The 100,062-nt window shown below is 35.0% G+C and carries 87 protein-coding genes, 4 tRNA genes and 1 riboswitch (1 of these 92 cut by a window edge); of the genes, 30 read left to right on the top strand and 61 right to left on the bottom strand.

Annotation, left to right across the window (positions count from 1 at the left end):
* Position 1: 1 nt before the first annotated feature.
* From ACSV4D_RS02190 to ACSV4D_RS02165, 6 genes are all read right to left on the bottom strand, one after another.
* Positions 2 to 75: transfer RNA gene (locus ACSV4D_RS02190), tRNA-Thr, on the bottom strand.
* Between the two features lie 91 nt (positions 76 to 166).
* Positions 167 to 469, bottom strand: coding sequence for a ribosome hibernation-promoting factor, HPF/YfiA family (gene hpf / locus ACSV4D_RS02185; RefSeq protein ID WP_408081187.1), 303 nt, complete (start codon positions 467 to 469; stop codon positions 167 to 169).
* An 18-nt stretch (positions 470 to 487) separates the two neighbouring features.
* Entirely contained in the window at positions 488 to 1,396 is a 909-nt protein-coding gene (locus tag ACSV4D_RS02180; protein WP_439226957.1) for a tyrosine-type recombinase/integrase, read from the bottom strand.
* Between the two features lie 72 nt (positions 1,397 to 1,468).
* Positions 1,469 to 1,663: a 30S ribosomal protein S21 gene (gene rpsU / locus ACSV4D_RS02175; RefSeq protein ID WP_035659878.1), complete on the bottom strand. Its 195-nt coding sequence runs from the start codon at positions 1,661 to 1,663 to the stop codon at positions 1,469 to 1,471.
* 229 nt (positions 1,664 to 1,892) lie between these two features.
* Positions 1,893 to 3,035: an acyl-CoA dehydrogenase family protein gene (locus tag ACSV4D_RS02170; RefSeq protein WP_408081197.1), complete on the bottom strand. Its 1,143-nt coding sequence runs from the start codon at positions 3,033 to 3,035 to the stop codon at positions 1,893 to 1,895.
* A gap of 15 nt (positions 3,036 to 3,050) precedes the next feature.
* Positions 3,051 to 3,941 carry a ComEA family DNA-binding protein gene (locus ACSV4D_RS02165; RefSeq protein WP_439226956.1) on the bottom strand — a complete coding sequence of 297 codons (891 nt, stop codon included), beginning with the start codon at positions 3,939 to 3,941 and terminating at the stop codon, positions 3,051 to 3,053.
* Positions 3,942 to 4,078: 137 nt separating this feature from the next.
* Here ACSV4D_RS02165 and ACSV4D_RS02160 point away from each other — a divergent pair, with 137 nt between their 5' ends.
* On the top strand, positions 4,079 to 5,725 hold the full coding sequence (locus ACSV4D_RS02160) for an amino acid permease (protein WP_439226955.1): 1,647 nt from the start codon (positions 4,079 to 4,081) through the stop codon (positions 5,723 to 5,725).
* Positions 5,726 to 5,774: 49 nt separating this feature from the next.
* Here the strand turns inward: ACSV4D_RS02160 and ACSV4D_RS02155 are convergent, their stop codons facing one another.
* The 4 genes from ACSV4D_RS02155 to ACSV4D_RS02140 form a co-directional block, all read right to left on the bottom strand.
* Positions 5,775 to 6,002 carry a PspC domain-containing protein gene (locus tag ACSV4D_RS02155; RefSeq protein ID WP_408081182.1) on the bottom strand — a complete coding sequence of 76 codons (228 nt, stop codon included), beginning with the start codon at positions 6,000 to 6,002 and terminating at the stop codon, positions 5,775 to 5,777.
* A gap of 58 nt (positions 6,003 to 6,060) precedes the next feature.
* A complete protein-coding gene (locus tag ACSV4D_RS02150; RefSeq protein WP_439226954.1) occupies positions 6,061 to 7,332 on the bottom strand; it encodes a DUF2851 family protein in 1,272 nt (423 codons plus the stop codon).
* 71 nt (positions 7,333 to 7,403) lie between these two features.
* Positions 7,404 to 7,886, bottom strand: a complete 483-nt coding sequence (locus ACSV4D_RS02145; RefSeq protein WP_408081180.1) for a 3'-5' exonuclease — start codon at positions 7,884 to 7,886, stop codon at positions 7,404 to 7,406.
* A gap of 10 nt (positions 7,887 to 7,896) precedes the next feature.
* Positions 7,897 to 9,843 (bottom strand): putative porin, encoded by a 1,947-nt coding sequence (locus ACSV4D_RS02140; protein ID WP_439226953.1) that lies wholly within the window; start codon positions 9,841 to 9,843, stop codon positions 7,897 to 7,899.
* Positions 9,844 to 10,015: 172 nt separating this feature from the next.
* Here ACSV4D_RS02140 and ACSV4D_RS02135 point away from each other — a divergent pair, with 172 nt between their 5' ends.
* The gene (locus ACSV4D_RS02135; protein WP_439226952.1) at positions 10,016 to 10,675 is read left to right on the top strand and encodes a ribonuclease HII; all 660 of its coding nucleotides are present in this window, start codon (positions 10,016 to 10,018) and stop codon (positions 10,673 to 10,675) included.
* 1 nt (position 10,676) lies between these two features.
* Here ACSV4D_RS02135 and ACSV4D_RS02130 read toward each other — a convergent pair whose 3' ends face one another.
* The 5 genes from ACSV4D_RS02130 to ACSV4D_RS02110 all read right to left on the bottom strand — a co-directional run bounded on the left by ACSV4D_RS02130 (position 10,677) and on the right by ACSV4D_RS02110 (position 14,697).
* Positions 10,677 to 11,417 (bottom strand): SDR family oxidoreductase, encoded by a 741-nt coding sequence (locus tag ACSV4D_RS02130; RefSeq protein ID WP_439226951.1) that lies wholly within the window; start codon positions 11,415 to 11,417, stop codon positions 10,677 to 10,679.
* A gap of 64 nt (positions 11,418 to 11,481) precedes the next feature.
* Positions 11,482 to 12,057 carry a Crp/Fnr family transcriptional regulator gene (locus ACSV4D_RS02125; protein ID WP_439226950.1) on the bottom strand — a complete coding sequence of 192 codons (576 nt, stop codon included), beginning with the start codon at positions 12,055 to 12,057 and terminating at the stop codon, positions 11,482 to 11,484.
* A gap of 17 nt (positions 12,058 to 12,074) precedes the next feature.
* On the bottom strand, positions 12,075 to 12,779 hold the full coding sequence (gene lipB / locus ACSV4D_RS02120; RefSeq protein WP_439226949.1) for a lipoyl(octanoyl) transferase LipB: 705 nt from the start codon (positions 12,777 to 12,779) through the stop codon (positions 12,075 to 12,077).
* A gap of 217 nt (positions 12,780 to 12,996) precedes the next feature.
* Positions 12,997 to 13,752 carry a hypothetical protein gene (locus ACSV4D_RS02115; protein ID WP_439226948.1) on the bottom strand — a complete coding sequence of 252 codons (756 nt, stop codon included), beginning with the start codon at positions 13,750 to 13,752 and terminating at the stop codon, positions 12,997 to 12,999.
* Between the two features lie 159 nt (positions 13,753 to 13,911).
* Entirely contained in the window at positions 13,912 to 14,697 is a 786-nt protein-coding gene (locus ACSV4D_RS02110; protein WP_439226947.1) for a DUF5677 domain-containing protein, read from the bottom strand.
* A 409-nt stretch (positions 14,698 to 15,106) separates the two neighbouring features.
* On the opposite strand from ACSV4D_RS02110, the gene lysS reads away from it, so the two are divergent.
* On the top strand, positions 15,107 to 16,807 hold the full coding sequence (gene lysS, locus ACSV4D_RS02105; protein WP_439226946.1) for a lysine--tRNA ligase: 1,701 nt from the start codon (positions 15,107 to 15,109) through the stop codon (positions 16,805 to 16,807).
* Between the two features lie 285 nt (positions 16,808 to 17,092).
* Here lysS and ACSV4D_RS02100 read toward each other — a convergent pair whose 3' ends face one another.
* From ACSV4D_RS02100 to ACSV4D_RS02090, 3 genes are all read right to left on the bottom strand, one after another.
* Positions 17,093 to 17,698 carry an RloB family protein gene (locus tag ACSV4D_RS02100; RefSeq protein ID WP_439226945.1) on the bottom strand — a complete coding sequence of 202 codons (606 nt, stop codon included), beginning with the start codon at positions 17,696 to 17,698 and terminating at the stop codon, positions 17,093 to 17,095.
* Positions 17,699 to 17,700: 2 nt separating this feature from the next.
* Positions 17,701 to 18,840, bottom strand: a complete 1,140-nt coding sequence (locus ACSV4D_RS02095; protein ID WP_439226944.1) for an AAA family ATPase — start codon at positions 18,838 to 18,840, stop codon at positions 17,701 to 17,703.
* Positions 18,841 to 19,030: 190 nt separating this feature from the next.
* Positions 19,031 to 20,056 carry a 2-hydroxyacid dehydrogenase gene (locus ACSV4D_RS02090; RefSeq protein ID WP_439226943.1) on the bottom strand — a complete coding sequence of 342 codons (1,026 nt, stop codon included), beginning with the start codon at positions 20,054 to 20,056 and terminating at the stop codon, positions 19,031 to 19,033.
* A gap of 201 nt (positions 20,057 to 20,257) precedes the next feature.
* On the opposite strand from ACSV4D_RS02090, the gene ACSV4D_RS02085 reads away from it, so the two are divergent.
* Positions 20,258 to 20,749, top strand: coding sequence for a hypothetical protein (locus tag ACSV4D_RS02085; protein ID WP_439226942.1), 492 nt, complete (start codon positions 20,258 to 20,260; stop codon positions 20,747 to 20,749).
* A gap of 82 nt (positions 20,750 to 20,831) precedes the next feature.
* On the opposite strand, the gene ACSV4D_RS02080 is transcribed toward ACSV4D_RS02085, so the two are convergent.
* The 6 genes from ACSV4D_RS02080 to ACSV4D_RS02055 form a co-directional block, all read right to left on the bottom strand.
* Positions 20,832 to 22,430: a hypothetical protein gene (locus ACSV4D_RS02080; protein WP_439226941.1), complete on the bottom strand. Its 1,599-nt coding sequence runs from the start codon at positions 22,428 to 22,430 to the stop codon at positions 20,832 to 20,834.
* Positions 22,431 to 22,545: 115 nt separating this feature from the next.
* The gene (locus ACSV4D_RS02075; protein ID WP_439226940.1) at positions 22,546 to 22,797 is read right to left on the bottom strand and encodes a DUF6755 family protein; all 252 of its coding nucleotides are present in this window, start codon (positions 22,795 to 22,797) and stop codon (positions 22,546 to 22,548) included.
* A gap of 9 nt (positions 22,798 to 22,806) precedes the next feature.
* The gene (locus ACSV4D_RS02070; protein ID WP_408081164.1) at positions 22,807 to 23,328 is read right to left on the bottom strand and encodes a Rieske (2Fe-2S) protein; all 522 of its coding nucleotides are present in this window, start codon (positions 23,326 to 23,328) and stop codon (positions 22,807 to 22,809) included.
* A 9-nt stretch (positions 23,329 to 23,337) separates the two neighbouring features.
* Positions 23,338 to 23,907, bottom strand: a complete 570-nt coding sequence (locus tag ACSV4D_RS02065) for a 4Fe-4S dicluster domain-containing protein (RefSeq protein WP_408081163.1) — start codon at positions 23,905 to 23,907, stop codon at positions 23,338 to 23,340.
* Between the two features lie 20 nt (positions 23,908 to 23,927).
* The gene (locus ACSV4D_RS02060) at positions 23,928 to 26,144 is read right to left on the bottom strand and encodes a molybdopterin oxidoreductase family protein (protein WP_439226939.1); all 2,217 of its coding nucleotides are present in this window, start codon (positions 26,142 to 26,144) and stop codon (positions 23,928 to 23,930) included.
* 27 nt (positions 26,145 to 26,171) lie between these two features.
* On the bottom strand, positions 26,172 to 27,221 hold the full coding sequence (locus ACSV4D_RS02055) for an MFS transporter (protein ID WP_439226938.1): 1,050 nt from the start codon (positions 27,219 to 27,221) through the stop codon (positions 26,172 to 26,174).
* A 364-nt stretch (positions 27,222 to 27,585) separates the two neighbouring features.
* On the opposite strand from ACSV4D_RS02055, the gene ACSV4D_RS02050 reads away from it, so the two are divergent.
* The gene (locus ACSV4D_RS02050) at positions 27,586 to 27,984 is read left to right on the top strand and encodes a hypothetical protein (protein WP_439226937.1); all 399 of its coding nucleotides are present in this window, start codon (positions 27,586 to 27,588) and stop codon (positions 27,982 to 27,984) included.
* A 47-nt stretch (positions 27,985 to 28,031) separates the two neighbouring features.
* Here ACSV4D_RS02050 and hemL read toward each other — a convergent pair whose 3' ends face one another.
* From hemL to ACSV4D_RS02030, 4 genes are all read right to left on the bottom strand, one after another.
* Positions 28,032 to 29,318: a glutamate-1-semialdehyde 2,1-aminomutase gene (gene hemL / locus ACSV4D_RS02045; protein WP_439226936.1), complete on the bottom strand. Its 1,287-nt coding sequence runs from the start codon at positions 29,316 to 29,318 to the stop codon at positions 28,032 to 28,034.
* An 88-nt stretch (positions 29,319 to 29,406) separates the two neighbouring features.
* Entirely contained in the window at positions 29,407 to 30,240 is an 834-nt protein-coding gene (locus ACSV4D_RS02040) for a glucosaminidase domain-containing protein (protein ID WP_439226935.1), read from the bottom strand.
* Positions 30,233 to 31,129, bottom strand: a complete 897-nt coding sequence (locus tag ACSV4D_RS02035) for a 1-aminocyclopropane-1-carboxylate deaminase/D-cysteine desulfhydrase (RefSeq protein ID WP_439226934.1) — start codon at positions 31,127 to 31,129, stop codon at positions 30,233 to 30,235. Before ACSV4D_RS02035 ends, ACSV4D_RS02040 begins: the two co-directional genes overlap by 8 nt.
* 67 nt (positions 31,130 to 31,196) lie before the next feature.
* Complete coding sequence (locus ACSV4D_RS02030) at positions 31,197 to 31,526, bottom strand: hypothetical protein (RefSeq protein ID WP_439226933.1); 330 nt, start codon at positions 31,524 to 31,526, stop codon at positions 31,197 to 31,199.
* A gap of 75 nt (positions 31,527 to 31,601) precedes the next feature.
* Between ACSV4D_RS02030 and ACSV4D_RS02025 the strand changes: the two genes are divergently transcribed.
* The 4 genes from ACSV4D_RS02025 to ACSV4D_RS02010 all read left to right on the top strand — a co-directional run bounded on the left by ACSV4D_RS02025 (position 31,602) and on the right by ACSV4D_RS02010 (position 34,296).
* Positions 31,602 to 31,778, top strand: coding sequence for a DUF5522 domain-containing protein (locus tag ACSV4D_RS02025; protein WP_439226932.1), 177 nt, complete (start codon positions 31,602 to 31,604; stop codon positions 31,776 to 31,778).
* A gap of 108 nt (positions 31,779 to 31,886) precedes the next feature.
* Positions 31,887 to 32,426, top strand: coding sequence for a DUF4136 domain-containing protein (locus ACSV4D_RS02020; protein WP_408081154.1), 540 nt, complete (start codon positions 31,887 to 31,889; stop codon positions 32,424 to 32,426).
* A 188-nt stretch (positions 32,427 to 32,614) separates the two neighbouring features.
* Positions 32,615 to 33,859 carry a threonine ammonia-lyase IlvA gene (gene ilvA, locus ACSV4D_RS02015; protein ID WP_439226931.1) on the top strand — a complete coding sequence of 415 codons (1,245 nt, stop codon included), beginning with the start codon at positions 32,615 to 32,617 and terminating at the stop codon, positions 33,857 to 33,859.
* A gap of 38 nt (positions 33,860 to 33,897) precedes the next feature.
* A complete protein-coding gene (locus ACSV4D_RS02010) occupies positions 33,898 to 34,296 on the top strand; it encodes a group III truncated hemoglobin (RefSeq protein WP_439226930.1) in 399 nt (132 codons plus the stop codon).
* A gap of 6 nt (positions 34,297 to 34,302) precedes the next feature.
* Here ACSV4D_RS02010 and ACSV4D_RS02005 read toward each other — a convergent pair whose 3' ends face one another.
* The 3 genes from ACSV4D_RS02005 to ACSV4D_RS01995 are packed head-to-tail and all read right to left on the bottom strand — an operon-like array spanning position 34,303 to position 36,680.
* Positions 34,303 to 34,923, bottom strand: coding sequence for a DUF4230 domain-containing protein (locus tag ACSV4D_RS02005; RefSeq protein ID WP_408081151.1), 621 nt, complete (start codon positions 34,921 to 34,923; stop codon positions 34,303 to 34,305).
* 2 nt (positions 34,924 to 34,925) lie between these two features.
* A complete protein-coding gene (locus ACSV4D_RS02000) occupies positions 34,926 to 35,876 on the bottom strand; it encodes a GSCFA domain-containing protein (RefSeq protein ID WP_439226929.1) in 951 nt (316 codons plus the stop codon).
* A gap of 33 nt (positions 35,877 to 35,909) precedes the next feature.
* Positions 35,910 to 36,680 carry a hypothetical protein gene (locus ACSV4D_RS01995; RefSeq protein WP_439226928.1) on the bottom strand — a complete coding sequence of 257 codons (771 nt, stop codon included), beginning with the start codon at positions 36,678 to 36,680 and terminating at the stop codon, positions 35,910 to 35,912.
* A gap of 390 nt (positions 36,681 to 37,070) precedes the next feature.
* On the opposite strand from ACSV4D_RS01995, the gene ACSV4D_RS01990 reads away from it, so the two are divergent.
* Entirely contained in the window at positions 37,071 to 37,460 is a 390-nt protein-coding gene (locus ACSV4D_RS01990; protein WP_408081148.1) for a hypothetical protein, read from the top strand.
* 88 nt (positions 37,461 to 37,548) lie between these two features.
* Here ACSV4D_RS01990 and alaS read toward each other — a convergent pair whose 3' ends face one another.
* On the bottom strand, positions 37,549 to 40,185 hold the full coding sequence (gene alaS / locus ACSV4D_RS01985) for an alanine--tRNA ligase (RefSeq protein ID WP_439226927.1): 2,637 nt from the start codon (positions 40,183 to 40,185) through the stop codon (positions 37,549 to 37,551).
* Between the two features lie 261 nt (positions 40,186 to 40,446).
* On the opposite strand from alaS, the gene ACSV4D_RS01980 reads away from it, so the two are divergent.
* From ACSV4D_RS01980 to ACSV4D_RS01945, 8 genes are all read left to right on the top strand, one after another.
* Positions 40,447 to 41,424 (top strand): M23 family metallopeptidase, encoded by a 978-nt coding sequence (locus tag ACSV4D_RS01980; protein WP_408081146.1) that lies wholly within the window; start codon positions 40,447 to 40,449, stop codon positions 41,422 to 41,424.
* A 57-nt stretch (positions 41,425 to 41,481) separates the two neighbouring features.
* Positions 41,482 to 41,814 (top strand): MerR family transcriptional regulator, encoded by a 333-nt coding sequence (locus ACSV4D_RS01975; RefSeq protein ID WP_408081145.1) that lies wholly within the window; start codon positions 41,482 to 41,484, stop codon positions 41,812 to 41,814.
* Positions 41,815 to 41,887: 73 nt separating this feature from the next.
* Positions 41,888 to 42,481 carry a LemA family protein gene (locus tag ACSV4D_RS01970; RefSeq protein ID WP_408081144.1) on the top strand — a complete coding sequence of 198 codons (594 nt, stop codon included), beginning with the start codon at positions 41,888 to 41,890 and terminating at the stop codon, positions 42,479 to 42,481.
* A gap of 55 nt (positions 42,482 to 42,536) precedes the next feature.
* A complete protein-coding gene (locus ACSV4D_RS01965) occupies positions 42,537 to 42,971 on the top strand; it encodes a TPM domain-containing protein (protein WP_439226926.1) in 435 nt (144 codons plus the stop codon).
* Positions 42,971 to 43,834, top strand: coding sequence for a TPM domain-containing protein (locus ACSV4D_RS01960; RefSeq protein ID WP_439226925.1), 864 nt, complete (start codon positions 42,971 to 42,973; stop codon positions 43,832 to 43,834). The genes ACSV4D_RS01965 and ACSV4D_RS01960 overlap by 1 nt, the downstream gene beginning before the upstream one ends.
* A gap of 141 nt (positions 43,835 to 43,975) precedes the next feature.
* The gene (locus tag ACSV4D_RS01955; protein WP_073241047.1) at positions 43,976 to 44,389 is read left to right on the top strand and encodes an RrF2 family transcriptional regulator; all 414 of its coding nucleotides are present in this window, start codon (positions 43,976 to 43,978) and stop codon (positions 44,387 to 44,389) included.
* A 237-nt stretch (positions 44,390 to 44,626) separates the two neighbouring features.
* Positions 44,627 to 47,170 (top strand): TonB-dependent receptor, encoded by a 2,544-nt coding sequence (locus ACSV4D_RS01950; RefSeq protein WP_439226924.1) that lies wholly within the window; start codon positions 44,627 to 44,629, stop codon positions 47,168 to 47,170.
* Between the two features lie 91 nt (positions 47,171 to 47,261).
* Positions 47,262 to 47,501, top strand: a complete 240-nt coding sequence (locus ACSV4D_RS01945) for a hypothetical protein (protein ID WP_439226923.1) — start codon at positions 47,262 to 47,264, stop codon at positions 47,499 to 47,501.
* A 260-nt stretch (positions 47,502 to 47,761) separates the two neighbouring features.
* On the opposite strand, the gene ACSV4D_RS01940 is transcribed toward ACSV4D_RS01945, so the two are convergent.
* The 6 genes from ACSV4D_RS01940 to ACSV4D_RS01915 all read right to left on the bottom strand — a co-directional run bounded on the left by ACSV4D_RS01940 (position 47,762) and on the right by ACSV4D_RS01915 (position 58,146).
* A complete protein-coding gene (locus tag ACSV4D_RS01940; RefSeq protein ID WP_439226963.1) occupies positions 47,762 to 49,750 on the bottom strand; it encodes a dipeptidyl-peptidase 3 family protein in 1,989 nt (662 codons plus the stop codon).
* A gap of 650 nt (positions 49,751 to 50,400) precedes the next feature.
* A complete protein-coding gene (locus ACSV4D_RS01935; RefSeq protein WP_439226922.1) occupies positions 50,401 to 50,955 on the bottom strand; it encodes an REP-associated tyrosine transposase in 555 nt (184 codons plus the stop codon).
* A gap of 168 nt (positions 50,956 to 51,123) precedes the next feature.
* Positions 51,124 to 54,888: a hypothetical protein gene (locus tag ACSV4D_RS01930; RefSeq protein WP_439226921.1), complete on the bottom strand. Its 3,765-nt coding sequence runs from the start codon at positions 54,886 to 54,888 to the stop codon at positions 51,124 to 51,126.
* 280 nt (positions 54,889 to 55,168) lie between these two features.
* A complete protein-coding gene (der, locus tag ACSV4D_RS01925) occupies positions 55,169 to 56,479 on the bottom strand; it encodes a ribosome biogenesis GTPase Der (RefSeq protein WP_408081135.1) in 1,311 nt (436 codons plus the stop codon).
* A gap of 365 nt (positions 56,480 to 56,844) precedes the next feature.
* Entirely contained in the window at positions 56,845 to 57,726 is an 882-nt protein-coding gene (era, locus tag ACSV4D_RS01920; RefSeq protein WP_439226920.1) for a GTPase Era, read from the bottom strand.
* 225 nt (positions 57,727 to 57,951) lie between these two features.
* Complete coding sequence (locus ACSV4D_RS01915; RefSeq protein WP_408081133.1) at positions 57,952 to 58,146, bottom strand: hypothetical protein; 195 nt, start codon at positions 58,144 to 58,146, stop codon at positions 57,952 to 57,954.
* 303 nt (positions 58,147 to 58,449) lie between these two features.
* Here ACSV4D_RS01915 and ACSV4D_RS01910 point away from each other — a divergent pair.
* The 3 genes from ACSV4D_RS01910 to ACSV4D_RS01900 all read left to right on the top strand — a co-directional run bounded on the left by ACSV4D_RS01910 (position 58,450) and on the right by ACSV4D_RS01900 (position 58,932).
* Positions 58,450 to 58,522: transfer RNA gene (locus ACSV4D_RS01910), tRNA-Met, on the top strand.
* Positions 58,523 to 58,557: 35 nt separating this feature from the next.
* Positions 58,558 to 58,630: transfer RNA gene (locus tag ACSV4D_RS01905), tRNA-Met, on the top strand.
* A gap of 47 nt (positions 58,631 to 58,677) precedes the next feature.
* A complete protein-coding gene (locus ACSV4D_RS01900; protein WP_439226919.1) occupies positions 58,678 to 58,932 on the top strand; it encodes a GIY-YIG nuclease family protein in 255 nt (84 codons plus the stop codon).
* Between the two features lie 324 nt (positions 58,933 to 59,256).
* Here the strand turns inward: ACSV4D_RS01900 and ACSV4D_RS01895 are convergent, their stop codons facing one another.
* Genes ACSV4D_RS01895 through ACSV4D_RS01875 form a run of 5 tightly spaced genes read right to left on the bottom strand, consistent with a single transcriptional unit; the run spans position 59,257 to position 65,077 of the window.
* Positions 59,257 to 60,816: a PepSY-associated TM helix domain-containing protein gene (locus ACSV4D_RS01895; RefSeq protein WP_439226918.1), complete on the bottom strand. Its 1,560-nt coding sequence runs from the start codon at positions 60,814 to 60,816 to the stop codon at positions 59,257 to 59,259.
* Positions 60,806 to 61,096 (bottom strand): hypothetical protein, encoded by a 291-nt coding sequence (locus tag ACSV4D_RS01890; protein ID WP_439226917.1) that lies wholly within the window; start codon positions 61,094 to 61,096, stop codon positions 60,806 to 60,808. The genes ACSV4D_RS01895 and ACSV4D_RS01890 overlap by 11 nt, the downstream gene beginning before the upstream one ends.
* 5 nt (positions 61,097 to 61,101) lie before the next feature.
* Entirely contained in the window at positions 61,102 to 61,437 is a 336-nt protein-coding gene (locus tag ACSV4D_RS01885; RefSeq protein ID WP_439226916.1) for a hypothetical protein, read from the bottom strand.
* 20 nt (positions 61,438 to 61,457) lie between these two features.
* Positions 61,458 to 62,669 carry a hypothetical protein gene (locus ACSV4D_RS01880; protein ID WP_408081127.1) on the bottom strand — a complete coding sequence of 404 codons (1,212 nt, stop codon included), beginning with the start codon at positions 62,667 to 62,669 and terminating at the stop codon, positions 61,458 to 61,460.
* A gap of 14 nt (positions 62,670 to 62,683) precedes the next feature.
* Positions 62,684 to 65,077, bottom strand: coding sequence for a TonB-dependent receptor (locus ACSV4D_RS01875; protein ID WP_439226915.1), 2,394 nt, complete (start codon positions 65,075 to 65,077; stop codon positions 62,684 to 62,686).
* A 161-nt stretch (positions 65,078 to 65,238) separates the two neighbouring features.
* On the opposite strand from ACSV4D_RS01875, the gene ACSV4D_RS01870 reads away from it, so the two are divergent.
* The gene (locus tag ACSV4D_RS01870) at positions 65,239 to 66,282 is read left to right on the top strand and encodes a sensor histidine kinase (RefSeq protein WP_439226914.1); all 1,044 of its coding nucleotides are present in this window, start codon (positions 65,239 to 65,241) and stop codon (positions 66,280 to 66,282) included.
* Positions 66,283 to 66,951, top strand: a complete 669-nt coding sequence (locus ACSV4D_RS01865; RefSeq protein ID WP_439226913.1) for a LytR/AlgR family response regulator transcription factor — start codon at positions 66,283 to 66,285, stop codon at positions 66,949 to 66,951.
* Between the two features lie 256 nt (positions 66,952 to 67,207).
* On the opposite strand, the gene ACSV4D_RS01860 is transcribed toward ACSV4D_RS01865, so the two are convergent.
* The gene (locus ACSV4D_RS01860) at positions 67,208 to 68,890 is read right to left on the bottom strand and encodes a GH39 family glycosyl hydrolase (protein WP_439226912.1); all 1,683 of its coding nucleotides are present in this window, start codon (positions 68,888 to 68,890) and stop codon (positions 67,208 to 67,210) included.
* 230 nt (positions 68,891 to 69,120) lie between these two features.
* On the opposite strand from ACSV4D_RS01860, the gene ACSV4D_RS01855 reads away from it, so the two are divergent.
* The 4 genes from ACSV4D_RS01855 to ACSV4D_RS01840 all read left to right on the top strand — a co-directional run bounded on the left by ACSV4D_RS01855 (position 69,121) and on the right by ACSV4D_RS01840 (position 74,432).
* The gene (locus ACSV4D_RS01855) at positions 69,121 to 69,693 is read left to right on the top strand and encodes a helix-turn-helix domain-containing protein (protein WP_439226911.1); all 573 of its coding nucleotides are present in this window, start codon (positions 69,121 to 69,123) and stop codon (positions 69,691 to 69,693) included.
* A gap of 57 nt (positions 69,694 to 69,750) precedes the next feature.
* A riboswitch (cobalamin riboswitch) is annotated at positions 69,751 to 69,986 on the top strand.
* Positions 69,987 to 70,081: 95 nt separating this feature from the next.
* Positions 70,082 to 72,121 (top strand): TonB-dependent receptor plug domain-containing protein, encoded by a 2,040-nt coding sequence (locus tag ACSV4D_RS01850; RefSeq protein WP_439226910.1) that lies wholly within the window; start codon positions 70,082 to 70,084, stop codon positions 72,119 to 72,121.
* A 17-nt stretch (positions 72,122 to 72,138) separates the two neighbouring features.
* Positions 72,139 to 73,293, top strand: coding sequence for a YncE family protein (locus tag ACSV4D_RS01845; RefSeq protein ID WP_439226909.1), 1,155 nt, complete (start codon positions 72,139 to 72,141; stop codon positions 73,291 to 73,293).
* Between the two features lie 17 nt (positions 73,294 to 73,310).
* Positions 73,311 to 74,432 carry a PKD-like domain-containing protein gene (locus ACSV4D_RS01840; RefSeq protein WP_439226908.1) on the top strand — a complete coding sequence of 374 codons (1,122 nt, stop codon included), beginning with the start codon at positions 73,311 to 73,313 and terminating at the stop codon, positions 74,430 to 74,432.
* 97 nt (positions 74,433 to 74,529) lie between these two features.
* Here the strand turns inward: ACSV4D_RS01840 and ACSV4D_RS01835 are convergent, their stop codons facing one another.
* From ACSV4D_RS01835 to ACSV4D_RS01795, 9 genes are all read right to left on the bottom strand, one after another.
* Positions 74,530 to 75,513 carry a pectinesterase family protein gene (locus ACSV4D_RS01835; protein ID WP_439226907.1) on the bottom strand — a complete coding sequence of 328 codons (984 nt, stop codon included), beginning with the start codon at positions 75,511 to 75,513 and terminating at the stop codon, positions 74,530 to 74,532.
* A gap of 24 nt (positions 75,514 to 75,537) precedes the next feature.
* On the bottom strand, positions 75,538 to 76,521 hold the full coding sequence (locus ACSV4D_RS01830; RefSeq protein ID WP_439226906.1) for a pectinesterase family protein: 984 nt from the start codon (positions 76,519 to 76,521) through the stop codon (positions 75,538 to 75,540).
* Positions 76,522 to 76,534: 13 nt separating this feature from the next.
* On the bottom strand, positions 76,535 to 77,356 hold the full coding sequence (locus ACSV4D_RS01825; RefSeq protein WP_439226905.1) for a rhamnogalacturonan acetylesterase: 822 nt from the start codon (positions 77,354 to 77,356) through the stop codon (positions 76,535 to 76,537).
* Between the two features lie 24 nt (positions 77,357 to 77,380).
* A complete protein-coding gene (locus ACSV4D_RS01820) occupies positions 77,381 to 78,625 on the bottom strand; it encodes a glycoside hydrolase family 88/105 protein (protein WP_439226904.1) in 1,245 nt (414 codons plus the stop codon).
* Between the two features lie 27 nt (positions 78,626 to 78,652).
* Positions 78,653 to 79,654 (bottom strand): alpha/beta hydrolase fold domain-containing protein, encoded by a 1,002-nt coding sequence (locus ACSV4D_RS01815; protein WP_439226903.1) that lies wholly within the window; start codon positions 79,652 to 79,654, stop codon positions 78,653 to 78,655.
* A gap of 315 nt (positions 79,655 to 79,969) precedes the next feature.
* Positions 79,970 to 81,577: a RagB/SusD family nutrient uptake outer membrane protein gene (locus ACSV4D_RS01810; RefSeq protein WP_439226902.1), complete on the bottom strand. Its 1,608-nt coding sequence runs from the start codon at positions 81,575 to 81,577 to the stop codon at positions 79,970 to 79,972.
* A 4-nt stretch (positions 81,578 to 81,581) separates the two neighbouring features.
* Positions 81,582 to 84,959 (bottom strand): SusC/RagA family TonB-linked outer membrane protein, encoded by a 3,378-nt coding sequence (locus tag ACSV4D_RS01805; protein WP_439226901.1) that lies wholly within the window; start codon positions 84,957 to 84,959, stop codon positions 81,582 to 81,584.
* A 99-nt stretch (positions 84,960 to 85,058) separates the two neighbouring features.
* A complete protein-coding gene (locus ACSV4D_RS01800) occupies positions 85,059 to 86,210 on the bottom strand; it encodes a FecR family protein (protein WP_439226900.1) in 1,152 nt (383 codons plus the stop codon).
* Positions 86,211 to 86,315: 105 nt separating this feature from the next.
* A complete protein-coding gene (locus ACSV4D_RS01795; protein ID WP_408081110.1) occupies positions 86,316 to 86,900 on the bottom strand; it encodes an RNA polymerase sigma factor in 585 nt (194 codons plus the stop codon).
* Positions 86,901 to 87,099: 199 nt separating this feature from the next.
* On the opposite strand from ACSV4D_RS01795, the gene mgrA reads away from it, so the two are divergent.
* Complete coding sequence (gene mgrA, locus ACSV4D_RS01790; RefSeq protein ID WP_439226899.1) at positions 87,100 to 88,089, top strand: L-glyceraldehyde 3-phosphate reductase; 990 nt, start codon at positions 87,100 to 87,102, stop codon at positions 88,087 to 88,089.
* 55 nt (positions 88,090 to 88,144) lie between these two features.
* On the opposite strand, the gene ACSV4D_RS01785 is transcribed toward mgrA, so the two are convergent.
* From ACSV4D_RS01785 to ACSV4D_RS01770, 4 genes are all read right to left on the bottom strand, one after another.
* Positions 88,145 to 88,390: a hypothetical protein gene (locus ACSV4D_RS01785; RefSeq protein ID WP_439226898.1), complete on the bottom strand. Its 246-nt coding sequence runs from the start codon at positions 88,388 to 88,390 to the stop codon at positions 88,145 to 88,147.
* Positions 88,391 to 88,557: 167 nt separating this feature from the next.
* Positions 88,558 to 89,691 (bottom strand): LLM class flavin-dependent oxidoreductase, encoded by a 1,134-nt coding sequence (locus ACSV4D_RS01780; RefSeq protein ID WP_439226897.1) that lies wholly within the window; start codon positions 89,689 to 89,691, stop codon positions 88,558 to 88,560.
* Positions 89,648 to 90,298: a nitroreductase gene (locus ACSV4D_RS01775; RefSeq protein WP_439226896.1), complete on the bottom strand. Its 651-nt coding sequence runs from the start codon at positions 90,296 to 90,298 to the stop codon at positions 89,648 to 89,650. The genes ACSV4D_RS01780 and ACSV4D_RS01775 overlap by 44 nt, the downstream gene beginning before the upstream one ends.
* Positions 90,299 to 90,451: 153 nt before the next feature.
* Positions 90,452 to 91,486: an LLM class flavin-dependent oxidoreductase gene (locus ACSV4D_RS01770; protein ID WP_439226895.1), complete on the bottom strand. Its 1,035-nt coding sequence runs from the start codon at positions 91,484 to 91,486 to the stop codon at positions 90,452 to 90,454.
* A 264-nt stretch (positions 91,487 to 91,750) separates the two neighbouring features.
* Here ACSV4D_RS01770 and ACSV4D_RS01765 point away from each other — a divergent pair, with 264 nt between their 5' ends.
* The gene (locus tag ACSV4D_RS01765; RefSeq protein WP_439226894.1) at positions 91,751 to 92,101 is read left to right on the top strand and encodes a winged helix-turn-helix transcriptional regulator; all 351 of its coding nucleotides are present in this window, start codon (positions 91,751 to 91,753) and stop codon (positions 92,099 to 92,101) included.
* A 306-nt stretch (positions 92,102 to 92,407) separates the two neighbouring features.
* Positions 92,408 to 92,478 (top strand) — tRNA-Trp (locus tag ACSV4D_RS01760).
* 64 nt (positions 92,479 to 92,542) lie between these two features.
* On the opposite strand, the gene ACSV4D_RS01755 is transcribed toward ACSV4D_RS01760, so the two are convergent.
* From ACSV4D_RS01755 to ACSV4D_RS01740, 4 genes are all read right to left on the bottom strand, one after another.
* Entirely contained in the window at positions 92,543 to 93,553 is a 1,011-nt protein-coding gene (locus ACSV4D_RS01755) for an alpha/beta hydrolase fold domain-containing protein (RefSeq protein ID WP_439226893.1), read from the bottom strand.
* Positions 93,554 to 93,663: 110 nt separating this feature from the next.
* Positions 93,664 to 96,132: a glycosyl hydrolase family 95 catalytic domain-containing protein gene (locus ACSV4D_RS01750; protein WP_439226892.1), complete on the bottom strand. Its 2,469-nt coding sequence runs from the start codon at positions 96,130 to 96,132 to the stop codon at positions 93,664 to 93,666.
* A gap of 132 nt (positions 96,133 to 96,264) precedes the next feature.
* A complete protein-coding gene (locus ACSV4D_RS01745; protein ID WP_439226891.1) occupies positions 96,265 to 96,957 on the bottom strand; it encodes a hypothetical protein in 693 nt (230 codons plus the stop codon).
* A 4-nt stretch (positions 96,958 to 96,961) separates the two neighbouring features.
* A protein-coding gene (locus ACSV4D_RS01740) for a pectinesterase family protein (RefSeq protein ID WP_439226890.1) crosses the window boundary here: on the bottom strand, positions 96,962 to 100,062 show its 3' portion. It continues 1,117 nt past the right edge of the window; the window shows 3,101 of its 4,218 coding nt (coding positions 1,118-4,218); its start codon lies beyond the right edge, outside the window — the gene reads right to left on this strand; it ends in the stop codon at positions 96,962 to 96,964.

The following is a 100,062-nucleotide window of genomic DNA, read 5'->3' as shown; positions in this document are numbered from 1 at the left end:
GAGCCGATAGAGGGACTCGAACCCACGACCTGCTGATTACAAATCAGCTGCTCTAGCCAGCTGAGCTACATCGGCATTTTCAATAAAAAAAGTCCGCTATTTCTAACGGACTGCAAATGTATAGATTTTATCTCTCAATCAAAACATTTTTTAAAAAAAATTTCAATTATATATGAGTTCTTATTTTTTCTTTTCTTTTTACCAGTAAGCGCTCTAATGATTCCGCCGACAACTCTACCGCTTCTTCAAAGGTTTTACACTGTTTTTTAACCAAAAAATCATCTCCCGGCACATTAATTTTTACCTCTACCATTTTATTTTCCTTTTCACTCGTCTTTTCGACTTTCAAATACACATCAGAAGAAACCACCCTATCGTAGTATTTTTCTAATTTATCCATTCTCCCTTGAACAAAATCAACCAGTTTTCCATCAACAGCAAAGTTAACAGCATGAACATTTACCTTCATAATCAAAAATTTTTATGGTTAAACTTTAGAATTATCACTCCCCCTAGGATGAGCCCCAACATACACTTTTTTTAACTCTGATAAACTATTATGAGTATAAACCTGCGTAGATGCTAAACTAGAATGTCCTAATAACTCCTTAACTGAATTTAAATCGGCTCCATGATTTAGTAAATGAGTCGCAAAAGTATGCCTCAACATATGAGGACTCTTTTTTACCTTTTTAGAGACTTTACTAAAGTATGAATTTATTAAGCGATACACAAAAGATTCACTCAATTTTAACCCCTTTTTTGTTAAAAAAAAATACTCACCATCTTTAACCTCCTCTAAACCTTCCCTTAACTCAAGGTAAAGGCGCATCTGAGTCAGCACAACAGGCAACACCGGAACAATTCTTTCCTTATTCCTTTTTCCCAAAACTTTAATAACAGTATTAGAAAAATCAACCGCAACCAACTTCAAATGAATCAATTCTGACCTCCTCACACCTGTAGAATACAATAATTCAATCAGCAACTTATCCCTGACACCTTCAAAATCTTTATCAAAAGTAAAATCATCCAAAACAAGTTTCACTTCTTTTTCAGAGAAAGGAATCTGATTTTTCCTGGACACTTTTAGAGCTCTGTGTTTCAATAAAGGATTTACTTCTATCTGTTTTATTTTTAAAAGGAATTTATAAAAAGCTTTTAACGAAGCCATTTTTCTGTTTACAGAAACAGCAGACAAACCATTCTCTACCAAAAACACAATCCAGGACCGAATTTGAACATATTCAACCGAAACAATATCCTGTTGATTAAAATTCACAGCATTGTATTCCTGAAAATCAGCAACATCCTTCACATAAGCACACAGCGTATGAAGAGAATATTTCTTCTCTTTCTGAAGATAATCTGCAAACGCTTCTAAATTTGTAGTCATAAAAAAACCGTTAGCATCAAATTTATAAAAAATCTGATTGCTAACGGTATATTTGTTTCAAAAAGAAAACTACTAACTCTCTAAGCTATCTTTCAAACCTTGGATGTAAGCCGCTTTTTGGAATTTCATTCTGTTTTTAACTGACGGCTTAATGAAAGCTGTACGCGCTCTTAATTGACGAACTGTTCCAGTTTTATCAAATTTTCTTTTATAGCGCTTTAGTGCTCTATCGATATTTTCTCCGTCTTTAATTGGTATAATTAACATAATTTTGACACCTCCTCTCGTTAAGGCTGCAAAAGTAAAAATTAATTATGAATTATAAGCCATGAATTCTAAATATTTTTTTTAGAAACCAGAACACCTTTTAAAAGAGAAAATAGAAAAAGATAATATAGCCTTTTAGCACAATTCTATATTCTATATTCTATATTCTATATTCTATATTCTATATTCTATATTCTATATTCTATATTCTATATTCTATATCAAAAACTTATCCTTTCAACAAATTCCTAGAAATAACCACCTTCTGAATTTCGGTAGTCCCTTCCCCTATAGTACATAGTTTCGAATCACGATAAAATTTCTCCACCGGATAATCCTTAGTATAACCGTAACCACCATGAATCTGTACAGCTTCATTTGCTACTTTTACACATACTTCCGAAGCATACATTTTAGCCATTGCACCGGCAGTTGTCACAGGTCGATGTTGCTCTTTCAGGAAAGCCGCTTTATGTAAAAGCAATTCTGAAGCTTCGATTTCAGTAGCCATATCAACTAATTTAAATGAAATCCCCTGAAATTCAGCAATAGCTTTTCCGAACTGATGTCTTTCTTTTGAATATTTTAAAGCTGCTTCATAAGCTCCTTTTGCAATTCCCAGAGACAACGCACCAATAGAAATCCGTCCACCATCCAGAATTTTCATTGCCTGAATAAAACCTTCGCCTACTTCGCCCAGTCTGTTAGCATCCGGAATTCGGCAATTATCAAAAATAAGTTCTGCAGTTTCACTGGCACGCATTCCTAATTTATTTTCTTTTTTCCCTGAAGAAAATCCAGCCATTCCTTTTTCAAATACAAAAGCAGTCATCCCCCTGGAATCTCCTTTTTCTCCGGTACGAACAATTACAACAGCAACATCTCCGGATATAGCATGAGTGATAAAATTTTTAGCTCCGTTGACAACCCAGTAATCACCATCTTTTTTTGCGGTAGTATTCATCCCGGCAGCATCTGAACCCGTATTATGCTCCGTAAGCCCCCAGGCGCCAATATGTTCTCCCGTAGCCAATTTAGGAAGCCATTTTTTCTTTTGTTCTTCATTACCAAAAGTTAAAATATGATTTGTACACAATGAATTATGTGCTGCAACAGACAAACCTACAGAAGGGTCTACTTTGGAAATTTCTTCTATGATAGTAATATACTCATGATAACCTAAACCGGAACCTCCCAGTGCTTCCGGAACTAAAACCCCCATGAAGCCCATCTCTCCTAATTTTTTAAACAAAGGAACCGGAAATACCTGATTCTCATCCCATTCCATTACAAAGGGTCTTATATTTTTTTCAGCAAAATCTTTTATAGATTGAGCAATCATACTTTGTGTTTCACTGTAATCAAAGTGCATCATTATGGCTATTTTTTAAAAGTCCAAATATAAGGCTATAATATTAGCATTTTCATTAGACATTCCTTTAATTTTTGTTAAATCACCCGCATTTTTTATATCGCCGTTCATGCTTCTGTAAATAACAATTTCCCTTGCCAAATTATATTTAAAATAAGGAAACTGCGCTAATTCCTTTATTGAAGCGTTATTAATATCTATTTTCTTCAAATCAGGAAGTACACTAACTTTAAAATTAGCTTTCAATTGCTCCACCACTTCCGGTGACAATCCCCACACATCCTTCATTTGTTCCATAGAAACAAAGCCTCCTAAACTTTCTTTAAATTTTAAAATTCGGAGCGAAATCGCCTCTCCAATTCCATAAATCCGGATTAAATCTTCCTGAGTAGCCTGATTAATATCCTTAACAACTATATTTGCTTTTTTCGGAAAACGTTCTGAAGCTGTATTCAAAAAAACCACAGGTTTCGACAGCTTTTTTTTATTTACCCAATCAGGAAATTTAAAATAAGGAGCCATAGTCAGCAATAAAGAATCTGAAACCCCTGTTACAGCCTGAAATTCTTCTGCAGAATTCACATATTTATTTTTTTTTCTGAAAGCAAACAACCGATCGATTTCTACTACAGACATCCCAAGTTTATACCCTTTATAATCAGTAATAAAATTAGGATTAAAAGGATAGACCTTAACCAGCTGTTTTTTTTGCTGAAATTTTAAGGAATCCATCTTAGAATTTAGTGAGAGCCATTTTTGTTGCTGCAAATCAATATCAGAAGTCCGATTAAAATCAGTAAAAAAAAGAACAAGCTGTAGTACAGCAATAATCAGGAAAAGACTAAAAATTCCTTTTTGTTGCTGTTTTGAAAACTGAAAATAAGTATTATTCGTTTTTAAAGCCATTCTTACATTCATACAATATGACAGAAGCTAAAAGTATAAATAATTTTAACCATTTGTATCTAATTTAAAAACATAATTATTGTTTTTTCATAAAAAACTATACTTTTGAAAATATTATAACCTAAAACAACAAAACCATGTCTATCTGGAAAAGAAAACCATTAAGCCAACTTTTAGCCGAAGCCGAAGATTCTGAAAAAGGACTAAAAAAGACATTAACCGCTTCAGGACTTGTTGCACTAGGCGTAGGTGCTATTATTGGTGCAGGATTATTTTCTATAACAGGTCTGGCAGCTTCTGTAAATGCCGGCCCAGCAATAAGTATTTCTTTCCTTATAGCCGCTTTTGGCTGTATTTTTGCCGGTCTTTGTTATGCTGAATTTTCCTCAATGATTCCTGTTGCCGGTAGCGCCTACACTTATTCATTTGCAACAATGGGAGAATTTATTGCATGGATAATTGGTTGGGATTTAGTATTAGAATATGCTGTAGGAGCGGCAACTGTATCCATAAGCTGGTCACGCTACTTAGGTAAATTTCTCGGGACATTTGGTATCCATATTGATGATAATCTGATGCTTTCTCCTTTCGAAGGGGGCATTATCAATCTTCCGGCGGTATTTATTGTGATGCTCATGTCATTAATTTTGATACGCGGAACGCGGGAATCGGCTTTTGTAAATAATATTATTGTTTTATTAAAAGTTTCTGTTGTACTGACTTTTATTGCTGTGGGATGGCAATACATCAAACCCGAAAATTACACTCCTTACATTCCTGAAAATACTGGAAAATTTGGTGAATTTGGTTTCTCAGGAATTATCAGGGCTGCCGCAATAGTATTCTTTGCTTATATAGGTTTTGATGCTGTTTCAACAGCTGCGCAAGAAGCCAAAAATCCAAAAAGAGATATGCCTATAGGTATTTTATTATCATTAGCTATCTGTACCATCCTTTACATATTATTTGCTCATGTTATGACCGGTGTAGTAAACTATCAGGCATTTGCTGGAAAAGACGGTATTGCACCCGTTGCAATTGCTGTAGAAGCAATGGGACCTGTTGGTGCAAATGGAATGATAACTCCTGCTTACCCTTGGCTGAACAATGCTATTTTATTAGCTATTTTAGCAGGTTATTCGTCAGTAATTCTTGTTCTTTTAATGGGACAAAGCCGTGTGTTTTTCTCTATGAGTAAAGATGGTCTGATTCCAAAAATATTTTCAGATGTTCATGATAAATTTAGAACTCCGGCTAAAAACAACTTATTATTTATGGTTATTGTAGGCATTTTTGCTGCTTTCATACCTGCAAGAGTTGTAGGCGAAATGACAAGTATTGGTACTTTATTTGCCTTTATACTGGTTTGCCTTGGCGTGTTGATTATGCGTAAGAAAATGCCTGAAGCTCCCCGAGCCTTCCGAACACCATTTGTTCCTTTCGTACCCATTGCCGGTGTGTTCGTTTGTTTGTTTATGATGGTATTTCTACCGTTGGATACCTGGATCAGGCTTATTGTCTGGATGATGATAGGTTTTGATTTGTACATTTTCTACGGAATGAAAAACAGTGCATTAAATAAAGGACAATTCAGTTTAAAAAATCAGAAGACGGTTGCCGGATCAGGACTAGGAATGGTAATCATACTCATTATTATTGCTTTTATACACCACAGTGATCCCACTTTAAATGATGTATATTTATTTTATTTCTCATTAGCATTTGCCATAATTCATGCTTTTGTGTATGGATACAGCTTTAAAAAAAGTAAAATAACACAATAGTTAAGATACATTAAAAAAGGCATTCTGAATATTCAGAATGCCTTTTTTATTATAAATCAAACACTGAGGTTCGTTTAGAACGGATTAAATCTTTCAGCCTTATCCAAAAAGCCAGCGTTAAATAAACACCAAATCCTAAACCCACCGTAACAAACGAAATATAAATAAAAAACAAGCGGACGTTAGTAACCCGCATTCCTAATTTATCAGCAAGACGTGAAGAAACCTGAAATCCGTATTTTTCGAAAAAAAACTTAAGTTTTACAATTGCTGACATTTTATTTATTTCTTTTATTATGGAGTAAATTTACTAATTATAATTTCAAATACCCAAACTAACTATCCTTCAACAATTCCGTACCTATTGCGCAATCCAGACATTTACCAAAAGTACAGTACTCATTCTTCAGCTGAAGCAAAGATTGTGTTTCAAAACAATTAGTTGCTTTTATGCCAAAAAAAGTAAACTTATCAATAACGGCATTCTTTTCCGGTGCGACCTTAGCTAACATCGCTATTAGGTCTTCGGTTACTTCTTTCCCCAAACTCTTAGCATAAGAAAACTGCAAAGGAATAATGGTATTAATCAGTAATAAATCAACAAATGATTTTGACATTTTTTTTATTTTAACCGGACTTACTTTGTCAAACTGATAATGATTTTCCCAATAACAGGAAGTTGATATACGGAATAGTTGATGTACTTCTTCTACAGCATATACGTTTATAATTTTTGAAAATAAATTATGCTGTTTATGGTATAAATGAGCCAATTGTGAAAGCCGGATAGTTGGAAAATTATCCGGACGATGTTTAAAAAACTGAACATTTCCTTCGTTACCGGAATCCAACTGATATTTATGCAACAAATAAAAATATCTGAATTTTAAATCCCTGAAATAAGCATCTTCTTTATCGGAGTCTAACAAACCGGCTTTTCCCATTAAAAGTGCTTCGAGATTTTCAACTTCAAAACTTTCTTTCCTGATGATCGAAAAAGGAATTGACCGGGCTATCTTCAGAAAAACTTCACCATTTGTATTAAGTCCGAAGTTTTTGGCCAGCATACAAAACAAAACAGCTTCCCAGTCGTTATTTGTTTCCAGTAACAAATCATAGATCGCTTTTGATTTTCGTTTCAATCTTTCAAAAAACAAACGTTCCTGCCAGTTTTTCAAAACAAAATTATCAAAATCTTTTAACTGCTTTTCGCAAAAAATCCATGTTTTGGGGGCAACCAGCTGTTGGTAATTATCTAAAATTTCTTTATCCACGTAGTTCCTGAGTTCTAAAACAGGAATTTCGGTATTATTTTTTCTGAAAACTTCAGTATCATGTTCCCAGACTACATGCAGAATAACGTTATCATAAGCGGCATCTTTTTCATGATGATGCACATACCAATCGGAAGATTTAAGATGAATTTCTACATTTCCGGCCCATTTTTGGTTTGCGACGGTTATTTGCGCATTAAAAAAATCAGGTCCTGCCTGCTCCAGATACTGACCAACATTTGTAATAACAATTGTATCACCACCGGTGGTTTTTAAATCAAAGCTATTCCATTTTTTATATTTCCATAAATAATGCAGAAATTCTTCTTTCATGGCAAAGATTTAAAATTAAAAATCTAATTTAATGAAAAAACTTACGCAAAAAACTTTTGAAATAAAATAATCTATCGCATTAAATACAGTTGGGCACAGGCTCTGGCATCGGACAAGGCTTCATGATGATTTAATGTAATATTCATTGCCCGGCAACAATCACTTAATTTAGTAGGCTTTAAACCTTTGGACTTGTATATCCTTACTGTGCATTCCCACCTTGGAGCAATATTCAATGTGGCATAATCTAAACCGTAATATGCCATAGATTTAGCCAAAACATTCCGGTCAAAACTTTCATTATGCGCTACTATGGTCCTGTTTTGAAGTCTTTTTTGAATTTCAGGAAACACTTCCAGAAAATTTTTAGCGCGGGCAGTATCGCTTGGATAAATACCATGCACCTGAATAGTGAATGCTGAATATAAATTATCAGGAGGCTGAATTAAAGTAACAAACTCATCAACCACAATACCATTTTCAACCGTAACGATTCCTACTGAACAGGGATGAAAGGCAGTTGCGGTTTCAAAATCGATAGCGGTAAAGGTCATGGAAAAGAAATTAATTAAAGAAATTCCAGATTAAACCAAAACGAATACTCATATCTCTATAAGGATTATTAGGTGTTGCATAATAATTATTACCGGTATATCCGGCATTAAAATGTTCTGCTTTTAAATAAATTCTGGTTCTTTGAATTTTTGCATTAATAAAAAAGTCAAGATTAGGGTAATTTCCAATTTTCTTGTCCTGCTGAACAAAAAATTCACCTATAACCGGATTGTATTCATTAGCGAAATAATTAGTGAAATAATTCAACGTGATTCCAGCCTGAAGAAACAAGGCTTTGTCAAAGAAATAATTTGTAAAATAAATAGTATTACGACTTACTACTTCAGGCACATTTAAAATAGCTTCCTGCTGATCTGTTTTTTGATACAATATCGTATTGTTCAAAGCAAATTTCCCAAAAGTAAGTTCCTTACTCAGTTTTAGAGAAAGGTATTTAATTGTCCCGCCAAACTGATTAGGGGTAACAATCTGTTGTGAAGGATCAGTAGCTGAATTTTCAAAATACAGATAATCCGTTAAAGCTGATATTTGCAGTGAAGCATCAAACCAAGGTGTAACAGCTTCTCCACTGATCACATTGATTTTCTCATTCTTAAAATTGTTTGACCAGTTATAATTCACATAATTACTTTGGAACAAATTATAATTATCATTAGGTAATTTATTTAAATTCTGGTATCCAAAAACAAACTGAAAATCATCATTTAAATTATAATTTAACTTAGCATCCAGATTAGACAAAGACTGATTTGTAATGGCTCTTGAAAGCAAAAATTTTCCGTGCCATTTGTTTTTCCAATATTCGTATTGCCCGCCTACACTATTTATCTGACGTGATAAAGTGGCAGGAATTACACCGTCATCCTGTATTAAAATACGTCCGTAATAAAAATTACTGCGAAAATCATCTATAAAAAACTGAAACTTCCCCAGTATGGAATTCTCATACACTACACCTGCTTTGTTATACATTTTATTATAATGAGTCTGATCTTTAAGATCAGACGTTACAATAGCATCACCAAATCTGATTACCGACTGTGTACCTACAGCTGAAAGTATGGTAGGCTGATAGTATTCAAAAAATTTATTTTCGTAATTGAACTGATGTGTCACATATAGATTATTATTTCCTTCTGTGGGATTGATTCTGAAAATATGATCAGCGAAAATACGTTTGGCTTTGAAAAAAGATTCTGCATCAGTTAAATACACCTGCAAACGCTGTCTGTTTTTAAAATCAGGATCTTCACTTTCAAAGTTCTCAATTGTTGTAATCCCTCCATTTTCTTCATGTAAAGCATCCTGCCCTGTAAAATGAGCATTCAGAAAATAACGTTTTCCGGTATCATTATAACTCGTTGTGAACCTGAAACTTCCGGTACTGACTAACTGATTTATATATTTTCCTTCAGAACGTAATCCTTTATAAGCTATAGAAAAATTAAGATTTGGAGAAACGTTTACTGCAAAAAACGAATCTACCGAATGTCCTTTTCCTAAAATTGATTTAAAATACAATTCGGTCACAGGAGTAGCAACTGAGCTATATCTAATTTGGTTTGCTTCCAGAAAATTAAATTGTTTAGCCTTAAAACCCATTTCAGGATAAGGAGATATTTCTGTTAAACTGTATTGAAGTTTATTATAAGCCTGCCCTTCATTTGGCAAAGCCAATAAACCAAAAAGATCTCTGCGAAGATAATTATGACTGTATTCCCGCTCAATAGTAAGCGAAGTGTCCAGATAAGTAGTATCCCTTTCTAAAGTAATAAAACGGTACATATCCATAGTGGCTACTTTGGTTGTATCCTTGTCATTAGCTCCTTTTAAGCGGTCCGAAAAAGATCTTTTAGGTTCTTCTCCTCTTGAATCATTTTGAGAGAACAACAGCGTAGGTACTATTAAAAAATATAAAAAAAAGAGAATTCTCATTCGGAACAAATATATAATTGGGCGTTTCTTTTCAAAATAATAACGGAGCAAAGGTAATCGATAAAAACGTATAAAAAAACATCATCCTCGCCACTTCTTTCTTTGTAAATGTTAGAATAACGAACAATTATATTAAAAATTTTATAATCTTTGCTGTTCAAAACAGTTCTGTATGCTTGCCCCTAATTTTTCTACACTGATTATTGAAGCAGGAACCGATGAAGCGGGTCGTGGTTGTCTGGCTGGTCCTGTAACTGCTGCTGCTATAATCCTGCCGCTGAATTTTGAAAACAGATTATTAAATGACAGTAAACAATTATCTGAAAAACAGAGAGAGAACTTACGTCCCGTAATCGAAGAACAGGCACTGAGCTTTGCTGTTACTCATTTATTTCCTGATGAAATTGACGAAATCAATATTCTGAATGCATCAATGAAAGGCATGCAGGAATCAATTTTAAAATTAAATCTGGTACCTCAATTCATTATTGTAGATGGAAACAGAAATTTAAATGCAAAACTTGGTCTTAAAAACACTACCGGAAAACAGTTTACAACAGCAGAAATCGATTTATTAAAATCAATTCCGAATCAAAGTATTATAAAAGGAGATGCTAAATATTTAAGTATTGCCGCTGCATCTGTTTTGGCAAAAACTTATCGGGATGAGTATATGAACCAAATTCACGAAGAATTTCCAATGTACAACTGGAAAAAAAACAAAGGTTACCCAACCAAAGAACACCGTGAAGCCATTAGAAAATACGGCACAACGAAATACCACAGAAGGAGTTTCAGGTTATTGCCTGAACAATTGAGCCTGGAATTTTAAATTAACTCATCGAATTGATTTTCTTAAACATAAAATCAGGAGCAATTCTATTTAAAAAATAAAGCAATTTGACTTTAGAGATTCTAATCTCAGCTTTATCATCCTTAATTCCTCTTAGCATTTCATCAACAGCATCCTCTGCTGAAATTGCACCCTTAGGTACTTTTCCATTATGCCAGGGCGTGTCTACTACAGGAAATAAAACTTCCGTAATTTTTACATTTTGTTGTTGTAACTGTAGCCTTAAAACCTGTGTAAAAGAATGCAAGGCTGATTTAGTAGCATTGTAAAAAGTATATTTCTTAGTGGGCACATACACCAAACCTGAAGTAATATTCACTATTAATGCCCGATTATTTTTAGCCATTAAAGGATAGAGTGATTTTATGAGATAAACAGGCGCTTTAAAATTTACTGCAATTTCTTTTTCCAGTTTTTCAATAATAGTCGCATCACTTATAAAATCACTTCTTGTAGCTGTAGCAGCATTATTGATTAATACATTTACTGACGGAAAATTTAATACAGTCCATTTTACTAATTTTTCGCATTCTGCAAATTGTGATAAATCACATTGATAGGTAATTAAACCCGGAAGTTGTTTTTTTGCTTCACCAAGTTTTTCAGCCGATCCGGAACAAGTAATCACAGTATTTCCTTTTTGCAAAAGCCGTTTACATATTTCAAAACCTATACCCGAACTTCCTCCTGTAATTATAACGGTACTATTAAAAATTTCCATATTATTCAAATTTAAATTATGGAATAAAAATAATATCGTTTTTTATTTTCTACATTGACCTATGTTAAGTCTTATGCTTTTTCAGAATCCGGCTGAGTGATTCGGGCTGAATTCCTAAATAAGAAGCTATGATATGTTGCGGAATTCTATGATTTAAATCTGGGAAATCATCTAAAAAATTCAGGTATCTGGTTTTTGCATCCAGCATTAACAGTTCCCTTTCTCTCTTCTCCTTAGCACAAAATGCTTTTTCCAGTATTTTAAATAAAAAAACATCCCAATAACTGTCGCCCAATCTCAATTGCATCCAATCGGTATAACTAAATTCTAAAATTTGCGAATCCTCCAATGCTTCAATATAAAAATAAGAATTCGTTTTTTGAATCATTGCAGAATAAGAACTTATAAACTGCTTTTCTGAAATGATGTTTTTAGTAAATTCATTTCCGTTTTCGTGGATGTAAACATACCGGAAAAGCCCTTTTAAAACGTATGCCAACTTATTAGGCACTTCTCCCTGCGAAATGAAATTAGTATTTTTAGAAATATTCTTTAATTGCCCTATTTTGCATAATTCAGCAAATCTTTCCTCAGAAAAATTATTTGGTAACAAGGAGTTTTTGATAACTGAATCATTCATAATAGCAGAAAATAATTTTATTTCTGAACAAATTGATTTTCAAATAAAACAGTAAAATGTTTCAGAATTTTGTCTTTAACTTCTTCCTCATCTACTTTTTCAACACCTAATTCTACATTAAGTGAGGTCACTGCTTTTCCACGAATTCCGCAAGGAATAATATTGTCAAAATATCCCAAATCGGCATTCACATTTAACGCAAATCCGTGCATGGTCACCCAACGGGAAGCACGAACACCCATGGCACAAATTTTTCTGGCAAATGGTGTTCCAACACCCAGCCAGACTCCTGTTTCGCCATCACTTCTCCCCGATTCCACTCCGTATTCAGCCAAAGTTAAAATTATAGCCTCCTCCAAAAAACGCAGGTATTTATGAATGTCAGTAAAGAAATTTTCCAGGTCCAAAATAGGATAACCTACAATCTGTCCCGGTCCGTGATAGGTAATATCACCGCCACGATTGATTTTGTAGAAAACAGCGCCTTTGGCTTCCAATTGTTTTTCGGACAACAGCAGATTTTCCAAATCTCCGCTTTTCCCTAAGGTATAAACATGTGGATGCTCCACAAAAAGAAAATAATTAGGCGTAGGCAGATTGGTTTCTTCCCTACGGTTTTGGATTTTTAAATCGACAATTCCTTTGAATAATTCTTCCTGGTATTCCCAGGTTGATTTATAATCACGGTTCCCTAAATCTTGAAGTTGGATTTTTTTGTTCATCTGTCATTGTGAGGAGAGAGATAATCTTTTCTCGTCCGTTCATTTGTGAAATGCAAAAATACGATTAATTATTCGGTTTTGCCACGAAGCCACAAAGCATCAAAATAAATACATGAGTAAAATTTACCGCAAATTCGCAAATTTTATTTTTTTAAATCTTTGAACTCAATATTATTTCAAATTAAAATTTGCGAATTTTCGGTGATTTTTTTTAAATCTATTCAAAAACCACATTCAAGTTCAGTTTCTCCGGGTTTTCAGAATAATCAGTAAAAGGATATTCTACCGTGATGGTTTTTCGATCAGCACTAAATAGCGCATCCGGATTAGAAACTGATTTTACTGCTTTTGGGAAATGGTATTTCAAAGTGTATTTGGAAGAAGCAAAAATCATTTTAGTCATTCCGGTTGAATCAGCTGCTATTTTATTGATGGCATTTTTATCAACGACAGCTTTACGGCTAAAATTTTTCCCGTCATAATTAAAAGACAATTGGGCATTATTCATACCGCTCATGATCGCAGCAGGATTACTATTCTTATCTGATTTCCCCTTTAAATCTTTCATAGCCGACATACTTTCCATCAAGCCACCTAATTCGTTGACACTTTTAAATGGCGTATTCATCGAGAACAATAATTGTTGGGCTTCAGGATTCATTTTGATATTCATCACAAAATTTTCCAACTTTTTCAGAGCCGCTTGTTGTTCGGCTGACAACTTAGCGATACTGTCTTTTTTCGCTTCAAAAATTTCTTTGAATGAAAAAGTGGAATCTATTGCTTTAGCATTATTTTTTGCTCCAAACTGTTCTCCTAGCTTATCTCCCGCCATCGCCATCAATCCGGCACCATCCATTTCTAAAGAAAATTTTCCGGAACCATCAGGTTGTACATCGATGTTTTCGGTGAAGTTGCAGCTTGTTAGCCCTACTAATAATAACGAAATGCTAAGTAATTGGTATAATTTCATGTGATTTGTTTTTTTGCCAAATATAGAAGTATGTTTTGAATTTTGGAATAACCATTGTTTCTACAAGCAAATAACTTATGCCGATTTATCGGCTTAAGTTATTGGCACGAGATAAGCTCGTATTAGTATTTTTTTACACAGTTCATTTTAGCTGAGAAACTATTCTAATATTTTCTTTTCTTTTAAATTTAGTTTAGTTTTAATATCAGGAAATAGTGCAATCATATCGTTTGAAGACTTTTTAATATAATATTCAGAAACTTCTAATGCTAGAGCACTATAATTAACTTCAACATCTGTAGCCACACCATTACCTCTTTCACCTTCTAGCATTCGATAAAATCCCATCGGAAAAGAGTGAGTGTTACTTGAAAATAATTTATATAATAATTTGAATTCATTTTTATCTTCTCCCATTTGTTCTTCAATATTTTCTCGACTGATAAAAAAGGCATTATCCCCTTTTAAAAAATACTTTTGTCGTTTTTCATCAAGCTTCTTAAAATATTCAGTGTTAGCTAATTCACTTTTTAGGTTTTGTTCTATTTCAATATTTTCAATTTTATCATCTGTGAATGAAAACATCTTTTTTCTTGAATAAAAATCATGTAAGTCAAAAAGTCTTTTTCTTGCATTTTTTTCATCCTCTGAAACTTCTTGGCTACATAAATAAAATAATGTTTGATAACATTCCATAATATTTCTAGTTAAAGTAAACATTGATGAATAATCCCATTCAATCAATAACTTTTTTGGATTATAAAATTTTGGAGCAATTTTCCTAAGACTTGAACCCATTACGCACAATCTTACATGTAAAACACATGTCCAAGTCATTTTATTTCCGTCAGATAACCTTGAAGAACCTAGTTGAGAAATCTTAATTGCTAAATTTAAATTTTTAACATATGAGGCAATATTTTTGTTATAATTAAGGTTTTCCATATGGTTCGAGGTAATGTCAGCTAGGTAACAAATAAATATACACAAGTTTACATAACTTTAAAGCTTTTACAAAACTATTACCACAGTTTTTTCTTTCTTTTATGTCCGTAAAATTAAAATCTGGCACGCAGATTTAGCAGATTTTAGCAGAAGATTATATTCTTCTGATTCCTTAAAAGTTTCAAAAACCTTGCAGAAAAAACGTTCTAAAAAAAAAGAAAAGAAATTATTTAGCCCCGATAGTAGTGGAAATCCTACTGTATCAGTGTTTGGTACAATAGATTGTAACGGATAGCGGGAGGAATCGTCATTGAAAAAGGAGATTTTCAGCTCCTAAAAATTCTAAAAATCTGCATTCTGAAATCTGCATTCTATTTGTTATCTTTGCGGTCTTAAAAATCAGACTATAATGGCATTATCAGAACAAGAAATCATCCGAAGAGAAAAACTTCAATCTTTACGCAATTTGGGAATCAATCCTTATCCTGCTAATCTTTTTCCTGTAAATCATACTTCTAAACAGATAAAGGAATCATTTAAAGAAGGTAAGAAAGTGATTGTTGCCGGGCGTTTGATGAGCGTGAGAGATCAGGGAAAAGCTTGTTTTGCCGAATTACAAGATAGTGAAGGACGTATTCAATTGTACGTGAACCGTGATATTTTGTGTGAAGGCGACGATAAAACCTTGTACAATCAGGTTTTCAAAAAACTGACCGATTTAGGTGATTTTATTGGAATTGAAGGCGAATTGTTTACGACACAGGTGGGTGCGAAATGTATTCGTGTGAGTGGATTTACTTTTTTGAGCAAAACCTTACGTCCTTTACCATTACCAAAAGTAGATGAAGACGGTAAAGTACACGATGCTTTTAATGATGCTGAATTGCGTTATAGAATGCGTTATGTAGATTTAACCGTAAATCAAAACGTAAAAGAAACGTTTATTAAAAGAACCAAATTGTTCAACGCAATGCGTGGTTTCTTTAATGATGCAGGTTACCTAGAAGTGGAAACTCCGGTTTTACAATCCATTCCCGGTGGAGCTGCGGCGCGTCCGTTTATTACACACCACAACTCATTGGATATTCCGTTGTACATGCGTATTGCGAATGAGTTGTATTTAAAAAGATTAATCGTTGGTGGATTTGACGGTGTTTATGAGTTTTCGAAAAACTTCCGTAATGAAGGAATGGACAGAACACACAACCCGGAATTTACTGCCATGGAAATATATGTAGCCTACAAAGACTACAACTGGATGATGGATTTCACGGAGCGTTTATTGGAGCATTGTGCGATTAGTGTAAATGGAACGAGCGATGTGACTTTTGGTGAAAACCAAATTAGTTTCAAAGCGCCTTTTGCCCGTGTGACGATGACGGATTCCATTAAACATTTTACCGGTTTTGACATTTCAGGAAAAAGCGAAGCCGAATTATACGAAGCCGCTAAAGGCATGGGAATTGAAGTGGATGAAACGATGGGTAAAGGAAAACTGATTGATGAAATTTTTGGAGCGAAATGCGAAGGAAATTATATCCAGCCAACATTCATTACCGATTATCCAAAAGAAATGTCTCCATTGTGTAAAGAGCACCGCGACAATCCGGAACTGACAGAACGTTTTGAATTAATGGTTTGTGGAAAAGAAGTTGCCAATGCTTATTCTGAATTAAATGACCCAATTGATCAAAGAGAGCGTTTTGAAGACCAAATGCGTCTGGCTGCAAAAGGTGATGACGAAGCTAACGGAATCATTGATGAAGATTTCTTAAGAGCTTTAGAATACGGAATGCCTCCAACATCTGGTTTAGGAATTGGAATGGATCGTTTGATGATGTTCCTGACTAATAATGCTTCTATTCAGGAAGTATTATTGTTCCCGCAAATGCGTCCTGAGAAAAAAATCACTGTAGAATTGACTGAAGAGGAAAAATTTATTTTAGATTTATTGAAAAAAAATGAAGATAAAATGGATTTAACTCAACTTAAAATTGCTGCTAATTTAAGCGGTAAAAAATGGGATGCGTCTATGAAAAACTTATCGAAACACGGTTTGACTAAAGTAGCTGTGGATGGAGAAAGTAAAATGGTGGAATTCGTAGGTTAATATATTAAAGATATTCATTTAATCTGTTGGATAATAACATTGATAACAGGTTATGACATTAGTTTGTACGTAAAATTGAGTTTATGCATTTTGTATGACTGTATAACATGTTACTTTAATAACTTAAAGCTTATGGAAAAAATAAAAAACGGCGTGTCTAAAACTTTGATCGCGTGAGCACAATTTTTATTACAAAATGTCGAATGAGTGACTCAAAGTTTAAGGGTTCGAATCCCTTCTCACGCGCGCAAAAAAAAGAGCTTCAAATTGAAGCTCTTTTTTTATTTATTGTTTTTGGCTTTCTAAATAGATAACCAATTCATCAACATTGGTAAAAGGATTTAAATTAAAAATTCCTATCTCTTCATTATTTTTAATAACAGCCAATCTGGTCTTTTCTGCATTTGATTTCGCAGTAGCCATTTTGTCTTTTAGAATTGAATAATGTTTAAAGTTATTTTTTTCATAACTTTCCATCCCTATACATTTCTTTAATTCCTTTTCTAATTCAGCTTCTGAAGCAAAAGCTTTGGTTGAATTTTTAAAATGAAATAAATACCAAATCTCAAAACAAATACTAGAAAAAATAACTTCTATATTTTTATTGGCTGCTAATTTAAACGCTTCATCTCTTTTTGCCTGATTGTCATGATCAAAAACAACATAAATCGTTTCAACACCTTCACGTTTCGCCTTTTTTATTGCTTCTTCTACAACACCTTTACAATCTACTTTATGACTTTGAAAAACATTTACGCTAATTGTTTTAGGCAAGCCTAAATCTTCTTTTAGTGCATTAAAATAATTCTTCTCAGTCAATCCTTCACAAAGAATCAAGACTTTCGATTTAAGTTCTCGTAACTTAAAATTATTCTTAGGTCTTTTAGCCATGATTATGAATTTATGTAGTCAATTAGTTCATGTCTAAAAGTTTCTCTGGCAATATTTGGTACAGCTCCTAATCTACCTTCTAAATACCATTTTTCATAATTTCCTTCTCTGATTCCCTTTATATCCGAAACTGCAAACATTTCTGTTTCACCTTTTTCATTTTTCTCAACCAAATTAATTTGGTCTCTTCTTAGTTTATTTTCAGGACTTAATAAAGTAGTATCGTGTGTAGCAAAAACAAACTGCGCCCCTTTTTTATTTACCTGAGGATCATTAAATAAACTCAAAATATACTGAGCTATTTCAGGATGTAAACTTCTTTCAAATTCATCGACTACAATAGTTCCCCCATGTTTTAAAACCATAAAAATTAGAGGAGAGAAAGAAATCGTTCTCTGTGTTCCTGAAGACTCATCAGAAAAATCGAATTCTACCCTTTCGTATTGATCATTTAAATGAATAGTTTTTATTACTCCATCTTTTTCTTCAAAATCAACAACATGTGTATCAAGTTTTTGTATTAAAGATTTTGATAAATTCAAAATCAAATTTCCTTCTTCAAAACCACTAAAAAGATGTTTATTGGCAGCTTGATTAAATCTTTCAGAATGAAAAAGATCAGTAGTGAATACTAGTATAATAGAAATCGCCTCATAAACATTTTTAGCAATTTCAACATTTTCTAAAGCTGCTTTACTCAAAAACAATTGATTTTCAGTTGTTCTTTGTTTTATTGTTTCAAAAATACCTTCATATCCATTACCTTTATTGAACTCTTGTTTATTTCTTTCAAAAACTTTAACTTTTAATCCTTTGGGGTAGAAAAAAAGGGATTCACTCATAACTTCTTTTTGAAAAACTTCAATAGAATAAGTATGTAGAACATTTTCAATCAAGATGTCAATTGAAAAAGAAGATGCTTTCAACATATTTTTTTCACACAACCTAAATGGATTGTATAATTTTATTGGGTCATTAGGTTTATTATCTGTGGAATTCCTTACATATTCTTGAAATCCATGAAAAGCCCTGATAATATTACTTTTCCCACTTGCATTAGCACCATAAATAGCCGCAGAAGTCAATCCGTAATAATCTTTATTTTTGGTAGCCTCTGGATTTGTCTTCTTAATTACGTTCAATGGATTTTTTAAATCGCTAGATATCATAGACAATTCAACCATTTCATTTATGGAACGAAAATTCGACACTCTAAAGTTCAACAACATAACTAATGGCTTTATTTGTAAATATTTTTCAAATATACACTTTAATTGAATCTAACATACATATTTCAATAAAAAAGGAACTCAATCGAGTTCTTTTTTTGTTTTACACCAATAAAGCCGCTTTATTATCAATATCATTTTGTGCAAGCAATGATTCAATGTTATTGAAAGTCACTAAAGCAATTTGCGTTAAGGCTTCATCAGTAAAAAAAGCCTGATGTGCCGTTACCAAAACATTTGGAAAACTCATTAACCGCTGAATGGCATCGTCCTGAATAATGTCTTCAGAATGATCTTTGAAAAATAACTTTTCTTCCTGTTCATAAACATCAATTCCTAAATAGCCTACTTTTCCTTGTTTCAATGCTTGAATTACATCTGAAGTCTGAATTAAAGCACCCCGACTGGTATTGATAATCATCACATTATTTTTCATCAATGAAAGTGACTTTTCATCAATAATATACTTTGTTTTTTCGTTCAAAGGACAATGCAACGAGATAATATCGGATTCTTTAAAAATGTTTTCTAATGAGACAAAAGTAACGCCGTCTTCTTCCATTTCTACATTAGTGACTATGTCAAAAGCCAGCACTTTGCAACCAAAACCTGTTACAATTTTTGCGAATGCCTTTCCTATATTTCCGGTTCCAATGATTCCAACGGTTTTTCCATGCAAATCAAAACCCAGTAATCCGTTTAAGGAAAAATTTTGTTCCCGAACCCGATTGTATGCCTTATGCGTTTTTCTGTTTAAAGTCAAAATCATTGCCATAGCATGTTCGGCTACCGCTTCGGGAGAATAGGCTGGAACGCGACACACTCGAATGCCTATTTTCTTTGCTGCTTCTAAATCAACATTATTAAAACCAGCACATCGCAAAGCGATTATTTTCACCTTTCTTTCTGCTAATTCTTTAATTACCGATGCATTAACAACATCGTTTACAAAAACGCAAACCACATCAGTATTACTAATTAATTTTACTGTTTGCTCGTTTAATTGTGTTTCGAAAAAATCAAATTCAAAACCAAAGTCGGTATTGTATTTTTCGAAAAATACTTTGTCGTAAGCTTGTGTGGAGAAAAAAGCAACTTTTGAATTTAACGATAAATTGGTATTTTTCATATGCTATTTTTAAAGAATTATTTTTTGTTTACAGTATTTTCTAATGTAAGAAATAAATATTAAAATTATAGAAAAGCAAAAAAACATTAACTAAAAAAGACTTTTAATCAATGGCTTTGATAAACAAAAATCACAATTTATTCTTAACAATTAAACTTTATTTTGATTCCTCTGTCTTATTTAAAACAAAAAAATAACACTATGAAAAAATTAGCCACTATTGCTTTAATTGCAATCATAAGCGTATCCACTTATGCACAGGAAAAAAAGGATAAATTAAAAAGACATGATGGAAAGCAGATGGAAAAATTCACAGCTGAACAACGCAATGAACTGATGCTGAAAAAAATGACTTTGGAACTGGATTTAAATGCTTCCCAACAAAAAGACATGGGTAAAATTATTGCAGAAGAAAGTGCAAAAAGAGAAGCTTTTATGAAAAACAGGAAAGAAAAAACAGAAAAACCTACTTCTGACCAAATCTTTGAAATGAAAAGCAAAATGCTGGACGAACAAATTGCTATGAAGTCAAAAATGAAAAAAGTTCTTTCTGCTGACCAATTTAAAAAATGGGAGGAAATGAAAAAACACCACCGTCAAGGCATGAGAAAACATAAAAGCATGAGAAATCATGGTGTTCATCGAATGAAAAAAGATATGAAACACAAAGACAGTAGTGCTGTAAAAAAATAAATCTATTCTTGATTATTAATTCATAAAAAAAATGCTGCTTCACATTTTGAAGCAGCATTTTTTTTATGAATTTTTATTTTACTTATTTCAATTTATTGAAAGTATCTTTATACGTTCCTGTAATAGTTACTCCGCTGTTTTTAATTACGCTACCATAAATTGTAATTTCAGAATCAGAACCCAGGAATTCTAATTTAGCACCACTATTCATAATAAGATTACCGTATATCACTACGCTACCTTCAATCTTCATTGTACCGTTTATATTAAGTGACAAATAAGGATTGTTATAATTACCCTGAGCCATCGAACCTTTCATTGTAAATACTCCGTTGCTATTAACATTGATTCCTTCTGACACTGCTAACGAACCACAAAAAGTAAGTCTGTCATTAACATTTACACCTTTTAAAGAAGCACTACCTTGGTATTTTAAATCTTGATTAGAATTAACATTTAACCATTCTCCACCATTATAAGTTGCAAAACTGCTGCAATCAATAGCAGAAACGGTAACTTTTTTGATAATTTTTAATCCGCCATTTCCACTAGCTACATATATATAATCTCCCACACTTTTTACATAATTGGAAGATCCTGAAAGATCAATTGTTCCCAACAAACTTAAATTACCATTTGTTGTTTTGTACACGGTAATTCCGGCCGCACCGTTTGCTACATACACATAATCACCATTTACAGAAACAGCATTAGTAACTACATCATTTTGATCAACATCACCAACAACTGCCGGAACAGCTAATGACTGTAGCAAAGTTCCAGTTAAATTATAAACTTCTAAACCTTTATAACCTTGAGATACTAAAACATTATTACCTTGAAAATCAATTGTTCTTTTTGCTTCTGCAACATCGGTAGAAGTGACAAATGAAGATTCTAAATTTAAGGTTCCTGCATTATAAACTTTTATACCATCAGTACCGCTTAATACTACTATTTTGTTGTCAATACGTCCTAAAGCTCTTAGATCATCCACAGCAATTGTAGTTTCTATAATATTAGTAGTTTTATCTAATTTAGCAAGAACACCATTATTTCCGGAAACAGCATAATATTTTGAATCTGCAACAGCAAGTCCTGTACCAACATAACCGGCTAAGGAATTCAGTACATAATCATTAGTCAGCAATCCTGATTGCAAAGGCATCTGAGCAACAAAAGCCGGACTAGGTACATTATTCAAATCTACATCAACAGCACCGGCGATATATAGTTTACCATTATCAAAAAGCACGGTACTAATATCTACATTTGGTAAAATAGCCTGAACTACTAATTTTGGATTATTAGGGCTACTGATATCAATAACATCAATTCCTCCTAAATACGTATCTCCCTGTGTATTATAAGATACATATACATAATTATCTTTCACATCAACATGTGTTGCCATTAAAGTTTTCCCTCCATAAACTGGGGGTGCAACTTCGGCTAATAATGACATTGGGAACGTACCAGCCTGACCTTCGGCAGTTTTACCTGTAGTATTTAAGGTCACTAAATCCAAAACTCCTGAACCGCTAAGATCGATTCTTTTGCTTAAACTTTCGGAACTGGTATTTAAAATAACTTTTTCATCTGATCCTGAGTTATCATCAGATTGACAAGACTGAATTAAGAACAGGCCACATAGTGACAAGGCAAGTACAATTTTTTTCATAATTAATTTTGATTTTGGGGTACGCAAAAGTACAATAATCTTTTTCAACTTTTCAAATATTGTCGCTGAGCTACTTAAAAAAACGATTACCAAATAATAAATTATGAATATTACCTTATATTCTTGAATTTGTATTGCCTGTTGGCATATAATAAATGCAGCAGATACCAACTAGAAATAACACCAATGAAGCTACAAATGCCGGAATCAGAATTTCTTTATTATTATCCAAAGCATTATTCAAAGCAGCATACAACAGCCATATCTGAATAGTCACATTCAGAATTAATATAAAAATCACAGTCGAAAGAATCGCATTTAACTTATTGGGATTAGATTGATTTTGTCCGCGTCTGAAATTACTCATATACTTTCTTTATATTATTTTACTTTTCTCTTCTTGCGCAGCTTTTACATAGACAGCATCATCTTTAAAAAAAACATCCAGCTTAGGCAAAGCTCTTGGAGGCGGACCTCCTAAAACATTTCCTGTTGCAGCATCAAATGATCCTTCATGACACGGACAATGAATAATTCCGGTTCCCGGCTTGTAAAAAACAGAACAGGAAAGGTGGGTACATTTCTGTTCATATGCTTTAAACTCACCGGTCTCCAGATGAATTAATATATAGGGAATTGTACTTCCTTCAATTACAAAAGCACGTGTTCCTCCTAGCGGTACTTCTTCTTTTTTACATACAAAATGCGCTCCTTCCAATGCTTCTTTTGGATACATATACGCCTTAGCAGCAACTAATCCGCTGCCAACCATCAGTCCTCCGGAAACCAAAGTCAGGAATTTAGCAAAATCACGGCGACTTACATTGGTTGCCTGTTGCTTTTCTATTGGAAAGTCTTTCTTCCAGTTTTTATTTAAGTTTTCTTCTTTTACAGACATGAATCTCAATTAATAAATTATTAATTCTGTACTTCCTTTAGGCATCATTATATTCACTTTGGTGTTCACAATTTCTTTTCCAAAAATAAAACTATTAACGGGTGAGCTATTCGGACGCATTTCCTGAATTTCATCTTTGGTGCCATAAAACAAAGCACCACTTGGACAAACTGTTGCACACATTGGTTTTTTTCCCACACTAGTACGGTCATAGCACATGGTACATTTCATCATCAAATCGTAATTTTCTTCTTTTTTAGGTACACCAAAAGGACAAGCCATTACACAATTGGAACACCCTATACATCTTTCGGTATTTGCCGTATGTACAATTCCGAATTCGTCTTTAGAAATAGCATCGGCAGGACATACATTGGCGCAAACCGGATCATCACAGTGCATACACACCTGAACCGTGGTTTGAACCGTTGCTGCACGATCCACATAATTTACATGAATCATAGATTCCTGACCGTTTGTTTCACATTCGGCGCAGGCCAATTCACAGGCTTTACAACCAATACAACGCTGCATATCTACAAAAAACTCTTCGTTTTTATTAAAACTGGTATAGTTCATTTACATTCTTTTTTTATAGATTAAACACTTGCATAAGCTGTTGATTCTTTGGAAGGCGGAGCAATTTCGCCTAGCGGTTCCAAATGACAGGCACACACTTTAAATTCCGGAATTTTAGAAATAGGATCCAAAGTACCCGGAGTTAACTGGTTTGCTGATTTTTTCCCTGACCAGTGATACGGAATAAAAACGGTGTCTTCCCGGATAGTCTCCACAATATTAGCAGGAAAAATTCCTTCACCTCTTCGAGTAGAAACCCTTACTAATTCCCTTTGCTTTATTCCTAATTGTTTGGCCAGATTAGGATGTATTTCTACTAAAGGTTCCGGATACTGATCTACTAACTTTCCTATTCTTCGGGTTTGTGTTCCACTCAAATACTGAGAAACTACGCGCCCTGTTGTTAAAATTACAGGATAATCAACGCAGGTTACTTCACCCGGAAGTTTGTATGGTGCAGGATTAAAATGGGCTCTGCCATCAGGAGTTTTAAACTTTCTGTCTTCCCATAAACGTGGCGTTCCTGGATGATCCTCAGTTGGACAAGGCCAGAAAACCCCCATATTATCTTCAATTTTTTTATAAGTAATACCATTATAATCAGCAGTTCCGCCTTTGGAAGCCACACGCAGTTCATTGAAAATTTCTTCACTGCTTTCGAAAGCAAATTTGGTTCTTACCCCCAAACGCTTTGCTAATTCCAAAATAATCGAAGTATCGGTACGGGCATCTCCCGGAGGTGTTACCGCTTGTCTTATTCGAATGACTCTTCCTTCTGCTGAAGTGGTTGTTCCTTCTTCTTCCTCTTGCAACGAGCCAGCCATAACTATATCAGCATGGCGGGCTGTTTCATTTAAGAAAAAGTCAATACACACATAATATTCTAACTTTTCTAATGCTTCCCGAACATAATTGCTGTTAGGCAAAGAAACTAACGGATTAAAACATATGGACAATAAACCTTTAATTTCACCCCTGTGAATCGCTTCAATTATTTCATAAGCCGACAACCCTTTACCCGGCAAATCTTTCTCATCAATTCCCCAAACATCCGAAATATACTTGCGATGTTCCGGATTTTCTATATCTCTGTTTCCCGGTAATTGATCGCATTTATGACCGTGCTCTCTGCCTCCCTGACCATTTCCCTGTCCGGTAATAGTTGCATAACCACAATATGGTTTACCAATTCTTCCTGTTGCCAAAACTAAATTGATACACCCCAAAACATTATCCACTCCTTTCGAATGATGTTCAACTCCGCGGGCATGAAGCAGAAAACTGGTACTGGCTCTTCCCCATAATTCAGCTGCCTGTTGGATTTTTTCTTTCTTAATTCCTGTAATTTCTTCAGCCCATTCCAGCGTGTTATCTTTTACAGCATCTAAGGTTTCCTGAAATCCTGAAGTATGATTATCAATGAAATCATGGTCTAACATATCATGATCTGCCAAATATTTCAGCATAGCACCGTATAAAGCCGAATCGGTTCCGGGACGCACATCTAAATGCAAATCAGCCGTTCTGGCAAGAGGAATTATTCGGGGATCAATAACAATCAGCTTAGCGCCTCTGTCTCTTGCTTTCCAAATCCAATGTGTCAAAGTAGGAAAGGTTTCACTAACATTGGCTCCAGCCACAATAATGACTTCGGCATATTCTAAATCAGAATAGTTATTTGAACCTCGGTCCAGACCGAATGCTTTTTTATTTCCCGCACCGGCACTCACCATGCACAAACGACCGTTATAATCTAAATTTTTAGTTTTTAAAGCTACACGGGCAAATTTACCTACGAGATAACTTTTCTCGTTAGTTAAAGAAACACCTGAAAGCATAGCAAATGCATCATTTCCGTATGTTTTTTGAATGCGTTGGATTTCTTTAACTGTTTTAGACATCGCATCATCCCAGGATGTAGGGACAAAGCCTTGTCCTTCTACTCTTTTTAATGGGCCTAAAAGGCGATCCGGATGATTGTTCTGTAAATAACGCTGTACTCCTTTAGGGCACAATCTTCCTTCATTGAAAGGAAATTCCATCCAGGGCTCAAAACCTACTACTTTATTTTCTTTAACTGACAACTGAATGCCACACTGCATGCCACAAAAACAACAATGTGTTTTTACTAACTGATCCGGTTCATCTCTTCCTTCATAACCTTCTTTAGGACTGTAATTTTTATGAGGACCAAACTGTGTAATAATATGCTCTTCTGAAACAGGTAATTTAGCCATGTTTAAATTCTTTTATCTTTCATTAAATTATCCAAATAATTCCCCACCATCCTGTCTTGCCTTTAGATGCGCCTGTGCTAAACGGGATCTTTTTCCTTCCGGGCTTAAATCCAGATGCGAACTGCCATCTTCTCTGTCAAAATCAAATCCTATTTTTTTGGTTAAGGTTTTAAGATCTTTAATATGCAGGTTAGTTGCAAATTCTTCTCCTGTATGCTCACAAACCGCCATTCCCTGCTGTTTTCCTACTCTATGATAAATATGTGCGGCAATTTGTGCCGGACGCTGAATAATATGAAAAAACTTTCCGAAAGGAATCCATATCAAAAATAAGATTACAGTTACCGCGTGCAAAACAGCCAGAAAATCAAAAGCCAAGCCTTTCATAAACTCATAAGAATAGGTCAAACCAAGTCCGGTAACCGAAATTGCTATCAATAGAATAAGTGGCAACAAATCGCCTTCAAATGTTTGGGTTGCAATTAACCCCGGATTAGTTAATCGTCTTCTTAAATAATATCCCGCACCAAAAATTACCATATAAGAAGACCAGTTTAAGGCGTGGAATGTCATGAATGCCATAACGGAATCCAGATTAAACTCCATTAGTTTAAACCCAAAAAAATGGGCTTCGTACACCGAAATAGAATTGGGAGCCATTGTAAAATGCACCCAGCCAAAAGTCAATGGAATAGTAATCAGAAAAGCTGATGTACAACCTACAGCAATCATAAAATGAGCGAGCCAACGGTATTTTCCTCTTGGATAAATGAATTTTTGGAAAACAATATTTGAAACCGTTTCCTTAGAAGCAAACCAAAAATGAGAAAATACTTTTCCAGTAAACAAGAAACAAACCCCTCTTTTAAAATACATCCATGTAGGTGGACGCTGCAACCAAACAGAATAACGATATATAATACCAAAAAAAGCAAATACAGTTCCGAACAAATAAGTAACCAAAGCTGCATCAAAATTTTGTAATTCTCTGGATCCGTAAAAAACTAATACAATCATTACTATTGATAATAACGAAGCAATTAGAAAAGCCTTGATGTTATATTTTCTGTTTTTCATTTGAAAGTGTGTCTCGCAGTTTCAGACTAATTTAGTAACTAAAAAGTAAAATTAAGTAAAACTACGTTTAAATACTTAAGTATTTTTATTTTAACACAAAAACTATTCAAACTGTTATAATAAACCCATTTACCAGGCCGTAAAACACTAAAAAACAAAAATACATACTTAGAAATATCGCAAATTACTTAATCACTAACTAATTAAAAAAACATAAAAAGAGAATAGAAAAGATATTTCAGCTTACATCAATTCCACAAATTATTAACTATTATTTCGTTAATTTCTGATCCCTGATTAAACCTTATCCTATAATTTGCATCTTACAGCAATAATCTTTAACATTAATCAAAAAACAAAAAAAATGAAAAAATTAATTATTGCAGCTTTATTAATTGCAGGAGTATCAGGTTTTGCTCAAAACAACAATGACAGACCACGAAGAGGAGACTTTTCTCCGGAAAAACGTGTGGAAAGAATGACGACTCAGTTAGGTCTTGATGCAAAACAACAAGAACAGCTAAAACAACTTTATGCTGAACAAGCAAAAAGCAGAGAAAACCAAAGTGGTTTTTCCAGAGAGCAGATGCAGGAAGAAAGAAAAAAAACAGAAGATAAATTAAAAGCAATCCTGACTCCGGAACAATTAAAAAAATGGGAAGCCACTCAGGCAGAAACGAGAAAAAGAATGGGTAACCGTCAAGGCGGTGGAATGGGAGACCGACCAGAACGACCACAAGGTGGCGGTGATATGGAAAATTAAAAAAAAGCTTCGAGTTTTAACTCGAAGCTTTTTTTCTGGTTTGAATTTTACAAATTTTTTGAAACTTTATCGATAGCTTTTATCGTAAAATCCAAATCTTCATAACTTAATGCATCGGTAATAAACCAGGTTTCATAAGCTGATGGTGCGATATAAATCCCCTCTTTCAGTAATCCGTGAAAGAATTTTTTAAACGTTTCATTATCCCCTTTAGCAGCAGTTTTAAGATCAACCACCGGATTTGCATCAAAATGCACCGAAATCATCGAACCAACCCTGTTGATTGTATAGATAATATTATTTGTTTTTAATACCTTATGAATTCCTTGTTCTAAATAAGCTGTTTTTTCTTCTAATCTTTGAAAAACCACTGCTTCATTGTTTAGAGATTCCAGCATTTTCAAACCTGCAGCCATTGCCAGCGGATTCCCTGACAAAGTTCCTGCCTGATAGACCGGTCCTACAGGTGCCAGATAATTCATGATTTCTTCACGAGCCGCAAAAGCTCCTACCGGAAGCCCCCCTCCGATTACTTTTCCAAAACAAACTATATCAGCATTGATACTCAACAATTCCTGAGCTCCGCCTTTAGCCAGACGAAAGCCGGTCATTACTTCATCAAAAATTAGTAAAATTCCGTTTTCAGAACACAATTGGCGCAGCCCTTCCAAAAAACCTTTGATTGGCGGCACACATCCCATATTTCCCGCAACCGGTTCTACAATTACAGCGGCAATTTCATTTGGATTAGCAGCAATTAAACTTCTAACATTTTCCAAATCGTTGTAGGTAGCCAGCAAAGTGTCCTGAGCGGTTCCGGCAGTAACACCCGGACTATTTGGCGTCCCAAAAGTCATTGCACCGCTACCGGCCTGAATCAGGAAAGAATCTGAATGCCCATGATAACAACCTGCAAATTTGATAATTTTATCTCTTTTTGTAAATCCGCGGGCGAGTCTTACAGCACTCATACAAGCTTCTGTTCCTGAATTCACAAAACGGATTTTATCAATATTAGGAACCATCGATACGGCCAAAGCTGCAATCTGAGTTTCTAATTCGGTAGGCATTCCAAAAGAAGTTCCTAATTTAGCTCTCTCAGTAACAGCCTCAACTACAGGCTCAAAAGCATGACCTAAAATCATGGGACCCCAGGAATTAATATAATCAATCAATCGGTTTCCATCTTCATCATACAAATAAGCTCCTTTGGCTTTTTTAACAAAAATGGGCGTTCCTCCTACTGATTTGAATGCCCGTACAGGTGAATTTACGCCACCCGGAATTACTTTTTCTGCTTCAGCAAATAACTGACTACTTCTTTGGTATAACATTTTTATTTTTAGATTTCAGATTGTAGATTTCAGATTTCAGATTTTTAAAAAAAACTTACTTTCTAACTTATTTTTTTACACTTATAAATTAATTCACTTTCAGCATTTGTCCAATAGAAAGTGTATTATCCGAGAGGTTATTTTTTCGTTTTAAATCTTCAACTAATACATTGTATTTTTTTGAAATCGAATATAAAGTATCTCCTTTCTGTACTTCATAAAAACCTTCACTGCCGGCTGTTATGTTAACAATCCTTGAGCTGCTTTGATTCTCTATCGGTTTATAGTGAATTCCTAATACTATAGCATCATATTGTGCTAAATTATAGCGTTCTATATACGAAATTAATTTATCAGGATACCTTGGATCAGTAGCATATCCGGCTTTTCTTAAGCCTTTTGCCCAGGCTTTATAATCATCTTTATCTAAGGCAAACAAACTCGCATAGCGCCCTTTACCTGTCAAAAACAAAGCGTGATCTTTATATGATTCCGCCACTTTATCATACTTCCTGAAACATTCCTGACTGGAATCATCATCATGTCTGACAGAACTTCCTTTCCAGTCTGAATGGCATTTGATTCCAAAATGATTATTCGCGCTGACTGCCAAATCTCCTCTTCCGGCACCTGATTCTAAAATACCCTGAGCTAAAATAATACTGGCCGGAATGCCATAAATTTTCATATTCCCCATCGCAACATCTTTGTACTGCAAAACATAATTACCAACAATATCATTAGTAACAACAGTTCTTGAAGTGGACTCTATAACTTCATTTCGCGCTTTTGTTGTTTTTGTTTTTTTAGAATAAGAAGTGTTTTTAACCGCTGCTTTTTTTGTGGTTACAATTGGAGATTTGCCGGCATGACAACTAACCAGCATTAAGGCAATAAATAAAAAGAGGATTTTTTTAAACATTGATTGATAGTATTGGTAATTGTTTCTTTTTCAATTTGGCATTCATTCCCTGAATTCCCTGAAGACCTCCGGTATGAATCAGCAAAATATTGGACTGAGCCGGAAAATAATTCTTTTGAATCATATCTATAACGCCAAAAACCATTTTCCCAGTATAAACAGGATCTAAAGGAATTTGATTATCTGTATAAAAATCGTTTATAAAAGTTATCAATTCTTCATTTACCTTACCATACCCGCCAAAATGATAACTGTTAATCAGGTCCCATTTTTTATTTTGCACAAAAATACGAATTTCATCTTGTAAAAAGTCCCCCTTTAAAGCTGGAAATCCTAAAACTTTTTGATGAGAAAAGCTGCTGTTAATAATTCCAGATATAGTTCCTCCCGTTCCTACAGCACAACAAATATAATCAAACTGCTTATCCTCATCTGTTAAAATCTCTTCACAACCTTTTACAGCCAGTTTATTTGTTCCGCCTTCGGGTATCAGAAAGAAATCGCCAAATTTCAATTTTAGTTCTTCTAAAAATGTAACTTCATTCTTTGACCGATATTGTTCCCGGGAAACAAATTCTAATTGCATACCGCATTCCCGGGCAAATTCTAAAGTGGGATTCTGAGTGATTTTATCTTTTAATTCCTCACCACGAATAATTCCTATCGATTCAAAACCGTTTTCTCTTGCTGCAAAAGCAACAGCAGCAATATGGTTTGAAAAAGCTCCGCCAAAAGTGAGTAGCTTTCTTTTATTTTCTATTTTCGCCTGACGCAAATTGTATTTTAGTTTCCTGAATTTATTTCCCGAAACAACCGGATGAATCAAATCTTCCCTTTTGATAGTAATGGAAACAGAATTCGGAAACTTTATTTGCAGTTTTTGATTCAAGACAATTGATTTTTGACAAAGGTAGAACTTATAGCTATAAATAAAGAAAACTTTGCAAGATTTACGGTTAAAACAAATACTTTCCGAAACTAAAAACCTTTCTCTTTTTAAGATAATCCATATCCGATTCATTACTATATGCCTCTCTCTCAAATGATATACTTCTGTAGGCACGGTTTTTGTTACCATATTTTAATAAGCGAATGAGGTATTCCAGAAGGTACCAGATAAAAAACGGAAATATCAGTAATTCTAATTGTTGTTGTAAATGAATGCGTTCATGATTGATAAAAACAGGGTTTTCTTTATCAACGTGATATTTTAAAAACACAAATGGATAGGCTGTTAAACCACGGAAACCTTTTGGTACTAAATACTTGTTAACAATAAAAAACATTGGTTTAATAATTTATAAATTTGTGTAAAGAAGAATCGTTTTTTGAGTTTTCAAAAACAGAAATAAAATCTATTAATGACAGGGCAAAATAATGAAAATAAATTAATAGAAGGTGAAGATTTCTATTACACCCCCGAGGGATATAAATGTTTTACTGAAAAACATCATTTAAAAAGAGGGTATTGTTGTAAAAGCGGTTGCCGTCACTGTCCTTATGGATATGATAAAAAAACAGGAACGAATAAAAAATAATACGAAAAACTTTTAAAAACAGATTTTTTAAAATCTTTTATAATTTTTTCATCGTATATAAAATAAACCCGAATCTTAATTATATTTAAATAATCAAATAATTGCATTATGAAAACACTCAAAATATTACCGCTATTATTTCTTTTTCTTTTGAGCTCCTGTAGCTCTGTAAGAGTCTATTCTGATTTTGACAGTCGTGCTGATTTTACTCAGTACAAAACCTTTGCTTTTCACAAAAAAGGTATTGACCGTGTTCAGATATCTGAATTGGATAAAAAAAGAATCTTACATGCCATTGACAACGAACTGACTAAAAAAGGGATGACCAAAAGTGAAAACCCTGATTTACTGGTTAATATTTTCACCAAAGAAAGAGAACAAGTTGATGTAAACCAATTCAATATGGGTTGGGGATACGGTTGGGGATGGGGATGGAATCCTTATTTCTGGGGAGGAAATACCTATACTACACGATCCACACAGGGAACACTTTATATTGATCTAATCGATGCTAAGAAAAAAGAGTTAATCTGGCAAGGAGAAGCAATAGGAACATTAACCGAAAACCGAAGAGAAAAAGAACAACAAATCAACGAATTTGTAGCCAAGATTCTGGAACAGTACCCGCCAAATGAAACAAAAAAATAAGCCTTTTCTAATTTATAACCATAAATTGATATCTTTGTAATTCAATTTAAAGAAAATGATCAAAACTATTTACATCAACATTTCAATTAACATTATTCAACAATAATGACGGAGTGTTATGTAAATCAGTAATCAAAATACAAATTTATAAACCTCCTCTTCAGGAGGTTTTTTTATACCCGAAAGCCATGAAATTATTTCATCAAATACAAGAAGCAAAAAAACAATTACAAGAAGTTATAACAGCAACTCCTTTATCTGAAAATTTAAATTTATCTACAGAATTTAATGCCCGGATTTTATTAAAACGAGAAGACTTACAGCCTGTTCGTTCCTATAAAATACGAGGAGCTTATAACAAAATCAGCACTTTAACAGCTGCCGAAAAGGAAAAAGGCGTGTTATGTGCCAGCGCCGGAAATCACGCTCAGGGTGTGGCTTACTCCTGCAAACTGCTACAAATAAAAGGGAAAATATATATGCCCAAAACCACCCCGAAACAAAAACTGAAACAGGTAAGCCTGTTTGGTGGTGATTTTATCGAAATTGTACTTACCGGCGACACCTTTGATGATGCTTATGCCGCTGCGATGGCAGATGCTACCGAAAACAAAATCACTTTCATCCATCCTTTTGATGATCTAAAAGTAATGGCGGGTCAGGGAACTATAGGTCTTGAAATTCTGGAAAGTTATAAGAAACCTATCGATTATGTTTTTGTTCCAATAGGCGGTGGCGGACTTGCATCCGGACTTTCGGAAGTTTTCAGACAGCTGAGTCCCAATACTAAAATCATTGGTGTGGAGCCCGAAGGAGCACCGTCTATGAAAAATTCGATAGCTGATGGCAAAGTGAGTGTTTTAGAAAACATCGATAAATTTGTAGATGGAGCTGCCGTAAAACAGGTAGGCAAAATGACTTTTGAAATTTGCCAAAAAAACCTGAGTGATATCATCCTTGTTCCCGAAGGAAAAGTATGCACCACTATTTTACGCCTGTATAATGAAGAAGCTATGGTAGTAGAACCTGCAGGGGCTTTAACTATTTCGGCCCTGGATTTTTACAAAGAAGAAATTCAAGGTAAAACCGTAGTATGTGTAGTAAGCGGGAGTAATAATGACATTGAACGTACTGCTGAAATCAAAGAACGGTCTTTACTTTACGAAGGATTAATGCATTATTTTATGGTTCAGTTTCCTCAACGTCCGGGAGCTTTAAAGGAATTTGTCAATGACATTTTAGGTCCTGATGATGATATTACTTATTTTCAGTTTACAAAGAAAAACAACCGCGAAACCGGTCCGGCAGTTGTAGGTCTTGAACTCAAAAACAAAAATGATATTATTGCCATAAAAGAAAAAATGGAAAACAAAGGTTTTGAATACAAATACCTGAACGAAAAACAGGATTTATTCCATCAGTTAATTGGTTAAAAACATCCTAACTTTGTAATTTATTATTTTCTGAAAATATGAACAATTTAGCAGACATACAAAATCTGGATGACATCCGGCTACTCGTAGATTCTTTCTACACCAAAGTACAACAGGACAACTTAATCGGCCCCATTTTTAATGAAAAAATTGGCAATCAGTGGCCGGCACATTTAGAAAGAATGTACCGTTTTTGGCAAACTATTTTATTAGAGGAACACACGTATTCTGGAAGTCCGTTTCCGCCACACAAGCATTTGCCTGTGGCTAAAGAACATTTTAACCGATGGATGGAAATTTTTACCGAAACCATCGATAGTTTATTCAAAGGCAAATTAGCCGAAGAAGCAAAACTCCGCGCTAAAAACATGGCAGAAATGTTCTTTTATAAAATTGAGTATTTCAGGAATGGCGGACGGAATTTTTTTGAGAGTTAAGTTAAACTACATTTTTACCTGCTGTCCTAAATCTTTTTCATTTTCAATAATTTGACCTTCGTATTGTAAAGTCCATCCCATAGTATTGGTCAGAATCAGAATTTTTGAAAGTTCGCTGATGAGTCGGTTTTTAGCATTCGACTTTAGAGTTGATTTTTCTATTTTTTTCGCCAGATTGGCTTTCACTGATTTGTTGATTTTGTTGTAATCATCTCCTGTAAAAGGATTTAATTTACTTTGCTCCACATCATAAAACTGAATATCAGGATTGATTTTTATCTCTTCTTTAGGAATACTAACAATCGTGATGATTTTGTTTTTTTCATCAATATCGTATTTCATTTTTTGCAAATCATAGGCTACAGTCACATCGGCGTTGACAACAATAAGCGCTTTCTTTTCGAAAGAAACCATATTCATCAGGTATTTTTGCTGATTTTTATAAGTAATCACTTCAGAGAAATGTCCTTCGGTAACGACTAATTTTCCAACATTTACAATTTGCTGCTGAATCAGATTGGTATTATAGCTAATATCGGCTTCGTTATTTTTTTTGAAATCACAATATTTAAATAGCAAAACAACTATACAAACAATAATTATAGTGGTGACTGTCTTTTTTATCATCGTTAAAACTTCATAAATGGATATTGAGATTCTAATTTAGTGATTTTTTTCCGGAGATTTATTTCAAATTTCAAATGACTTTCTGAATTTGGATTAAAAGGACGATGTGCTAATCCTTTCTGAATGGTTTCCAATTCTTCCATTATGGTAAAGACAGATGGGGTAATAGTAGTTTCTTTGAATTTCTCCCAGATATAATCAACTGCCAAAGCACTTGGATGCAACATATCTTCAGTATAAAAACGATAATCACGCAGTTCATCCATCATAATTTCATAACTGGGAAAATAATTATATGTTTCGGTTTTTGACTTTTGATTGGAATGTATCGCTGAGATTAAGTGCGCTTTACTAAGCTGATTTTCTACAAAACCATCTTTGATATGGCGTACCGGCGAAACGGTAAAAGTAAATTTGGCCTCCGGATTTACAGACTGAATCAACACAATTGTATTCTCAATAGCATTCTGAATTGTTTCAATCGAAAGTATTTCTTTTGTAAATTGTTTTTGAGGAAGTTTATGGCAGTTCGCAACAATCTGATTATTTTCGTTCTTTCGATACACCCATGAAGTTCCGTAGGTCATCAAAAAATGAGTGGAATAAGTTATCTGTTGATTTGTTTCACTGACTAATTGATTCAGCAAATCTAAAAATACTTCTTTATTGGGATTAGAAAGCGCTGAATGCACTTCAAAACAATGCCATAAATCATTATGAAAAAAAATATCTTTTTCTGTAAAAAAATCTTTTTTGACAGCTCTGCTGATCAGTTTTTCAATTGAAACCGGATTAAAAATAATACCAAACGGATTGCAGCAGTTTTGAAATTTATAATATGATAATTTCTGAGCAATGTTAACAGCAAAACAAGATCCTAAACTTAGAATCCTGGAATGATAATCAACAGGAGACGAACTCGATAAAACAGGAATTACAGTACGAAATTGCATTACAGTTTTTTTCCAAAATTAAGTATTATAATATTAATACAAATACTGGATCTTAGAATAATCAGGATTCATCAGACTTTCTTCTGAAATTTGCTCCGTAGGATAATCATCGGCATCATATTTAAATTTAGTGGTATACATATTAGCCGAAGAAATGGCTTGTCCTTCTTGAGTAACTGTTGTTTCTGCAACCGTCATTACAGCATTATTTTTAGAAATCAATACCCCGTGATCCAATAACTTTTCATAACCCAAAATACTAAAATAAGGATTATTGTAAGTATCATAATCAAAAGTTGTTTTTGAACCCGAAACTGAATTTTCAGTAACATTATCAAAAATACATTCATCCTTAATTAGATTTTTATTTTTAAAATATAAAATTCCGTGAAGCACTTTTTGTTCTTTATTTTGAGAATCAATAGTATATTTTTGATAAGAAACCTTGTCGTTACCATTATGCGTATAATAAATAACATATTTTTCAGTGGAACTTACTTTGATTAATTTTTCTTTATCATAAGTGTAATTCAACACCGAAGTCAGTTGAGTTGCTTTATTATAAGTAGTGATTTTTGTAATTAATCCGTTTTGATACGTATAATCAGTTTTCTCTTTAGTATTATCTGCACTTATTATTTGGTTTTCCTTGTATGTAAACACCGAATTTTCGGTAATACCATCCTTAGTAGATTCGATTATTTTGACAAAATTTTTACTCTTATCGTCTTTATCATTTGCGCAGGAAGTAAATAGTAAAGTCAGAGCAGAGATGAAAAGAAATATGGGGGCTAATTTTTTCATTACTTAGTTAGGTTATATTGAACTTAAAATTTGGGTTATCAAAACTAAATATTAAATTCAGAGACCGCAATTATTTAGGTTTAACGACTTAAAAACCCGTTCAAAAGAGACTTTTAGAAAAAATAAAACTATAAAAACGGTTTATTAAGCCAATAATGTATTAAAACAGTCGTTACAACACTTTTATACAACTATAAATGACCCTGTCTTATCTACAAATCTGAAAAAAAACCGATACCCTTCTCCGAAAGCAATACTAGGAAAACGACCGATTTTAACGATAAAAAACATAGGCAAAGCGTTTTAAAGAGTATTTTTTCCGTTCAACGATTTTAAATGGTCGACTGATTTTTTGCCTCTACATTTGAAAAGAATACGATTTCAATTATCATGAAAAACATCTTTAATCCTATCTACAGACAAGACTATTTAGAAGGTTATTCTAATGGTCAGAATCCTTATTCTAAAGTACAAAACGACACTCCTAATTCGGCTTTTAACGAAGGTTTTAATTCCGGAAGATTTGATTATGAAAATCTAAATGGCAGTGTTATGAATGGTATTCCGAAAAAAATAATTAACGAAAAGATTCTTGAAGAATTTCTTTTGGCCGGTTTGCTTGGAATCAATATTGATACCGAAGGATATACTCATTTTCAAATTAGTATTTTGCTGAAATGGTATCAAAGCGGTATTGAAAAATACGATCCGCAACAAAACACTTATTTATTGGATATTCTTGAAGAAAACGGAATTGAAATAACCTATTCCGAAAAATAACTTTTTCATACTTTTATTACAAGCAGAAACCCTTTTAGTTCAGGCAAATAACTAAAAGGGTTTCTTTATTTTAAATCATTTTAAAAATCTATTTTACAAAATCAATTGCTTTTGATAATGCTTCAGGAATTCCGGCTGCATTTTTTCCTCCGGCAGTTGCAAAGAAAGGCTGTCCTCCGCCTCCACCCTGGATAAACTTCCCTAACTCACGAACTACTTGTCCGGCGTTTAAGTTTTTCTCAGCCACTAATTCTTTAGAAATATAACAGCTTAACATTGGTTTTCCTTCTTCGGCTGTAGCCAAAACTAAAAATAAGTTGTTTCCTAAATTCCCTAACTCATAAGCTAAATCTTTAGCTCCTTCTGCATTCAAATCCACTTGTTTTGCTAAGAATTGAACTCCGTTTACTTCCTGAAGTTCGTTAGCCAATTCCGTTTTCATATTCTTCGCTTTCTCTTTCAGCAAAGCTTCTACTTGTTTTTTCAGCTTTATATTTTCATCCTGCAAAGAAACCAATGCTTTAACAGCGTCCTGCGGGTTTTTCAATGCCGTTTTAATTTCGCTTAACAATTCTTCTTGCGTAGCAAAAAACTGTCTTACTCCAGCACCGGTAATCGCCTCAACACGACGAATTCCTGCTGCCACTGCTCCTTCAGAAACAATTTTGAAAGACCAGATATCAGCGGTATTATTTACATGGATTCCTCCACATAATTCCATACTGTCTCCAAATTTAATCGCACGTACATTATCACCATATTTTTCGCCAAACAAAGCCATAGCACCTTCGTCTAAGGCTTGTTGAATTGGAATGCTTCTTCTTTCAATTAATGGTAATTGCTCCTGGATGCGGGCATTAACAAAATCTTCAACCTGTTGCAATTCTTCATCTGTTACTTTTGAGAAATGTGAGAAGTCAAAACGCAGGTTTTTTGGGTTTACCAATGATCCTTTTTGCTCCACATGCGTTCCTAAAATCGCGCGTAAGGCTTGGTGCATCAGGTGAGTTGCCGAGTGATTCTTAGCAGTCGCAGTTCTTAAATCGGTATTTACTTTTGCTACAAAAGAAGCATTTAGATTTTCCGGTAACTTTTTAGTAAAATGCAAAATCAGATTGTTCTCTTTCTTAGTATCTATAATTTCGATAGTTTCGTTAGCAGAAACCAAAGTTCCTTTATCTCCTACCTGCCCTCCTCCTTCCGGATAGAATGGTGTAGCATCTAAAACGATTTGGTATAAAACACCATCTTTCTTAGAATCTACTTTACGAATACGAGTAATTTTTACTTCATTTTCAACTTGGTCATAACCTACAAAAGATTCTGTATTTCCGTCAACCAGAATTTTCCAGTCATCCGTAGAAACTTCTGAAGCCGCACGAGAACGTGATTTTTGTTCCTGCATTGCTTTATCAAAACCGGCTTCGTCTAAGCTATATCCTCTTTCTCTAAGAATCAAAGCGGTTAAATCAATTGGAAAACCAAACGTATCGTACAATTCAAATGCTTTTGCTCCTGCTACTTCTTTTCCTTTCGTTTCAGCAATTACATTCTCTAATAACTGTAATCCCTGATCTAAAGTCCTCAAGAAAGAAGCTTCTTCTTCACGAATTACATTGGTAACCAAGGTCTGTTGCTTTTTGATTTCCGGAAAAAATTCTCCCATTTGATCGGCTAAAACAGCCACCAACTGATAAATGAAAGGCTCTTTGGTATTCAAGAAAGTAAATCCGTAACGAATCGCACGGCGTAAAATACGACGAATTACATAACCCGCGCCGGTATTAGATGGCAATTGTCCGTCGGCAATAGCAAAGGCTACCGCACGCACGTGATCTACCACTACACGAATCGCAATATTGATTTTGTTTTGCTCGTCGCTGATATTTTTAACTTCGTTTGAAGTATATTTCAATCCGGTAATTTGCTCCACTTTTTCAATAAGCGGTGTAAATACATCGGTATCATAATTGGATGTCACATTTTGCATTGCCATACACAAACGCTCAAATCCCATTCCGGTATCTACGTGTTGTGCCGGTAATTTTTCCAATGAACCATCGGCTTTACGGTTGAACTCCATAAATACGTTGTTCCAGATTTCTACTACCTGCGGATGGTCGGCATTTACTAAGCTAAATCCTGAAATTGCAGTTCTTTCAGCATCGGCACGCAAATCGATATGAATTTCGGAGCATGGTCCGCAAGGTCCCTGATCTCCCATTTCCCAGAAATTGTCTTTTTTGTTTCCAAGGATAATGCGGTCTTCAGACACGAATTGTTTCCAAATATCAAAAGCTTCCTGATCAAAAGGAACATTTTCGGCTTCGTTTCCTTCAAAAACAGAAACATACAAACGGTCTTTATCCAGTTTCAAAACCTCAGTCAAAAATTCCCAAGCCCACGGAATAGCTTCTTTTTTGAAATAATCTCCAAAAGACCAGTTTCCCAGCATTTCAAACATCGTATGATGATAAGTATCAAAACCTACATCTTCTAAATCATTATGTTTTCCTGAAACACGAAGGCATTTTTGCGTATCGGCAATACGCTTGCTTTTAGGCGCGGCATTTCCTAAAAAATATTCTTTAAACTGTGCCATCCCCGAGTTGTTGAACATCAGGGTTGGATCGTCTTTTAGAACAATAGGTGCCGAAGGAACAATTAAATGTCCTTTGCTTTCAAAGAATTGTAAATACGCTTTGCGAATGTCTTGTGATTTCATTTTTATAATTTAAAAATTAAAAGATTTAAAAATTAAAAGATTAAATAAGCTTTTATCAAATTTCAAGTTATTTGCTACGTTGCTAAATTAAATCTCTTGCAAAATTCATAATTCAACAATGTTTCAATCATTAAATTTTTAAATCTTTAAATCAATTTTATGTTATATTTAATACTAAAAAAAGGGCGTAACAACTAAAACATTTATTAAATTTGTTCCAATGTGCTTTTTTAGAGGTGCAAAAATAGGGTATTTTAAAATATGGCGAAAGTAAAATATTATTACGATTCTGAAAATCTGGCATATCGAAAAATTAAAGTAAAAAAAAGACGCAAATTTGGTTTTGTTGCTTTGTTTTTGCTGGCTTCGGCGTTATTTGGTTTTATTAGTTTTGTGATTTTGTTAAATACCCCTTATTTTGATACTCCTAAAGACCGTCTTTTACTTCGGGAAATTGAAAATCTGAAATTAAATTATGCCGTTTTAAATAAAAAAGTGGATCAGATAGAAAATGTAGCCGGAGCCATTGAAGAACGGGACAACAATCTATACCGCACTTATTTTAATACCGCTGCAATTTCGGAAGAAGAACGAAAATCAGGGTTTTCGGATGTAAACAGATACAAGGCGCTCGAAGGTTATAACAATACCCAACTGGTTTTACAAACCACAAAAAGAGTTGATGTACTGACGAAACAATTAGCTATTCAATCGCAATCATTAGATTATATTTTAAAACTGGCCAAGGAAAAAAACAAATTACTGGCTGCCATTCCTGCCATACAACCTGTCAGAAATGAAAATTTAAAAAGAATGGCTTCCGGTTTTGGATACCGGACAGATCCTTTCACGAAAGTAAGAAAAATGCACGAAGGCATGGATTTTACTGCAAAAAAAGGCACTCCTGTTTTTGCAACAGGTGACGGAGTGGTCAAACAGGCAGATGACAGAGCTTCCGGTTACGGCAATCATATTGTAATCAGGCATGGTTATGGATATGAAACTTTGTATGCCCACTTGAGCAAATACAATTGCAGAGCGGGACAGCGTATTAAGAGAGGTGACATTATAGGTTATGTGGGAAGTACAGGACGTTCAGAAGCACCACACCTGCATTATGAAGTACATAAAGATGGCCGGGTGGTAAATCCGCTTAATTTTTATTACGGAAATATCTCGGCGGTGGAATATGTTGCTATTTCAAAACTGGCCAATCAGGAAAATCAGTCTCTGGATTAACAATTTCAAATTGCAGAACTTAGATTTCAGATTAAAAACATTCAAAAAAATATTCATATGCATATCGAACTTTCAAAAGACAAAAGGTATTACAGCATTGGCGAAGTAGCCAAAGCCTTTGACGTAAATGCTTCGCTGATTCGTTTTTGGGACAGTGAATTTGATATTCTGAAACCTAAAAAGAATGCTAAAGGCAACAGAATGTTTACTCCGGAAGACATTAAAAATTTACAATTGATTTATCATTTAGTCAAAGAAAGAGGTTTTACATTAGAAGGAGCTAAAACCCATTTGAAAGAAGGACAAAAGAAAACACTGGACAAGTTTGAAATCATCAGCAAACTCGAAGCTATTAAAGTGCAGCTAACGAATATTAAAAACGAACTGTAATCAATACTAATTGCAATATCAATTTTGAAATAAATTAAAACAATAAATATTAAACTTTAAATTAAACAGAAAAATGGATTTTAAAAAATTTTTACCCTGGATTATTGTTGCTGTAATCGTAATTGCCGGTTATAGCTGGATTAAAGGTATTAACAATACCGCTGTAACTTTGAATCAAAACATTGAAGAATCATGGGGAAATGTGCAAACAGCTTATCAAAGACGTAACGACTTAATTGGGAATTTAGTCAATACCGTAAAAGGTGCTGCTGATTTTGAAAAAAGCACTTTAACTGCTGTTATCGAAGCGCGTGCTAAAGCAACTCAGACTACCGTTGATCCAACCAACATTACACCGGAACAACTGGCAGCATTTAATTCTGCTCAAAGTGGCGTAAGCAGCTCTTTGTCCCGTTTATTAGTTTCTGTTGAAAGATATCCGGAGTTAAAAGCCAATCAGAATTTCCTGAAATTACAAGACGAATTGGCCAGCACAGAAAATCAGATTTTAACTGCCCGTACCCGTTTTAATGAAGCGGTAAAACCATACAACAACCATATAAAAACTTTCCCAAACAGTTTGTTTGCAGGAATGTTTGGTTTCCAGGAAAAAGCTTATTTCAACGCTGTTGAAGGCGCTGACAAACCAGTGGAAGTAAAATTCTAAATTCATACTACCCCTCCAAAAGAGGGGTTTTTAAATTATATAAAAAACATTTCCCATGTCTAAAGTAGAAGATTTTTTAACACCCGAAGAGGAACTGGCCATCGTGGAGGCTATAGGTATTGCCGAAAAAAACACATCCGGAGAAATCAGAGTTCACATTGAAAAAACCACTTCAATGGATGCTTTTGACCGCGCTAAAGAAGTTTTTCACGAGCTAAAAATGGATGAAACGCAACTTAAAAACGGAGTTTTAATCTATATTGCTGTTGAAGATCATACCTTTGTAATATGCGGTGATAAGGGTATTAATGACATTGTGGGAAATGATTTTTGGGATAAAACCAAAGAAATCATGGTTGCTCATTTTAAAAGCGGCAACTTCAAACAAGGTTTGATAGATGGTATTTTGAGTGCCGGTGAAGAATTAAAAACTCATTTCCCGTGGTCCAATGACACCAATGAATTATCAAACGAAATTTCAAAAGGATAATGAAAATAGATCAAAAGTCGAAAGTCAAAAGTCGAAAGTCAAAAGTTAAAAGTCAAAAAAGTAAAGTAGCCGGATGGAATTTTTTATTAGCGGTTTTATTTTTGCTCCATAACAGTTTTTCATTTGCACAATTTACCATCCCTGAAAAACCGCAATTTCAAACCTCAGTGTATGATTATGCAAATGTTTTAAGCGCTACAGAAAAGACACAATTAGAAGAAAAGCTCGTTCGCTATTCCGACACCACGAGTACTCAAATTGTAGTTATCACGGTGGAAAGTTTAAAGGGAGAAGATGTAAACCAGCTGGCGACTAACTGGGCACAAACCTGGGGAATTGGTCAGGCAAAAGAAGATAATGGTGTTATTATACTCATTTCTAAAAACGACCGGAAAATCGCCATTAATCCCGGTTATGGTTTAGAAGACCGATTAACAGCCGGAACGGGTGGCGAAATTATCCGAAATATTATTATCCCTGAATTTAAAGCCGGAAGTTTCTACAACGGAATCAACAAAGGTATTGATGCGTTATTTGATGTTTTCAAAGGCAAATATAAAGGCAGTCGCAAACAAAATAAGCAACAGGATTTCCCTATTTTGCCATTTATCATCATCATTGTTTTTATTATTATTTTAATTTCTAAAAACAAAGGCGGTGGCGGTGGCAACTCAGGAAATCGCGGTGGTGGACCAAGCTTATTAGATGCCATTATCCTGAGCAGTCTGGGACGCAGCAGCGGTGGCTTCGGAGGAGGTTCTTCCGGTGGTGGATTTGGCGGCGGCGGATTCGGTGGCGGCGGATTCGGTGGCGGCTTTGGCGGAGGAGGATTCTCCGGCGGAGGTTCCAGCGGAAGCTGGTAAACCGAAAATCATTCTAAAAAAGCAAAACAAGCAAAAACAAATAGCCTACTTTATAACAAAGTAGGTTATTGTTTTATAAATCACTTGACTCCTCTGTAAAATTATTTATCTTTATCCAGATTTTAGCTGAACCCGGATAACATGCTTTCACAAAAAACCAAATACGCACTCAAAGCACTACTCTATTTAGCGCAACAAGATGCCAATCATATTTCTAAAACTACAGATATTGCTGAATCAGCTAATATTCCCAAAAAGTTTTTGGAGCAAATATTACTGGACTTAAAACGCGGACATTTAGTAGGCAGTAAACAGGGAAAATTTGGCGGCTATTACCTTTTAAAATCAGGAAACGAAATTACATTAGCCGATATTCATCGTTTATTTGATGGTGCTATTGCTTTATTACCTTGTGCTTCCCTAAATTTTTACGAACGCTGTTCCGATTGCATTGACGAGTCAGAATGCCTGCTAAGACACGGGTTGATGACTATCAGAGACGAAACTTTAAAAGCCATGCAAGGCATTACTATAGCTTCATTAGTAAAAAAATAAAAAAATATTTATTTAATCCTACTATTTTTATAGAATTTATATATATTTGCCTCGATTTACAATTATCACTATAATTATTAAACGATGGAAACAATTCAAAAAAGCTTTTTCAAAAGAAGCTCAAAAACGCTTATTACTTTAAATTCAAATAAAACATTTCATTATTATATGATGTGTATGTGCCAGTAAAAAAAATTTAATTTTAAATTCTACTAATCATATATAATTAATAAAATAATGAAAACTGTTATAAAAAATATATTCACAACTCTCTTGTTACTAAGCGTTTCAGGAACATTTGCCCAAATAATTAAAGGTCACGTAAACAATACCGAAAATAGTCCATTAGAATCGGCCAACATAATTATTAATGGAACAACACTAAACACAACTACTGACCTGAATGGCAATTTTAGTATCGATTTACAAGGAAAATTACCCGTTACTCTTTTAATACAATATACAGGTTATAAACAAGAGCGTATACTAATTCAAAGTCTTCCTGAAAGTTCACTAAATATATTATTAACCGAAGACAATCAACTTGCCGAAGTGGTCATCTCGTCCAGAAGAAGAATTGAAAAAGCTCAGAATGTACCAATTCCTATTTCGGTTGTAAGCGGAAAACAAGCCGAACAAGCTGGTGCTTTCAATGTAAACCGTATTAAAGAATTAATTCCATCCGTACAGTTGTATTCATCCAATCCCAGAAATACGGGAATAAATATCCGTAGTTTAGGTTCTCCATTCGGATTAACCAATGATGGTATCGACCCCGGAGTTGGTTTTTATGTGGATGGCGTATATTACGCCCGCCCCGCAGCGACTACATTAGATTTTATTGATGTGAGTCAGATTGAAGTTTTACGTGGTCCGCAAGGAACGTTATTTGGAAAAAACACTACAGCCGGAGCTTTTAACATTACTACACGCAAACCCAGTTTTACGCCGGGAGCCACTATTGAAGTGAGTTATGGTAATTATAATTATCTGCAAGCCAAAGCTTCTATTACAGGAGGATTGAGTAAAAAAATTGCCGGACGAATCTCATTTTCCGGCACACAACGTGATGGTTTAATTGATAACGTGGCAACAGGAAGAGCGACAAACACCTTAAACAATCAGGGAATCAGAGGTCAATTGCTTTATACTCCGTCAGAAAACACCAACGTACTCCTGGCAGCAGACATTACAACGCAACGTCCTGATGGCTATGCACAGGTAATTGCAGGTGTAGCGCCAACACAAAGAGCGGCTTACCGACAATTTGATGCTATCATTGCCGATTTAGGATACCAATTACCTAGCAATAATGCCTTTGACCGAAAAATAGATCACGATACGCCATGGCGTTCCAATCAGGATTTAGGAGGAGCTTCACTAACTGTAGATTCTAAAATAGGACTGGGGACTTTAACTTCTACTACTGCATGGCGTTTTTGGAACTGGGATCCGTCCAATGACAGGGATTTTACAGGATTGCAGGTATTGGCAAAATCACAAAACCCATCCAGACAAACACAGTTTACTCAGGAAATACGGTATTCCGGAGAAATCTCATCGCAATTAAAAGGTACAGCAGGTGTATTTCTTATGGATCAGACTTCAAAAACTAATGGCACCGAAGAATCAGGAAATGCACAATGGCGATTTTCCCAAAGCACCACCAGCGAAAAATGGAAAACTCCGGGTCTTTTTGAAGGTTATGGTATAAAAACCAATGCCAGCATTCATGGGGTTAGTGCTGCTGTATTTGGACAATTGGATTGGGAAATCACAGAAGATTTGCATGTTTTACCCGGTTTACGATACAATTACGACAAAAAAGATGCCGATTATGATCGGAAGACATACGGCGGATTACAAACCAATGATCCCGAACTAATTGCACTTCAGAAATTAGTTTACAGCGATCAAAATTTTGCAAAAAATACCGATGCGACGGATTTTTCAGGAAATCTAACGCTATCGTATAAAGCCACTGACCAAATTAATGCGTATGCTACTTATGCTAAAAGTTATAAACCTGTGGGCGTTAACGTGGCCGGACTTCCTACTCTCAACGGAGCGCCTATACTGGAACTCGCGGTAATTAAACCGGAAAAAGTAAATCACTATGAAGCGGGCGTAAAAAGCTCTCCGTTTAACAACGCTATTTTGAATGTAACATTCTTCAATACCAACATTACTGATTATCAAACGAATGTTCAGGCGGCTGAGTTAGGGGTAAACCGTGGATATCTGGCCAATGCCGACAAAGTACGTGTAAGAGGTGCAGAACTGGACGCGAGTTTTGTTATCAATGAACATTTCAGTTTCAATGGTGCTGCAACTTATACTGATGGAAAGTACATTAAGTTTATCAATGCGCCACTTCCGTTAGAAGAAACCGGAGCAGCCGTGTCGTTTAAAGATGTTTCAGGAACTAGCTTACCGGGTGTTTCAAAATGGGCTGGCAGTTTAGGAGGAGAATATACTACAGCAGCAAAACTGTTTGGGAATTTAGGTAAATTCTTTGTGGGAATTGATTCGTATGCCCGTTCTGAATTTTCATCCAGTCCATCGGCTTCTAAATATTTAATCGTTCCGGGTTATGCTATTTTTAATGGTCGTTTCGGGTTCCGTGCTGCAGAAGGATTATCCATTAACTTCTGGGCCCGCAACATTCTGAACAAAGATTATTACGAACAATTATTGCCTGCCGGTGGTAACGCAGGACATTATGCGGGGGTTTTAGGAGACCAAAGAACATACGGAATCACTTTAAAATATTCATTGTAATTCCTTGAAAAAAAACACACAAATAACTAATTAACAACAACTTATGTTTATTTTAAATTTAAAAGTGGTAACTTTAAGAGAAAATAGGGCTATGAAAAATTTTGCTATTAAAATCGTATGGTTTACCACGGCATATGTTTTCTTTTTTGCAGTTCTGAATCAAACTAACGTAGATTTGAGAATAATAATGAGTTTACATATTGTAGGTGTGTTTTTGATTCCTTACCTAACTTACACCGTTCTGACCGATAATTACAAAACGGATAAAACCTTTAAAGACTGGTACGAAGATCATCAGATGGACACTTTAGATGAAGATGACGACCATTAAATTAAAATTCCCTTTACTAAAAAAGTTAGTAAAGGGAATTTTATTTATTTTAAACCCGTTGGGTGTAATTAAAAACGTCTGTTCGAGTGTTTTTTGTGCAGTCCCGATCCCGAAACATCGGGACGGGACGAAACAAAAAATGTATCGAGAACCGTTTTTAATAAAATTTTTCTTGTTCTCGATACAATCCCGTCCGAAAACGGGATTACTCGAACTGACGAAAAATTATTATCAAAAACTAATTACACCCAATGGGTTATTTAATTTTCTAAAGGTAGAAAATTATAATTTTTAGAGTAATGCAACATTTGTTCTGCAAAAGTTTTCGGTTGTGTTACTTCTATCGAAATAATTTGTCCTTTGGAATCTAATTTTGGAACTAAAACCGGATTTACAAAACCGCTGTAAGGAGCTGATGTAAATTGTTTGTTTCTTTCTAAAACTTCGGAGTGTAGTTTTTGATCTACTTTTACACCATAATTTTCTACCAAATTTTTTCCTGCTTCATAATCTCCTTCCGATTTGATGCGTTGTACCTCACGCAACAATTGTCCAAACAAATCGTGAAGTTTTTCATAATCTGTAATATTGAAATAGGTTTTTCCGTCACGGCTAATTTTCTCTATTACATGAGCTGCTTTTCCTTTTTCAAAAACCCAGGCACTCACCCACTGACGGTTTCTCATATGTGCTTCTTCAATATCAGAACCCGGTTCTAAACGAATCAACTGTGTCATCAATCCATTTCGAATATAACTATCATAGGATTCCATTCCTAGTTTTTTCCAATCATCAACCAAACCTAACTCCTGCAATTTTGGATTATACAGAAAATACAATCCTACTAAATCAGCTCTTCCTTCTTCCAGCGTGGAAGCATAACTTTTCAAAGTTTCTTTTGGCGTTCCCACACCTGGATTTATTTGTCCCGAAGCATGTCCTACTACTTCGTGTAAAGCCGTGTGCATTTTATCTCCCAGTTCTCCGTATTTTTCAGCCAGAGCAATTTCTTCGGGATCATTTGCAAATTCCTGCAACCTTCCTTTTCCTCCCGCTTTTGAATACGCTTCAATAATATTTCCTAATGAAACCGATTTGGAACCATGTTCCGAACGAATCCAATCTGCATTAGGCAAATTCACCCCAATGGGTGTAGCAGGAGAAGCATCGCCGGATTCCCCGGCAACTACAACTGTTTTATAAGAAACCCCAACTACATTTTTCTTTTTATGCTCTGGAATTAATGGCGAATTGTCTTCAAACCATTGGGCGTTTTTAGAAATAACCTCCATTTTTTTAGACATATCAAAATCTTTGATTTGTACTATCGTTTCATACGAACCTCTGTACCCTAATGGATCATTATAAACTTCAATAAAACTGTTGATGTAGTCAACATTACCCTCTGTAGCTTTAAGCCAGGCAATATTATAATCGTCCCAGGTTTTTAGACTTCCTGTTTTGTAATAACTAATCAGTAATTCTAAAGCAGCTGCCTGCTCTTTGTTTTCGGCAACTCCTTTTGCTTTATCTAACCAATATACAATCTTGTCAATCGCCGAACCATACATACCACCACTTTTCCATATTTTTTCCTCTAATGCTCCTTTAGCATTGCGAATCAATTTAGAGTTTAAACCAAAAGAATACGGTCTGTTAGCATCAGGAGTTTTTTTCTTAGCATAAAAATCTTCTACTTCTTTTGCCGTAATTCCTTTGTCGTAAAAATGAATAGCTGAACCTTCTAACAAGCCTTTGGATTCGTCTAAATTTACTTTTTTACTATCGACATCATTAAAAAGCACAGCAACTATTTCCGGAGCTAAAGTTGTTTTGGTAGCTTTCATCAAACCTGTAAGGTACGCCGCAGAAAAAGCAGGTTTCATTTTTTCATTCGAATAATGGTGATGAATTCCATTAGCAAACCAAACTCTTTTAGTATAGATTTCAAAATTTTTCCAATCTTCTGAATCCTTATTGCCTTTATAATTTACATAAACATTCTCAAGTGCTTTTCTGATTTTCAGATTGTACTTATAATTTTGATCGTAAATAATATCGCGACCTGAATATCCCGCCTGAGTTAAATAATAAACTAATTTTTGCTCTTTCAACGTTAAATTTTCCCATCCCGGAATTTGGTAACGCAATACTTTTATATCGGCAAATTGTTCTACAACATATTCAAAAGGGGCTTTTTCCGTAGTTTTTACATCTGCCATTTTCGTCGTCTGTCCAGTAGCTACCATAGCAACTCCTACGGTCATAAAAACGGCTGTTATCTTTGATAATTTCATCTATTACTATTAGGTTTAATTGTTTTATTTGTAACAAAATCTAACAAATATAAAGCTATTTTAAACTGCTGACAATCCGCAGAAATTATTTATCGTAAAAGTATTATTTATCCTGTTTTTTAAATAAATAAAAATAAAACTGCCCATAAATTACTTTTCGTATAGCTTTATCTAGCTATTTATTGCTCTATATTCGAAAAAGTTATCCGTAAAAATTATTCTGCGTCTTTCACACAACGAAACCCCAAGCGGTTACAATGCTTCTCATCTACTTGTTTTTTTAAAGGTTACTGACATTTAAAACCAAACCAAGAATCAGATCAAAATCAATTGAGGAATGGTGTAAAATAAAAATCCCGACCAGCTAATGCCATCGGGAAATTAATATTGTTTTGTTATCGTTAAGAAGGTATAATATGTTGTTCTTTTAATTTATCGAACAAATTAAAGAAAGATTCTCTTGTATCTTGATATTCGGTAAATCCTAATCCCGAAGTTTCGTGATGTAATCTTTGCCTATTCCAATAGGAACTAAAACAAACCTAACTACTTTAAAACGACAGATAGCGCAGATTTGTAATCTGTGCCCGTCCAACTCGCAACTAAAACAAGTCTAGCAAGATTACTTCTAAATCATTATCCAGTCCAGCGTAATTTCTGGCAGAACTAAAATAATAATCTTCAACAAGAGTTACTATTTTTTCTTTTACTGGATTATTATGAATATAATTCATCTTTTGCTTAATAAACCAATTTGTTTCTATAATTTCTGCATGATAACCATCTTGCCAAACCTTAAATTCTTGTTCTTTTTTTAAATGTTCACAAGATTTTTTAAAATAGTCTAACATCCATTCTCTTCTGCTTTCAGGCTCGTCCAGAATCGTTTGTATAATTTTATTTGAAGTAAATTTTTTAAAATCCCGCATTATATCCGACAAAATAAAACCATTTATTCCTTTACAAAGCAAGCGAATATGACTCGACATGATACAATAACCATATATTTCTAATCCTTTATTTTTTTGACAATATTGCAAAGCATTAATTATATTGTATTTCTGATTCAATCTTGTAAAAACATCTATCCAGCCTACTGTTGTTATCGTTATAAAATAGGCTTGATCTGTCGTGGTAGCTTTATATTTTGTAGACATTTTTTATTTAAATATACAAAAAGCTACAACGTTTTATTGCTGTAGCTTTTTTAAATTGTATTGCTTACTCACTGTTGCGGGCACAGATTACAAATCTGCGCTATCTGTTGACGAGATATATTTTGTTATATCCGAGCGATCGGGGCTTAACGATGTTTAATAGAGGTTTTACATATATCCTTCAAAATCTTTTTTTAATTCATTTTCTATATCTTTTTTCAACCATATTATTTTTTGTTCTAAATATTTTATGTGGTCTGCATAATCGAGGAGATTAGGTAATGCTTTTACCATTAAGGCAATTTCACCACAAAAATCAATTTCTTTCTGAATATATGGTACTCGGCTACCAGTTGTAACACCAGATGTTTCCAACCAGATGTTCTTAAAAAGTTCTATATCTTTATTTAAAAGTAAAAATTGCTTTAAAAAGCTGATAAATTCATTACGAAATCTATATAACGTTACACTCATAATCATCATAATTCTTTGTCTATCTTTATAGTGATTATTGATAAAATCAGTTATATATTTATGGATTTTCTCTATAGTTTCATCATTTTTCACTTCAAAAGTAAAAAGAACAGTTGAAGGATGTTCCCAGTTAGAAAAGACAGGGGCTTTTGTTATAATAATATCTAAAGCTTTATCAACTATTTCTTTATAATCAGGTAGCGACCAAATACACTCAAGTTTAAAATGTTCGAAGCGAAATGACAAATAATCCATATCTACAACTTTCTGTTCTAAATATTCAATAAAGAAATTACGATCTAGATTTAGGACTGCTTCAAATTCTTTTCCATCATAATCAAAATGAGAATCACTCTTTTTTAAGGATATAAAAGCTCGTTTGAGAAGATATATATGATTTTTAAAATAAAAAGCACAGTCTTTGCAAAAATGATGTCCCAAATCATATCGTTGCGTTATTGTCTTATTCAATATAATCTCAGTTAAAAACGAAATGATATTGTGTTTTTTGATATTTTTTTCACTACTTGAAACTTTATAGTTATTGAATTCAGAATCAAATTTTAAATAATCTATTAATCTGTGAATATATAGCTGATTATTATTTTTAAAAGTTTGTATTAGAAGTTCTAAAAATTCTGCGTTTATCTGATTTTCAGGTAGGCATTCCAACAATGTTAATGCACATGATGTTTGGTCTCGAAAATTAGTTTTATTGATTAACTCTAGCAATTCTTCACCACTTAAAATATCATTGTTTATAATGTAATATATGATTCGTGGTTGAAAGCGAAATGAAAACTCATTGCTAAAAGTAAGTGTTAGAGCTTTCTTTATTTCGGTCTTTCCTTTAGTAGCAATTCCAATATAGATTTCTGATATTCCACCTTCAATTTCCCAAATATCTCTTCCTTGCTGTTGTATATATAATGATTCAATTGAATAAAGAAGTGATTCTATTTCTTCCCATGATTTAGATTGTATGTATTTCTCAATCTTTAGGCGCTTTTCTTGCTCTCTTTCTTGCCAGGATTTTCCATTTCTATCTTCAAGAAAGTCAGTTTTTAAAAGTTTCGATAGGTTAATAATATCAGAATTGACGAATTCATTCCAATTATCGGGAATTAAATATCCCAATGAAGAAATTTTCTTTGCTAACCGACTCACAAATTTACAGTGGGAATATTGGTCAGGAGAGAGTTTCTCTGAAATTACTTTTTCATAAATTGGTAATTCATCAACATATATTTGTTCATCAATCTTCCCCCCAGGAAGAACAATTTTATTTAATATTTTTTCCGATTGCTCATTATCTTGCTCGAAAAAACTATATAGGCTATCAAATATTTTTGCCCTTAACGCGAGTAGTTTTGGAGAATAATATAAGTCAAAATTTATGATACTAATTGCGATACCCTTTGATCTAAACTCTGTAAAATGCCAGCCTAGCAGAGTTTCTCCAATATGTAAAAAAGTTCCGATTGCAATTTCTATATGTAAAGGAGAACGATTCTCAGTTGATAATATTTCTAAAAGAATATTTTGTCTTTGGTACTCATTATGTAGGTCTTCAGCTTTATAACTAAAATGGTCATGAATGAATTTTAAAAATTCAGGCAATCTATTAGGCTGTTTTGCTACTAAGTCAATAGATAATTCAATTGCTGGTTTTAAAAGTTCGTTTGGATGATTCCAAAAATTAATCAATAAATCAAAATATTTAGAAGCTTTTGTATGGTCATTGTGTACATACGAAAATTTAAGTTTTCCATTCTTGCTTTCAGTAGTCAATCCATCAATCCACTTTTTCAAGTAAATTAAAGTATCATAACCTTTATAGAACCAAAACAGAGTATAAAAAGAATAATACTTTTCATTAGTTTCTTCATCTGAAATTTGCAAATGATCCATTACAAGATCTTTGATATGGAAATATCCGAAAGTATTATTCGCATCAACCAAAGTATTAGTAATTCTTGACGGATATTTTTCTATAAAAGTAGAAATCCAATTTGAATATATTATACTTGCAGAATCACTATCAATAAAACATTTGTAAAAAGCATAAGTACCAAGTACTTGGTCTGAAACTTTCACAATTTCGTTAGAATACACATCTAATATTTCATGTCGATGCAATTCAAGAATTGTAACCCATAATTCATCCCAATCAATATCAAAATTATTTTTTAATGTTGTTTTTATTTCTTTATTATTTCTGTCTAATACACCAAAAAATGAAACTATTGCAAGAGTTTTGAATATGATAGGTCTTGTAAATGCTTCTATTTCATCAGCTACTTTTTCAAAGTACCTTTCATATAATAAAACAGGACTGCTTAAATAATTTATTTCAGAATCTGGAGTAACAGAATATGTTGCCATTAACGCAACTCTTGCATTACCTTTCGATAATTCAATTATTTTTTTTCTAATGTCATAATGATTATGAAGATTCGGCAAAACTTTGAGAATAATTTTTTCAATATCCTCATCTTTCAGTTTTTCGACTATAACTTCTTGATGTTTGAAATCTTTTAATTCCTGATATACTTGATGTTTCACATAATCTCTGACAGTAATTACTACCTTAAGTTTATTTGTTTTAGGTTTCTGAATGAAATTCAGTAAATAAGCTAAGTTTTGTATTGATTTATTAGCGTCATCAAAAAGAATAATATAATCTCTTCCATTTTGAAACAGATGAACAAAATCGTCCCAAAGTGGCACAGCAGAACTCTGAATTACTATTGGAATAAAATCTTCTTTAGAGTCTTCTAAAATTTTCACAGCTAATTTTGATTTTCCAACTCCTGCAGAACCTGATAAAAGTAAAATATCTAGATTTTTAAGATGTTGTAAAGATTGTTTAAGTTCATCCTCTCTTGCAATAAAATCATTAATTAATGAAGGTTGTAATCCTTTAGTTGTTTTAATTAAAAAGTCTGGAAGATTATATATCTCACCTTTGATAATTTCAACACCTAAATATTGCTCAGATAAACCTGGGAAATCATAAATATATAAAGGTAAATTTTGAATATCTAAAATTTCAAATTCCGCCTTGATATTGTAATTTTTGACTTTACTTTTTAATCTACAATGCTCATCCGCATCTATTTTACTGCTACAAGCTAATATAACCTTTTCAACATCCTCATTTTTTATCTTGGTTTTTTCTTCATCGAAACAATGTTCAATATCTTTTTCGAGTTTTTCAATGAATGTTTTTATACCATCAAGTTTGTCTTTTGTTGTACATTCAACAAAAACATATTTGTCATCTTTTACAAAGAATGAATCTGGTGCTCCTTTGCTGGTTTTCTCTTTTCCTACAACAGATCCAGGTGCACCAATAAACGTATTTCCTTGTACATGTAATAAATGATTTATAAGATCCTGAAATCTAGCTTCATTGATAGCCATCAATGCAACTTCAATTTGTTTAATGAAATTCATAAATTCTTGTTTATATAATTTTCTTAACTAACTCACTTTTCAAATCCTTTTAATCCAAATATATCCTATTTTTAAAAACTATTTCGGCTATTTCGGTCAGATTCAATATAGTTTTTAAACATAATCATAATAATTTTCTTAATAACTCCTAAATCTACAAACAACCAATAAATCCGTTAACAGGCAATAAATACTACAAAAAAAGCCCAAGAATCTAATCTTGAGCTTTTAGCATCTGTTCTAATAAAAAAACCACTCCTTTACGAAGTGGTTTTTAGTATTATTTCTCTCTAATATAAATATCTATGGGAACACCTGAGAAATCCCAGTTTTCTCTAATTTTATTCTCCAGATAACGTTTGTATGGTTCCTTAACGTATTGCGGCAAGTTAGCAAAAAACACAAACTGCGGTGTTGGCGATGGCAACTGCATGCAATATTTAATTTTTACATACTTTCCTTTAGTCGCTGGCGGCGGATACGCTTCAATTACTTTCAACATGAATTCGTTGAATTTTGAAGTTGGAATACGTTGTTGTCTGTTTTCAAACACTTTTACCGAAGCTTCCAGCGCTTTCAGCAAACGTTGTTTCGTTAATGCCGAAACAAAAAGAATAGGCACATCGGTAAATGGCATTAATTCTTTCTTGATTTTCTCTTCGTAATCTCTGGTAGACATGGTGTCTTTCTCCACCAAATCCCATTTGTTCACTAAAATCACCAAACCTTTACGGTTTTTTTGAGCCAACCAGAAAATATTCTGATCCTGACTTTCAAAACCACGTGTGGCATCAATCACCAAGATACAAATATCAGCATGCTCAATAGCACGCACCGAACGCATTACCGAATAAAATTCTAAATCTTCCTTCACCTTAGCCTTACGACGAATTCCGGCGGTATCGACCAGGTTGAATTCGAAACCAAAACGGTCAAACTTCGTATCAATAGCATCACGGGTAGTCCCCGCAATATCAGTTACCATAAATCGGTCTTTACCAATCAAGGCATTAATAAAACTCGATTTCCCGGCATTAGGACGTCCTACCACTGCAAAACGTGGCAACACTACTTCTTCCTGAACAGGTTCCGGTTTTTCAGGAAAAGCATTGATTAAAGCGTCCAGCAAATCCCCTGTTCCGCTTCCTGAAATACTGGCAAAAGTATAATAATCACCTAAACCCAGATTGTAAAATTCCACCGCATCTTTCTCACGCATCGCATTATCCACCTTATTAACGGCTAACAAAACCGGCTTTGTTACTTTGCGCAACAATTTAGCCACCGTTTCATCCATTGGCGTAATGCCTTCTTCTACATCTACTACAAAAACAATAACATCGGCTTCATCAATAGCAAGTTCCACCTGTTTGCGGATTTCGCCTTCAAATACGTCATCTGAACCACGAACATATCCGCCCGTATCAATCACAGAAAACTCTTTTCCGTTCCACTCGCTTTTACCATAGTTTCTATCACGGGTAACCCCGGAAACTGAATCTACAATAGCTTCTCTTCTTTGTATCAGCCTATTAAAAAGGGTCGATTTCCCCACATTAGGTCTTCCTACTATCGCAACAATGTTATTCATTTCTTTGAATTTTAGCCCTTCGACAAGCTCAGGGTGACGTTTAGATTTTAGATTTTGGATTCCTTTTTGATGAAATCACATTCTTTTATAAATCTAAAATACAGTATTTTAATTTTTTGCAAAGGTAGTTAAAAAAGGGACTAAGCCGCTAAGTTTCTAAGTACCTATGCTTTTTATGTTTTTAGGAGCTTTTTCCTGCTATCCGTTACAATCTTTTTATCTCGTTTTGAGAACGAGATAAAAAAGGATTTTCACTTCAAATAAAATTCACTGAACTCCTATATAAATAAAAGTATAGTGAAGTAATCAGGGCTAGGGCATTCAGATTTCAATTCAGTTCTGTACGGACAATTCGCTAGCTATCCCTATTGATTATACCCAAAACGCTTCAGCATATTAGCATTGCTTCTCCAGTTTTTGTTCACTTTTACAACCAGTTCAATATGAATTTGCTTGCCAAAAAATTTCTCTAAATCAACACGGGCTTCGGTTCCTACTTTTTTCAAAGCGGCACCTTTATGACCTATGACAATTCCTTTTTGGGTTTCGCGTTCCACCATAATAATCGAACGGATTCGGATAATATTTTCGTCTTCAAAAAATTCCTCGGTTACAATTTCCACCGCATACGGAATCTCTTTGCTGTAGTTCAACAGGATTTTTTCACGAATGGTTTCATTTACAAAAAAACGTTCCGGTTTATCGGTCAGCTGATCTTTTGGATAATAAGCCGGTGATTCCGGTAATAACGAAATGATTCTCTGGAAAACTTCGGGAACATTAAAATTCTGCAAAGCCGAGATTGGGAAAATCTCTGCATTGGGAACCTTTGCCGTCCAGAAAGCCACCTGCTCCTCTAATTGCTCCTGATTCGAATTGTCGATTTTGTTCAACAACAACAAAACCGGAATTTTAGAATGGATAATTTTATTAAAAAAAGCTTCGTCTTTTAAATCCTGCTCCCCTATTTCGACCATATAAATCAAAATATCAGCATCTTCAAAAGCCGATTTTACGAAGTTCATCATCGACTCCTGCATTTCGTAAGCCGGTTTGATAATTCCCGGAGTATCTGATAAAATCAATTGAAAATCTTCACCATTTACAATTCCCAGAATACGGTGACGGGTGGTTTGGGCCTTTGAAGTAATAATCGATAATCTTTCCCCAACGAAAGCATTCATTAATGTAGATTTCCCTACGTTTGGATTCCCAATGATATTTACAAAACCTGCCTTGTGTGTCATAATGTGTAATTTGAATCAAGTGGAGTATCGACTTTATCCGACCCTATACGTTCATTTCATGTTCGGATCTATAAAAAAACCTCAACATGGTACTGAGGTCAACTCCTTTATTTCTTGATGTTTCGGGCACAAAGGTACGATGGAATCCAATAGCTTCCATAAGAATTACTGACTTTTTTAACATCCTCAAAATGGGATGAAAGCAATTTTGTCGTTTTTCAGGTATTATGATTCATCTTTTGTATTACGAACCAGACTAATGCCTGTCATAAAAAATATAAAACCAAGTACACCGTAAACAATAAGTAGTTTCACATCTCTTGTACCACCTGATGTATTGGTAAAAACTACAGCGGTATAGATAAGACCGGCAATTCCTAAAATGGTTAGCAAAGCTCCAAAAGTTCGTTTTAAATTCATGACGTTTTCGTTTAGTTATTTTTTATTTTGCAAAATCTGGTTCATTTATTGGGTTCTTTTCCGTTTGTTGTCTTTTTAATTTTCACCTAAAAACATTAAACAGCAACATAACAAAGTTGTGGTATTATATTTAAAAACTCATTATAGAATTACACACAAGAGTTGCAGCATTCACATTTTTAAACATAAAAAAAGAAGGATTTTGCAATGAGCACTCAATCAGCTGAATAGTACTTAGAACAGATTTTTTTAAAAATGGCATTGGATATGTCGAATTTAGTTGTATCTTTGCACCCGAAACATCGCGGGATAGAGCAGTAGGCAGCTCGTCGGGCTCATAACCCGAAGGTCACAGGTTCGAGTCCTGTTCCCGCTACTAAGGTAGCCTTATTGAGATTACAAAACGCACATCGCGGGATAGAGCAGTAGGCAGCTCGTCGGGCTCATAACCCGAAGGTCACTGGTTCGAGTCCAGTTCCCGCTACTAATGAAACACCACTTCAATTAAGTGGTGTTTTTTTGTATAAGCCCATGGAAGAACTTGTCGTTTACATTCTATATTCTGAAAAATTCAGCAAAACTTATACAGATCTTACCTCTAGCCTCATAGAAAGATTCAAATCACATAACAATTTATCGACCAAAGGATATACATTAAAATTCAGACCTTGGATTGTAATTCATATTGAATTTTTTAATTCCAAAATCGAAGCCATTAATAGAGAAAAATATTTAAAAACGGGAATTGGAAGAGAGTTTATTAAAAATCTAATTCATAAGATTTAAATCATAGGGCTCATATCCGCCGCGGCGGACACAGGTTCGAGTCTCCACGCCGGCGGACTACTAAGAAAAGCTTCATAGAAATATGAGGCTTTTTTTTGTTTATATTTATCTGTAAAAAAACTATGGATGAATTTGTCGTTTACATTCTATATTCTGAAAAATTTCAAAAAAATTATACGGGATTTACTTCTAATTTAATTCAAGCTTTTTTTTATGGAGTTGGAAAAGCTAAACTTCGATACAGCTAAAAACTATTCAAAAAAAGTGAATGGGTCGCTCTATAGACTAAAATATAGCGATTAGGAGTGGTTTTTACGTTAGTTTTCAAGTTTGCTTTTGCCTTTGAGGTTGTAGTTTTAATGCTATCAGCAAGGTCACCATACCACATATTAACCATGTCAGATCCACAAAGAAGGAATCAGAATATCCCAGTTGTAAAGATTTCCAAAACCACAGCCCGGAATGAATCCCATTAAAAACCGGAATTAGTATTCCCATCACACCTGCTAAAAACAAAGCATTCCGGTTTATTTTAAAATAGCTTTTAATTATGTATGAATACACCGTGTATCCTACCCAAAATGCTAAAAACATCCAACTAATCCATGCGAACCGATGTTCCATATGGGCTGGAAAAGTTTTGGTTAAAAGAAACATGAAAGCAATGGCCGGGTACAATCCTAAACAAGAACCCAAATAAATTGCACCTACACTTTTATTAAACTTTGCCTTATGTGAATAACTCTTTTTATCACGAGCCACCAACCAAACCATAACTCCGGTGATAACAACAACACAAGTAAGCAAAGCCAGTATAAAATAGAGTACTTTTAAAAATATGCCTCCGTAATCTCCAAAATGAATGATATGGATAAAGTCCCAAGAAGCCTCCGAATACGGTGGAGCCTCCGAAGCTGGTTTATATTCCTGTAACTTCCAATCAGACAAACGGTATACCATCTTTGTGTAATTAAAAACACTTTCAATATCTTCCGTACTAACATATATTTCTAGTTCAGCATTTTCGTCATGATAATTATGAATTTCCGCATAGACACTTTCAATTTTATTATTAGAAAAATCCGATAAAATAAGATCTATCTTATTGTTAATGGAAATAGCTTCCGGACTATAAACTGGCGTAACTTTCTCTAAAATGGTTTTGCCATTTTCCTCAGGGATAATAGCATTAATAGGGTTGGATATTACCAACAGCAGGCAAAAAACAGAGCCCGTAACGGCATACATCATTTGAAATGGAAGACCAATAACTCCCAAGGCTGTATGAGCATCTGTCCATAGGATTTTCAAAGAAGATTTCAATCGAAAAGTAAAAAAATTAGATACGATTTTTCTCCAGTGTACAATCACCCCAGTAATAATAGCAAACAGGAAAAATACAGCAACCAGACCTGCCAGGTAGAAACCAACTGTAGGGATTTGATCAAAAAAATGAAGTTCATAAAGAAAGGTTCCCAAGGTTTTCTGCGAAAGAGCCTGATTTGTGGATTTCTGATAGGTTTTCTCATCCAGATGCAGATCGATACGTCCTCTTGCTTCTGAAGGATCAAGAATACTAAGCTTACTTTTTACCAAGATGGTATCTTTCAAAGGAGCTGAATACACATTGACACCCCCATCATGCTCATAGATACTCAGGTTGCGTCCATGCATATCATAGCCTTCTGCTGCTATCCGGGCAATGGTTTTGTCGTAATCTATTAAGACAAATCCTTCCGGTTTTACATTAGCCTCCCAATGGTCTATGTTATTCATGAAAAGCGCAAAGGCACCTGCAAAGAAAATCACATACAGTCCAATACTGATAATAATTCCACTTACCGTATGTGTATTGAAGAAAACATTATAATCCCTATTTCCCATGCTCTTTAAAACTTATTACCGCCCAAAACAAATAGCCATTGTGGATAACAAAATAATTCCTCCCAGAATAGACCATGCCTGCCAAACTTTTGAAACCCAGTATGTGATAACCATGAAGCCTACCCAATACAGCTGTAGCCATCACAATATCCCTATCTGTCCAGACAGCTAAAGCCGCATGTAACATAACAGAAGCCATCAAACTGCCCAAAATAGCAGCTGATAGCTTACCTAACTTAAACCAAGGTGATTGGGAGAGGTATTTTTTATTGGCTGGCATATTGGTTAAAAAAACTGCATTAAAAACTCTATACTAAATAGCAGTAAAGCTCCCACGATAAGATATAGCTGCCGAATAACATTAAAAGGTGTAAAAAGGATGACCAAACACCCCAAAACCATCCACAATGACAAACTGGTAAAAATACCAACACCTGAGCCAACCTTCGTAATAAAAATCAAAGTACTAAACAAAAAAGCCAAACCTGCTAAAAGCAGGCTCAGTGTTTTTTTGGTTTTCAGAAAAAGCATTAGACCTTTTTTATCCACCTCTACCCGATCTGACAAGGTTAACAGACAGAAGATGGATATTAACGAAAGGCATAATGCTAAAGTATACATGAAGTTTTAATTCTTATTGATTAGAAATTTCTGAACAATGCATTCACATACACATTGCTACCATCCAATTTTGCACCTTTGGTAAATCCTGTAGCACCACCACCAATGTTGATCTCGTATATATGAGCCTCACCTCCTGTAACACTAACTGGAATATAAAACTTATTATCCTCTACACAGTCTAAAGTAAAAATATCTCTAAACGAAGCTTTAGGTAAGTTTAATTCTGTTACAGTTTTATTTTTCAGGTTTATTTCTGCTATCGTACCTGTATTTTGCAACAAATCGCCCCAAGTGGGTACAGCTGAATTACGTACAATATTAGCATAAGCAATACCGTTTCCTGCATACCAGGCATTCCATATAGAAATAGGTTCGTTATATTTAGCAGAAATATCAAATACGTAATCATCGTAGTCTCCATTCTTAATTCTTACAAACACAGATGGTTTATCTGCTACTCCTCCATTCCATAACTCACTAGTGATGTTATACTGGTAGATATCTCCATTTTCAGTTACAAACGATCCATTGGTACGATAACCGGCTGTAGATCCTGCTGATGCGTTAGATTGTAAAATTTCAGGATTCGTCATAGATGGGTAATCTAACCTTACTGTTACTAAAGATTCGATTGCCTGAGTCCAGTCCGGATCACTATATAACGAACCGAAGTAAATGTTATTACCTTGTACTACCGCATTAGACCATACATTTTCTAAACCATCTATTACAGGCATGGTAATATATCCAAAACTGCTTGCTCCAAATGTATCAAGATCTATAATAGCATAAGGCACACCACTATCTCCAGCGTTATTTAATAATAATATTTCCTCATCATTAACGACTTGTATGTAACGGAAAAAAGCACCAGCCGTTAAAACGGAGTTATCAATTGAAGCCACAAATACAGGTCCGCTAGGTGTTAATTCATATTTCTCCGTTAATCCTTCAGTGTTATTAAGGATGTATAAAAAACCATCTACAGTTACAGAAAGGTTTGCCCAGCCTTCAGATCCATTACCAAGTATAGAAATATTTCCAGACATCAAATCATCTGCAAGTGTATAGTATCCTTCCTCATCAATACTGGCACCTACAGTATATTTTGCATATTCAGGATTCGGAGGTGTATTATCATTATCATCGTTAGAACAGGACACTATGCTTAATCCTGTAAACAGCATTGCGCTTATGGTAAATAATTTAAATTGATTTAATTTTTTCATGATTTTAAATTTGATTATTGGGTTATTTGATAATTAATTTTCAGAAAAATTGCGCGCCCTGGCTTTTGTAACAAAAAATTGTCGTACACCTGTTCGTTGAATATGTTTGAAACATCCAAAGCCAAAACAAGATTCCTGGATGGAAAAGTGTATCCTACACCTGCGTCGAATGTTAATTGAGAAGGGACAACATTTTTATTTGCTGCACTCCCAAGACTAGGCCATCCCAGGAAAAATTCGTGAACATAGCCCGATTGAACGTATGCAAAAAGAGCACTGTTCCTTTGTATAAAATTGGGAACATTATACTCGATGCCCGCATTTGCCATAATATATGGTGTATTTCTTAAACGATCACCGTAGAGGATATTATCTCTTCCGTTTTCGTCTGTTTTCTGGTTGTTTTTATAGTTTAAATAAGTACCGTTAAGGTTCATTTTGAATTTTTGGTTTAAATCATAAACAATATCCATTTCTGCACCCACTCCTGCTATCTTTCTAATATTCTCAAAAGCACCAATTTCCTGTCCCCCTTGAACATTAAGCTGAAGTATATCTGTTACATTTCTGTAAAACGCATTCAATGCTACCTTTACGCCCTGGTGGGATCCAATTTTATACTTTCCTAAAACGGTTCCAATATTAACATTAAAGCTTTGCTCTGGCCTAATAAACGGATTACTTGTTATGGTTACTCCATTACCAAGAGCCTCCGTAGCATTTGGCAATCTCGTGGCCTGTTCTACAGAAGATTTTATCAAAAATTTGGAGCTAATCACATAGGAGGCTGCAAAACCTCCACCCCAGTTGGCCACATTATTTTTATGAACTATGGTTTCATCCTCAGTGGTGTAAACTAATTCATTAATTGAAGAATCAAAACCAAATCGTTTTAGGAAAACATTGGCATGCAACTTATCGTCAAATTTTACGGTTTCAAGGCTTATGCCTGCAAAATGAGATGCAATTTTTTGGGGCATAAGAAATGGAATTTCGTAATCTTCGGCAAAAGGGTCGTCACCTGTACGTTCTGTACTAGAATACAGGAAATTAAAACCAATCTTAAAATTTGATGGCAATTCATAGGAAATATTGGCTCTGGAAACAACAGACTTATCCTTCAAGGTATACAAAGACTTGCTGCCCCCACGTCCTATTTCACCACCAGATGGATTGTAACCTATTATTTTTCCACGCCAATCGTATCGGTTTGTTGTTGTATCGATGGTAGTCGCTTTAATATCCGAATAGCCCGCAAACACATTAACATCTAAACCTTCCGTAATTAAATCCTTTTTTTGATAGACTACACTTGGCATCAGCACTCGCTCATTATTACGCAATTCACCATAAACGTGACCCATGGTTTGACCTGTCTGAACCCCTTTTTTTTGGTCGGAAACAAGCATAGTAATAAAAAATTGGTCGGCCCATTTTTTTTGGACGAAACCTATATCCATCTTAGCTGTAGCTGTTCTAAAATCATCGTTAAATCGTTCAGCCGGATTATCTTTTGTAAAGTAAATCGTCCTTGCTGTGTTTTCTTCACCATAAAAAACACCGTCCCCCCAAACTTTATAGTTATTATCTGAATAAGTATAGAATGTTGAGAGTCTTGTCGTAAATCCTGATTTGGCTCTCCATTGCCCATGTAAGGCAGCTTGATGCGTGTTAAAAGAACCGAAAGAATAAGACGCTGATGCAAAATTTGAAACATTTTTATTGGTAACAAGATTGATGGCGCCTCCTAGTGCGTCCGATCCCAATTCTACCGGTACTACACCTTTGTAAATATCAACCCGGTCTATAAGAGCGATAGGTAGGTTATTGATAGAATAGGAAGAACCAAAATAGTCCATAGGAATACCATCAATAAAGAAGCGAATAGCATTTCCGGACATACCGTCTACGGAATATTCATATTCCGAACCCATTCCACCAGTTTTCCTAACCCGTATACCAGGGCTTCTGTCCAACACCTTGTTTAAATCCAGACTTTGGGATTTTAGTTTCTGGGTTTGGATAACATCAACGTTAAACCCTTTTTCTTCTATTTTCTCCTCTTGTGTCCTTCCCTTCACCACCACTTCATCCATAATAGCCACACTCTCCTCTAAATCTACATTCAAAATTAGTTCCTTACCATGAGCTAAGTTGATACTTTGAGTCTTGGTAGTGTAACCAATTCCAGAAAAAACAATGTTGTATGTACCCGGAGCAATATTACTCAATGAATAAAAACCTTCAGAATCGGTGGAAGTTACTGTATTAGTCCCTTTAAGCAAAATAGTTATTCCAAAAATGGATTGCTGTTTATTATCTGTTACTCTTCCCTTAATTTTTTGTGCCGATGTATTGGTGATGAATGCAATACATATAAATACTGTGGCAATATACTTGTTTATCAACTTTTCTTTTATTTAGGCTAAATATAAATAACAAAATTCGTATAATTGTTTTTTAAAAAAAAGAGGAATCGGTAAACGACATGACTAGTCCTGTCAACGACACAGTTTAAACAAATCAAAACCAATTAGCATCAAATTAGCGATAAAGCATATTATTAACCATGCAAAAGTTATCATCTTTCATCAGAAAACATTATTCTGAAATCATTTTTCAGTTTACTACCAGCATCGTACTATTTTTGTTTTTCTCCTTTCAACAGGAAGGAACAGAGCATGTATCCCTTTTGGCTTTAGCTGAACCTTATAAACTTGCTTTCTATTCTAATTATCTAATTGCAGCACAATTAATCAACTATGTATTTTTACCTCATTTATTTTATAAGAATAAAAATTTTCAGTTTTTAGTTTCGATCACAATATTGATTACAATTGTTATCCTGATTGATGAATACATATTAGAAAAAATTTATTTTCCAGAAACCAGAGGCACCTATTTCCCTGGCGTTTTGTTTACTCTAATAGAAACCTTACCTATTATAATCGTTATGATTTCCTTTAAATTTGCATGGGATTTTAATAAAAAACAAACTGAAATAGAAAAGCTCAAAAGCCTGGTAAAAGAAAATGAACTGCAATTTTTAAAGTCCCAAATCAACCCCCATTTTCTATTTAACAATTTAAACAACCTATACTCTTACGCCATAGAAAACTCTCCAAAAACACCTTCCATTATTCTGGAACTTTCCTCTGTATTGCGCTATATGCTATATGATTGCAAGGAAAATATTGTATTGCTTTCAAAAGAAATCGAGCAATTAAAAAATTACACAACTTTAAATGAGCTACGCATAGAACATCATGGAAATGTTCAATTTACAGAGAATATAACAAATTTCAATTTTAAAATTGCCCCTTTAATATTAATGGTTTTTATAGAAAATGCTTTTAAGCACTGTACTAATACCCAATCCGAGAATATTGTTATCGCTATACATTTAAGTATAAAAGAAGACGGCTTATTGACATTTATATGTAAAAACAGTTTTTTTCCTATAGAAACCACCTATAATCCCGCAAAAGGAATCGGTCTGGAAAATGTAAAAAAAAGATTGGCTTTGTTATATCCCAAGACCCATAAACTTTTTATATCAAGTATAGACAACATGTACGAAGTTAAATTAACCATGCAATTAAAACCTATATAAATGTTAACTTGTATTATAATTGAAGACCAGCCACCTGCACAGCGTATTTTACAAAAATATATTGCTGAAACTCCTGATTTACTATTAAAAAACAAATTTACAGATGTGCTGCAAGCTAAAATATTTTTGGAGACCGAACATGTAGATATTATATTTTTGGATATCCATTTACCAAAAATTTCCGGAATGTCTTTTTTAAGAACCTATGAAAATTGCCCTGCAGTGATTCTTACAACTGCTTATTCTGATTATGCTTTGGAAAGCTACGAATACAATGTTAAGGACTACTTATTAAAACCGTTTTCCTACGAGCGTTTTCTTCAAGCAGTTTCAAAAGTTTATTCAACATTTGAAAATGATAACGAGCCATTATTTATAAAGTCCGGATATGATTTGATAAAAATTAAACAGCAAGATATTATTTATATTAAATCGGATGGTGATTATACTGAGGTATATGCTTTAGATAAAATGCATTTGTCCTCAGACTCCCTGAAGCAATGGTTGGACAAATTAAATGAAGATTTCTGTCAAATTCATAAATCCTTTATTGTAAACATAAATTATTCACAAAAGATTTCTGGCAATAAGCTTTTTATCCTTAACGATACAATACTGCCAATTGGCAGGGCTTACAAAAAATATTTTGTTAAAAAATATATTGAATAATTATATTATTTTTTATTTAAGTTTGAAACCTATTGCTCTTTGATTAAATTAATTATTTAGCATATATTTTTACTTCATCACAACGAAATCTTCTGGTGGTTCGAGTCCAGTTCCCGGTACTAAAAAAATCTTCACAGTAATATGAGGCTGTTTTTATGCACCAAAATTAAGGAACACTAACAAGCCTTTTAAATAATTTTCCAAAAAAAAGCTCCAGATTTCCCTGAAGCCTTTATCTTTTTTTTTTAGCAGTAGTTTACCAATCTAATTTCACCAAAGCTACCGCCTGACGTTCCAACTGTACAGGCACCATCGTTTTTCCCGAAGTTATTTTTATTTTCTGAGTCGAAATACTCTTTAATTTCCCTGATTCTTCTAATGTATCTATTTGTTGTTGTGTAGGATTCTGAGGTGAACCCATTTTTTTCCAGACTTCATACGAATTGCTGTTTTCCTTATCAATCATATAAACTGTAAGCTGAGCCTTTTTTACAGGGATATTTTCAATTGTTACATTTGCCGTTTCAGTAGCTCCCGGTTTGTCATCGTCATGGTAGTTCCAAACCATCACCGCTGCTGATTTTGTATCTTTAGTTGCCAAAACTCCAATATCTGATTGCTCTCCACGAACACTGGATTGAACTACTTCTTCCAGAGAATACATACGGTTACTTTCAGCTTCTAATCTTGTACCAGTCATCATACCGAACATTCTGAAAACATTCAAAACAGGTTTATCCACTCCATTAGTAGCTAAATCTCTGTAACCATAAAACCAAGGCTGATTTTCAAACTCAAACGACCAGGATACCGCTCCCAGAAAATTAGCTTTTGTTTTATCTGCCAATAAATACTTTCTGGCAAAACTTGCAGCGGTATAACTGGAATACATGGTTCCGTTTCGATACGCATTTTCCGGATTGGTAGCCATACCACAAGCCGCACATCCTTCAGGATCAGACTCGCCTATTATTAGAGGTAGGTCTTTAGTTTCAGGATAGGACATCGCCATATTAAATCCGGTTTGAATATCATTCAGTTGTGGAGCCATATTCATTCTTACTGCTCCATCCACTAATTTAGGCGAACCTTTAGCATGAAAAAGTATCGCATCCATAGGCGAACCTATTTTTCCTGTGGCATAATTAGTTCCGCTGATACAATGTTTTATAAAATCATTAGTCCATTCCTGAGCGCCTTTGCTTCGTGTTCCTGCAATATTGATTCCTCCTATTTTTGCTGTAGGCAAGGCTCTTTTTAAACCATCAGCGGCATAATCATATAATTTATAGAATTCTTCGCGGGTTCCTTTCCAGTAATGTCCATTAGGTTCATTCCAAACTTCCCAATACCAGCTTTCTACTTCTTTCTGACCGTAACGTTCCACAGAATGTTTTACCCATTCGTAAACCAGATTACGCCATTTGTCATAATCTTTTGGTGGATAAGCCCAACCCGTAATAATATCTGTATAAGGATCACCGGGTTTCCAGTAATGACGGTAAGGAGCCGGATGTGTCGAAAGTGCTTCGGGCATAAACCCAATTTGCGCCAGCGGTTTCATGCCGCGTGAAACATAAGTATCAAAAATACTGTCTACAATTCTCCAGTTATAAACCGGATTTCCATCAGCGTCTTCTGTATACGCATTTGTTGAACCCCATTTCAGCGCTGCAATACCATCACCACTTACCAGTAAACTATGTGTTCGCACATATACCGGCACAGGACTTAGTTCTGCAATTTCAGTAAGGAGTTTTTTTCCGTCTTTCATATAAGTATAATTAGGCTCATCATAGCCAAACCATGCCCATACGGGTTTCATAGGTCCAATTTCTTTAGTAAGATCTACTTTGATTTCAGGATTTTGAGCGTGTAGTGCTGCTGCTGTATATACGGTCAAAATAACAGCCAGACAACGTTTTAGTGGTTGATACATAGGTTGGTTTATTGCTTACGGAATTACCGTAAAGTTTATATTTTTTTACAATAGGTTTACTTTTATTCAACAAAGTTGATAAAAAATTATCAGAACAGCATTATAATCAGTATCTTTATTTTCGAATTTATTTTGGCACAAAAAATAATTAGCTTGGACAATTGTAAAATTTAATTGTTCTTTATTTGTGACAAAAATGAGTTTAGACAAACTATTTGAATACTGGCATTTTGGAAAACAAAGCACAAACTAAAAGCAAAACAGAAAACAATCTTGAAGTAGGCGAAAGAATTCGCCTGTTGCGTATCAATCAAAAACGCACTTTGCAAGAAGTGGCAGACAGCTGCGACTTGTCTAAAAGCATGATTTCTAAAATAGAAAACAACAAAACCATACCATCAGTAGCGACCCTGGTAAAAATTGCTTCTGTTCTAGGCACTACTATATCGGGCTTACTGGAACAGCATGGCTGGAATAAAGCCATTGTTACCAGCCGTAAAGAAGCTGTTGAAAAACTGGTTAAAACCGAAAAAGGCTATATGATATTTCCCTATGCATCAGAATACCACCAAAAAAAGATGCAGCCGTTTTTGTTTGTTGCAAGAAAAGGCGAAGTGATTCCGCACCAGTTATCACACGATGGCGAAGAGTTTGTGTTTGTGGTCGAAGGCGAAATGAAAATGCAGGTTGGCGATACCGAATACATCCTGAAAACAGGAGACAGTCTATACTTTAACGCCTTACAAAAACACGGAATTATCCCCATAACCGATGAGGTTAGTTATATTGATATTTTTGTTTGACAAAACTAAACTTCTGCTTTTTTTTTAAAAGAACTCTTTAACCCCAAAAAGTTTAACTACTTTTGCACCCGCAATGGTTTGGCTCTGTTTTTCGACAGCGTCAACTAAGAGGGAATCAGGTGTAAATCCTGAACAAGCCCGTTACTGTAAGTTCCATGCAACATTTTGACAGATTTCACGAAAATGAATTTTTCTGAAAATCAAACTTTTTGCCACTGTCTCGTTCCAACGAGATGGGAAGGCGGATCAAAATGGGAACAAGTCAGGAGACCTGCCACTGCATATCAACTGAAGCTTTCGCGGACCAGAGCTTTCAACACAAATAATCAAAGTAGCATTTGATTTACAATTTTTCCGAAACTACTATTTTTTAGTAAAATAGATTTATATGCCTCTATGTAAGCTTAGATTATATGGTGGGTTTGTCTTGCTCGTATGGATTTTATTCACAAGTTCTCTATACGCGCAGGCTAAACTGACTGTAGTCCTAAAAGAAAAGGACTCTTTAAAAACACAACATCTGAGTGAGGTGATTGTGCCTTCAGGCAAGCGGGAATTTAAAGTAGCATCGCCAATGCCTGTACAAATTTTATCAGGCAAGCAACTGGAAAAACTCAACAGTTTATCGGTTGCTGATGCGATTCGTTATTTTTCAGGAGTTCAACTAAAAGACTATGGTGGAATTGGCGGACTCAAAACCATCAATGTACGAAGTCTGGGAAGTGCACATACCGCAGTTTTCTATGACGGTATGAGCATCAGCAATGCACAAAATGGTCAGGTTGATTTGGGTAAATATTCTTTGGACAACATTGAAGCCATTGAATTATACAACGGACAAAAGTCAACTATTTTTCAGCCGGCACGGGGATTTTTTGCTTCCAACACGCTTTATTTACGAACTAAAACACCTGAATTTAGTGACGGTAAAAACATCAAAATCCGAACTAATTTAAAGACAGGTTCTTTTGGACTTTTTAACCCTTCGTTACTCTACCAACAAAAATTATCCGAAAAATTTGCTCTAACTGCCAGCACTGATTGGACAAAAGCCGATGGTAAATACAAATACCGCTACCAAAAAAAGAATGGCTACGATACCACAGCGGTTCGTCAAAATGGAGATATCGAAGCTTTTAGAGGTGAATTGACATTACATACTCAATTGAACCCATCCATCAAAGGTTCGCTAAAAGCCTATTTTTATAATTCGGAACGTGGATTGCCCGGTGCTATAGTGGCCAATAATTATGAGCATTTTCAGCGACAATGGGACCGGAATTTTTTTGTTCATGGAACGATTCAGAGTTCATTTGATAAGAAATTCGAATTGCTTGTCAATCTGAAATACAGCAAAGATTACAGCCGCTACAGGGATCCGGATTATAAAACACTGGAAGGCGCATTAGATAATAAGTATTATCAGAATGAATTTTATACTTCTGTTGCCACACTTTACACCATTAATTCCTGGTGGAAAACTTCTTTGGCTGCAGATTTTTCGATAAATACCCTGGATGCTAATTTATACCGTTTCCCCTATCCTGCCCGTTATTCGTATTTAGGTGCATTATCCAGCGAAATGAACTGGAATCGACTGGACATTCAAGTCAATCTTCTGGGAACTTATGTTGACGAACAGGTGAAATATTTTCAGCAAGGAGACAGCCAAAGAATTTTTTGTCCCGTTTTATCGGCTTCTTTCCAACCTTCAAATAACAAAAATTTCCGAATTAGAGCTTTTTATAAAGAATCTTTTCGATTGCCTACTTTTAATGATTTGTACTATACATTCATTGGTAACAGCTCATTAAAACCGGAATTCACCACACAATATGATTTTGGAAGTACTTACATTATTGAGCCTAAGAAGTTTTTACAATCAGCTTCCTTTCAGGCAGATGTCTATTATAACAGAGTAAAAGATAAAATTATCGCCATTCCATCTACTAATCTTTTTAGATGGACGATGGTTAATCTGGGAGAAGTGGATATAAGGGGAGCAGAAATAAACAGCAATTTTGTATTCAAACTTCCGTCACAAGTCTTTTTAGACTTAGGCTTGAGTTACACCTGGCAAAGAGCAATTGATATTACCCCAAACAGCAGTACCTACAAAAATCAAATTCCCTATACTACTATAAACAGCGGCACTTTAACGGCTGCTATTAATTGGAAAAACTGGCAAATAAATTATAGTTTCATGTACACAGGCGAGCGCTATAGCCAAAAAGCAAATATCGCTGTAAACTACGTGCAACCTTGGTACACCAGTGACATGGCTGTAATTTGGAATGGTAAACTAGCGCATCTTCCTGTAAAAATGGGTGTAGAAGTCAACAATTTTTTCAATCAATATTATGACGTAGTACTCAATTTCCCCATGCCCGGAAGAAACTACCGACTGAATCTGTCTCTAAATTTTTAAATAAATTCCTATTGCAAATGAAAAAAAATCTCAATTTTTATTATCTATTCACTTTGTTGGTACTTCTTTTTCAAGGATGCCAAACAGATGATGCCATTATCCCGGAAGACAACATAGCATTACCTCCTGAAACACTTACTTCTGTTGAAGGATTTTATCTTCTTAACGAAGGAAATATGAGCATGAACAAAGCTTCATTAGATTATTATGACTACGAAACAGGTAATTACAGACGAAACATTTATTCACAAGCTAACCCGGAAGCTACTTTAGGTTTAGGTGACGTAGGAAATGATATAGGTGTCTATGGTTCAAAAGTATATGCCGTAATCAATAACTCAAACAAAATAGAAGTTATGGATGTCAAAACTACCAAACGTATAAAAGTGATTGATGTAAAAAACTGTCGCTATATCACATTTTACAATGGAAAAGCCTATGCCAGTGCCTATGATGGTGAAGCCCAATTGGGTGATAATTCACCTAATGGATTTGTTGCCGAGATTGACACCACATCACTAAGCATTACCAGAACGGTAAAAGTGGGACGCCAACCCGAAGAAATGGCTGTAGTAAATAACAAACTTTATGTAGCCAATTCAGGTGGATACAGTCCTCCGAATTATGAAAGAACAATCTCAGTAATTGACCTAAACAGTTTTACTAAAACAAAAGATATTGATGTTGCTATCAATTTACACCGTCTTAAAGCCGATGAAGATGGTGATTTATATGTAAGTTCCCGTGGCGATTATTATGAAACTCCTTCTCAATTATATGTTATCGATACTAAAACAGATCAGATTAAAAAAGTATTTGATATTGCCTGTTCCAATCTATCTATTGCTGGAAATAAAGCGTATGTCATTGGGTCTGAATTCAGTTATACCACTTTCGACTACATTATTAATTATTCTGTAATCGATATAAAAACGGAAACCCTGCTTAACGAATCATTCCTGCCTAAAACTATCAGAGATGCAATTAAAACGCCATATGGAATTGCTGTAGATCCTGTTTCACTAAATGTGTATATCACTGATGCCGGAGATTATGTTTCTCCCGGAAAACTCTACTGCATAGATAAAGAAGGTAATACCAAATTCACAGTTACTACCGGAGACATTCCTGCACATATTGCTTTTAAATTCAAAACAACAATAAAACAATAACCTTTACAATGAAAAAAATGAAAAAAAATCTATTTGCTCTTTCTTTAGCAATCTTATCACTAACGGGATGTTCTGATGACGAAATAAGTTCTCCTGAAATCCAAATTCAGGAACCTGAAAATGGTTTTACTTTAGACAAAATGCAATGGCTTCGCATTCAGCCCGAAATTAAAAACACCAATAACGCTACATTTATATGGTCATTAGACGGAGAAGAAATAGCTGCAACAGCTAATTTAAACTATGTTTTTGCAGAAGCAGGAACACATAGTCTTGAATTAAAAGCAAAAAATGATGGTGGCGAAAACACTAAAACCTTTACAGTAACTGTTAACGAAAAAACGTATTTGAATAAAATCACTCAGGTTTTTGAATTTTTCCCTGCACCGGGACAATCTGTCAATAAGATTCCGGCAGCCACAGAAGATGACACCAGTGAATCTATGCGGGTAAAAGCGCAAACTGCGCTGAAAGCAGGAAACATGGTTAGTCTTGGTGGTTTTGGCGGTTATGTTACATTTGGTTTTGACCATACTGTAATCAATAAAGAAGGAAATGATTTCATTGTAAATGGAAATGCACTTACTACTTGGGCAGAACCGGGAACTATTATGGTTTCTTATGATGCCAATGGAAATGGAAAAGCCGATGACGAATGGTATGAAATTGCAGGTTCTGAATACAATAAGGAAACGACCATAAAAAATTATGAAATGACGTATTACAAACCGGAAGCTGAACCTGCAAATGCAAGTGAACCTAACTATATTAGATGGACGGATAACCAGGGACAAACAGGTTATATCTCTAAAAACTCTTTTAACAAGCAGGCTTATTACCCACTGTGGAAAGGAGAAAGCATCACTTTTAAAGGTACTTTCCTAAAATCTAATATTGCAGGTAGCGGCAATAGTTGGTCTAATCTTCCTTATGAATGGGGTTATAGCGACAACTGGGCAAACACTAATGAAAAAGCACAAATTAACATCGACTGGGCTGTAGATAAAGATGGTAAAGCGGTGAAATTACAGGGAATCGATTTTGTGAAAGTGTACACTTCCAACCGTGCTGAAGGCGGATGGCTGGGAGAAGTTTCTACCGAAGTATCCGGTTTTACAGATTTGAATCTTGTAAATTAGTAGTGCTGTAGTTTATTATCATTTTATTAGCCAGAAAAACAGCCGCAAGAATAATTTCCTGCGGCTGTTTTTAGTTTAAAATATAAAATTCAGAAAATTACAAATCATACCATTCCTTTTCAGTTGATTGAGAGTTGTTTCCTAAAATATTCTTCAGTGTGTATTTTGCTGCTTCCGATTTAGTTAACTGATGTGTCCACGGAGCTCTCTGCTTTGGTTTAAAACCTTCGCCTTTATTTTCGTATTCGGCAAAATAAGCCGTTTTTTCATTCTCAGGATTCCCCCAGTTATCCCATCCTTCGGCAGCTATACGATTGGGTAATTCACAATTTATAAATACTGATTTCCCCCAGGCTCTCCACGGACGCCCCAGATGCATTTTGGTTACTTCATCAGCTAAAGTAACTTTACAGTCTAAAAAAACAAACCCAAAATCCTTGTCTTTAGGTGTGTTGGGAGCCGTAATATAGGAATTAGACTTACAGTGAATCACGCAATTTTTAAAAACAGCCGTTGCAGGTCCAAAAATAAAATCGGTAGTTCCCTCAATATAACAATCTGTAAAAAACTGTCTGGCATATTCTCCTCCGTTGTAAATAGTATCCTGATTTCCCAGAAACTTACAATTTTTAAAAACCGCTTTATCGGCATCAACAAACAAAGCAACCGCCTGACCTACTCTTCCTGCAGCATTTTCGAAAGTAATATTCTCTGCTTTGAACCGGTTTCCGCTAATTTTTACGGTATACGAATCAAAAGTTCCCATTTTTCCCCTGCCGGAATAATCGTTAAAACTCATGATGGTTTTATCTACGCTTTCCCCAATAAAAGTTACATCAGTATTAATGGCCTGTAGTTCTACTTTTTCATTATAAGTACCGTTTTTAATATACAAAGTTATCGGTGCCAAAGGAAAAACCCGCATCGCATTGATAGCATCCTGAATGTATTTATAATCACCGCTTCCGTCTTTAGCAACAACAAAATTATATTTGTATTTCTCGGGATTCGATGTTTGCGCCATCACATAAGAAGCACTACTAAAGAAACACAACAGGAGTACAAGAGCTGTTTTTTTCATAAAACTATTTTCTGATATTAAAATTTAATTTGGATTCCAATCCTTAAATATGGTTTGAATAGTATAGTCATTTGCAAATTGTTCTGCTGTCAGCAAATGAGACCAGCTCACACGTGAAGCAGTGTTGCCTCCCGGACCTGTTGACAAATACTCCGCGTAAAAAGTAGTATTTTCAGCCTCCGGTTTATTCCAGTTATGCCAGCCTTCCGGTTTGATATGTCCGGCCATTTCGCATTTAACAAACACTGTTTTGGCAAAATTTCTCCAGGGACGACCTAAATAATAGCTGTCATTTTCTGAATTTGTAGTCAGTTTACAATTCAAAAATACAAAACCATATTCACGATTTTCGGGAGTACTTGCCGCAGTGACATAAGCCCCTCCCGGCTTTGCAAAAATCTCACACTGATCAAAAACTGCAGTGGAAGCCCCAAAAATGAAGTCAGTTGTTCCCTCTATGTAACAATTTTTATAATACTGTCTGCTAGTGGTACTTCGCGGATACAAGGTATCCTGAAACCCCATAAATTTACAGTTATCAAAAATGATTCTATCTCCGTCAACTCTAACCGCTACGGCCTGACCCACTGGTCCTGCTGCATTCTCGAAAGTAATATTTTTAGCTTTAAAATCATTTGCTGTAACAATAAAACTAGACGATCCTGATGTTCCTATATTTTCTCCCGCACTATTTTTTTTGGATGCAAAATCATCATAAGTAATAATAACGCTATCCTTATCTTCTCCTATAAAAGTGATCTTATTCTTGTTTTCCGGGATTTCCAGTTTCTCTTTATAGGTACCATTTTTAATCAAAATTTTTGTTTCGGTTGTTTTCAAAAAAGGAACAGCATCAATAACTTCCTGAATCGTTTTAAAATTACCACTTCCATCTTTTGCAACCACAAAATCATATTTGTCTTTTTTTGAATTTGCCGTTTGCGCAGTAAATAATTGCGTTGCAAATAACAAAACCATCATAAAAGCTAGTCTGATTGTATTTTTCATGTAAAAGATATTTTTATTTTTTAATTGCAGCATTTAATTCTTTCATTCCTTCAAAAACAAGTCGGGCGACTTCTATTGCTCCCTTAGTTTGAAAATGAGTGTTGTCTTTTTGACCTTCCGGGTAGGCTTCAAATTTTCCGGCTGGTAAATTCATAAAATAATTTTCAGCTGAAAAAGTTTCTCCTTTTTGGGTAAAAAAGTCCATTGATTTTCTATTTAAATCAATTAGCATCACATTTAATTCTTTCGCCACATCTTTTGCCGCCTGATCGTACAGTCCATGCACATTTTGCAATTTCCCATCTGCCCATGGATAATTTCTGGCTACCGGCGTTAAGATAATGGGTACAGCTCCTTTAGATCTGGTTTGGTTAACAAACAATCTTAAAAATTCTTTGTAGCCTTCTATTGGCACATATCTTTCAGTCATGGTTTCAGCGGCATCATTATGTCCAAATTGCATCAGAACCAGATCATCTTTTTTAAGATTTTCATATACGGCACGCCATCTTCCCTCCTGAAAAAAGGTTCGCGTACTGCGTCCGCCTCTTGCTCTGTCATCTACAAAAGCACTATCGGTTTTAATAAGTTGATTCACTTTCTGTAAACTGTCTTTTACCAGGTATCGTTGAAAAACCTGTCCCCAACCCGTAACAGGATATCTGGTTTTCATATAATCTTTACCAGGCTCATAATTATTAGCATAATCTGCCATAGTGGAATCGCCGATTAAGTAAACAATCGTTTTTTGTTTCGAATCGTTTTCTCCAATACTATTAAATGCCATGATTAAAAATACTATTAGAATCAGGCAAAGTTCTTTTAAAATTTTCATGATTTTAGTTGGTTAATTTGATAGTTATTTATTCAGTTCCAAACTCGCCAGAATAAAAGCACCTGTCCCTTTTGGATCATTAGATCTGATTTTTTCGCCAATGTAATATTCGTAAGACCCATCTCTGTATGGATTTCCACCTAAACCGGCCACAGCGCAACATTTGTTCAAGTTTACTACTCCATTTTCCTCAACACTAACTAAATTATTTATAAGGCCATCAAATCCTTTATTGGCATTTTTTAAATATTTATTGGATATATATCCTTTATGAGCTCCTTTAGCTATAGTGTATGTAAACATCGCACTACCGGTAGCTTCCAAGTAATTTCCTTCTCGGCTGCCCTGATCTAAAACCTGCCACCATAAACCTGATGAATCCTGAACCTTAACCACAGCCTCAACATATTGATTTAAATATTCAATCAGTCTTTCTCGTCCCTGATGATTTTTAGGTAAAAAATCCAAAACTTCTACTAAAGCCATTCCGTACCATCCCATTCCTCTTGACCAGAAATGCTGGGATGTTCCTGTTTCTTTATTTGCCCAACGCTGTTCTTTGCTCTCATCCCAACCATGATATAATAATCCTGTTTTGGGATCACGGCTGTGTTTTTGAATTAAATCAAACTGATGCACCACATCATCGTAAATCTTTATAGCTTTAGCAGCATCTTTTTCATATTCTTTTGCATAACGGGCATGAAATGGTTCTGCCATATATAAACCATCCAGCCACATTTGGAACGGATAAATCTTTTTATGCCAATAGCCACCATCAGACGTTTTAGGCTGAGATTCCATTTGCTTATTTAAAGTTGTCATCGCTTTAAAAAAACGTTCTTCTTTTGTTTTTGGATACAAATAAAGCAACACATCTCCTGATTTTATCATATCCAGATTATGATCTTCTAAATTGTATGTTTTTATGTCACCCGATTTATCAATCATCGCATCAGCGTAAGCATAGATGTAATCATACACCTTTTGATTTTTAGTTTTTTCATATACCTGAGCACAAGCACCTAAAACTAATCCATTAGTATAACCCCATCTTGGTACTGAAGCAAAATCTAACTTTGTTGCCTCAGGAAAACGATGCATTTCTGAAAGCACCATTCTTTCTGACCATTTCAGGTTTTCAGGAACAATTTTTTCAGCTGATTTTTTGTTAGTGGAATTATTAAATCCGTTTTTACAAGCTACCAGAGATAAACCAATGGTCATTAAGGAAACAAAAGCAATTTTAGGACTTTTAATTAGCGCCATCATATTCTATTTTTAAATGTTATTATTTTATTTTTTCGACTGCTTATCAAAAACTTTAAATAAAAAATCATTGATATAATTAGCCGTTGAATCAATCCAGGGTTCAAACAGCCAAAATGTATGCAATTGGATATCAAATTTATGAACTTCGGTATATATTCCCCAATCTTTCATCATCCCCACTAATTCATCCTGTCCGGCATGAAATCTTGGAAAACCACTATTGACAAACAAAATGGGACAGGATTTTTCATTGGCCCAGAAAATAGGTGAAGCTTCTTTCCAAATTTCCGGTTTTTCATAAAAAGAACCTCCTAGCCATTGTACATCAGCCGATTCTGGTGTTCTGTTCAAATTAAGAGACAGTGGTGCCATAAAATCGACCACCCCATCCAAATCTATGATAGCCTGTATATCACTTGAAAAACCTGAATTTCCCTGATTCCCTTCCATTTTTTCCACTCCGTTTGTCAATCCGGTCAGCAAAGCCAACTGTCCACCCGCCGAGCAACCCGAAATCGCTATTTTATCAGGATCGATTCCGTATTTATCCGCATTGGCACGAGTCCATCGCACTGCCGATTTTATATTAAAAACCGCTGCGGGATATTTGGCTTCCTGCAACAATTGGTATTCTACACAGATGGTTACAATTCCTTTAGCTGCTAATTTCTGAGCCAAGGGTACTTGTAATATTTTATCTCCTGCTCTCCACCCTCCGCCATGAACCATAATTAATGCGGGATATTTCCCTTTTTTCTTTGGCGTAAAAACATCAAGATGTAAATCCCGGTCTCCGAAAGGAGTGTTTTTTAAGGTCGTATAGATTATATTTCTGTTTTCTTTTATATTTTCCGGCAAAGAATCTTTAGCGGGTTTTATCTGCGGAAATTTTTTCAGGTATTTTTTATACTCGTTTTTTACGGTGAAAGTAGTGTCTTTTGGAATCTGAATTGGTTTCTGTTGCGCATTTGTATAAAAGGAAACGAAAAGAGTTCCTAAAAGGATATTTCGAAAAAACTGTTTCATTATAGTATTATTTTAATTATTAAAAACTTTAGTCAAAAAAGCGTCTGTATATTGAATAGTGGGATTAAACCACGGATCATACAAACAAAATGAATGTGGTGCCCCTTCAAATTCATGAACTTCAGAATAAATGCAAGAGAGCAAACAAATTATCTATAGCACTTAAATTAAGCCTCTAAAATACAAGTAAAATTATTTATTATCATAAATATTGAAAATATTCAGAAGTAACTGCTAAAAATAATTATACACAAAAAGTCAAAGGCAGATCTTACGACCTGCCTTCGACACCAAACACACTAACCAAAAAACAAATTAATACCCTGGATTCTGTGGATATTCACCATTATCTAGCGATATAACAGCCAGGGGAATAGGGCGTAATATTTTCAATTGTCCGTCAATACCTAAAAACGGATTTGTTCCTCCATCAAAAAGCCCTTTGATATCGGGATTTCTCACCTTAGTGTAATCTATTAATTTTCCTGTTCTTTTTAAATCAAGCCATCTAAATCCCTCACCTGCTAATTCACGAGCTCTTTCATCTAAAATAAAATCAACATCTACATTTCCAACAACTGAAGCACCAGCTCTTTGCCTAACTGTATTTACCCGGGCAATTGCATTTCCCGGATTATTAGATTGCAAATAGGCTTCGGCTGCAATTAAATAAGTCTCGCCTAATCTGGCTAAATAAATATCATGAGTATATTGAACTGAAGGCACAGCTGTTTGAACTCTATCAAATTTTTTCAATGCCGGATAATCTATTTGATTCAAACCATCCCACCAATGTGGATCCATAGGAGAAATAATTGTATTTGTCCTGTTAACCGGATCGGCAGCTCTCCAATTAGGCACATCCGCAATTTGAGCTGCTGTTCTTGGATAATAATACTCCACTGGTGTTGTTGTTGGATTCAAAATATAGCCTGTGTATGGAGCCGTTTTAATGTTTAAAAAAGTACCTTCAAATCTTGTGTCATTATCATCAAATAGTGTAAACAAATATTCCGTAGGATGTAAAGTATTCTTCTTAATTACTCCATCATTAGCTCCTTGTACCAAAGGTCCCCATGGATAATCCCAATTATGAGAAACTTCCCCTGAATTAGATTTATTATATTGTACAGACCATAAAATTTCTTCGTTTTTGTCATTTTTATATTTGAATAAATCTCCAAAAGCCAAATTAAGTCCTTGTCCGTTTATGGCCTCATCTGCAAGTGTAGCTGCCTTCGTAAAATCGGCCACTCCTTCACCATATGATTCATAACCTCTTGTTAAATAAACCTTGGCTAAAATATGCTGAGCAGCACGCTTTGTAACCCTTCCAAAATTAGACTGGGTAGGTGGTAAATCTACAATAGCTTCTGTCATTTGATTAATAATAAACTGATAAACATCGCTTGCTGAATCTCTTTCAAAATGGGTTATGGGCTGGTTTACCAAATTCTCAACAATTGAAACATCACCAAATTGCTGAACGAGCATAAAATAATAATAAGCTCTAATTGCTTTAACTTCTGCTATTCTGCTTTGTAGTTCAGGAAAATCCTCAGCCTTATCAGCATAATACAATGCAAGATTGGCTATTTGTATGCTTTGATACAAACTTCTAAACAACTTTTCTACATTAGCCTCTCCGGGAGTCAGGGTTTGATAAGATGCTAATCCTAACGGAACTTCAGGATGGGCCGCAAAAAACAAATCGGTACCGGCACAAAAGATATAAGGAGTGGGTTCATAAACATCACGTAAAGTTGCATAAGTTGCATTAACTAAGCCTTCATAACCATCTTTTGTACTATAAAAATTTTCAGCAGTTGTATTTCCTAAGTTTTCTTCATCTAAGTATCCGGAACAACTTACCATTAATAATCCTAAAAAAATTGCATATATCTTTGATTTTATACTCTTCATAATCTTAAAATTTAATATTAACACCTAATTGATAAATAGCATAACCGGTATTTGAAGCATCAACACCATCCATTGATGCACCAGCCCATTCCGGATCAAATCCGTCATATTTAGTAAACGTGAAAGGATTTAATGCATTAATATACAATCGCATGGATGACAATCCTACTTTTGATAAAATCGTCGGACTAAAATTATACCCTAAAGTAATATTTTGAATACGTACAAAAGAAGCGTCTTTATTAAATCCGGGATAGCCGTATTCTTCTGCATCTTCACCCCAGTACTGACCTGAGAATGATGCTTGAGGATAAGTATTGGAAGCTCTGGCAGGTGTTATAGGATTTTCTCTCACATAATAAGGTACATCTAAAATTACCTTACTATTAAAATCAGTGAATTCCTCATGAAACGGACTCAATACATACACTCCCTGTTTAGTAAATACGGTAGCTGAAAGATCCCAATTTTTATACGTAAAAGTAGTCGAAAATGTTCCTATCCAATCCGGATTAGGAGAACCCAGCACTTTCATATCGTTGTCAATATCAATTACTCCGTCTCCATTTAAATCTTTTACTTTTGCAGTTCCTTCCATTGCCTGTTGGTCAGCTGGCGCCAATTCATCTTTTTGCCAAACACCATCAAATACCATCCCGTAAACAACATCTACTGGTTGCCCTATAAACCATCTGTTAGGTACATCATCTTGCTTTTCTCCATATAAATCAACAATTTTATTATCATTTTTAGAAAAAATAAAATTGGTTTCCCATTTAAAATCACCGGTATCAATATTGACTGTTTTCAGTTGAACTTCCACCCCTTTATTACTGATAGAAGCTACATTATCAAACATTGATGCCCAACCAGTTGGTACTGCCAGTTTTCTATTTAAAATAGTTCCCTTTGAAAGTCTGTCATAAAGATTAATTTCTCCGGAGATTCTATTATTAAAAAAACCAAAATCAGTTCCAAAATTCCATTCTCTTGTGCGTTCCCACGTTAAATTAGTATTTGCTAATTCACTTGGAACAAATCCATTTGCAGTAGTACCATCCCAGTCATAATATTTTTGTTTATTTAATGATGACTGAGTAGCATAAGCCCCAATAGGCCCATAACCACCTGTATAACCATAACTTAAACGCAGTTTCAAGTTATCAATTTCAGACACATTCTGTAAAAATGATTCTTCACTTATTTTCCAGGCAGCAGCAGCCGAAGGAAAAGAAGACCATTTATTACCTTCAGCAAGTCTTGAAGCACCATCCCATCTAATAGTACCGGTTAATAAGTATTTATCTTTATAGGAATAATTCACACGATTAGTATAGGAAAGTATAGTACTTTTAGTAAATCCGGTCTCAGCATCACGTTGTGGTGCACTTTGAACATTATAAAATGAAGAATTAAAAGGAACATCCCTACCATAAGAAAAAGATCTTTCAGTTCTGTCAAAAGTGGCAGATTGAACAAAATCATAGGATATATTGTGATCTCCAAATTGTTTTGTATAATTCACCTGATTGTCCCAAACATATGAAAGTCTGTTATTGGTCCAAAATCTGGCAATTGAAATTGATCTGGTTGCAAATCTATCCTTATACTCGCCATCTCTTTGCATCCTCGCATTTGGGGAAAAAGTAGATTTAAAAGTTAAACTTTTTACCGGATTAAATTTTAAATAAAAATTAGAAATAATATTGAACTGCTCTACATTCCATCCGGACTTACCATCGGCAAAAGTGTAAGGACTTACATTACTTGATATTCCATTCATTGGAGACTGTATCACACTTCCATCGGCACTAAAAGCAGGAGCAAAAGTAGGCATTCTGAATAATTGTAATGTATAACCTTGTCTGGACACTAATTCCTGCTGAGAAAATGCCAAATTGATATTGGTTCCAATAGAAAACTTATCATTAACCTTAGCGTCTACACTCGCCTTAAAATTATATTTTTTAAATGATTGTCCAACAGCATTTCCATCATCTCCCTGATAACCAAATCCCACTACATAACTGATATTATCAGTACCTCCATTAGCCGAAATAAAATGATTTTGTTGTGTACTTGTTTTCAAAAAAGAATCCAACCAATTGGTTCCGTTTCTACTTGCAAGATTTTCAGCCCAATAATCACTCCCATCAGGATTAAGAACAGTTGGAAAACCATAAGTTGGCGAATTCACAATTGGAGTTCCCTGAACTAAATCTCTAGCTACCTGTCTGTCTCTTTGCCATAAAACGCTTTCGTCATAACCGTTTAAAAAATCAGGCATATTAACAACCTTTCTTATCCCTACATAACCTGAATAAATAATGGATGGCTTTCTATTCTTTAAACCTTCACCTGATTTAGTCGTTACTATAACTACTCCATTAGACCCCCGAGAACCGTAAATAGCGGTAGAAGAAGCATCTTTAAGTATATCTATCTGTTGAATATCTTGTGGATTTAAAAAATCAATACTCTCTGTAATAATACCATCTACAACAAAAAGAGGTTGTTGCCCTGCAAAAGAGTTAATTCCACGAATCGTAATATCAAATCCTGCACCTACAGAACCTGTTTTTTGTGAAATATTTACTCCTGCCGCATGTGCCTGTAAGGCTTGTACCGGACTTGTAGAACCTACACTATTAAGTTCTTTATTTCCAATTGAAACGACCGAACCTGTTATATCACTCTTTTTAACAGTACCGTATCCTACAACTACTACTTCATTTAAATTTGCGGTTTCCGGCAGCAGCTGAAAATTAATCTCTGACTGATTACCTATTTTTATTTCTTTAGTACCATAGCCTATAAAAGAAGCCACTAAAACACTTTCAGCTGATGGTACTTTTATCGCATAGTTACCATCAAAATCAGTTTGTGTAGCGATCTGAGTACCTTTTACAAGAATACTTACTCCCGGAATAGGCTGATTGTTTTCATCGGTTACTTTACCGGATACTCTGGTATCCTGAGCAACTTTTTCAATTGTATTTTGTTTTTCTGGAGTAGGTAAAGCTTCCTTTATAATAATATTTTTATTAGCTGTTACTTCAAAACGTAAATTACTGGAAGTCACAATTTGGTTTAATAATTTGGACACTTCAATAGTTCCTTTTTTCAATTGTACTTTTGGAGCATCTTTAAAGAAATCATTCGGATAGATAAAGCTGTAATCGGTTTGCTTTTGTATCATTTTAAAAACCTCTTTCACTGATACTAATTGGTTTTGCTCAACAGCAATTTTCTCCTGCGAGAAAGTGGTTCCGGTGTTGAAACTAAAGACAGTGGTACAGAATAGGATTAAAAAAGTTCTCATCATAATCAATAGCAGCCGTTTTTGAAATACAAAACGACAATTAATAGAATTAATTTTCATAATTTTGTTTGAGTTAATTGGACATTGGTTTAATTAATATAGGGAGAGGGAAATAGTCAGGACACCGCAAAATATCTAAACTATTACCTCTCTTTTCTTTTATTTTAGTATCAAAATTTTATTTTTAAATTCATATTTATTTATAATTCCTGTATTTTTAATTGATTTCAAAATCTCATCAATTTTTCTGTCTTTTATTAAAACACCGTTAAATTGTTCTTTTTTAATGGATTCGTTTTCAAAAACTACTTCAATATCATACCATCTTGACAATACTTTCATAATCTCATCCAGTGGCTTATCTTCAAAACTAAAAACACCATCTTTCCAGCATATTTCGCTGTAGACATCTACCTTAGCAATTTTTACTGTATAGGTGGCAAGATCCAGACTCGCTCGCTGATTTGGGATTAATTTTTGCTTGACAGAACCAAACTGCATTTCGACTTTTCCTTCAACTAATGTTGTCGCAATATTTGAATCGTCTTTGTATGCTTTTATATTGAATTCAGTTCCTATCACATGAACTCGCTGATTTTTTTGTAAAACTGTAAAACCTGCTCCGTTATGTTCTGTACTTGGAGACACATCAAAATAGGCTTCTCCGTAAACTAATTCTACACTTCTGGTTTTACCCTCTTCAAAATGGACTGGAAATTTAAGCCGGGTTTCAGAATTTAACCAAACCTTTGTACCATCTGCAAGAGTAATGGCAAACTGTCCGCCTCGCGGAATAGTCAAGTAATTAAAAGCAGCTTTTGCCGCAGAAGATTTATTATTTTTATACAGCAATTCTTTTCCTGTGCTGTTTACATGTTTATTATTGTAAACTTTTCCTTTTTCTAAAACTACAGTAGAACCATCTTCTAAGGTTAAAGTGGCTTTATCCGTTCCGGTTTCTATCGTATTAGCCACTATTACAGGCTGAGTTTTCCGGGTTTGATTTTCAAATACGGCAGTAAATGTTATAAACAGCATAACGGAAGCTGCAACCACATATCTGAACAGCGGTTTTTTATACAACGGAAGTACTGGGACTACTTTCTTTTTATCAAAATTTAATTCTGATTGGATTTTTTCATAAATTCTTTGTTCTACTTCTTCTTTGGAGCCTAAATAAGCAGGCCAATCTTTGATTTCCTGATTGTTTAAAAAGAAATGTAATAGTTTTTCCAACTCCGTTTTAGTGATAGAACCTTCCTGAAGTTTAGTAAGTAATTCTGAAAAATATTTTTGGGGACCTGAGCTCATTTGTTCGCTTTTTTTTGTATGCTTATAATACTAAGTCTCCAAAAAAACGTTTCACACCTGCTCTATTTGTATTTTTTTTTACTTTTTTTTACACATATAAAATTTTTATCTGAAAAAATATAAGATAAACTCAATACTCACAACCACTCCAAGTGATTCTTTTAAAATTTTAAGTGCCTTAGAAATATGCCCTTCAACTGTACGTTGCGAAATATTTAATTGCTCCGCTATTTCTTTATTAGACAACATACTCTCTCTGCTCAGCTTATAAACTTCCCTGCATTTATCCGGTAAAGAATCTACAATAGTATCAAAATGATGCATTAATTCTTCATGCATTAATTTGGTTTCCGGATTAGAAGATTCAATTTTATTTTCGAAATTATCAAACAACTCATCCTTCAGCATTTTTTTATTTTTATTAAAATGATCATAAACTTTATAAACCGTACTGGTGTACAAATAACTTTTCAAAGAAGCTTTTATCTGTAACTTTTCTCTCCTTTGCCATAATGAAATAAATACTTCCTGAACAATATCTTCACACACGGACTTATCTTTAACAAGGTTATAAGCTGCCAGATACATGATTTCCCAATATTCTTTATAGATAATTGTCAAAGCCCCCTCATCGTTTTCCTGAAGACGCTTCACAAGATCCAGGTCATTGTATTTATTTACAAATGCCATTAAAATATAGTTTAGGGGTTAGTGGGTCAAATCTAAAAATAAATAATCAATTTTCGAATATCTTAAAATTTTAACATAAAAATTTTAGCAAATAAAAAAAGAATCAAATTATAAACCGAACTATAATATAAAAAAACCTGCTCCATTATTCCAAAATAAAATTCTATTTTCGTAAACGATTATGGAAAACATTCAACAAATGGAATATCAACCAGCGACAAATCGATACGATAAAATGGAATACCGCAGATGTGGTAATTCAGGATTAAAACTCTCTGCCTTTTCATTAGGATTATGGCACAACTTCGGGGAAAACAGCGATTTTAAAAACAGCAGAAACCTGATAAAAACAGCTTTTGACAATGGAATCACCCATTTTGATCTGGCCAATAATTACGGACCACCACCGGGATCAGCTGAAACTTGTTTTGGGAAAATTTTGAAAATAGATTTCAAAAATTACAGAGATGAAATGATTATTTCTTCAAAAGCGGGTTACACCATGTGGGACGGTCCGTATGGCGATTGGGGTTCGAAGAAATATCTGGTTTCCAGTTTAGACCAAAGTTTAAAAAGAATGGACTTGGAATATGTGGATATATTTTACCATCACAGACCCGATCCGGAAACACCATTAGAGGAAACCATGGCAGCTTTGAATTTGATTGTTCAACAAGGAAAAGCGTTGTATGTTGGTATTTCCAACTACCGTCCGGCAGAAGCCGCAAAAGCTTTCAAAATTTTAAAAGAAATGGGAACTCCCTGCCTGATTCACCAACCCAAATATTCGATGTTTGAGCGTTGGGTTGAAGACGGACTTTTGGATTTACTAGGCAAAGAACAAGTGGGTTGCATTCCGTTTTCGCCTTTAGCACAGGGATTATTAACCGACAAATATTTGAACGGCATTCCTGCCGATTCGAGAGTAGCCACCAGCGGACAATTCCTAAAAGCCGACCATATTACCCCTGAACGAATTGAAAAAATCATTGCTCTGAACAACATTGCCAGAGAAAGAGGTCAAAAATTAGCCCAAATGGCACTCGCCTGGTTATTACGAGATGAACGGATTACCTCGGTACTTATTGGCTCCAGTAAACCGGAACAAATTACCGATTCTATTAAGGCATTGGATAATATTAGTTTTACCAAAGAAGAACTGGATGCAATCAATCAAATTTTGAAATAAAAAAACGAGCCATAAACAATCTTTATGGCTCGTTTTTTTTTGCAGCGGCAAAAAACTAGTATTTATCCAGTTCATTTTCGATAATATCATAAAACCGATGTGTCCTTTCTAAGGTTGGTACACCACTAACTAATACAATTTCATCAAAAATCCGCAATCCCGTCTCTTCTTCAATGAACAGCTCAAAATGGCTTTCCATATCTTCCCAACCAAAACTGAATTTTTTCTCGCTTGCAATTTTACACAAATAGGAAGAGCGTGTTTGCAAGTCTTCTTCTGTTAAAGTAACTAACTCATCCATATTGATTTATTTTTTAAGTATTTCAAATATATGAAATTTTACAACAAAATAAAAGACAAAGAAACTCATTTTCAACAAGTTGCACCTGAACCATTTGTAATAATTTGACAAATAAAACTGAAAGCATTGATTCCTCAAGAATTTATGCTGTAGCTGTAGTACCTAACTTATAAATTAGACACGATACGAGGATCGAGTCCGTACTGTGATGGCAGTTCCAAATGATCGCGGAGGGTCTTTCCTTGGTAGCCGTCGGGAATTAGACCGCGTTTGCGCAGAATAGGTATAACACGTTCAACAAATTCATCTATTTCAGTATGAAAATCGTCAAAGTTCATCACAAACCCATCTACCGCCTCAGCCTCAAACAATTCTTGTAGGTGGTCAGCTACCTGCTCAGCCGTTAAACCCGTATAAGGGGCAAATACAACAAACTTTATTTCCTCTGGTCCACGGCCAGCCTGCACCGCTGCCTCTTGCAAGGTTTGGCGCATAGCCCGGTGTTGTTCCATACTAGATGGCATTCCAATAACTAGATTGGCGTACATGCCAGCTGCCTTTAGTCCATATCCACTGGTTACAGGCATCATAATGACTGGCTGACCTTGCTCTGATGGAGGGACAGGTAGTGGTCCGCGTGCCCCAACATGTCTTCTCTGAAGGTTGACAGGTCGAATATAAGCTGGGTTAGCGAACATGCCGGCTTGGTCGGGCTTCCCTGCCTTTTCGCCCCAGCTTCCCCAGAGTGCCTGTACGAGGTGTATCACTTCGTGGAGCCGCTCATACTTTTTTTCCCGTGGTGGCAATGTCATACCAAAGTTGGCGAAGGCTTCGGGTTCGTAGCTTGGGACGGCATTCCATCCTGCCCTGCCTCGACTAATAACATCGAGTGCCTTGAGTTGACGGGCCAAGAGATACGGCTCTGTGAAGGTGGTGGATGCCGTACCAATCAGCCCAATACGTTCGGTCGCCTGGGCTACTGCCGAAAGAGTGATGATCGGGTCAATGTTGAATATGGGAGGTGACAAGGCAGGGTTTCCACGCATGAAGAGACGGTCGGGTAGGAAAATAAAATCCATTCCGCCTCGTTCCGCTGTCCTTGCCTGCTTTACCGTAGCATCAATGTTCGTATATGAGCTGGGATCAATGTGTGACTTTCGCCAGGTGGCGGGATTATTTCCGAAGTTATTCCCCAGAACCACACCCAGTATCATTTTCTTTTTGTTCATTTTTGCTTTATCCATTAGAAAAAATGTATTACTGATGAAAAACAACTGTTCTGAAAATCGGGTCTCTGCCAAGTTTATAGCTGTTACCGGGTGCACTTGGATCTGCATAACCGAAAGAAATTCCGAATAACATTCTAAGTTCTTTTGGAACATTCAATATTTCCCTTACAGTATCAGCAAAAAAACCTACAGCCGTTTGCGGTACTCCTGCTAATCCGTGAGCCGTAAGAGACAAAAGAAAGTTTTGACCATACATTCCAATATCTCCGCCAACACGTACATTATCACCAAATGAAGGCATGAATGGAATGGCTAAATGTGGCGCATTGTAAAATTTATAATTTTGATTTGAAACTTCTTTTCGACCTTCTTTATTTTCACGTTTAACAGAAAACGCTTCATAAAGTGCTTTGCCTTGGTCAAACCTACGTTCATCATAACGCCCATAAAACTCAGCTGCATCAAAGCTGAAATCAGGCGACATATTTCCTGCCTCATCCGCTTTTAAGATGGCTTCCGATAATTGTTTAAGCTTGTCTCCAGAAACCACGTGGGTTTCCCAAGGTTGTGTATTGCAGTTTGAGGGAGCTAAAGAAGCTTCTTCTAGGACAGAATTTAGGATGTCTGAAGGTACTTGATCCGGTAGGAAGCCTCGACAAGATGTTCTTTCTCGAACCACTTTGTGAAAAGATGGCGATTCGGCTATAGATCCATGAAGATTATTTTTTAAACTATTTTCTTCCATAGTTGATGCTTTTTTTATTAAAATTTAAATGAATGTTTTATTGAATTTCTTTGAATGAAAAAGAATTTCAATCGTTTGCAAAAAGAGCTATTTGGCTTTATACAACTCGCTATCATTGAGGTTTATTTCGGTCATAATTTCTGCAAATAGTCTAACAGATTTCAACCGGTCTTCTAAGGCGTATGCTGTAGATACCGCTATCAGTTCATCCACTCCAGTTTCATCAAGAAAAACCTGAATCTGACTTTTCACGGTCTGTTTATTTCCTACAAAAGAATATTTCAGCATTTGATTTAAAGAAGTGTGATTAAACATGGCAGCCAATTCCTCTGTCATTGCTGTTGGCGGATGCAGGGGCTCTCTGGCTCCCGTTAATACTGACATAAACATTCTGATTAAGCTGGTGAACATGCGTTCGGCTTCTTCGTCTGTGTCTGCTATATAAACGTTGACTCCTGCAATTTTATAAGGTTGCTGGAGAAATTCAGAAGGTTGAAACTCCTGTTCGTATATCCTTAAAGCATTCTGTAAGTGTGTGGATGCAAAATGACTCGCAAAGGCATAAGGCAAGCCTTCTTTTGCTGCCAAGTGAGCACTATCTGTGCTGGAGCCTAATATATAAAGGGGCACATTTGTACCTTCCGCAATGGTAGCTCGTACATTCGAGTTTTTATTTTCCAGAGAAAAGTATTGCTGAATTTTCTTTATCTCCCCGGGAAATGAATGCGCTGCCTGCATAAAATCAGATCGTATAGCTTGGGCAGTTTGAGGATCTGTACCCGGTGCCCGCCCCAGACCTAAATCAATCCTGTCAGGATACAAATGCGCCAAAGTTCCAAATTGTTCCGCTATAATTAGGGGAGAGTGGTTGGGAAGCATAATCCCTCCTGACCCTACTCTTATGCTGTTAGTGTTTTCTGCGACATACCCAATAAGCAAAGAGGTAGCGCTACTGCCAATATTATCTGAATTATGGTGCTCTGCAAACCAAATGCGTTTGTAGTTTGAAGCTTCCGCCTCTTTAGCAAGCGCCAATGACTTGTGCAGCGTTTGTTGTATAGTGTCATCTTGGGAAACTACAGCTAGTTCTAAAATGGAATATCCTATTTTTTCTTTCTTCATATATTCTGAGATGCTGTTAATCTTTACTTAAGAAATTCTAACAATAAGCCCCAATAGCATCTGATTCTCAAAATCCTGGTCTTCATCTTTACCAATCGGTCCGATACCAAATATTAAGACCGTGTCTATTGACTATTATTTTTAAAGAGTTAATACCGCAGTATTTATCTATGTAGTCTGTCTTATAATTTCTCTTGCAAATTTACTAAAAATAACTTTCCTTTGTATAGTACTTTCCTAAAGGAAAGTAAAAACCAAATAAGTATGTCTGTAAAAAAAAGATACAATAACTGTCTGGAAACTGTGATACCCGTGCGCGACACCTTAGAGGTTATCAATGGCAAATGGAAATTGCAAATTATTATTTCATTGGGTTTTGGCAATGAAAGATTTACGGATATTCAGGATAGCATCGATGGCTTAACACCAAAAGTTTTGGCAAAAGAGCTGAAGGATTTGGAGGAACACCTGCTCATCAAAAGAATTGTGATAGACGATTATCCAGTAAAAATCTTGTATAAACTGACGCCTTATGCAGCTACATTAAATCCGATAATCCTTGCGCTTAAAGATTGGGGTATAAATCACAGAAAGAAAATATTTAATAAAGAGTAAGGATTTAAGAAGCAGTACTAAAAACTACCGTCAACATCTTATCTGGGCAAGATGCAGGTTTAGTGCTAAATTGAAGATTTGTTTTTCTATATCGTAAAAACTTTTTCTATTTGGAGAAAAAAGTCAATTAGCAAACATAAAATGGTTTTGCTTACAATAGGATTCTTAGGTATGATGAATTTAAAAAATCATTTTACTGACAACCAATTGGTTATCAAAAACAGCTAAAATTTATTGGTTATACTTGTTTTTGGTATTAGTTATTTTACCAAATAAAACTATATTTGCGCCCACAAAACTTTTACTACGGGCGTAGTTCAAGGGTAGAATAGCGGTCTCCAAAACCGTTGATGGGGGTTCGAATCCCTCCGCCCGTGCAAACTAAAATAACAAAGCCTCAAAAATAATTTTGAGGCTTTGTTATTTTATAAAACTTACTTTTTATTTCTTAAAAACTTTTTTCAAGAAACTATCAATATATCCAATGGTAGGACTAAACCAAGGCTCGAACAAACAAAAAGTATGTGGTGAGTTTTCAAATTCATGCACTTCGGAATAGATCCCGTTTTCGGTCAGCACTTTTCTAAAATCATCTCTGCCGGCATGCATTCGCGCTACAGAACTATTGATAAAAACAAAGGGAGGGGTTTGTGCACTTACATAACTTAAAGGTGATGCGGCTTCCCAGAGTTTTGGATTGTCTTTTTTAGTATAACCAAACCAATAAGTTCCTGCAGAAACATTTTTACTTTCATCCCCTTCTCCTCCTTCAGGATGCACAAAAGATAACGTTCCGTCAATATCGACTACCGCATTTACCTGAGACTGAGAATCGGAATTGGTTACCACACCCTCAAACAGTGGCATATTCGCTGTTGTTCCCATAAAGGCTGCCATTTCGCCTCCGGCAGAGAACCCCAATGCTACAATCTGATTAGGATTAACATTGTATTGACTGGCATTTTTTCGAACCCAACGTATGGCAGCTTTCACATCATAAATAGCAGCCGGAAAAAGTGCCTCAGTCGAAAGTCGGTATTCCGGAGTGAAACACACATACCCTAAACTCGCTAATTTTTGTGCCATCGGATGGTGTTGTTGCCTGTTCCCGGAACGCCAGCCTCCACCGTGGATAATGATAATTGCAGTTTGCTTTTGCGTTGCATTTTTATCATAAAAAACATCCAATTTCATTTTGCGTTTGCCATAACTACAATAGGTAATATTGTTTTTTTGCTTTACATTTTCAAAATGCATTTCAGGAACCATCGTGGTATTAGGATGGTATTTCAATGTTTTTTTAAAAGCACTCGCTGTCGCAAAAGATGTATCTCTTACTTGGGTGAGACCTTTTAAATATTGTGCGTTTAGATTTTGATAACAAATCACAAAAAACAAAAACGATATAGTTTTTAATTTTTTGTTTGTACAATACAATCCTAATTTTTTCATCGGTAATTTTTAAATTAATATTTCTTGGAATGAATTTATAAAAAACACTTTATAAATTAAAACATAAACCCATTTATTAGGCTAAAGTCCATCCCTATTGATTTTTTTAATTATTTCGCTTTAAAACTATAGGTTTTTCCGGCAAGGGTATTAAAATCGTATTCCTTGGTTTCAGGAATTTTAAATCCTTTTAAATTTGCTTTTTCTGAAATTAGCGGTTCTTTGATTGTGGAAATTTGGAAAAAAGGATTGGTATTTTCTCCTTTGGCAACAGCCAAATTTGTTTCTCCCTCAAGCATAATATCCGAAGCCAGACGCAATCTGCAATTTCCTCCCAACTCCGATTTCACATTTAGCTGTTTTAGCTTTCCGTTTACCCATTCGATATCTATTTCAAAACCACCTCTGGCTTTTAAACCCGTAACTTTACCGTTTTTAAAATTATCCGGTAAAGCCGGAAGTACATAAATTACGCCATCATAACTTTGTAACAACATCTCAGTAATTCCGGCAGTACAGCCAAAATTTCCATCAATTTGAAAAGGTGGATGTGCATCTAAAAGATTGGGATAGGTTCCTCCCTGTTGTCCTTTTGTTTCAAGTGGCGCGGGACTTAGTTGATCTTTTATTAATTTGAAAGCTCTGTTTCCATCCAGTAATCGAGCCCACCAGTTTACTTTCCAGCCCATAGACCATCCTGTGGAAACATCCCCTCTGGAAATCAGCGTATTCTTTGCTGCTTCGACCAATTGCGGAGTTCGGAATGGTGAAATTTGTCCCGATGGAAACAGACAATATAAATGTGAAATATGCCTGTGATGATCATTTGGTTTGTCCCAGTTATGAAGCCATTCCTGCAATTGCGAAAGTTTACCAATTTGCATTGGAGGCAATCTTTTTAGAGCAACAGCAACCGAATCAGCAAATGGTTTATCTGTTTCTAAAATTTCAGAAGCATTAAGTATATTATTGAATACATCAAAAACCAACTGATTATCCATGGTTGTTCCCGCAGAAACGCCCACACTGCTTTCATACGTATTTTCGGGAGACATGGACGGAGCAACAACCAGCCATTTGTGTTCCGGTTCTTCCTGAAGCACATCCAGATAAAACTGGGCTGCCCCTTTTAAAACCGGATAATACTCTTGTAAGAATGCTTTATCACCAGTATATAAATAGTGTTGCCACAAATGCTGCGTAAGCCATGCACCACCCATTGGCCAAAGCCCATAAAAACCACCGTCTACTACTCCTGTCATGCGCCACAAATCAGTGTTATGGTGCATGTTCCAACCACGGGCATGGTACATTTCGGAAGCACTTTCTTTTCCTGTCTGGGCTAAATCTTTCAGCATACTGAATAACGGCTGGTGCATTTCACTCAGATTTGTTATTTCGGCAGGCCAATAATTCATTTCGGTATTAATATTTACCGTATACTTACTGTCCCACGAAGGATTTAATTTATGATTCCAAATTCCCTGAAGATTCGCCGGCTGATTTCCGGGCTGCGAACTGGAAATCAACAAGTATCTTCCAAACTGAAAATATAGCCCCACCAATTGCGGGTCATAAGAAGTAGCAAATTCTTTAATTCTTACATCAGTAGTTTTATCGGACTGAGGCGAATCTCCCAGATACAAAGAAACTCTGTTAAAATACTTTTGGTAGGCTGCAACGTGGTTTTGATAAGATTCAGCATAGTTTTTTTTCGAAGCTTTTTCTAAAATGGCAGTAGCTTTTTCGGTTGCATCAACCGACAGCTCTTTGTAATTCCTAAAATTGGTTGCAATCGAAATTCGTATAATAACCTCATCGGCATTGGTGATGGTAAGTTTATCTGCTGTAGCTGTTAATCTTCCTCCTTTTAGCGTACAGGCTGCTTCTCCTACGAATTTTATTTTCCCTTTTTTATTATCGGCATCTCCGGTTGTTCCTTCAAAAAAGAGTTTGTTATCCTGAGTTTTAAAATTACTAATCAGTTGCGGACTTGTAGCTGACAATGAAAAACTAATGCTTTCTTTCTTATCGGCAGTCAGTCTCACTACAATGACATCATCAGCAAAGGAAGCAAATATTTCCCGTTTATAATTAACACCATTGGCTTCATAGCTTACAGACGAAACTGCTTTTTCTATATCCAAATCCCTTTTATAATCAGAATAATTTTCGTGACCCGGAAATTCAATCCACAAACTTCCTACAGTTTGATACGGCATTCCGTAGTTTAAATCTTTTGGAGCTTGTCTAGGGAAAGTTTTATTGGCTAAATCCTGAGCTTCTTTATTTTTATTTTCGAAAAGTAATTTTCTTATTTCTTCAATATTAGAATAAACATTTTTAGGCACATTATTACCGGGTTCACCCGCCCAAACGGTTTCTTCGTTTAATTGCAGCTCTTCTTTTTCCGGGTTTCCAAAAACCATTGCCCCCAAACGACCGTTTCCTATTGGCAATGCTTCATTCCAATTAGTGGATGGTTTATCGTAGTGTAATTTTAATTTTTGCTGTGCATTTCCCTGAAAAACGGCTATCGAAACTACTAAACAACTGGTAATAATTTTAATTTTGTTCATTCTTTATTGTTTTGCAATACTAATATTACATGATTTATTTATTTTTTTAAACAATGACTCCTTTTTTAGAAAAATATAAATATAAAGCTATTCGAAAAATTAATCCCGAATAGCTTTATATAATTTAAAAAACTAATTTTTAACAAATCTCCAAACCTGCCCTTTTGAAATTCCTCCTTTTTGATCTTTTACGTCCACACTCCAATAGTATGTTCCTGAAGAATTCAGACTCTGAGTATAAGTTTTCAGACTTTGATTAGAAGAAATCTTTGCAGTTGGCGGATTTGTTGTTCCAAAATACACATCATAAGTAAGTACATCATTTGCATCTACATCCGAAGCATCCCATTCTAAAATGACTGAATTAGTCGTTAAAACCGAAGACAATTCCGGTTTTACAAGCGACGGGACAAAAGGCAAATGATTGGTTAATCCGACACCTTCGGTATAAAACTGAAATACCTCCGAATATTTACCGGATAAATTTTGTGAATCTATTGCTTTTACCCTCCAATAATAACGCATCCCTTTTTCTAATGAAATGCTTTTAGTTGTTCCTGATGCGGAATTAGTGTAATCAATTTGTTTAAACTGATTGTCTTTAGCAACTTCAATTTGGTAAGTTATAGCATCAAAATCCGGATCAGATGCAGCATTCCATTCAAAAACCACTACATTATCAATACACAATAAATTATTTGCTGGTGTCACTAAACCGGGGATTGAAGGTGCTTTATTTTCAGTAACAGGATCTGAATTATCGTCTCCGCCTCCACAAGACATTAATAACAAAGCACAACATATTGGGAATAAATATTTTCTCATTTTATTATTTTTTTATAATTCTGAATACTGCTGTCTCCTCAGATAAATACACCCTGACAAAATAAACACCTACAGGATTAGACTCCAGATTCATTTGGACTTTCCCATCAGTTACTTTGTAGCTGTCAGAGGAAATTAATTGCGATTTAACATCCAGCAAGTCCACTTTTACATTATCAAGCCCAAGAGGGATATCAATATCAAAAGCTGCTGTAGTTGGATTTGGATAAGCCACCAACAAAGCATTATCGATTTTTGAATTGATTGTTCCTTCACAGGCAATTGCCGTCTGAACCTGAACTAAATCTCCGGGATTTACATCAATTGAAAAAGAAGCAGCAGTAGTTTCTAATACATTTTTTCCATTTAGCAAAACAGTATAAGGTGCTGTACCTTTTTCAATATCTACTGAAAGTTTATCCGAAACCATGGCTGTTTTAGCAGTTATATTCGTTCCGCTTTCCACCGCTACATTAAAGCATTGGCTATAGGATTCAGAAGCAACAGCAATACAGAAATCATACATTCCGGGCGTGACATTTTCAATTGTTTTAGCAGTAGTAAAATTATAGGTCACTCCGTTAATCACTGTAGTATAATTCAATGCTTTTTTAGCAGCAATAATTATTTTCCCGTTCTTTTTATCCTTACAACTTTCTCCAATAACCTCTATTGAAAAATTATCAGAAGCCAAAGTAAAGCAACCATTCGCATCTACTGCAGCACCGGATGTAGTATTTGGACATAAATCCTTACTATCAGGCACTCCGTCATTATCACTATCTGATTCTACTGCTGCAACGACAATTTGTTTTGTTATAGAATTAGTACATAAAGTATAAGTAATAGTAGTAGTTCCCGAGGCTAAAGCTGTAAGCAAACCATTCGCATCGATTGTTGCTGTAGCAGTTGCACTACTTGTCCATGTTCCACCAGAAATGGGATGCGATAATTGAAGTGTAGTACCTACTGCTATTTGCGAGATATTTGCTGCAGTAACAATTGGAGAAGCTGAAACATCCGGACAGCTAATAGTAATTTCATTTGATGCTGAACCCAGTCCTCCCATAGAATTAGCTGCTCTGACTGTATATTTACCAGATACCGTTGCTGCAGGGATTAGGTAACTGTTTGTTGTTACAAAATCAACAAATAGTCCATCCTTGAAAACAGCCCAACCCAATACATAATTATTATTGTCCCATGCAAGTGTTGTTCCGTTAAGCACTACGTTATTAGGTTTTGCAGCCTGATCCGTGTATAGTTTAGGTTGCCAGCTATCATTTCCTCCCAAAACATTCTCAATAGTGTAAGTTAATGCCTGTGTTTCTGTGAGTACAGGATTGAGTACCACTGTAGTGGCATCTTTTGTGTAAGAAGTACGGCGATTGCTTAAATCTACAATTCCTCCTGTGGTAGTCTGACTATTGTATTCCGCAAAACGATAAGGAACAACATTCATAGGATCACCCCATCCATTTGCTGTTGGAAGCACCTTCATTTTTGTATTAATATAGGCAACTTTAGGCTGACCATTCCACGGACGACCCAGTCTGTAAGAGCTGTTATTAACACCAAAACCATCAATAGTACAATTACTGAAAACATATCCCCAATTACGATCTGCACTACTTGCATTTGCAGTAACAACATTGCCTGATCTATCCTCTAAATACATCGTACATTCATTAAAAAACACATCACCGCCACCAAATATAAAATCTACAGTTCCGTGAATTTCACTTGTTTCCAGGTAGTATCTGTTATTTCCGGTATAGTAAGTGTCCTGATTGCTTAGCAGTTTCACATTTTTATAAATATTTCTGTCGCCCTGATCCCGAAGAGCAACAGCGCGTCCTGTGAAAGTTCCTGTACGATAATCCATTTTGTTCAAAAGGGTTATATCCTGCATATAAATATTGGTTGACGAAGAAAGGAAATTAATAGTTGGTGTAGTTCCAATACCTTCATTTGCTGCCAAAGGTTTATTAAACAGGATAACTCCATCTGCGCTTTGTCCAATGTAAGATACATTTGGAATACCAATAGAGGTTTGCTGTGTAGCATCTCCAGTTGTATTACCCAAATCATATTCTCCATCAGGGAAAAAGATAAAGAAACGTTCCCCGGTGGAAGCATTAGCCTGAGCTGCTGCTTTTGCTGCCGCAAAATCACCATTGACACCTACGATAAAATCATACTTTTTCTTAGTCACCACCGGCTTGTTTAAAGTAGTGAATGAGAAAGAAACAGGAGTAGTTAACGTATTTCCTGATAAATCAGACACTACACCGCCAGCAAGTGTAAAAGTATAATTAGTATTATAATCTAAGCCTGTATAAGGAAAACTTATTGTTTTACCAAAAACTACCGGGGTTAAAGTTTTACTTCCGAGCATAGCAGTAACAGCTGCTGTTATTTGGATTTTCTCGTCAAAATTAAGTACAATATTCCCGCTTGTTGATGCAGTTGCAGCTCCATTTGCAGGAATGCTCGCGGTCAAAACAGGAGCAACACCATCATTAACAATAGCCTGTGAACCTAATACATAAATATCAGAAATAGAGGTGCCGTCATTAGTTGTTCCGGCACCAATTCTAGGCGATGTATAATCCGGAATCCAGCGGATATAAACTAACGGAGCGTTATTAGCATCAGCAGGCAAATTAAAAGTCTGGTCATTCCAAACTTGTGGAGTAGTCAGTGTATAACTACCTAGGGGAGTGAAATTGGTTCCATCCAGAGAATATTCCACATTTTGCACAGAATAAGCAACATAATTAAACAACAAACCTGCACGAACACTCATATTGATAAAATCGGTGGCATTAAAGCTAATCTGATAATAATATTTATCATCTATAAGCCTCCAGTTTACAGCGGAACCTCTTCCATAATTACCTCCTTCTGACACTGATTTGCCCAACCAGGAAGTATTTGTTCCATCTGCTTTTCTCAACACCAATGCTGAAGCAGTATTATCTGTTTTTGAAGCAAAATCTGCCACACGTCCTGAACTTCCCGTTTTGTAGAAATCCCAGCCCACTACATAATCAACCACGCTAAATACCGCATTGACTGTCTTGTCCTGATTCATCACTACTG

This window comes from Flavobacterium sp. ARAG 55.4, from assembly GCF_051846875.1.
In the GTDB taxonomy this organism is placed as follows: Bacteria; Bacteroidota; Bacteroidia; order Flavobacteriales; family Flavobacteriaceae; genus Flavobacterium; species Flavobacterium plantiphilum.
The sequence above is the reverse complement of the archived record's forward strand: the minus strand, read 5'-3'. Positions and strand labels throughout refer to the sequence as shown.

Bases quoted from the DNA above. Each gene is read 5' to 3' on its own strand.
- ACSV4D_RS02155 (WP_408081182.1), bottom strand. From the start codon at position 6,002: ATGTCAGCAATTGTAAAACTTAAGTTTTTTTTCGAAAAATACGGATTT.
- ACSV4D_RS02100 (WP_439226945.1), bottom strand. From the start codon at position 17,698: ATGGCTAAAAGACCTAAGAATAATTTTAAGTTACGAGAACTTAAATCG.
- ACSV4D_RS01800 (WP_439226900.1), bottom strand. From the start codon at position 86,210: ATGAGCTCAGGTCCCCAAAAATATTTTTCAGAATTACTTACTAAACTT.
- lipB (WP_439226949.1), bottom strand. From the start codon at position 12,779: ATGAACAAAAAAATCCAACTTCAAGATTTAGGGAACCGTGATTATAAA.
- ACSV4D_RS02140 (WP_439226953.1), bottom strand. From the start codon at position 9,843: ATGAGAATTCTCTTTTTTTTATATTTTTTAATAGTACCTACGCTGTTG.
- ACSV4D_RS02050 (WP_439226937.1), top strand. From the start codon at position 27,586: ATGAAAAAATTAATTATTGCAGCTTTATTAATTGCAGGAGTATCAGGT.
- ACSV4D_RS01940 (WP_439226963.1), bottom strand. From the start codon at position 49,750: ATGGTAGCTACTGGACAGACGACGAAAATGGCAGATGTAAAAACTACG.
- ACSV4D_RS01750 (WP_439226892.1), bottom strand. From the start codon at position 96,132: ATGAACAAAATTAAAATTATTACCAGTTGTTTAGTAGTTTCGATAGCC.
- ilvA (WP_439226931.1), top strand. From the start codon at position 32,615: ATGAAATTATTTCATCAAATACAAGAAGCAAAAAAACAATTACAAGAA.
- ACSV4D_RS01960 (WP_439226925.1), top strand. From the start codon at position 42,971: ATGAAAATAGATCAAAAGTCGAAAGTCAAAAGTCGAAAGTCAAAAGTT.
- ACSV4D_RS02080 (WP_439226941.1), bottom strand. From the start codon at position 22,430: ATGAAAAAAATTGTACTTGCCTTGTCACTATGTGGCCTGTTCTTAATT.
- ACSV4D_RS01890 (WP_439226917.1), bottom strand. From the start codon at position 61,096: ATGCCAGCCAATAAAAAATACCTCTCCCAATCACCTTGGTTTAAGTTA.
- hpf (WP_408081187.1), bottom strand. From the start codon at position 469: ATGAAGGTAAATGTTCATGCTGTTAACTTTGCTGTTGATGGAAAACTG.
- ACSV4D_RS02130 (WP_439226951.1), bottom strand. From the start codon at position 11,417: ATGGAAATTTTTAATAGTACCGTTATAATTACAGGAGGAAGTTCGGGT.
- ACSV4D_RS02025 (WP_439226932.1), top strand. From the start codon at position 31,602: ATGACAGGGCAAAATAATGAAAATAAATTAATAGAAGGTGAAGATTTC.
- ACSV4D_RS02165 (WP_439226956.1), bottom strand. From the start codon at position 3,941: ATGGCTTTAAAAACGAATAATACTTATTTTCAGTTTTCAAAACAGCAA.
- ACSV4D_RS02000 (WP_439226929.1), bottom strand. From the start codon at position 35,876: ATGCAATTTCGTACTGTAATTCCTGTTTTATCGAGTTCGTCTCCTGTT.
- ACSV4D_RS02060 (WP_439226939.1), bottom strand. From the start codon at position 26,144: ATGGCTAAATTACCTGTTTCAGAAGAGCATATTATTACACAGTTTGGT.
- ACSV4D_RS01810 (WP_439226902.1), bottom strand. From the start codon at position 81,577: ATGAAGAGTATAAAATCAAAGATATATGCAATTTTTTTAGGATTATTA.
- ACSV4D_RS01970 (WP_408081144.1), top strand. From the start codon at position 41,888: ATGGATTTTAAAAAATTTTTACCCTGGATTATTGTTGCTGTAATCGTA.
- ACSV4D_RS01755 (WP_439226893.1), bottom strand. From the start codon at position 93,553: ATGAAAAAATTAGGATTGTATTGTACAAACAAAAAATTAAAAACTATA.
- ACSV4D_RS01870 (WP_439226914.1), top strand. From the start codon at position 65,239: ATGCAAAAGTTATCATCTTTCATCAGAAAACATTATTCTGAAATCATT.
- ACSV4D_RS01820 (WP_439226904.1), bottom strand. From the start codon at position 78,625: ATGGCGCTAATTAAAAGTCCTAAAATTGCTTTTGTTTCCTTAATGACC.
- ACSV4D_RS01825 (WP_439226905.1), bottom strand. From the start codon at position 77,356: ATGAAAATTTTAAAAGAACTTTGCCTGATTCTAATAGTATTTTTAATC.
- ACSV4D_RS02110 (WP_439226947.1), bottom strand. From the start codon at position 14,697: ATGGAAAACCTTAATTATAACAAAAATATTGCCTCATATGTTAAAAAT.
- ACSV4D_RS02055 (WP_439226938.1), bottom strand. From the start codon at position 27,221: ATGAAAAACAGAAAATATAACATCAAGGCTTTTCTAATTGCTTCGTTA.
- ACSV4D_RS01995 (WP_439226928.1), bottom strand. From the start codon at position 36,680: ATGAAAAAATTAGCCCCCATATTTCTTTTCATCTCTGCTCTGACTTTA.
- ACSV4D_RS01990 (WP_408081148.1), top strand. From the start codon at position 37,071: ATGAAAAACATCTTTAATCCTATCTACAGACAAGACTATTTAGAAGGT.
- ACSV4D_RS02030 (WP_439226933.1), bottom strand. From the start codon at position 31,526: ATGTTTTTTATTGTTAACAAGTATTTAGTACCAAAAGGTTTCCGTGGT.
- ACSV4D_RS01935 (WP_439226922.1), bottom strand. From the start codon at position 50,955: ATGTCTACAAAATATAAAGCTACCACGACAGATCAAGCCTATTTTATA.
- hemL (WP_439226936.1), bottom strand. From the start codon at position 29,318: ATGTTATACCAAAGAAGTAGTCAGTTATTTGCTGAAGCAGAAAAAGTA.
- ACSV4D_RS01860 (WP_439226912.1), bottom strand. From the start codon at position 68,890: ATGTATCAACCACTAAAACGTTGTCTGGCTGTTATTTTGACCGTATAT.
- ACSV4D_RS02115 (WP_439226948.1), bottom strand. From the start codon at position 13,752: ATGAAATTATACCAATTACTTAGCATTTCGTTATTATTAGTAGGGCTA.
- ACSV4D_RS01945 (WP_439226923.1), top strand. From the start codon at position 47,262: ATGAAAAATTTTGCTATTAAAATCGTATGGTTTACCACGGCATATGTT.
- ACSV4D_RS02085 (WP_439226942.1), top strand. From the start codon at position 20,258: ATGAAAAAATTAGCCACTATTGCTTTAATTGCAATCATAAGCGTATCC.
- ACSV4D_RS02160 (WP_439226955.1), top strand. From the start codon at position 4,079: ATGTCTATCTGGAAAAGAAAACCATTAAGCCAACTTTTAGCCGAAGCC.
- mgrA (WP_439226899.1), top strand. From the start codon at position 87,100: ATGGAATATCAACCAGCGACAAATCGATACGATAAAATGGAATACCGC.
- ACSV4D_RS01830 (WP_439226906.1), bottom strand. From the start codon at position 76,521: ATGAAAAATACAATCAGACTAGCTTTTATGATGGTTTTGTTATTTGCA.
- rpsU (WP_035659878.1), bottom strand. From the start codon at position 1,663: ATGTTAATTATACCAATTAAAGACGGAGAAAATATCGATAGAGCACTA.
- ACSV4D_RS01785 (WP_439226898.1), bottom strand. From the start codon at position 88,390: ATGGATGAGTTAGTTACTTTAACAGAAGAAGACTTGCAAACACGCTCT.
- der (WP_408081135.1), bottom strand. From the start codon at position 56,479: ATGAATAACATTGTTGCGATAGTAGGAAGACCTAATGTGGGGAAATCG.
- era (WP_439226920.1), bottom strand. From the start codon at position 57,726: ATGACACACAAGGCAGGTTTTGTAAATATCATTGGGAATCCAAACGTA.
- ACSV4D_RS02005 (WP_408081151.1), bottom strand. From the start codon at position 34,923: ATGATAAAAAAGACAGTCACCACTATAATTATTGTTTGTATAGTTGTT.
- ACSV4D_RS01885 (WP_439226916.1), bottom strand. From the start codon at position 61,437: ATGTATACTTTAGCATTATGCCTTTCGTTAATATCCATCTTCTGTCTG.
- ACSV4D_RS01795 (WP_408081110.1), bottom strand. From the start codon at position 86,900: ATGGCATTTGTAAATAAATACAATGACCTGGATCTTGTGAAGCGTCTT.
- ACSV4D_RS01850 (WP_439226910.1), top strand. From the start codon at position 70,082: ATGCCTCTATGTAAGCTTAGATTATATGGTGGGTTTGTCTTGCTCGTA.
- ACSV4D_RS02070 (WP_408081164.1), bottom strand. From the start codon at position 23,328: ATGTCTGTAAAAGAAGAAAACTTAAATAAAAACTGGAAGAAAGACTTT.
- ACSV4D_RS01965 (WP_439226926.1), top strand. From the start codon at position 42,537: ATGTCTAAAGTAGAAGATTTTTTAACACCCGAAGAGGAACTGGCCATC.
- ACSV4D_RS01770 (WP_439226895.1), bottom strand. From the start codon at position 91,486: ATGAAGAAAGAAAAAATAGGATATTCCATTTTAGAACTAGCTGTAGTT.
- ACSV4D_RS02040 (WP_439226935.1), bottom strand. From the start codon at position 30,240: ATGTTTAAAAAAATCCTCTTTTTATTTATTGCCTTAATGCTGGTTAGT.
- ACSV4D_RS02125 (WP_439226950.1), bottom strand. From the start codon at position 12,057: ATGAATGATTCAGTTATCAAAAACTCCTTGTTACCAAATAATTTTTCT.
- ACSV4D_RS01950 (WP_439226924.1), top strand. From the start codon at position 44,627: ATGAAAACTGTTATAAAAAATATATTCACAACTCTCTTGTTACTAAGC.
- ACSV4D_RS02180 (WP_439226957.1), bottom strand. From the start codon at position 1,396: ATGACTACAAATTTAGAAGCGTTTGCAGATTATCTTCAGAAAGAGAAG.
- ACSV4D_RS01980 (WP_408081146.1), top strand. From the start codon at position 40,447: ATGGCGAAAGTAAAATATTATTACGATTCTGAAAATCTGGCATATCGA.
- ACSV4D_RS01815 (WP_439226903.1), bottom strand. From the start codon at position 79,654: ATGAAACAGTTTTTTCGAAATATCCTTTTAGGAACTCTTTTCGTTTCC.
- ACSV4D_RS01805 (WP_439226901.1), bottom strand. From the start codon at position 84,959: ATGAAAATTAATTCTATTAATTGTCGTTTTGTATTTCAAAAACGGCTG.
- ACSV4D_RS02170 (WP_408081197.1), bottom strand. From the start codon at position 3,035: ATGCACTTTGATTACAGTGAAACACAAAGTATGATTGCTCAATCTATA.
- ACSV4D_RS01745 (WP_439226891.1), bottom strand. From the start codon at position 96,957: ATGAGAAAATATTTATTCCCAATATGTTGTGCTTTGTTATTAATGTCT.
- ACSV4D_RS01880 (WP_408081127.1), bottom strand. From the start codon at position 62,669: ATGAAAAAATTAAATCAATTTAAATTATTTACCATAAGCGCAATGCTG.
- ACSV4D_RS01835 (WP_439226907.1), bottom strand. From the start codon at position 75,513: ATGAAAAAAACAGCTCTTGTACTCCTGTTGTGTTTCTTTAGTAGTGCT.
- ACSV4D_RS01915 (WP_408081133.1), bottom strand. From the start codon at position 58,146: ATGAATTTAAAACGAACTTTTGGAGCTTTGCTAACCATTTTAGGAATT.
- ACSV4D_RS02020 (WP_408081154.1), top strand. From the start codon at position 31,887: ATGAAAACACTCAAAATATTACCGCTATTATTTCTTTTTCTTTTGAGC.
- ACSV4D_RS01765 (WP_439226894.1), top strand. From the start codon at position 91,751: ATGTCTGTAAAAAAAAGATACAATAACTGTCTGGAAACTGTGATACCC.
- ACSV4D_RS02065 (WP_408081163.1), bottom strand. From the start codon at position 23,907: ATGAACTATACCAGTTTTAATAAAAACGAAGAGTTTTTTGTAGATATG.
- lysS (WP_439226946.1), top strand. From the start codon at position 15,107: ATGGCATTATCAGAACAAGAAATCATCCGAAGAGAAAAACTTCAATCT.
- ACSV4D_RS01865 (WP_439226913.1), top strand. From the start codon at position 66,283: ATGTTAACTTGTATTATAATTGAAGACCAGCCACCTGCACAGCGTATT.
- ACSV4D_RS02075 (WP_439226940.1), bottom strand. From the start codon at position 22,797: ATGAGTAATTTCAGACGCGGACAAAATCAATCTAATCCCAATAAGTTA.
- ACSV4D_RS02135 (WP_439226952.1), top strand. From the start codon at position 10,016: ATGCTTGCCCCTAATTTTTCTACACTGATTATTGAAGCAGGAACCGAT.
- ACSV4D_RS01975 (WP_408081145.1), top strand. From the start codon at position 41,482: ATGCATATCGAACTTTCAAAAGACAAAAGGTATTACAGCATTGGCGAA.
- ACSV4D_RS02010 (WP_439226930.1), top strand. From the start codon at position 33,898: ATGAACAATTTAGCAGACATACAAAATCTGGATGACATCCGGCTACTC.
- ACSV4D_RS02150 (WP_439226954.1), bottom strand. From the start codon at position 7,332: ATGAAAGAAGAATTTCTGCATTATTTATGGAAATATAAAAAATGGAAT.
- alaS (WP_439226927.1), bottom strand. From the start codon at position 40,185: ATGAAATCACAAGACATTCGCAAAGCGTATTTACAATTCTTTGAAAGC.
- ACSV4D_RS01895 (WP_439226918.1), bottom strand. From the start codon at position 60,816: ATGGGAAATAGGGATTATAATGTTTTCTTCAATACACATACGGTAAGT.
- ACSV4D_RS01840 (WP_439226908.1), top strand. From the start codon at position 73,311: ATGAAAAAAAATCTATTTGCTCTTTCTTTAGCAATCTTATCACTAACG.
- ACSV4D_RS02090 (WP_439226943.1), bottom strand. From the start codon at position 20,056: ATGAAAAATACCAATTTATCGTTAAATTCAAAAGTTGCTTTTTTCTCC.
- ACSV4D_RS01930 (WP_439226921.1), bottom strand. From the start codon at position 54,888: ATGAATTTCATTAAACAAATTGAAGTTGCATTGATGGCTATCAATGAA.
- ACSV4D_RS01845 (WP_439226909.1), top strand. From the start codon at position 72,139: ATGAAAAAAAATCTCAATTTTTATTATCTATTCACTTTGTTGGTACTT.
- ACSV4D_RS01955 (WP_073241047.1), top strand. From the start codon at position 43,976: ATGCTTTCACAAAAAACCAAATACGCACTCAAAGCACTACTCTATTTA.
- ACSV4D_RS02145 (WP_408081180.1), bottom strand. From the start codon at position 7,886: ATGACCTTTACCGCTATCGATTTTGAAACCGCAACTGCCTTTCATCCC.
- ACSV4D_RS01900 (WP_439226919.1), top strand. From the start codon at position 58,678: ATGGAAGAACTTGTCGTTTACATTCTATATTCTGAAAAATTCAGCAAA.